The following is a 115,343-nucleotide window of genomic DNA, read 5'->3' as shown; positions in this document are numbered from 1 at the left end:
ACACTTACTACATCACCTGCTTTTGGTATTAGTGATTCAGTGGTGTGTGAACGCTCATTTTTTAGCTGATTAATTATATGCGTAGAAACTAATTGATACTGTGATCCATAGGATACAAAGCCACCAATTCCACGTGTATTTTTTACAGCAGAAAAATTACCGTTTTTTGACTCAAGGCATACAAATAAATAATTAGGGAATAAAGCAGTTTGTTTAACGGTACGCCGACCTTTAACCAACCTTTCGGTAGTTAATTTGGGGTAAAACGCTTCAATCCCTTGATTTTGCAAGTTAGTTTTAGCTCTTTCTTCTTGTTTAGGTTTGCATACGACTAAATACCAGCTTTCCATAATAGTCCTTAACACATAACTAAGTTGCAAAAAACACAACGCTAAACTAAATAACGGCGGCATTATAACCACCATAGAGTGCCTATGTAAATAAGCCTTAGTGGTTAATAGCCACTCACATTAGTAAACAATGTTATTGAATTTAAGAGAAATAAAGGCTTTAGCGCTTATAAAGCAATGTTTAGAGCAAACTAAACAAAAGTTTAGGAATAGGTAATAAATTTATTAAAAACCTGAATTAATATGATTTTAAAATTAATATTTAAGTAAGAACGCAAAGCGATAAAAATAATAAAAGCGCGAAGTAAATTCGCACCTACAGGTTGGTTCATATTTGCAGTTGAGGTTTTATACCTCGCTTTTTAAGTAGTTAAAACATGAGCGCGAAATAAATTCGCACCTACAGGTTGGTTCATATTTCTAGGTGAGGTTATTAATTTAGCTCAAGCGCTATAACCTTGAATATTTATGGCTTTGCTTCTATCTTAAAATTCAATGTAACAACTTGATAACAAGGAAGTGCAATGCAAATACTTCACCACGGAGCGGTTAATGGAGTTACCGGTTCGTGCCACGAGCTAGTAATTAACAAGCAAACAAGTGTGCTTGTTGATTGCGGGTTATTTCAGGGTGAGGATTCTAAAGCAGATCTTTCAATTGAATTTGATATTACCCATGTTACTGCGCTTATTGTTACCCATTGCCATATTGACCATGTTGGTCGAATTCCTTACTTGTTAGCAGCCGGTTTTAAAGGCCCTATTTTTACAAGTATTGCATCGGCCAGTTTATTACCTTTGGTAATTGAAGATGCTTTAAAAGTAGGTGTAACCCGCGACCCCAAAATTATAGCTGCCTGCTTAAGCTTATTAAATAAACGCATAGTTGCTGTTGATTATAAAACGTGGTTTGAACTGCCTTGCAAAGCGCCCGATAGAGCTAAGGCGAGATTTCAGCGTGCGGGGCATATATTAGGTTCTGCCTACGTTGAAATTGACGTTAAAAATAATAATAACAACAAACATCGCGTTGTGTTTTCAGGAGATTTAGGCGCACCGTATACCCCGCTACTCCCTTCGCCTAAGCCGCCTTATAAAGCCGACACCCTAGTTATTGAATCAACTTACGGCGATAAAAATCACCAAGGCCGTAAAGAGCGCACAAAAACGCTAAAAAACATTATTGAACGCGCAGTAGCCGACAACGGCGTTATTTTAGTACCGGCTTTTAGTATTGGCCGCACACAGGAGCTGCTATATGAGCTTGAGCAACTCATACATGGCTCATCTAAAAAGTCTAAGTGGCGAGACATTCACGTAATACTCGACTCCCCTATGGCAGCCAATTTTACTGAGCAATACAAAAACTTTAAACACTTGTGGGATAGCGAAGCTGAGCGCAAAGTTGCAAACGGTAGGCACCCGCTCGATTTTAAAAACCTAACTACGGTTGATTCACACAAAGAGCACATGGCTGTTATTAACTATTTAAGTTCGCGGCAAACACCAGCAATAATATTAGCGGCAAGCGGTATGTGTACTGGTGGGCGAATAGTTAATTATCTTGAGCGATTTTTAAATGACAAAACCACCGATGTATTATTTGTAGGTTACCAAGGTAATAAAACGCTAGGTCGCGAAATTCAAAAATATGGCCCACGTAATGGCTATGTTTTTATAAACGATACTCGCATTAATATAAACGCCAAAGTACATACAATTAGTGGCTATAGCGCCCACGCCGATCAAAAAGGATTAGTTAAGTTTGTAACGGGTATGCATAAAAAGCCAAGCCATATAAAAATTGTACATGGCGATGATGATGCAAAAAACGCGTTAGCAGCAAAGTACAAGGAAGTGTTAAGTAGTGAAGTTAAAATAGAGATTGGTAAATTGTAGGCAAGAAGCTTGCTCACGCAATTTAATGAATACGTAAAAGCTGCGCTTTTAGTGCGCCAGCAAGCAAGGCGCCTACATGGTCACAAACACCAAGAAAATCCACGTAGATACGCCATTCCCTACAAAGATCAAACTATTGCAATCTATTCACTATAGGAGCCACTTACGTTCGGTAAAACTGTAACATTCGTTTGATTACTAAATTTTTGTTTCCAGTTTAAATCACAAATACCGTCAGTTGGTGAAAAAGCTGTAGGTGCAGTTAAAAGTAGTCTACGTATTTCTTGATGATCAGACTCGTCACATGCAATTTTAAGTTTATCTAAAAATGGGTCGAGCTCAGACCAAGGCATTTTAACTTCTTGTGCACTTAGGATTCTTGGGTGGTCAGTTCCAATAACGTTATCTCCGATGAGCAGCTCTTCAAAGAGTTTTTCACCTGGACGTAATCCTGTGCACTTTATTTCTATATCACCATTTGGGCGTTTTTCATGTTTAACTTCAAGCCCTGATAAATGAACCATTTTAACAGCTAAATCTTTAATTTTAACAGGCTCTCCCATATCAAGTACAAACACGTCACTACCAACTCCCATTGCTCCCGCTTGAATAACCAACTGGGCAGCCTCTGGTATTGTCATAAAGTAACGGGTTATATCTTGGTGAGTAAGTGTTATTGGGCCGCCTGCTTTAATTTGTTTTCTAAACAACGGTACAACAGAACCAGACGAACCTAAAACATTACCAAATCGAACCATGGTAAAGCGTGTTGTGTCTTGGATTTCAGATAGCCCTTGCAGTACTAATTCTGCCATGCGCTTAGTAGTACCCATTATATTAGTTGGACGTACTGCTTTATCTGTGGAAACCAAAACAAACGTTTCTACATTTGTGTAAATTGCAGCGGTTGCTACATTGTAGGTGCCATAAACATTGTTACGTACGCCTTCAACTACATTATGCTCAACTAAAGGTACATGTTTATATGCAGCAGCATGATAGACAGTTTGAACACTAAAAGTAGAAAATGTTGACTCAACTAATTTTTTATTTTGAATAGAGCCCAGTATTGGTAGTACTTCTATATTTAAATTATTGGTATCACAGTACTCCGACAACTCTTTTTCTATAGCATATAAAGCAAACTCAGAAAGCTCAAATAACACTATTTTAGTCGGGCTGTTCTTAATTATTTGTCTACAAAGTTCTGAACCTATAGAGCCGCCAGCACCGGTTACCATCACAGCTTTGTTAGCTATATTTGCCGACATTAAATCTTGTCGTGGTTGAACTGAATCACGGCCTAACAGGTCTTCTATTTCAACATCTTTGATTTCGTCAAGATTCGTTGTCCCTGCAACAATATCTGCCATTCCGGGAACAGTCATAACTTGTAATTTAAATTTTTCTATTGCGTTAAGTACTTCTTTTCGACGACTACGAGATGTACTTGGTAGTGCCAACAATATTTTATTTGCACATTTTTGCTTTGCGATTTCAGCTATTTGAGAAGGTGCATGCACACAAATACCTTGGATTAACGATAAATGCTTTTTAGGGTCGTCGTCTATAAAGGCGACTGGTGAGTATTCAGGGCCATTTGCTAAGGCTGTTGCTAATTGGCGGCCAGCAGAACCTGCTCCATAAATAATTACGCCTTCTTTGCGGCGCATAGTTATTTGGCCAACTACAGCTCGCACGGTTAGCCTTGCACCACCAACAAATAAAATACAAAAGCTGGCATAAATAAAAGGAACGGTGCGTGGTACGGGCGCACTAAGAAAAAAAGATAAAATAGTTAAATAAACGGTCGAAAGTACAACACCGGCAATAATGGCCCACATAGCTTGAGTGTTCATATAGCGCAGCACAGCCCTGTAGAGCCCAAGCTTTACAAAGCTTAATAAACTAAGCGGCAATAATGCTGATAATAAAATCCAAGTATGTGTATTTTTTAAAACGGCGGTGCTGTCTAGCCTTAATAAAAAAGCCAGCCAAAAAGCTACAATTATAAATACGCTGTCGATGAGGAGAGAAATAATTCTTTTTTGAGGACGAGGTAAATTAACTAAAAATTTTAAAGACACAATACATTTCCCTGAAGCTAGCAGTAAGACTACTATTCTATTGATTACAATTTTACTACAAGATGAACAACTATTGCACTTAATAAATAAAGACTATATGTAAATATTTATATAGTCTTTATGTATTTGGTTATTTTTTGTAATTTTTTGTACTACTGCAGCTTACTATTTTACTCTATCACCGCTTCCCTTACCTGCAACAGTTTGGAATATATAGCTAAAGTAGTTTTTAAAATTTAATGTGCTAATCATTTTATAATCAGTCTCAGCTAATAGCTCTGGTGTAGACATATCAATCTCGTTAACTTGAGCTAAACCTGTAATACCAGGGCGAACATTATATATATTTTTAGCATCACGAGCTTTTGTTAGCTCGTCTTGATTAAACAGCCCTGGGCGAGGACCCACTAAACTCATTTCACCTTTTAATACGTTCCATAATTGGGGCAACTCATCTAACTTTGTTCTACGTAAAAAGCTACCAAATGGCGTAATAGATGATGTACTTGCTAAATGACTTGCTACAGATGCAGTATCTACTGACATTGTTCTAAACTTTATCAAGGTAAAAGGCTTTTTATTCTTACCAACACGCTCTTGTTTAAATATAGGCGAGCCTGTATCGAAGAGGCCAATGATGTATAAAATAAGTAGAAATGGTAAAGCAAAAAGCAAACCAAAAAGCGCAAAAAAAATATCAAATAATCTAATCATGAATATCTCTGTTTATATATAACATAGCTTGGTTTAATGAGTACGGAGGTTTCCAATTTAAAAGCTTCGCTATATTAGAAGAATCAACTTCTAAGTCGTCAACTAGTTGCCCCACCATTTCTGACTTCCTGGTGATTTTTCCGATTAATAACATCAAGCTGATAGGTATTGGTAATTGGAAGCTAGTTTTATTAAGACCTTTTGCCAATTCATTCGTAAAGTGCTTTATTGATACGGACCTACCATCTGAAGCTAAAAACGTTTCCCCAGCTGCTTTTGAATGACGGGTACATAATAGTATTAAGTCAGCCAAATTTTTTATAAAAATAAAACTTCTTTTATTGTTGATTAATCCAAACGGTAATATTGGAAGCGCACTAACGAGTTTTTTCAGTAAGCCAAAGTTACCTGGTGCTGAAGCTCCGTACACTAATGTAGGCCTTATAATAACCACTTCTAAACCTGTTTCTAAAGACACTGTTTTTAAGCCTAGCTCAGCCTCAAGCTTAGACTTTGCATAATCATTATGCGGTTCTGCAGAATCAGAGCTACAAAAAGGAGCACCTTTAGTACTTTTACCATTTACACCAATAGTGCTTATAAAAACAAACCGCTTTACATTTGCTTTAGCAGCCATTCTTGCCAAGTGAATCGTGAGCTCTGTATTATAGTTGTAATAATCATTAGCTGTTACTCCCTTTGTATGGGCTATACCGGCTAAATGAATGATGGCATCGTACCCTTTCATATCTTCAGCTTTAGCATCTTTAAGTTGAGGGATTACTTTATGCTCACACCCTTCGATATAGTTTCGCGTTAAAGCAAATACATGCAGCTTACTTTTAGCGCAAAGTCTTGTAACCTCTTTTCCAATAAATCCAGATGCACCTGTTAAGAGTAACTTCAAAATACATTTCCTTCTTCTTTATTGGGACCTTTTATAAACATTGCCAAGAAAAATAAAGCACAAAAAAGTTTATGCGAAGTTTTTCGCCTTAATTTGTAGCTAATAAAGGAAAGCTTTAAATACCCTAGTCGCCCTTGTCTTAAATATTTCATAGGTTTAGTATTTTCTTGCCCGATAAACTGGGACTGAGATTTGGCATAAGCTAACCCACTACCATCGAACATTGCTTTGGCTCGATTTATGAAAGACGATATTCCTGCATTAGCACCAACCTCATTCTGATTATGCTGCCTGTATTTCATAGAAGATCTAGGATCTATAACCCACTTATAGCCATTAAAACGAGCAAATGAGTAACAGAACCAGTCATGCAACCATAACAGATGAACTTTTGAATAGTTGACTCGAATATTATCTTGGATTAAACAAAATAAGTTAGCTGTAAAAACAAAAGTGCATCCAGGGCCTGGAGATTCAAATAAATAATCAAACTCAGATTGTGGAGAAGATTTATGGACTAGCTTTTCTCGACCATCCTCCCAAAATGCAAGAACATTTGACGAGTATCCATCTGCGCTAGTTTTGTTTAACATGCTAACAGCATCGATTAATTTTGAAGCGTTCCAAATATCATCTTGGTCTGCAAACGCAACATATTCAAACTCTTCAACATTCACAGATTTTATTAAATGAAAAAAATTGCTTCCTGCAGAACCAAATTTTTCACCATATTCTAACAATTCAATATTAGGATATTTTAAAGCAAAAGCGGTGATAATTTCATAACTACGATCTGAACTTTTATCTAAAGAGATAAATACTGTTAAGTCTACTTCCTTTTGCTCGAGTATAGACTTTAACTGCTCGCTAATATAAGACTCACCATTGTAAGCAGCCAGTAAAATAGCGATTCTATTTTTCTTAGCCATCAACTAAATCGCCCTAAAACACCATCTTTACAGCCTCTTATTAGGCTTTTTAAATAGGCCACTCGTTCTCCTTTAGAAAATAAAATAAGGATACCTTGATGAATAATAGAGAATATTATCTCTCTCAGTGCCATCACCTTAGGGACATAGGAAAGCCTAAGTAAGAAAAATGAATTTCTAATCCGATAATAACGTCTGAAGGGGCTATGCTTTGGAATATAAAAACGCCCTATCTTCAAGGTTTTATCACCAATAGAGTGGATCATCCTGGCTGAAGGAACGATTAAAACTTTCAAATTTTTACTAGCTGCTCTTAGGCACCACTCAGTATCTACATAATCTATGAATAAACTATCAAGCATGTAACCTATTTTTTTCAAAGCCTTTGGCTCTACCATTGTACCCGACGATATGGCGTTATTAACAAAAAACTCTGGTTTATCTGAACTAGGGTAATGCTTTATACGCCCACCATGTTTAGTGATTTCGACTATCGGATAAATAAATCCACGCGCGTTATCAATAAATACTGGAGCAGTAATTTGGGCTCGCCCATTAGAGATTGGTTCATATAATGATGCGATAAAAGTATTATCTTTAATGCTTGAATCCTGATCGAAAAATATTAATGCATCAGGAGAAAAAGATAAAGCATATTCAATCCCGACATTCTGTGCTTTAGCAATACCCAAATTAGATTCTAATTTAATTATTTCACACTCTGCAGTAACCGGTTCTGCGCTTCCGTTATCAACTATTACAGGAGTAACTTGATTGTTTTTCAGCGCATTAATTAGGGTAGTCAAGTTATCTTGAATTGGATTGTAAGTAACTATTACTGCAAATATCATTTGTTAGTTTTAGCCTTTAAAGTAATAAAATATATAAACAAAAAGATTAACCATGAAAATAAAACGTTATAAAAATTGGTAAAAACAGACATGATCATTATGAAGCAAAGAACAGCCCAAAAAAACGTATACCGAATAGAATCTGAATGTTTTGCTTTTAAGAAAAATACTGTATTAATTATACCGTATAATATTGCTAACAGTGTAACTCCAACTAAGCCAAAGTCTAAGTATGGATCAGCGATGATAGTCCCTAAACGTGCAAAGCTATCTAGCTGAACGGCATATTCAATATTGTATGCTTGATCATATTTAAGAACTTTGATAAATGACTGTAACGAATATTTACCATAGCCAAATTCTTGAGAATCGACCTTGGTAATCATATCATTTAGTGTCACCAAGTTTTGACTCGTATATAAGTTGAATGTCACATCAAATGTATTAACATTTCTCTCTTTTGGCACCCCAGCATATGCTTTAAGGTATTCGAGCTGAGAAATCGAATTATTTATAGATTGAATCCTAACGAACCCAAGCACTAAGAACATAACAGAAGTAAAAATAACAGCTTTTAATATATACTTATTAGTATTTATTTTATTAACTTTAGCATATGTAAAAAACATGAAAACAATTGAGAATATAAATATTTGCCTTGACATAATATTGAGCAATACAAATATAGACACGAATAAAACAACGAAAAACTTAAGCCTTCCTACTTTATTATTTTTATAGAAGTAATAATATACTGATGGAAATATCGCAATTAGCATCACAAAGTAATGAAGAATAGGAACATAATACATGTCTTCGTATACATTTATTTTGTGTATTAATGCAATAAAAAACGGAAACCCTCCAGTTAATGCACACTCAATCAAGAAAATAACAAGTCCAAAAATTAAAAAAAGATCGACCACAAGTACACTATGAATTTTATGATTAATTATCTTCTTTTTCAAAATTGATTTTTTATTTAATAAAGTTAATAAAACACCTAACACATAAAAAGATATAAAAAATATAATAGCGGAGATAGTATCTAGACTCAGAATCTCTTGCTTAGATGAAAGCATATACTGGTAATAATAAACACCTAATATAAAAGGAAACATGAGAGACAAGGGGTTAACAATTTCCTTATCTATAGAAAGCATTAAAAAGACATAAAAGAATAGTCCAATTGTCATACTAAAAAATACAGTGTCAACATTTTCAGAGAGTGTAAAGAAGTAGTAAAGCAATATCACTGAAAAAAAACTAATTAAGATTTTCGTTTTATTTATCATTATTAATTACGCAGGGTAGCTAAATAGTTCTTCATTGGGTAAAAGCTGTTAGTTTTAATACACAAGGCGCATGCTTTGAAGAAACTAAGTTTCTTCAAAGATCTTAACTCTTGAGTTTTAATTTTGTAAAACCACTGCTTACCAAACTTATTTTTATGCTTATCGGCGAGCTCTCGTAATCCTAAGTGATCATTATGTGATACTCGATTAGGGTCGACATCATTTTTTACAACATAGCTATAGCTTTCAACTTTATAAGCATCTCCATACTCTAAACAACGAATGATAAAGTCCCAATCTTCTAAGTTAGTAAACGATGTATCAAAGCCTTTTAATGATTCAAATAATTCTTTTTTTACTATAAATCCAATATCTATTTGATTATGGACGTTAATATCAGAAAGCTTTAAAGTCCCGAATAATTGTTTTTTAACTACCTCTACTTTTTGAAAATTATTATATTCATAGAGTCGCCCAGTAGAAATTAATACAACATTATTTACCTGTTGCTCATTAAAGCTGGCCAACATAGACTCTAATCGTCCAGGTAAGATAAAATCATCATCGTCTAAAAAAGTAATTAATTCGCCGCTTGCGACTTTTACACCGAAGTTTCTAGCTCCTGCAGCTCTATTAACACCTTTATTATTTACTAAGGTGATTTTAGATTGATACATATTTAAGGCGGTAACAAAAGCGATGTCTGCCTTACTATTATCATTAACCACAATAACTTCAACATCAATGGTGCGAGTTAGCAAAACCGATTCAATTGCTCGTTGTAAAAGCTCGATACTTTTTAGCATTGTTGGAATTATTACTGATAACGTTGTCATGATTTTCTCAATTTTTTAACTAAGTATTTTTAATAATTATTTGAATAAACGCTTAAGTTTATTTTTTAAAAGTACTAATTGTAATGATATAGGCACATACATAGAGATTAATAAGCTCGGTAAACGTGTGTACTCACATAATTGATAATGCCAATGCTCATAATATTTAATCAATCGCCATTTAAATTTTGCATAACCTTCATCATGCTCATTTGATGCATTATGATTAATAACCGTATCTAATAAAATAAATTCTTTGTGATCCTTAGCATAGTCAGTACAAAACTCAGTATCTACTCCATAAAAGCTTAAACACTCTCTAAATTGTATTTTACTCAACCATAACTCTTTGGGAATTGTCATACCACTACCGACAGCAAAAAGACCATCACTATTGTGCTTACCAGCCATTATATTTGCGGTGAAATAGTTTATTTGGCAATGATTAGTTAAATAATTATAACGCTGATACCTAGGCGATATTAACTTTCCTGTTTTATCTGAGCACACTTTAGGTACTAATAAATATGGCTCGGTTATATTATTTATACTGTTTTTAAAATTAAGATCTAAAAAGCTATCTTGATCTAAAATCGTTATGTAGCAACTCTCTGCCTCAAATGCTAACGCCATTACTTTATTATAAACAATCGATAAGCTTTCATTTTTAGCACTGTGGTAATAGTTAATATTTAATGTGTTAACTACTGATTTTAGTGGCAATGTATGCTGAGCTTCAGGGCTATTATCCCATATATATAGTGCTGCCTCATGCGGTGTATGCATTAACATTTGTATGAGCGTTTTGTATGTTGGTGTATCGAATACACTCTCATTATAAATGAGTATTAAATAGCTATGCATGCTTTACTTGTTGAACCTTAATATAAAAAAGTAAAAATAGCAGAATGGCTACTTCAGACACAACCGTTGCAAATGCAGCACCTTTAGCACCGTATTCCGGAATAAGTTGATAATTTAAAATTATATTCAAAAGAACCATCACTACATTCATCAAAATTAATATCGCTATTTTACCCATCGCGACTAACGAACTTGATAGTGATGTATATCCAAATACAATCAAAAGGTACCACACGAGTACTTTATAAATTTCTGCTGATGCTAAATACTTTCCGTCGAACAGATGTGTGTATAAATATGGCGATATAAAATATAAAAATGATGATAAAACAGCACCAAGTCCCAGCATAAATATAAGAATTAACTTTTCTTCTCTTGCTGAGTCATTCGATCTTACTGCCATTCTGGAAAAGTAAGGAAGTATGGCAGAACTCGCCGCGGTACAAATAAACATAAACGGATAAACAAAAATTGTAGCCCCAGCATAAAAGGCAACCTCACTAATATCAGCGAGTTCATTTAACATTAGAATATCTATTTTGTTATAAATAACATTAAACAATGATAGTAATAAAAAAGGAGAAACCACCTTTAATATATTTAAAAACTGATTTTTTTTTGGAGGAGTAAATTTTTCAAACCCGATTAAAATACGTTTATAAAATATAACGCCTAAAACGACTGATACAATTAATGCGCCTACGGGAATAAAATAAATATTGTGTGAGCTAAACGAGAACTTAAAAATAATCACGATTAAAACTAATCGAATCACAGCAACTATCACATCTTTAGCAACTATAAGGTGTCTTTTCTCGTTAGCTATTAATAATGCAAAAATAGGGGTCGCCAAACCTAACAATAATGTTAATAAACCAAATGCTAGGTAATTGATAATAAAATTGCTATCAACAGTAGCTAATACTGTTAATGTGTATAAAAGCATTAACAAGCTAGTGACTAAAATTTGATAAGTGTACGTGGTACAAATTAACAAATCGCGTTCAACAGAAGGCTCATCAAGATGGTATCCTTTATTATTAAATTCTTTAATAATAAAGCCCGTTAAGCCCCCATCAATTAAAAATGAGAAAATTGCGACTAGTGAAATAACTAAATTGTAATTCCCATACTCTGCTACAGGCAATTTATCCATTAATATGAGTGTAAATACTAATGCAAAAACCTGAGCGAATCCCGAGCCAATCAGGTAAGTAATTGTATTGAAAACTATTTTTTTAACCATTACTTAATTTCTTCGCTAATTTAGGTATTATGCTTTCCCAAGTAAAATGAGTAATTGCGTACTTTCTAATTTCATTAAATTGAATTATTTCAATATCATTATTTATAACATTTTGGATAGCTTCGGCAAATAAATCACTATTATTTATAGGCGTTATACTTCCTAAGCGACCATTATCTGTAATATCAATAGAACCTGATACAGCCGTAGTAATAATATGACAACCAAAAAAAGCAGCCTCCGCATATACCAATGGAAAACCCTCTTTACGGGATGAAAGAGTAAAAACCTTAGCCGTCTTATACATTTTAATTACTTCAGTACGATTTTTTGAACCGAGAAACTCCACATTATTAGCTAAATTTGGATGTTCTTTTTGAAAAGCAATAATGTCATTTTGAAAGTCATCTTCTATAGGCCCAATAAAAATATATTTCCAGTTTTTTAAATCACATTTAGACAGGGCAGATAACATAAGTTGATTATTTTTTACTTCGGTCCCTATTCTTGCAATTGTGATTATTACGTTTTCTTTTTCGTCATATAAAACGGGGGAGTTATTCCTTTCGAGCTCGGAACTGCTCACACCATTAGGTATTAAAATCAATTTTTCTTTTGCATAAGAGTTTCTACTACGTAGTAATTCATATGCTTCTTTTGATTCCACCGAAACAACATCGAGTAAAGTTTTAAACTTTTTAAATACGGTTTTTTTAATCCAGCCTATAATCCCTTTATCTGGGATCCCTCTATTTTTTTTTGCATCTTCTAGGTCTAAATCTAACTTAATATAAACCTTACCATTCCTATACATCGTTTTATAAATAATAGTATAAATTTGAGAAGCAAATGTAGGATGATATAAATTCAAATATTTGAATTTTTTTGCATTAAAAAAAAGAAAAAACACAATATTTAAATCTAATTTAATATGTGGAACTCTTTTAAAAATACTCTTAATTTTAATAAAGCTAATATCTAATTCGGGAGGAGCGCTAAGCTTTGGATCATAAGCTAAAACACATGCTTGTGAAGAAAGCTGTTGGGCTGCAAAAAAATTAACTTGGCCTACATCTTTATAAAGATGAAAACGTTCAAAGTCAGGGAAAACCGTCAAAAACTTCATGTTTTTATTTTTCCAACTATCAATTTAAAACAGCTCATTATCACCTTCTGCATCAATACGTTAAAGGTTTAATTTCAGATAAGCTTAGTGCATGTTTATCTTTTTCAGATAACATTGGTTCTCCATTAAGCGGCCACTCTATAGCAAGCTCTTTATCATCCCATGCTAATGACACTTCTGATGCTGGATGGTAATAATTTGTGCACTTATAAACAAATTCGGCTTCTTCACTCGTTACATAAAAACCATGTGCAAACCCTTCAGGAACCCATAGCTGGCGTTTATTTTCTGCAGATAGGTAGACCCCTACCCATTGCCCAAATGTAGCGGAACTTTTACGTATATCAACTGCAACATCAAATACTTCGCCTGAAGTTACACGTACTAACTTACCTTGTGTATTTTCAGTTTGAAAATGTAAGCCGCGTAAAATGCCTTGCTTAGATTTAGAGTGGTTATCTTGCACAAAAGAGGTAGGCTTTTTAGTTACTAGTTCTTCAAACTTTTTCTGGCTCCACGTTTCCATAAAAAAGCCGCGTTCATCACCAAATACCGCAGGCTCTATAATTTTAACATCAGGGATGTTGGTATCGATTACTTTCATATTTTCAACCTACTTATTTATACTGTTGAATAGTGTTTAATGCGGCTTTCCAGTCACTCGGCTGTATAGAAAAATCTGTTGTTATTTTACTACAATCTAATTTTGAGTTAGCTGGACGTTTAGCTGGAGTTGGGTAGTCTGCGGTCAAGATTGAGTTAACCGTTATAGGTGATTGAATAAGATTCTTAGCCAATGCTTTTTCAAAAATTTCTGATGCAAACTCTTGCCAACTAACATGCGGATAACCTGAATAGTTATAAACACCGAATTTAGTACTACCCTGCTGTAGTTGTTGCGCTATGCTAACTATGGCTTTAGCTATATCACCTGCGTATGTGGGGCCACCAAATTGGTCACCCACTACACCGAGAGTGTCGCGTGTTTGCGCTAAACGTAGCATAGTTTTAACAAAGTTGTTCCCAAACTCGCTAAATACCCATGCTGTGCGCAAAATAATATGGGTATCGCACTCTTGTGCAACGCTTTGCTCACCTGCTAGCTTTGTTTGCCCGTAAACGCCTTGTGGATTTACTTCATCAGTCTCAGTATACAAACCCTCTTTATTGCCGGCAAAAACATAGTCAGTTGAAATATGAATAATCGCTGCGTTTACTTGTGCCGCTGCTTTGGCTAAGTTTTTAGGCCCAAGATTATTGATAGCATTTGCTAACTCAACCTCAGATTCAGCTTTATCAACCGCAGTGTATGCCGCAGCATTGATAATAACGCTCGGCTTATATTCATTCACTATTTTACTAACTTGTTCAGCATTAGTAATATCAAGTTCTTCACGGCTTAATGCCAAAAAGTTAATTTCCGTCATATTGCTTAACTGTGATACTAAACAGCTACCAACTTGACCGTTTTTACCGGTAATAAGTACTTTCATTATTTTGCCTCTGTCGCTAAGCGAGTCAGATATTGGCCGTATTCGTTTTTCATCATTGGCTTGGCTATTTCAAGCAATTGCTCTGTACTTAACCACTCGTTACGCCATGCGATTTCTTCAAGACACGCCACCTTTAAACCTTGAACATTTTCAATGGTTTGGACAAATGATGAAGCCTCATGAAGACTTTCATGGGTGCCTGTATCGAGCCATGCAAAACCACGCCCTAATAATTCAACATTGAGCGTCCCATCATTTAAATACATTTCGTTTAGTGTTGTTATTTCAAGCTCACCACGGTGAGAAGGTTTCACTTGCTTTGCTAATTCAACTACACGATTATCGTAAAAGTATAGACCTGTAACGGCATAGTTAGACTTTGGCTTTTCAGGTTTTTCTTCTATAGAAATAGCTTTCATATTTTCGTCAAATTCAACTACACCAAAACGCTCTGGGTCTTTTACTTGGTAGCCAAATACCGTAGCGCCTGTCTCTCTGCTAGCAGCGCTTTTTAGAGTTTTGCTAAACGATTGACCGTAGTAAATATTATCCCCAAGTACTAGGCATACATTATCGTTGCCAATAAACTCTTCACCTATTATAAATGCCTGTGCCAATCCATCCGGTGAAGGTTGTATTGCATAACTCAGATTTATGCCGTAATCACTACCATCGCCTAACAAACGTTTAAAGCTGTCGTTATCTTCTGGTGTGGTGATTATTAATATATCGCGAATTCCCGCTAACATCAGTGTAGATATTGGGTAATACACCATTGGCTTATCGTATACTGGTAATAACTGTTTTGATACTCCACGAGTAAGTGGATAAAGGCGAGTACCTGAACCACCTGCTAATATAATTCCTTTCATAAAATGCTCCTTTAATTATGAATTAATTTCGCCAAGGCGTTCACGTTGGTATGAACCATCTTGCACGTTTTTACACCATGACTGATTTGCTAAATACCATTCAATTGTTTTGCGTAGACCGGTCTCAAATGTTTCCACAGGGGTCCAGTTTAGCTCTGCACTCATTTTAGATGAGTCAATAGCGTAGCGCCTATCGTGGCCTGGACGATCTGTTACATACGTGATTTGCTCAGCATACTTTGTGTCTTTTGGTACTAATGTATCTAAAATATTACAAATAGTTTGTACTACTTCAATATTTTGCTTTTCATTATGACCACCAATATTATACGTTTCACCAATAACGCCTTCGGTAACTACTTTATAAAGTGCGCGAGCGTGATCTTCAACATAGAGCCAGTCGCGTATTTGGTCACCTTTACCATAAATAGGCAAATCTTTACCTTCTAGCGCATTAAGTATAACTAAAGGAATTAACTTCTCAGGGAAGTGGTAAGGACCATAATTATTTGAACAATTGGTGACTATTGTTGGAAAACCATAAGTACGTAGCCAAGCACGAACTAAGTGGTCACTCGATGCCTTGCTTGCCGAATAAGGACTACTTGGCGCATAAGATGTTTGCTCAGTAAATAAGGGCAGCACACCTTCTTGCTCATCTGGATGTGGTAAATCGCCATAAACTTCATCCGTTGAAATATGGTGGAATCTAAATTCTTCTTTCGCACCTATTTCTAAATTATTCCAGTAATTACGCGCGGCTTCCAATAAATTGTAAGTGCCAACGATATTGGTTTGGATGAAGTCACTTGGCCCTGTAATTGAGCGGTCTACATGGCTCTCTGCAGCTAAGTGCATTACAGCATCAGGTTTATGGGTGTTAAACACGCGATCAAGTTCCGCACGGTCACAAATATCAACCTGTTCAAAAAAGTATCGCTCACTCTCTTCAATCGATTTAAGCGACTCTAAATTACCTGCATAGGTAAGTTTATCTAAATTAATTATTGTGTCTTTTGTATTTTGTATTATGTGACGTACAACAGCTGAACCTATAAATCCAGCACCACCAGTTACAAGTATTTTCACTTTATTCTTCCTTCAATTCTATAAATAATGACTTATTAACGAGCGTTTTCTCTTATAAAATATCTAATAGTTATAAATACAACACTAAATATCCCACCTAAAAGAGCTCCTAAAATACATATCAAGGCCCGCTTAGGACCAGATTTAATTTCTGGTACTAAAGCTGGGTCTATAGTTTTAAATACGTATTCATCACGTACGTTAGCAAACATAATCGTCTTAGCTTGCTCTTCCACCAATTTGTAAAGTACTGCGCGAATATCAGCTATTTTTGTTTCTTTGAGCTGATTAGTCAGAAATACGGTGCTCTTATTGGCCTCTGAAACATCTCGCTCTTTCATTACTTGATTTATATCTTCAACTAACCAATTCACCCACTGCTGAGCAATATATGGCGATATAAACTCAGCCGATAACGTGATCATTCCACTTTCTTTATCTGTTTCAATCTTTACAATTTTACGGAACTCTTTATAAGCTTCTTGAAGAGAAGGTTTTGCTTTAAACGGAGGTGATACTTGTCTGACCCATTTACTATTTTTTTCTTCATAAAAAGAAGGTTTATATTTAATCTCATTACTCTGCGCATTCCATGATTCTGCTGCCATCAAGTCAGGCAATATGTCATGTTTTTGTATAAAGTTACCAATAAACTGACGTGACTTTAATATTTCAATAGCTAATTGAGTTTTATTATTTGTGCTTGAACCTAAGTTGACTCCAGCTAAACTTGCTAATCCACCAAATTGTCCTGCTAAACCACCGATCCCACCATTTTGAGGTTCCTCTGCAGGAGATAATAAGACTTCAGACTTATATGTATTTGGCTGATGTAAAGCATATGCAATTGATAAAACTGAAAACAAAAATACCCCAGTAATAATAATCCATTTACCCTTCCACAAGACACTTAGTAATTCTGTTAAATCTATCTCATCATTTGGAATATTTGAAGTTTCATTTTTTTGCATATTTTTACTTATTTAAAATTATTTACTAACCCTTTTAATGCATATTAAGAGGGTTAGTTATTTAATATTTGGTATGAATTAATATTTAAGATAATGCTACTAATAAACCTCTACTAGCTAACTTAAAATAATTTAATCATCATTTAATTCTTACAAATAAGAATGCCCAAACAAATTGTGAGGACACTTTATTTTAGATATTACAAACTACCAATCGCTGCAACTGCCACACCAAGCTGATAAAGAATTTGCGTTGCAGTACTCCAAAGCGTTAGCTTATCCATGTGTCCTGCATCCATTGGTATAACTATTGTGTCACCTGGTTCTAACTGGTCTGCATTATTTGCCGCGAACCAGCCACCTGTATTTGGTATTTTCACTGAACCATTGGCTTTAATAATGTAAATTCGATCTTCAGCGGCACGCTCTTTAAGGCCACCACTTAGCGCAATATAATCATCAACACTAACACCTGATTTATAAAGATGTGATGTTGAGTAGTTAACTTCACCAATTACGCTGATTGAATCGCGCTTACTTGGTACATAAAGTGTATCGCCATCTTGCAGTACTAAGTTTTGTTGATTATTTACAATTAAAGGTAAATCAATTACTAAACGTCCAACAGCTTCAACACTTGCGAGGTCGTTTAACAGCTTGTTCATTTCTTCATAAGAAAGTGTGTTGCTACTTACCGAGTTTTGGAAGCTTTTAGAGGCAATGTCGCGGCGAAGCTCTGTAGATAAACGCGCTAACTGCTTTTCCTCTTGTTCTTTAATTGATGTACGGGTAAATACAGCTGCTTTTTGTTCTGCAAATTGTGAAAAACCACCCGCGCGTTCAAGTAATTCAGTTAGCGTTTCACCTCGGCGTATAGTGTACGTGCCTGGGAATTTAAGCTCACCTTTTAATTCTACCTTTACATTTTCTTGCCAATTTGGAATTGCAAAAACGTTGATGCTGTCTTTACTTTGTAATGTAATATTACTTTGAAGGTCGCCTTTCATGGCGCTTTCAAGGTCAAATCGTAAGTGTTCTATTTTAGAACCATCGCTGGCTACAATACGTGTAATTTCAGCTTGTTTTACGTAGGCAGACTCTAACAGGCCACCGGCTGCTGTTATTAAATCACTTACCTCACCACCAATCATTAGTGGATAAATACCAGGGAAAGTTACATTCCCGCTGATTTCAACTAATTGCATTGCTTGTTGCACTGATGCTTGCTGTTTAAATTTAGCAATAATTGGCGCTAACAAGTTATGGCGACTAAATAATGCATAATCCTCAGGTTTGAGTTCTTGGTCTTCTTCTTCTTTTGCTTTGCGTTTAGAAATTTCAGCAATTGTTAGTATTTTATTGTCTTCAAGAACAAGCTCTTCGTCTTCTTGATTAACACCAATATATTTTTCGAACTCTTTTTGCTCAAACTTGTGCCATTGCTCTGCTTTTTGTTGCTGCTCTTGTTGCTCTTGGCTAAGGGCCATATTTGCTAGAGCTGATTGCTCTGCTTCTTTTTCTTCAAAACGACTAAATACAACTATCTTGTCATTAGCTTTAAGTTGTAAGTTGTTTTCAGGGTTTTTAATAATCGCTTGAGCAACGTCGAACTGATGCGCTTCTATATCGCCGTTTACATTTATTTCGCGGATTACGAGGCCGTAGCTTAAATCGGCTTGCGGTAGTAGGTCACCGCGTATAGATTTAAGTACATCTGAAATACGCTTGCCTTGGTGCCATTGATAATTACCTGGGCGTGCTACTGCACCAATTAAGCTAATTGAATTTTGATATTGCGAGCTAACTGAATTAAAGCGAATGCGGTCGCCATCTTGTGGGATATAGTTAATTTGTGGTTTTGAAAAATCGACCGAGAGTACTTCTTTACGATCGAAATTAAAGCGCTCAACAATTGCGCTTTTAGCGTATGCATTAGGTTTAAGGCCTCCGGCCATCGCTAATAACTGCTTAGCAGACTCGCCTTTTTTAAGTTCAAAAATAGCGGGACGTTTAACTGCACCTTCAACTGTTACTTGAGCGCCAACTGATGGTATAAATACAGCATCACCCGGCTTTAATACGATGTCGTTGCTGCTATCGCCATTAATAAGTAAGTCGTAAAGGTCAAAATTTGCTACAACCTTGCCTGCGCGTTTAACTTGAATATTACGAAGAGAAGCAATATCAGACACGCCACCGCTTACAAATAATGCGTGCGAAACGGTTGTTAACGAAGAAACACTGTAGCTACCAGGCTTGTAAGCCTCACCTAGCACTAAAATACGCATGCTACGAAGCTGGCCAAGCGATACAAACGCTTTTACACCTATTACCTCTTGCTCTACTTTTACTTTGACTAATTCTTTAATTTCAGCAAAGGTCAAACCGGCCACTTCTACAGGGCTTAAATCTGGAATACTAATACGTCCTTCACGGTCAACTATAACTTCAAAACTGTCACTTTCTTTACCATAAAAGTTTATTTTTAATTGATCGCCAGGACCCACAATATATGTATCTGGTACTGCGGCATTTTCGCTTGGCATAAATGTAGTTGGTTCACCTGCAAACAATTCGTAACCGTATGGCTTTAATTCGTCTGTTTTTGGTTTAAAGCGTTCTTCATCTGTAAGCTTTTCTTTTTCGGGTTCTGCGCGCTCACCAATACTATTTTGCTGCTGTGTATTATTTTGATTATTAGATTGGTTTGTACCAGTGATCGTTGATATATCAACACCATACTGTTTTGCGAGGGCTTCTTGTTGAGCTTTAGGTAACTTTTTAAATTGCTCAATTTGAGACGCTGTTGGCGTAAAAGCCAAAGTACTAAAACTACAAAGTAGAATAAAAGCACTAATAAATTGTGTAAAAACTTTCACGAGTAGGTATATCCCTAGGTCTACAACCAAAATTGGCCGCTATAATACCTTAATTTTAAGAAAATAAAAAAGGGACTTTCGTCCCTTTTGTCACTTTAGTGTAATTAACTTAACTACATTGGTTAAAAACTGTAAACCAACGTGAATGACGTTTCTGTGTCAGTGCTTTCTTTATCGTCAGCAACATCTGAGTTATTAGTGACATTAAAAGCGACTTTCATTTGTAACGAGCCGTTTATTTTTGCAAGTAATGCAGTTTCAGAGCGAGTTTTAGTGTTTGTATCACCGTACTCAACAGCAACTAATTGAGTAAAACGTGCATTCTCAGAAATTTGCCAGTTGTAATCTAACTTACCCAAGGCAATTACTTCGCCTTCAAATTCACCAGCAAGAGAGTTACCGTTGTCATCAACTTCAGTGCTATCATCTGGGTATTCAAAGTATTTATAACCAGGACCAATTTCAGCACTTAGCCACATAGTTTTTTCGTTTAATAAACGTAAACCGTAACCTGCAGAAATTACTGACTCACTTCTATACGCTCCAAAATAATCTGAAACGTGTGAACCATAAATGAATAAATGAGAATGATCTTCATTTAATTTGTAATTACCTTGTGCAGAAATTGAATACTTCTCGTTAGTGCGCTGCTTGTTTTTGTCACCATTAGCATCTTCAACTTCATCTTCTTTGTAGATGCCGTCTAGCTTGTATTCGTTGTTCCAGTGTTCAAGGTTGTGCTGAACTTTAATGCCACCTTTAAGTGTGGTCGTTTCTGTATTACCACTTGTGACAATAGCACCTAATTCACTGGTAACTTCCCATGTTCTTTGTTCTGCGTCTGCAGCAAATACGTTTGTTGCAGCAGAAGCCGCAACTAAAACTGATAAAAGCTTTAATTTCATTAAAAAATAACCTTTGTATAAATGTACATCTATTTTATTAAAGCATTACTTGTTAGAGCAAGCTAAACAGCTAAGTAATAATGTAAAAAATTTTCATGCAGCAAATACCGCATGAAATTTTATGTTTAATAGCTCTTTAGCACTATAACAATTAAAGATAACTTTAATTAAATAACTATTTAAAATTAGTCTTGCTTGTGAAAGTGAACATCCATTTGTGGAAATGGGATAGTAATATCTGCATCATCTAATGCGATTTTAATATTTTCCATTAATGACCAGTAAGTAGGCCAATAATCAGCAGCGTTAACCCAAGGACGAACAATAAAGTTAACACTTGAATCGCCTAACTCATTTACAGATACATTGTAAGCTGGATCTTTAAGTATACGTGTTTCTGCATCTAATACAGATTTTAATACTTCTTTTGCGTGACGTAAATCAGCATCGTAGCCAACACCAATAACTAAATCGATACGACGAGTAGACTCTCGTGAAAAGTTAGTAATGGCACCAGACATTATTTGAGAGTTTGGTACGATAATTACTTTGTTATCTGGAGTACGTAGTTCAGTTGAGAATATTTCGATTTTTTTAACTGTACCCATTTTATTACCTGCTTCAACAAAGTCACCAGACTTAAATGGACGAAGTAAAATAATTAGTACGCCTGATGCGAAGTTAGATAATGAACCTTGTAATGCTAAACCAACAGCTAAACCGGCAGCACCTAAAATAGCAATGAACGAAGTTGTTTCAATGCCAATTTGCGAAAGTGCCATTAAAATAGTTACAGCAAATACAAGTGTGTACACAATACTTGAAACAAATGAACCGACAGCTTTATCTACTTTCTTTTTAGCAAAACCTTTTTCAGTTAAGTTAGAACAAAACTTAGCAACACGACTACCAAGTAAAAAGATAACAAGCGCAACAACAGCTTGTATACCGTAGTGTAAAATTAGGCCTGAGTTATCGTTAAGCCAATTAAGTACTGAATCCATATTTACTCCAAATGTTTTTTATTAAGCGTTTTCGGGCATTATTATACATTAATTTACAATTTATTCTCATGAAATAATGAATTAATACTATTAAATGCAAGTATATTCTATTTTTTAGAGGCATTTATGCGATAAAACATAGCCTACTTTGAAAAAATATTAACGACTAAATACTAATTATATTTGCCTGATTTAAATTATTTTAATTTATTTCACTTTTGGGCTTCACAACAATTATTATTTTATGTATTATGCGCGCCACACCAAACGAGGTGTGTGTAGTGGCGGTTGTAGCTCAGTTGGTAGAGCCCCGGATTGTGATTCCGGTTGTCGCGGGTTCAAGCCCCGTCAATCGCCCCACTTTTTTTATATTAGTAATATCCTATCTTTATATTGAATAATCTCCCTTACTTATCTCTTTTAATATCCCGTACAGCAAACCAAAGCTTTATCACCTGAATTAATTAATATTTTAAACTAAAACAGTTTTTCAGCAACCTTCCCTATTTAAATTAGTTTAGCGCGAAGATTTATTAAACAAGTATCCAGCCTGCAATTAAATTACATTTATTTAACCAATGTGATTGTACTGGCTGTACTTCAATACAAAAAGTGCTAGGTTTCTAGTACTAACATCATTTTATTACAAAACATCAAACTTCTACTGGGATATAAAATTAAGCATGATTAAACAGGTTTTAGGAAATTTACTGTGTAGTTGTTTAGCTGTAATGAGCTTTAACTCATTGGCTCAAAGCAATGATGAATTCAATAAGCTATTGATTGAGCTTCAAAAATTAGTTTCTGAAAAAAAATACACTCAGGCTTATCAAAAAAGTAATAGCGAATACCAGTACCTGGGCGAACCCGTATACGACTTTTTATTAGGGGTCAGTGCACTTAAAACAGGGCATGCGGCGCCAGCTGTATTTGCCTTTGAACGCGTGGTTGAAAATAATCCTAGATGGTATGAAGCTCGCTTGTACTTAGTTCGCGCTTATTTAACAGTTAATAATTTACCTGCTGCCGATACTCAAGCTTTAATACTAATCAACTCACCTGACACACCTAATAATATAAAGTCTTCAGCACAGTCATTGCTAGAAACTGCAGCACTTAAGCAACAAGAGGCTGGACGCTCTTATAAACAAAATATTGAGCTTGCCCTTGGCGTAGATGGCAACGTAAACGCAGGTACTGCAGAAAATACGATTATAATTCCTAATATTGGTGAGTTTTTGTTATCGCCAGAAAGTAAAAGTACGCAGGACAACTATGCACGACTTAATTACAGAGGAAAGTACTCTCACCCTATTGATCAAAAAAGCTTAATCACTTTAAGTATTGATACTGGGTGGTACAAGTTTGAAGAACTCAGTCAATACGATCGTATAAATGCGCATATTAATGCCGCCTATCAATATAAACAAAATGACATAAGTTGGTTTGCACGAGTTGCTACCACTCCGTTGATGCTTGATGGCGAACTTTATCGTACTGAATCAGCTTTAACGGCCGGAGCTAATTTTACGCTAAATAAACAAGTTAATTTATTTAGCTCTTTGACTGCAGGTGTTTTAAACAATAGATTTGATGAAAAGCTCGATAACTCATTTTATGCGATAAATGCAGGTGCTAGCTATGCAGCTAAAAATTGGTTTCAAAGCTTAAGCATTAACGCTAAAAGCGAGGAAGCTGACATTACTGAAGGTGAATTTAATAGCCGTAATATTACGAGCTTGTACTACCAAGTGAACACTCAGTTGGCTCAACATTGGCAGTTGTTATCTCTTGCTGGATACCAATGGATTAATTATAAAGATGATCACCCTTTATTTTTACAAGAACGTGCCGATAACCTCTTTATGTTCTCAACTTCTGTTCGCTACTTAGTTAATCGCGATTTAGCCATACAGTTGGCTGCCAACTATCAAGATAAATCCAGTAATATTTCTTTATTCGAATATGACCGTTTAGATATCAATTTAAGCGCTTCTTACTCATTTTAATTTAAGGTATTTATGAAACATTTACTCCCTGTAATTACCACTTTACTTTGTGTAAGTTTTTATACACAAGCAAACGACCCTGCTGGTAAAACTATTTTAGCACGAGGCTCTGTACTCGCGGTTGATGGAAGCAATGAACAACAACGACAATTGCAGCGCAGAGATACTGTTTTTGGCGTAGATCGCATTACGACTGGAGAGAAAAGCAAAGCGCAATTTTCGATGTTGGATGGTGGTTTAATTGCCTTAAAAGAAAACTCAGAATTAAATATTGCTAACTACGAATTTAATGACAATACCCAACAAGGCTCTGCTTCTATTGAGTTACTTAAAGGCGGTTTGCGCTCTATTTCGGGTGTAATTAAAAAAAATGGCGGCTCTTATAGTGTAAAAACTCCCGTAGGCTCTATTGGTATACGCGGAACGCATTTTGAAGTTCAACTGGTTAAAGGCGATGTATTTTTAGCGGTATGGGATGGCGCAATAGATTTAACGTTAGAAAATAATAACGTGGTTTCTTTGGGTGATAACGAGGCATTTTCGTTTGCACAAATTACAGCCACTGGTGAAGTCTTTAAAACAACACGTGCGGCACGCGTGTTTGATCAAAATATAGTAGCAATTGATCCTAAAGACGACAACGAAGAAGAAACTGAGCAAGCATCGGTAACTGAAGTTGAAGTAAATGCTTTTGAAGCTGATACAGGTGTTATGGATATATATTCTGAACAACAATTTCAAACTGTTAGCAGCGCATCTTTAGTCGATCAAATAGCTCAGCGCCAAGGTGTATTTAACTATGAGGCATCAAGCTTTAATGTAAATTCGAGTGTGGGTGCTGTTACTGACTTCGCTATGACTATGGCAGTTGATTTTGATAATGGCACCGTGCCTGATGGCGAAATTAGTTTTAATGACGCCGGTGGAAATTGGTATGCAGCTTACAGCGGCTTAATAAATTTAAGCGAACTTGAGCTGGCCGTTACATTTGCATCCCATGGTAACAATAAAGCCGAGGGCGATGTTGATGCAATATTTTTGAATGACTTAGACAACATTACTGGCAACTTTAATCTTAACGAAATAAATAATCCTGATGTAAATGCTAGCGGTTCTTTTAAATTAGAACCATAAACACATTGGATACAAAGCTTTTATTATGGAGTATTTAAAATGACAGCAAAAAATATATTTTTGCTTGGTTCTATGGTGTTTTTGTTAAGTGCCTGTGGAGGCTCAGAAGAAAGTCCCACTCAAGAGGCAATACAATCACCTACGGCTGAAGTAATACCGCCAACGGTTACTAGCTATATTAATTTGGCTGGTGTTATAGCGAGTAATCAAACCAAGAGTACAAAAGTTTTAGGTGCTGTCACTTCAAGTAGAGGAGTTGTTGGAGCAAGTTTAGCTAATACTCGCGCTAATATTGTTTTTTCACAAACAAACGACACCGTACAAGGTAATGTTTCTTTTTTACTTGAAGCTTCGGATACTGATGGCATTGCTGAAGTTAATTTAGTACTCCCTAGCGTTTATAAAAGCATATCACTTTGTTCTTCTGATTGTGGTGTTGACTACGAAAAGTCAATTATAGGCCTCAGTCCTGCGCTTTATGGCGCAACTCCAGGGGAAATACGCCTTGAAATATGGATAACTGACACTTTAAATAATCAAGCACTTGCTGATGCAATCACTTTTAACTGGCAACCATATCAAATTGAAGGTGTTACAGCACAACGAGACGAAGATAATATTAATCTTTCGTGGCAAGCTAACCCCGAACTTAATCGTTACAACGTTTATATTGCAACTCAAGCTGGAGTCTCATCTACTAATATTAATGAATTAGAGAATGGGCAACAATTTTTAAGTATTCAAGATACTGCATTAAGCATTACCGAGTCACTTACAGATAAAAGTTACCAAGTACTTATTACCGGTGTTGATGGCAGTGGTGAAAGTGGTTTTGCTAATATAATAAACATAGCGCCAGTGGGTGGAGAGCTTGCATTTGCACCAGAGGCAAATGTCGATCAGTTTCAGATAAATGAAGATCAAACTCTGCAAGGTAACGTTCTAACGAATGATACGAATCAATACAGTGGTGATTTACGTGTAAATGCAGATGCATTAATTCTACCGCAGCATGGCACTCTTAATATAAATGAAAATGGGGATTTTACTTATATCCCTATTGCAAACTTTAATGGTGAAGATGCATTTAGCTATCAAGTTGCTAACGAGCTAGGTATGACAGACACCGCAGTTGTAGAGATAACCATTTTAGCTGTTAACGACGCTCCTATTGCGCTTGATAATACCTACAGCGTTACAAACAATGGAACCTTAGTTGTCCTATCGCCAGGCTTACTTATAAACGATAGCGATATAGACTTAGATGACTTAACTGTTGATACAACGCCGGTTAGCGAACCAACAAGAGGACAATTAACCCTTTTTGATAATGGTGGCTTTGAATACCAAGGCGAGCAAAATATGCAAGGCCAAGACAGTTTTCAGTACAGAGTTGTTGATGCACAAGGTGCTCAGGCTATTGCAAATGTAACTATTGTAAGCTCAAACACTAACGTAGCCCCTGTAACAAAAAATGATAGCTATAGTTTAAGCGAAGATGAAACACTTGTGGTTACAGCTGCCAATGGTGTGCTTAGTAACGATACTGACCCAAATAATGACAGTTTTTCAGTTGATGAAACGTTTATGGTGGCACCCACACATGGCCAACTATTATTAGCAACTGATGGCAGCTTTAGTTATGTGCCGGATGCTAATTTTAATGGTGTTGATCAATTTCAATACCAAGCTATAGACTCATTAGGTGCAACCTCTTCAGCCACAGTAACTTTAGTAATAAACAGCGAACCCGATAACCCTGTTGCACAAAATGATGCCTATCAATTTAGCAAAAATAAACTATTTGAAGTAACAGTACAAAATGGCTTGTTAATTAACGACTTTAATATTGAGGCTGGTGATTTATCGGTTAATACCACGGCAATTAATACAACTCAAAATGGGGAACTTACATTAAATGCTGATGGCTCGTTTATCTATCAGCCAGACTTAGGTTTTATTGGTGTAGATAGCTTTACCTATTCAATTTCAAATGAGCAAGGTTTAACTGCAACAGCTCAAGTAACCTTAAGTGAAAGCGGCGTTAATACTTTTCCACAAGCCAATGACGATCGATATACGTTAGACGAAGACAGCTCTGCATCTTTATTAGATGTGCTAGCTAACGACACTGATGCAGATGGCGATACAATTACTATTTCTAATATAGAAAATACTGCTGGTGAAGCGACTATTGTCGCCGGAAAAATACAGTTTACTCCACCTGCAAATTTTTCAGGTGAGATAGTACTGACTTACACCATTACCGATGGTTATAGCACTGGTAATGAAGGTATAAACGACAGAACAGCAAGTGTGACGATTACTGTTACACCAGTTAATGATGCCCCTACTGCAAATGCTGACTCAGCAACGATGAACGAAGATGCTCCTGCGTTATTAGTTAACGTATTAGCTAACGACTCCGACATTGACGGCGATACTCTTGTGATAACAGCTGCTACTGCAGATAGAGGTTCTGCATCTGTTGTTGATAATAAAATCCAATATACGCCTGCTGCTAATACAAATGGAACAGCAATTATTAACTACACAATAAGTGATGGTAACGGCGGTACTGCAACTACTAACTTAACAATTACTATTATTCCCGTAAACGATGCTCCAATAGCAAACGCAGACTCAGCTACAATAGATGAAGATGCAGCGCCAATACTAATAAATGTATTAGCCAATGACTCAGACGTGGATGGCGACAGCCTTACCATAAGCGCAGCATCAGCTAATATTGGCTCTGTATCAGTGGTTGGCAATCAAATTCAATATACACCGGCAGCCGACGACAACGGCTTAGCAACAGTTACTTATACTGTAAGCGATAGCAATGGCGGCGCCAGTACAGCAACGTTAACTATCACAATTAAACCTGTAAATGATGCTCCAATAGCAAATGCTGACACGGCAACGATGGATGAAGATGCAGCGCCAATACTAATAAACGTATTAGCCAATGACTCAGATGAAGATGGCGACAGCCTTGCCATAAGCACAGCATCAGCTGATATTGGCTCAGCCTCAGTAGTTGGCAATCAAATTCAATATACCCCAGCTGCGAATACCAATGGACTCGCCACGGTAACTTATACTGTAAGTGATAATAATGGTGGAACCAATACAGCCACAGTCGCCGTTACGATAACTGCCGTGAATGATGCACCTGTTGCTAATAACGATACTGCAACTATGGCTGAAGATGCAGCGCCAATACTGATAAACGTATTAGCCAATGACTCAGATGAAGATGGTGACAGCCTTGTCATAAGCGCAGCATCAGCTGATGTTGGCTCAGCCTCAGTAGTTGGCAATCAAATTCAATATACCCCAGCTGCGAATACCAATGGACTTGCCACGGTAACTTATACTGTAAGCGATAATAATGGTGGAACCAATACAGCCACAGTCGCTATTACCATAACTGAGGTTAACGATGCACCTGTAGCATCGGTTCAAAGTTTTAGTATTAGTGAAAATGCTACAGATGGCGACATTATTGGGACTGTTAGCGCGTCAGATATTGAAAACCAGACCTTAACTTATAGTTTAACTGGCGGTGACACTGCTTCATTTGAAATTAATAGTAGCTCTGGTGTTTTATCAACCGTAGGTGAAAGCCCATTTGATTTTGAAACAACTAATCAATATATCTTAAATGTCACTATAACTGATGATGGCACACCTAATGAAAGTTCAAACGTTAACATAACCGTTAATATTACTGATGAAGTTGAACTTCTTATTCCAACTGAAGATGTGACATTTGGCCGCCCAATTACAGGAGAGCTTGATCTTTCGTACATTTTTTCTGGTGGTGAGTTTAAAGACAGTATTGAGCTTAATGGCAACCTATATTTTGTTGGTTTTACCAACAATGCTGATAAAGACCTTCTTATTGTCTCTTACTCAAATAATGGTGATATAAATACTGCCTTTAATAACACCGGCACTAAAATACTCGATTTAGATCAAGATGAAGAAGCCACAGCTATTATTTCTGACGGTACAGATCTTTTCATTGCCTATTCGAGTTTTGATGGCACCCATAATGAAGCTTGTATGCTTAAAATGGATCTCGCTGGCACGTTAAACACTGGTTCGGATGACGATGATGATGACGACGGTGAAAGTGGCGCAGGTATTCAGTGTACAACGCTTAATAGTACTACCGTTATTAATGACCTTGAAATTGATGACAATAAAATACTGGCTGTAGGTAAACACTTTGATGGGACTCAAAACGATAGCCTATGGATACATTACAAAAAATCAGATCTAGATTTTGAGAACTCTACTCCAGCTATTGTCGATGTTAGCGGCGCTAATCGAGATGATGAAGGCTTTGCAATTAAGAACTTTGATAAATCCGACTACTTAGTTGTAGGGACTGTTACCAGTGCAGAGGGAACAAAAGACTCTCTAATTCGTTATTTAAAGTCTGATGGCGATAATGACAATAACTTTAATGGTGGCTCAGCACTTATAATTGATATATCAGATAATAATAAAGACGACGAACTTTTTGCTGTAGGCGGAGTTGTTGATTCTGAATTTACTGCCTTCGCAGGTGGTTACATAACTCGTAACAGTGGTGAAAAAGAAGCCGTGGTTTTGGCTATTGATAAAACAGGTACTCTTATAACGAGTTTTGGTGATGCAGGTACTGCTATTTACGATATTGATGGTAACGGTGGAAATGGTAATGGCGGCGCTAAAATTACAGGTATTAAACACGAGTCTAGTAACAATGGCATTAGTTTGTCAGGGACGACTGGCGTATCAGCCTCAGAAAAATTATTTTCAGCACGGATTAATATTGAAGGTACTTTAGATGATGCCTATGGCACCTCCGGCATTAATATAATTGATGGTATAAGTGGTAAGCAATTTGCCAACAGTTTAGCTATCGACCCTAATGACACTATTTGGGTAGCTGGTGTTAATGATGATTCAAGTACAAAACCGTTTATTGCAGCAATAGATAGCCAAGCCACATTATTTAGTAACTTTGAAACCAATGGTTACTCTACCTTTAATAATTTAGTAGATGCGACTAACGATGAATCAATGCACGTTTTACAACTTAGCAATGGCCCTAATGTTGGTAAGTACATTCTTGCATCAACGGCTAAATCGGACTCAGTTACTAAGTTAGTATTAACACGTTTTACGAGTGCGGGTGATATCGATACTAGCTTTAGCGAAAGTGGCCATAAAGAAATCGCCATAGATTTGAGTAAGTCGCGTGTTGCTTTAACCGAGCAAAGCGACGGCAATTTAGTTATTACAGGCTCTAAAAATAGTGAAAATGGTGAAGCGGGCTTTGTAGCTAAAGTTGATCAGTCTGGTAATTTAGACTCTTCATTTGCTACAGATGGTGTATATACAACTTCTGTCAGTGGCGCAGAATTGGTAAACCTGACAGATATTGCACTTGATAACAGCGGTAACATTATTACTGCTGGGTCAATAGTAACAAGTGGCACTCCTAGCCCAATCGTTATAATGTTGACGCCAGAAGGTACTCTAGAGCCTAACTTTGGCACTGGCGGAAGTATCATAGGCTCAGCTTTTGAGTACTATAACCGCGTACATACCGACAATGCAGATATTTTCATTGGTGGTAAGTCTGTATTAAGTGGCACTTCAAAGCTAATCGCATTGAAGTTGAGCTCAAACGGTACTGAAACCTTTAAATATGTAGGTGAAGAAACTACAGATACCGACAATAAAATAGTGCAGATTTTAACTGACACAACGGGTAAGTTATATTTAATAGCAAACCTTATTGATTCGCCAAATAAAGCCAATGTTATTAGATTGCTTGTTACGGGTACGCTTGATACTAGCTTTGCCGTAAACGGTGTCGGTGAATATACTTTGGCCTCAACCGGTAACACTGAGCTAAGTGGTGCAGCGCTAGATAGCAGCGATCAACTTATTTTAGCAGGCAAGGCTAACAATAAAGGAATGTTAGCGCGCATTTTAACTGATGGTACTTTAGATAATACGTTTGGAGCCAATGGTGCCGGATTTTATGAAGCAAGCCAATGTGTCAGTACGCATGTATTTACTTCAATCATTCTGCAAAATGATACCCAAGTTGTTGTAAGTAGCACCTGTAATGACACTAACTCTAACAATGTTAGTATTTCTAAATTCAATTTTGAAGCAGATGGAGCTTAGCCTTAAATTATGAAAGTTGAATTTTTTGGTGTTAGAGGCTCGATGCCTTCAGCTGGAAGTAATACACACATTTTTGGGGGAAATACCTCGTGTGTGTACATTGAACAAAACAACGGTAGAGATCTTATTTTAGACTCTGGTACCGGTATTGTAGAACTCGGTACACGTTTACTAGAAACACAAAGTCCTATCAATATTTTGCTAACGCACAATCATTGGGATCATATTCAAGGGTTTCCTTTTTTTAAACCTATCTACCAGCCCAACCGCAATATAACCATTGTAGCTGGCAACGTTGATGATAAAAAAAGCCAAGATGCCATATTAAAGCAAATGAGTGGTTCGTACTTTCCTGTGTGTTATCAGGATTTACCTGCCAATATTACGCTTAATACTGATTTATCGTCTCAAAAGCAATTTACACTTAACGGTTTTTTGGTTTCTACTGCTCCACTGAATCACCCTGGTGGCGGTACTGCTTATTGCATTAAAGCAGATGAAAAAAAGATAGCCTACGTTACCGACAATGAGCTAAACCCACCAGATAAGCTAAACACAAGTATTTGCGAATGGAGCAATTTTATTGAAGGCGCTGATTTACTAATTCACGATGCTCAATTTATAGATGCAGACTTGCCTCTTAAGCATGGTTGGGGTCATAGCACCATAGATCAGGTTGCTGAGCTTGCTATAAAAGCGAGTATTAAAAATGTGATTATTATTAGCCACGATCCATCAAGAACCGATGAACAGTTGTTGGCTATAGAAAAATATTTACACACGCAGTACGCTCAACAGGTAAAAATAGAATGCGGCCGAGAAGGACGAGTTTTTGATTTTTAGTCTATCAAGGAGCGTTACTCATTAGCTTCTTAAAACCCATTACCTCAAAGCACTTTTTTATTGGCGCTGTTATTACGTTATTAATTGCATCAATAGAGTTATTTTCAACTGGGTCGCTTGCAAAGTTAGTTAACCGTGTAGAAGGTATAATATACGACTCTCGATTATTACTGACGCTTTCAGAGACGCCTAGACGCATCGATGAAACCGTTGTAATAATTGATATCGATGAAAAGAGCATGCAAGAACAAGGACGCTTTCCTTGGAGTCGCTCAAAAGTAGCTGACCTTGTTACAAAGCTTAGCGATGCAGGTGCTATTGTTATTGCATTCGATATATTTTTTTCTGAACAGGAAGAAAACCCTGTTACAAAAATTATGTCTGAAATTCCAGATTTATCAAAAAAGTACACCATCCCCTTTGCTCAAATTACTAAACAAGTCGATGCAGACACAAAACTAGCAAGCGCATTATCTAAAAATGATACTGTTCTTGGCTTTTTATTAATTGATGAACAACTGACTAATCAAAACTTGCCAGCTAAAAACAGTGTTGTATGGGCAAGCGAAGAGCACGCTAATTCACAAATAAACCAGTTTCCTGGTGCTATTGTAAATATTCCACAGTTACAAAATGCAGCAACGGGCACCGGCTTTATTAATGCACATAGTGACGAAGATGGTTTTATACGTAAAGCAGCTCTTATAAATCGGGTTGGCGATAAGCTTTATCCTTCTTTAGCACTTGAAGTTGCTCGACTTTATACCCTTGCTGAAAACATAGAAACCCGTTCCAATAGGTTAGATGGTATAACCTTATTCGAAGGTATAAAGTTCCAAGATAAGTGGATTCAAACTGATGAGTATGGGCAAATATTAATTCCTTACAAAGGGCGTGCGCATAGCTTCCCCTATTATTCGGCTACCGATATTTTGACAAAAAAAATTGGTTTAGAGGAATTAGAAGGCACAGTAGCCTTTATTGGTACTTCCGCCGTAGGGCTTGCTGATTTAAGATCAACACCTGTTGGTTTGCAATACCCTGGTGTGGAGGTTCATGCCAATATATTTGAAGGTTTAATGCACCCAGAGCTACTTCCCTCTAAACCTAATTGGTCACAGGGAGCAAGCTTACTCATCATTGCATTAACGGGTTGCGTACTGTCGTTTTTTAGCCACGCTAAGAGCGCACGTTCTATTATTGTTTTGTCTCTTACAGTCACAAGTGTCGTTATATTTTTAAACGTTTATTTATGGTCAGTACAAAAAATTAGTTTACCTTTATTAATGCCTCTTTTACTCATCATTATATTAGCGGGTTATTACATCATTGTAGGCTCTATCGCTGAAATGAAACACAGCCGAAAAATAAAATCTATGTTTGACCAATACGTTCCTCCTGAGCGTATAAATCAAATGATACTGCAAGGTAAAAGTTTATCTCAAAAAAGTGAGCGAAAAAATATGACAGTGTTGTTTGCCGACATTCGTAGTTTCACTTCACTATCAGAAAGTATGTCGCCTCATCAGTTAAGTGAATATTTAAACGAATATCTTACAGCTATTACCAAAATCATATTTGATCATCACGGAACTATTGATAAGTACGTAGGCGATATGGTGATGGCATTTTGGAATGCCCCACTGAAAGATGAAAACCACGCTCGCCATGGTGTTGAAGCCGCAATGTCTATGATCAACGGGTTAACGAAAATAAATCAGTTATTTGCAGAAAACAACCAGCCAGCAATAAAAATAGGTATCGGTTTAAGTACTGGCGACATGAATGTAGGTGATATGGGTTCGGTTTATCGTAAAGCCTATACAGTTCTTGGAGATACTGTTAATTTAGGTGCTAGAGTAGAAAGCTTGACCAAATTTTATGGCGTAGCTATTCTTGTTACAGAAGAGACAATGAAGGAATGCCCTCATATTTCATTTCGTTTAATAGATAAAGTGCAAGTTGTTGGAAAAACAGCTGCTGTTCAGTTGTTTGAACCTATAAACTTTACAGATAAGCTCGATGAAGAGCAGTTAAATGAAGTTAAAAAGTCGCAGCAGGCCATGATGCTTTTTTATAATAAAAACTGGCCACAGGCACTTAGCTTATTTAAAGAACTACACGGTACAACCGTATTTAGCCCCAACATTTATGCCATTTTTATTGAACGTATTAAGGGCACTGATTTGCAAACACTAGCTAAGGATTGGAATGGTGCCTTCAAACATACTCAAAAGTAGTAAACATATGCGACAGCACATTAAAGACAAAACAAATCTTCAGCACTTTATCGATATTAGTATTAGGCTAACAACAGAAAAAGACTCGTCTAAATTACTTGATGAAATACTGCAAGTTGTAATGTCGATAGCAAATTCTGATGCTGGCAGTATCTACTCCATTACCCCAAACAAACAACTCAAGTTTGAAACGGTAATAAATAAGTCATTAAATCTTTATTTAGGTGGCACGTTAGGGAGCCCTGTTGATTTCCCTAATATCGATCTTTTTATTGATGGCAAACCAAACGAAACCGCTATTGTTGCCCACTCTGCAAATTCTGGCGAAGTGATTAACATTCCTGACGTGTATGATGCCTTGCCTTTTGATATGAGCGCTGCACGTAAAATGGATGCACGCACGGGTTATCGTTCTGAGTCCATGCTAACAATTCCTTTAAAAGATCATGAAGATGACATTATTGGTGTTATCCAGCTTATAAATGTAAAAGATGCGCAAAATAAAAACATTCCTTTTAGTGAAGAGCTCGTCACTCTAATTCGATCTTTTGCCTCTTTAGGCGCTATTTCGCTAACTAACTCAACACTAATTAAGGGAATGGAAGATCTCTTTTCGACCTTTGCTGAAACAATTGCGATGGCAATAGATGAAAAGTCTCCTCATACCGGTGGCCATTGTAAACGAGTGCCAGCACTCACGTTAATGCTAGCTGATGCCGTTAATGATATAAATAAAGGTCCTTTGGCTTCATTTTCGATGACTGAAGCTGACCGACATGAGCTTGATATAGCTGGCTGGTTACATGACTGTGGGAAAATAGCGACCCCCGATCACATCATGGAAAAGTCGACAAAACTAGAAACTATTTTTGATCGAATAAAATATGTAGATGCTAAATTTGAAATAATTAGCCGAGATTTAAAAATAGCGTATCAGCAAAAGATCATCTGTGCGATGAAGCTGCAAAAACCTATCGAAGTTCAACAATTTGAACGCCTACTTGATACCGAGCTTAAACAGTTGGCATTAGACCGTGCATTATTACAGCGTGTTAATGTAGGGGGCGAGTTTTTAGGTGATGCAGAACTTGAGCACATTGAACGCATTGCAAACAAATACCAACTCGTTATTAATGATATTAATACACCATTGCTCTCAGCTGATGAAGTTGAAAACTTAACAATACGAAGAGGCACGCTAACCGAAGCCGAACGTGAAGTAATGAAGCGTCATATGGATGTAACTAAAAATATTTTAGATGCCCTGCCGTTTCCTAAACACTTAAGCAATGTTACTGAATATGCTTTAGGTCATCATGAAAAACTTGATGGTACTGGTTACCCAAGAGGTTTAACCAAAGAGCAAATGTCGGTGCCTGCAAGGTTAATGGCTATTACGGATATTTTTGAAGCGCTATCTGCAGTAGACAGACCCTACAAAAAAGCAAAACCGGTCAGTGAGTGTTTATTTATTTTAGGGTCAATGGTTGCTAAAAACCATCTTGATGGTGATATTTTTGCTATTTTTATTGAGTCAGAGGTTTATAAAAATTATATCAACGAGTATGCAGATCCAGAGCAGTTAGATGAGATAGATTTTGATAATTTACCCGGTTACACACCTATAAGTTAGCACCTATAAGCCATGCCTTTATTCAAAATGCGCTTATTACAGTCTATAACTATTCAAACAAAAAAATGCCACCATACGGTGGCATTTACACACGGGGTTATTTCTACTTATAGAAATCCTTTTACTTTTTATTTGTTTTTTTATTTTGTTTTATTAACAAAAAATATGGCTCCAAAGGTAGCATTTAGTGCTTTGTGTAGCAACAGTAAAAGATAAAGTTCATATATCTGCCATATTAACGTCATAAAAAAGCGCGAAGTAAATTCGCGCTCATAAACTTAACGGGCGTTATATTTTAATACACACGTACTTTTCTTCTAAGTACTCATCAAGCCCTTGATGACCGCCTTCTCGGCCTAAACCAGATTGCTTAACACCACCAAATGGCGCTACTGGGTTTGATATAACACCTTCATTAACGCCGACCATACCAAATTCAAGCCCTTCACTAACTCGGTAAATTTGCTTAATATTTTGGCTGTAAAAATAGGCTGCTAGGCCAAATGGTACATCGTTAGCAAGCGCAAGCACTTCACTTTCTTCATCAAAAGGAATAACCGTCAATACCGGACCAAATACCTCTTCGTGGTAAATATCCATGTCTGTAGTTACGTTGTTTACTATTAATGGATTTTGAAAACTGCCACCTAAGTCACTATTATCGCCAATCAGCGTCGCGCCCTTATCGAGTGCGTCTTGTACTAACTGCTGTACTTTCTCTTTGGCTTTAGGGTAAATAAGCGGACCAATATCAACATCGTCTTCAAAACCATTTGCCACTTTTAACGCTGCAACCTTAGGCGTGATTTTTGACAGTACTTTGTCGAGAATATTACGCTGTATAAAAATACGGTTTGCAGCAACACATGCCTGCCCACTGTTTCTAAATTTAGCCGCCATTAGCCCTTCAACAGCTTCATCTAAGTCGGCATTATCAAAAATAACAAAAGGTGCATTACCGCCAAGCTCCATCGAGGTGCGTTTAATTGTGTCAGCACATTGCGATAGCAACTGCTTACCAACACCGGTAGAACCGGTAAATGTAAACTTACGCACGACTTCTGAGTCAGTCAGCATTTTACCTACTGTTTTGGCATCTTGAGAAACCAGTACATTAAATGCACCTTTAACAAAACCGGCTTGATCAGCTAAGTAAGCAAGTGCGATAGCACAAAGTGGCGTGTGTTCAGAAGGTTTAAGTATAAAGCTACAGCCCGCAGCGTAAGCTGGCGCTACTTTACGAGTAACCATAGCAATAGGAAAGTTCCACGGCGTTATACCAGCTACAACACCGACAGGCTGCTTAAAGCTAGTTAAACGATGCGAGTCATCTGTTGGCGGAATTACATCTCCGTAACTACGTTTGGCTTCTTCTGCAAACCATTTGATAAAACCTGCACCGTAATCAATCTCACCAAGAGATTCTTTGAGCGGCTTGCCTTGCTCTTTGGTCATTAGCTCTGCAAGTGTTTGCTTGTGTTTTATTACTAGCTCATACCAGCGCATCAAGGTTTCGCTTCGCTCAGTGGCATTTGTCGTTTTTAACTTAACAAAAGCCCCTTGAGCTGCGTTTATTGCGCTATTTACACCCTGCTCGTCAATATCACTTACTTCAACAATACTTTTTTCGGTAGCGGGATCGTTAACACTAAAGCGCGTATCGGTTTTATAAAATTCGCCGTTAATAAATGAGTCAGAAAAAATAAGATTACTCAAAATAAACCTCCAAAATTACGTTTTCAGGTGTTAGCTTTTAATGCGTGGCATAGAGCCAAGGCTAACATTTTAGGATCTTTGCTCACGTGAGAAGCGCAGCTTCTATATTTATAACCTAGAGTTAAAACACATAACGCCAGCAAGCTTTGCTTGCCTGCAAAATAACTTACGAGCTTTGCTTGTCACGCCTACAATTCACAAACAAAAAAGCCGCTGTATCAAACAGCGGCTTTTAATATATACATCGTTAAAAACTAGTGCTCTTCATTAACGATATTGAGATTGTACTTAGGTATTTCAACCACTAGGTCTTCATCTCTTATAATTGCTTGGCAACCAAGGCGTGACTCAGGCTCTAAGCCCCATGCTTTATCTAGCATGTCGTCTTCTAGCTCATCACTTTCTTCAAGTGAGTCAAATCCTTCACGAATCACTAAGTGACACGTAGTACATGCACAAGACTTTTCACAAGCATGCGCAATGCTAATACCATTTTTAAGCGCAGCGTCGAGTACCGTTTGACCTGTAGGAGCTTCAATTGCAGCGCCGTCAGGACATAATTCAGGATGTGGAAGAAAAACAATTTGTGGCATTCTAATCTCTCTTAAATGTTGTCTACTGACTGCCCTGTAAGGGCCTTTTTAATTGATGCATCCATTCTACGCGATGCAAAGTCGCTACTCGCATTATCGACTTTTTCGATAGCTGCTTTAATTTCGCCAGGCTCTTGTGCATTTTCGCGCACTTTTACCAGTTCTGCAATTTCAGCGCGTAAGTTAGCTAGTTGCATATCGTCAAGTAATGCACCATCGGCTTCAAGTGATGCGTTAAGCGCTTCTATTACGCGCAACGCTTCTACTTGTTGCTCTTTAAGCATACGCGCTTGCATGTCGCCTTTAGCGTTGCTCATCGACTCTTTTAGCATGTTAGCTACTTGGTCATCAGATAAACCAAACGAAGGCTTAACTTGAATCTCAGCTTGTACACCTGTTGATTTTTCCATAGCTGAAACACTTAATAGGCCATCAGCATCAACTTTAAAGGTTACACGAATATGCGCAGCGCCTGCCGCCATTGGTGGAATACCTTTTAAGCTAAACTTAGCAAGCGATCGACAATCATCAACAAGCTCACGCTCACCTTGCAGCACATGTAATGACATGGCTGTTTGACCGTCTTTAAACGTTGTAAATTCTTGTGCGCGTGCTACCGGAATCGTTGTATTACGCGGAATGATTTTTTCAACCAAACCACCCATCGTTTCAAGGCCTAGCGATAACGGTAATACATCAAGCAATAACATGTCAGAATCGGGCTTATTGCCAATTAACACGTCGGCTTGAAGCGCGGCACCTAAGGCTACAACACGATCAGGATCGATTGAAGTTAGCGGCTCTTTATCAAAAAAGCTTTGTACTTGGCTACGTACCAATGGCATACGGGTTGAACCGCCTACCATAATAACTTGCAGCACTTCTTCATTTTCAATGCCAGCATCTTTTACAGCACGACGACACGAGCGCAGCGTTTTTTTAATTAGTGGCATAGCCATTTCATCAAACGTTTCGCGCGTTACTTCAACGGTGTATTTTTGATCGTCAAACTCAAGGCCCACGTTTACTTTAGCGTATTGGCTTAATGCTTCTTTACACGCTTTTGCTTTATTGATAAATAAACGTAAAACTGAAGGTGATAATGCTGACACACCTGTTTGCTGCTTAAAGTAATCAACAAGGAGCGAATCAAAGTCATCGCCGCCGAGGCTAGAGTCGCCACCGGTTGCCATTACTTCAAACACACCTTGGTGTAATCTAAGTACTGATATATCGAACGTACCACCGCCTAAATCATAAACAGCAATAATACCTTCTTGGCCAGAGTCTAAACCATAAGCGACTGCTGCTGCTGTTGGTTCATTTAATAAACGTAGTACGTTAATACCAGCAAGCTCTGCGGCATCTTTAGTACTTTGGCGCTGTGCGTCATCAAAGTACGCTGGTACTGTGATTACAGCCCCTAAAATTTCTTGGTTGCCAAAACTTTGCTCAGCTCGTGCTTTTAATGCAGCTAAAATATGGCTTGATGCTTTAATTGGACTAATTTTACCTGCCGCAGTTTCTATTGCTAGCGCACCATTGTGCTCACAAAATTCATACGGTAGTTGCCCATAACTTTGCTCTATTTCAGCCTGAGTTTTACCTAAAAAACGCTTAACCGAAATAAGTGTGTTAGCAGGGTCTTGCGTTGCTGCTTGTGCAGCTTCTGCGCCAACAGTAATACCGCCTGCTTGATAACGAACAACCGACGGTAACATAGCCGCGCCAAGATCATCAGTTAACGTGCGGGCTTCGCCGCTTTGCACTGTTGCAACTAATGAATTAGTTGTACCAAGGTCAATACCAATTGCTAGTTTATGTTCGTGTGGTGCCGCGCTTTGCCCCGGCTCAGCAATTTGCAATAATGCCATAATGCTCTTTAAACTCGTGTTGCTCGCTTTGCAGCAAGTAATTAATCGTCAAATAAACTGTCTTCGATACGCTCTAGTTCTTCACGTAACTTATAAACAAACTTCAGTTTACGAATATTATCTGCGGCAAGTTGATATTGCTGCTCATCATTACTTGCTAATTGCTCAGCAAGTTGTGCACTGTATTGCGCGTTTAATTGCTTAATTTGTTTTTCAAAATTTGCAATGGCGGTATCAGGATCGCTAGCTGATGTTAGCTCTTCAAGTTCTTCGCGAAGTTCCATTTGCTGCATTAAAAACATTGGATCTTGCAAGGTTTGCTGCTCTGCACGAATATCAACGCCTAGCTCGCTCAACATATATTCAGCACGTTTTACTGGGTGCTTTAATGTTTGTAGCGCATCGTTAATTTCGGCAGTGCTTTGCACAGCCATTAACTTATCGCGGCTGCTCGCATTCGCGTGGCGATCGGGATGTACAGTACGCTGTAATTCCAAGTAGTGCTTGTTAACCGTTGCTAAATCAATATTGTAATCAACGGGGACTGCAAATAATTCAAAGTAACGCATAACTTCAACCAATAATATTCAGAAATAACAAAGCCCTACATTAACTGGCAGGGCTTATTTATACTACAAAGATATTTAAAGCTTAAACGGTAAAGCTTTCGCCACAGCCACACTCATCTGCTTGATTCGGGTTATTAAATTTAAACCCTTCATTTAAGCCTTCTTTAGTGTAGTCGAGCTCTGTGCCGTCAATGTAAACTAAGCTTTTAGCGTCAACAATTAAGGTGACACCCTTAGCCGCAAAAGTTTCATCGTCTTCGTTTAAATCGTCAACAAACTCAAGTACATAAGCAAGACCTGAACAGCCCGTCGTTTTAATGCCAACGCGCAGGCCTAAACCTTTACCGCGGTTTGCTAAAAATGATTGTACGCGGTTTGCTGCCGCATCTGTCAATGTCACTGCCATGAGTTTCTCTTCTTACTTCGCTTGTTTGCTTTTGTAGTCTGCAATTGCTGCTTGAATTGCGTCTTCGGCTAAAATTGAACAGTGAATTTTCACTGGTGGCAACTCAAGCTCTGCACTGATATCAGTGTTTTTAATTGTCGCTGCTTCGTCTAGCGTTTTGCCTTTAACCCACTCTGTTACAAGTGAAGAAGAAGCAATTGCGCTACCACAACCGTAGGTTTTGAATTTTGCATCTTCAATAACGCCAGTGGCAGATACTTTAATTTGCAGTTTCATTACATCACCACATGCTGGTGCGCCTACCATACCCGTTGCCACTGACGGATCGTTCTTATCTAGAGTACCTACGTTACGTGGGTTTTCTACGTGGTCGATTACTTTATCACTATAAGCCATTATTCTATCCTCATTACCTGCTAGGGTATGTGCTCACACTATTAGTGGTGAGCCCATTCAACTGAATCTAAATCAATACCTTCTTGATGCATCTCCCAAAGTGGAGACATCTCACGTAGGCGACCGATAGAGTTTTTCATTAATTCGACGGTGTAATCAATCTCTTCTTCGGTAGTAAAGCGACCAATACTAAAACGAATTGAGCTATGTGCTAATTCGTCGTTACGGCCAAGTGCACGTAATACATAAGAAGGCTCTAAGCTTGCAGATGTACAGGCTGAACCTGACGATACTGCAATGTCTTTTACTGCCATAAGTAACGACTCACCTTCAACAAAGTTAAAGCTGATATTTACAATACCCGGTACTGATTGGTCTTGTGTGCCGTTAAAGTATACTTCGTCCATATCAGCCATAATGCCGTCGATTAAACGATTACGTAAGGCGCTGATGTGTGCGTGATCTTTTTCGAAATCTTGCTTAGCAATTTTAAACGCAGTACCCATACCCACTAATTGGTGAGTTGCTAGTGTACCAGAGCGCATACCGCGTTCATGTCCGCCACCGTGCATTTGCGCTTCAAGGCGAGCACGTGGTTTACGACGAACGTAAAGTGCACCAACACCTTTAGGGCCATACACTTTATGTGCAGAGAACGACATAAAATCAACTTTAAGCTGTTGCACGTCGATTAATACTTTGCCCGCGCTTTGCGCTGCATCTACGTGGAACATAATTTTACGTTCGCGACACATTTCGCCAATAGTCGCGATATCTTGAATTACACCTAGCTCGTTATTAACGTGCATGATGCTTACAAGTACTGTGTCGTCACGCATTGTGTCGGCAAGTTTTTGTAAATCAAGTAGGCCGTTTTCTTCAACGTCCATGTAAGTTACTTCAAAGCCTTGGCGCTCAAGCTCACGACATGTGTCGATTACAGCTTTATGCTCAGTTTTAGCGGTAATAACGTGCTTACCTTTTTTCTTGTAAAACTGTGCTGCACCTTTAATAGCAAGGTTATTTGATTCTGTTGCACCCGATGTGAAAACAATTTCACGTGGGTCTGCATTAATTAAATCAGCAATATCTGTACGCGCTTGGTCAACAGCTTCTTCTGCTTGCCAACCAAAACGGTGTGAGCGTGACGCAGGATTACCAAACTTACCGTCCATTGTCAGGCACTGCATCATTTCTTTAGCAACACGTTCATCAACAGGCGTGGTCGCTGCGTAATCTAAATAAATCGGTAACTTCATTTCTCTCTCCGCTGCAGGTCAACCTTAAAGTTGACAGCTTACTTGAATGTTTTCCAACTGCTTAATTGCATTATTGATACTGTTATCTTGGCGCGATGCTATTTCTTTCACATCTGATTTTTCCACCAATTCAGCAAGGGTAATATTATTCAAAAATTCTTCTATGCGTGCGCTTAAGTCTGACCACAAATTATGTGTTAAACAACGCATACCACTCTGACAGCCGGTATCGGCACCTTGGCAACGTGTTGCATCGACCGATTCGTCTACGGCGCTAATAATATCGCCAACAGAGATAACGCCCGCTTCACGCCCTAGTAAATAACCACCACCAGGTCCACGAACAGAACTTACTAGGCCATTTTTACGTAAACGAGCAAATAATTGTTCAAGGTAAGACAAAGAAATTTCTTGTCTTTGTGAAATATCAGCAAGGGCTACAGGACCTACACCTGTGTGTAGTGCAACATCCAGCATAGCTGTAACGGCATATCTGCCTTTTGATGTTAACTTCATAACGCCCCCTGCACAAAAGAGTGCAAATTTTAATTACCAGAGTAAATTAGTCAAGTATTATCACTTCATAAAAATTTGATTTATAAACTCTTACTTTTTAAATTGTAGAGTTAACAAACTTTCAATACTTGACCTCTTTGGTCAAGTATTACAGCCATTGTAATTACCTGAGTATTTTAGTCAAGTATTAGCTAGTTATTTACCCATTGGTTTTTATAACTAATAGCTATACCTAAGTTACTTAGGGATAGACTTATTAATTGAGGTGAGAATACCGCGTAAAATATTCATTTCGGCATCTTCTGGGTGAGCTCGGTTAAATAAACGACGTAATTTAGTCATAACTAAACCAGGGTGCTGTTTGATAATAAAGCCTGTTTTGAAAAGCGTCTCTTCAAGGTGCTCATAAAACAGCTCTGTTTGTTTTGAGCTTGGGTAAACAGCATCGTCTTCTTCAACCTTTTTAGGTTGTTGATTTAAAAACGCCATACGTGTTTCGTAACTAAGTGTTTGTACGGCCATAGCTAAATTAAGCGAGCTGTACTCTGGATTAGCAGGAATACATACGTGGTAATTACAAAGCTGTAATTCTTCATTAGTTAAGCCGCTGTTTTCACGACCAAATACTAGCGCTACAGGACCATTTACAGCTTCAGCAACGAGTTTTTCACCACATTCACGTGGTTCAACCATTGGCCACGAAAGCGTACGAGAACGCGCACTTGTGCCAATTGTTAATGTACAGTCAGCGATAGCTTCTTCAACAGTACCTACAATAACTGCATTGCCTAAAACATCAGTTGCGCCTGCAGCTAAAGCACTTGCTTGGCTGTCTATTTCACAAGCAGGATCAACTAAATAAAGCTTTGATAAACCCATGGTTTTCATGGCGCGAGCCGCCGAACCAATATTGCCCGAATGTGACGTGTTAACTAAAACAATGCGAATATCATCTAAGATCATTACTGTGCTACTTTGCTATGCCAAAAAATTGCGCAAATTCTAACATGAAAATGTAATAAGATCCTAGATTCAAAAGGCTAGATCCTAAGATCCAAGCCAATATAACGATTCTTACATGGGTAAATTTGTCGCTGAAATCAAATGTCGCTGAAATCATAGTATATATCTATACCACCAATTTGTTTTGATGTTTAAACCATTGCCGCCTTTACATAAACATCAAAACGGTTCTTTTTGGTTTTAATTTGCATACTTGGGGTTTTTTCGTTTAAGAATGGCGCATAATCGGGGCGTTTTACAACGACACGCTTACTGGCAAGTGGATAGGCAAAATCAAGTAGGTCGTCTGCGTCGTTGTCTGCACCAACTAGCTCTTGAAATACGCGCATTTCTTTTTTAACTAATGCTGATTTTTCGCGATGCGGAAACATGGGATCTAAATAAACAACATCGGGCATGCTTTCGCACTGAGAGAGCAAAGTATGGCTTGAGCCAAATATTAGGCTCATGTTTTCTTTCATCCACACACCAATTTCAATATCGTTATAGGCTCGCTTTAACCCATCGTATAAAAGGGCTGCAACAACCGGATGACGTTCATGTAATATAACTTTGCACCCTAGCGAGGCAAGTACAAAGCCGTCTCGCCCAAGGCCTGCGGTAGCATCAAGCACAACAGGCGTTGCACCTTTATTTAAGCCAACTGCTTTGGCAATAGCTTGCCCTTTACCACCGCCAAACTTGCGCCTATGGGCAGCAGCACCGGTTACAAAATCAACATTAATTGCACCTAGTTTAGGCTCATCGGTTTTAAATAGGCTTAACCCTTTATCGTCGTAATGTAAGCTAAAGCCACTGCAATTTTGCGCCCATTGGGCTAAACCAAAGCGTGTTTCTAATTCATTTAAATAAGGACGTAACTCTTTAAAAGCACACTGAATAACCACAATAAACTCCGACGATAAAATACGCCTGTAGTATATCAACCGCTTTACTTTAAAGCACTAAAATAGCTCTATATCACTGTGATGATTAGTATTGACCTTTGCGGCTTCCGCTTTAGTGCGTAAATTAGATATAAGTTCATTGCGGCTTTCGGCAACTTGTTTAAGCTGATATTTGATAAAGGCTAAATCGCTATTAGCCGATACAAATAACTGCATTGTTTGATCTAATTGAGATATATATAAGGTGAGATCTGCAGGATTTGCTTGTGTTTGTTGTAGCTTAATGGCGCAGTCAAGCTCATGTAGCTGCTCTATAAACACTTTAGTACTTTTGTTTTGCTCTATATTTTGTGTAGTTAACTGCTTAACAATATCTTGAAGGGCTGTACTTATTTGAGCTGCCTGCTCATAACTGCTTTCGCTTCTTTCCATGGTAATAACCTTCTCGTTGGTTACTTCTAATATATGCGGGAACAGATCTTTATAGCGCCCGTACAAAGCATCATTATCAACTGGCATATTTTTTATTAAAAGGGATACTTTGGGGTAATTAATTATAGTACTACTACCAATATCAACAAATCGTTGAGCTTGTCTGTGTTGCTCCAGCAGCTCTTGCTCTAACGGGCAAACACCGCTTTGCTGGCTGTAAAAAACACCTGTTCCTTGATACCAAAACACAACCACAACATCTAAATTTAAAGGAGCAAAAAAGGTAAAAAAGTGTTCACTCAACGATTGAAAGTTATTAGCATGATAACTTTGTCCAACGTAGCGCATTATACGGCCCATATCGCCCGACTCTGTCATCGCTATTTCCGCTGTTTTATTCGCTTTTGCTATATCCAGTTTTAGTTTTGTGCATTTTTGCCTATATTCGTAAAGTACCTTTATTCGCGCTATTAACTCTTCTGCATTAAAAGGTTTTGTAATGTAATCAGATGCGCCAACGCTATAACCTTTTACACGATCGCTTAGCTCTATTTTAGATGAGAGAAACATAACGGGAATATCTTGAGTGCTTTCACTGTGCTTTATCGTTTTACATACGTCATAGCCTGACATACCTGGCATTTCAATATCGAGTAAAATAATATCAGGGTTATATTTATTGGTTAGCCTTAATCCTTCATCGCCATCTTTTGCATGAATTATTTTACAAAACCCTGCTAAAGACTCTTCAATTATATGATGAACATACTTGTCGTCATCAATTGCCAATACCAACTTTGCCATGCCTTAATCCATTTTAATAGGTGTGCTAAAAGCATAGTACGGTAGGATGAAATTACTAAAAATTATTAGATAATAATTTACAAATAATAAAAAAGCGCCATTTAGGCGCTTTAATTTGGTTTGTGCTAAATATTAGTTTTTAAGCTGCAATACCGCTGTGGCGTAGTAACGCGTCAACATTAGGCTCACGACCACGGAACTTTTTAAATAATTCCATTGGCTCTTCACTACCGCCTTTTTCTAAAATATTTTGCATGAAGGCTTGACCGGTTTGCGGGTTAAAAATACCTTCTTCTTCAAATTTAGAATAAGCATCAGCAGAGAGTACTTCAGCCCATTTATATGAGTAATAACCAGCGCTGTAACCGCCTGCAAAAATGTGGCTAAAGCCATGTTGAAAACGGTTAAACTCAGGAGGCTTAACGACCGAGGTACGGCTGCGTACGTCATCAAGTACTGCTTGAATTTGACACTCTTCACCTGCTTTATAATCATTATGGATTTTAAAGTCGAATAACGAGAACTCAATTTGACGTAGCATCTGCATGCCTGAGTTGTAGTTTTTAGCCGCTAGTAGCTTATCAAGTAGCTCTTTAGGTAACGCCTCGCCCGTTTCATAATGACCTGAAATAAAGCTCAGTGCTTCTTCTTCATAACACCAGTTTTCTAAAAACTGACTAGGAAGCTCTACCGCATCCCACGCTACACCATTAATACCCGCAACAGGGGCAGCATCAACTTGTGTAAGCATGTGGTGAATACCATGACCAAACTCGTGGAATAAGGTTGTCACCTCGTCATGAGTAAACAATGCAGGTTTATCGCCAACCGCTTTATTAAAGTTACACACTAAATAAGCCACTGGAGTTTGTAGTTCGCCGTTAGCACGTACTTTACGACCCATACAGTCGTCCATCCACGCACCACCGCGTTTACGGTCGCGTGCATATAAATCGAGATAAAAACGTCCACGTAAGGTATTGCTGCTATCTACAATTTCAAAAAAGCGTACATCTTTGTGGTAAGTATCAAAGTCAGTAACTTCTTTTACGCTAATACCAAATAAGCGGTTAACGGTTTCGAATAAGCCACTTAATACTTTATTTGCTGGGAAGTAAGGACGCAGTACTTCATCTGAAATAGCGTATTTTTCTTGCTTAAGTTTTTCGCTGTAGTAACCAAAATCCCATGCCTGTAATTCAGAAATACCATGTTTTTGCTCAGCATAGGCTTTTAACTCTGCCACTTCTTGTTCTGCTTGTGGTTTTGATTTAGCCGCTAGGTCTTCTAAAAACGAGAATACTTGCGCCGGTGTTTCGGCCATTTTAGTTGCCAGTGACTTTTCAGCGTAGCTGTTAAATCCTAGTAACTGTGCAAGTTCATGGCGAAGCGCAAGCTCCTCACTCATAATCTCTGAGTTATCAAATTCACCGGCATTAGGGCCTTGATCTGACGCGCGCGTAGAAAACGCGGTGTAAGTTTCTCTGCGGAGTTCGCGGTTATCTGCATAGGTCATAATTGGTAAATACGACGGGAAATCAAGGGTAAATACCCAACCGTCTAACTCTTTACTTTTTGCAGTATCAGCTGCAAGCGCTAAAGCAGATTCTGGCAAGCCAGCTAAGTCGCTTTCATCAGTAATATGTTTGTGCCAAGCAAGTGTGGCATCCATTACGTTGTTGCCAAATTTTGAGGCAAGTTCTGATAAACGCGCGCTAATTTCGCCGTAGCGTTTTTGCTGCTTCGGCGCTAATGCAATACCCGATAATTTAAAGTCACGAAGCGCATTAGTAATTGTTTTTTGCTGTGCTGTAGTCAGCGTTTTAAATTCGTCGCTGTTATAAAGCGTATTATACGCGTTGTATAAACCTTGATGCTGACCTACAAATGTTGAATATTCAGATATTAACGGTAAGCACTGCTCGTAAGCTTCACGTAATTCGTCGTTATTCATTACTGAATTTAAATGCGATACAGGGGAGAACATGCGCGATAATTTGTCGTCGGCTTCTTCAAGGGGTAATACTAAGTCATCCCACGTGTACGAGCCTTTTGCTAGCACGTCGTCAATGGCTTTACGACAAAGCTCAATACCGTCTTTTAGTGCTGGTACTACGTACTCAGGCTTTATTTTTGAAAATGGTGGTAAGCCTTCAAGGCCAATTAGTGGGTTGCTCATAAATACTCTCTTTGCGTTAATGCATTACGTTTTAAATTGGGTCTAAAAGTAAAAAAACAACTCAGCCGCTTTTAAGTTGTTTAATTTTAATAAGGTTGCTCTAAAGCAAAACACAAATAACCCATTAATGAGTCGGCCACTTTATAACGTTCTAGTACCGTATCAACTAGGTTATTACTGCATATTTGCTTTTGAGTAAGTGGGCTAATGGCTATAAAGTCTTTTCGTTTGAGCTCATCTATTAAAGGATGATCTTTTTCAAAACCTCTTGGTGGGCGTTTTAGCGACTCTCCTGACATTTCAAATATAGATTTAAATTGCTCATCATAAATTGCTTTTTTATAGCTATTTGGGTTTTCATCTATGCAGGTTCTAATTGCGTTAAGCGCCTTTGATTCTGGCCGCCAAATACCAGCACCTACAAAACATTCGTCATTTGCTAAGTGAAAATAAAAACCAGGGGCGTGTACGTCTTTTCCCATAAAATGGCGAAATTGAATCCCTACATTAATTTTATATGGGGTTTTATCTTTACTAAAACGCGCGTCTTTATGGATTCTCATTAAACTACCGCCGACTTTTTTATCTGATGCGACAAAATGGCTAGAAACCTCAGCAAGTGGTGCTTGCATTTGCCTAATGAAATCTAAAGCGGGCTCTCTTACGTATTCCTCATACTGTGATTTATGGTCGTTAAACCAGTCTCTATTATTGTTTTGATCAAGCTGAGCAAGAAATTCGAATGTTTTTTTACTAAACATAGGTCACCTAAACACTCTTTATTTTTAAAACTTAATGTTATGCTAATGCGCATAAAACTCAACGCCTAAGGACATAAAATGACACAACACTTTGATTATATTGCAATCGGTGGTGGCAGTGGTGGTATTGCCTCTGCAAATAGAGCGGCAATGCGTGGCGCTAAAGTAGCACTTATAGAAGCAAAACACATGGGCGGCACGTGTGTAAACGTGGGCTGTGTACCTAAAAAAGTAATGTGGCACGGTGCTCAGGTTGCTGAAGCAATTAATTTATATGCCCCAGATTACGGCTTTAATGTTGAAGTTAAAGGCTTTGATTGGAGCAAGTTAGTAGAAAGCCGTGAAGCCTACATAGGTCGAATTCATAAAGGTTACGACAGTGGCCTTGCTAGCAATGGCGTTACTGTAATTAAAGGTTTTGCTAAATTTGTAGATAATAAAACAGTTGAAGTAAACGGCGAGCACTACACAGCCGACCATATATTAATTGCAGTAGGCGGCCGCCCAAGCATTCCGCATATTGAAGGTGCTGAACACGGTATCGATTCAAATGGCTTTTTTGAACTAAAAGAGCAGCCTAAGCGCGTTGCAGTTATTGGCGCAGGCTACATAGCCGTCGAGCTTGCTGGTGTATTACATGGTTTAGGTACTGAAACACATTTATTTGTTCGTAAGCATTCTCCACTTCGTAACTTTGACCCATACATAGTTGAAACACTTGTTGATGTTATGGCTGCTGAAGGCCCTACTCTTCATACAGAATCTGTACCTCATAAATTAGTTAAAGAAGATGATGGCTCTGTAACGCTACATTTAGATAATGGCAAAACTCATAACGTTGACCAAGTAATTTGGGCCATTGGCCGCCAGCCAACAACAGATGCAATTAATGTAGCCGCTGCCGGCGTAGAAGTTAACAGCGATGGTTTTGTTAAAGTTGATGAGTTTCAAAATACCACAGCTAAAAATGTATACGCGGTTGGCGATATTATCGAAAACGGTATTGAACTTACGCCTGTAGCAGTTAAAGCAGGGCGTACTTTATCAGAGCGTTTATTTAATAAAGAACTACCTGATGATTTAAAAATGGATTACAGCCTAGTTCCTACTGTTGTATTTAGTCACCCACCAATTGGTACTATTGGCCTTACTGAACAAGAAGCTATCTCTCAGTATGGCGAAGAAAACGTTAAGATTTACCAATCTGGTTTTACAGCTATGTACACAGCGGTAACTAAACATCGCCAGCCTTGTAAAATGAAGCTTGTATGTGCCGGCCCAGACGAAAAAGTAGTTGGCCTACATGGTATTGGTTTTGCGGTTGATGAAATGATTCAAGGTTTTGCAGTTGCCATGAAAATGGGCGCTACTAAAGCTGATTTTGATGCCGTTGTTGCGATTCACCCAACAGGTTCTGAAGAGTTTGTTACTATGCGCTAGGCGCTAGGCGCTAAACTCTAAGCGCTCAATTATAAACAGCCCTTGTTAAGTAATTAGTAAGGGCTTTTTAATGCTTGTTATATTTTGCACAATAAACCACTTAAAACGTCACATTACAAACATCCATTCAACATTAAAAAAACAACTAAGCCATTATTTTAACAGCAAAAATTTTAGACCGATAAAAAGATTAAAAGTTTAAATTTTGTTTTGGCTTTAAAGCATTTTAACGATTAGAATCCCGCGCATTTATAGTTTCTCTTGGTTATTTATGTTTTTACTGCGATCTTTTATTTATTTATTATGCCTAGCGGGTGTTGCTCATTTAATTCAACTTGAAGGCTTTGAGTTAAAACAGGATGCACTTTACAGTGAAGAAACTCTTACCGAACATATGCAAGATGTTTTAACTTTTTTAAGCTGTATTTTATTTTTTTACGCTTCGCGAATTAACTTTCAACTCAAAATACCGGCTGTATTACTAGCTGCATTATCGGCAATGATGTTTGTAAGAGAGTTTGATACATACCTCGACTTATACTTTTTTGATGGCGCTTGGCAAAGTATCGTCTATTCAATTTTAGCTGGCGTGTTTGTTTATTTAATAACAAACAGAGGAAGTATTTTTAACGCTTTAAAAGCCTATAGCCTCACTCCTAGTTATGGAATTTGCTTATCAGGCATGGTTACTTTACTCGCATTTTCGCGAATGATGGGCAAAGGCGCATTTTGGCATTCAGTAATGGGTGATGACTATGTACGTGCGGTAAAAAACATTGTTGAAGAAGGTATAGAAACGCTTGGCTATACTTTGATTTTTATTTCAGCCATTGAGCTTGTACTCATATGCCGAAAAAGAATGGCTAAAAATCACAAGCATTGCACTGATCAAGTAACTCAATAACGTAGCTACATTTTTTATTGGTTACTTTTTTTACACTAAATTTGCTAATTGGTTTAATAAATCAATATACTGAGCCTGTTTTTATCAACTCACATTTAATTGGATACCATGACTAAAGATATATTGCTGCATCCGTTTCTTCTTTCAATTGTAATGATCACAATTGCATTTGTACTAAAAGTGCTTGTTGATAAGCTTGCTAAAAGTCGCGCAGAAAAAAAAGAAAAAGACATCCGTTACATCGCACACAATATTAAGCACTTTGTTAATTTTGTAATGATGATATCGCTGCTATTTGTGTGGTCTACTGAAATTCAAAACTTTGCACTTTCTATTGCTGCTTTTGCCGTGGCGATTGTACTTGCAACGCGTGAGTTTATTCAGTGTGTAATAGGCTTTTTTTACCTCGTAACAACTCGCCCGTTTAGAGTGGGTGATTGGATACAAGTAGGTGATTACTTTGGTGAAGTAGCTGAAACGGATTGGATAAAAACAACCATGCATGAAATTGATATACATACTTATCAATTTTCTAGAAAAACCATATACATACCTAATAATAAGCTGATTACCAGCTCTATTAAAAACTTAAACTTTGTAAAACGCTTTGTTACACATCATTTTATTATTGTCCGAAGAGAGAGCTTTAACCCTTACCCTATTCACGACACACTCACTGAGCAAGCTAAGCTGTACTGCGAAGAGTTTCAAGAAGTAGCAAGCCGTTATAATTCGATGATTGAGCGTAAACTTGATGCAAAAATATCTGGCCCAGAACCAGTAATTCACTTTGGTACAACCGATTTAGGTGAATTTAAAGCAAGCTTTACCTTGTTTTGCCCGACAGAAAAAGCGCTTGAGATAGAGCACAAATTAACAGAATGCTTTTTTGCGTTATGGTACAAAGAGGCTGAAAAAAATAAAGAAGGTGAAGGAGAGGCATAAACCTCGCCTACACAAAGTAAAAATACAAATCGTAGGTGCGAATTTATTTCGCGCTCTATTTCTGAGTCTATATTTAAAAAGCGAGGTATAAAACCTCACTTTCATCAAAACGAAAGCGCGAATCCACTTCGCGCTCATAGTTTTTTATGCTGTACCACCGACCGTTAACTGATCAATTTTAAGGCTTGGTTGGCCTACGCCTACCGGTACGCTTTGACCATCTTTACCACAAACACCGACACCTTTATCAAGTGCTAAGTCGTTACCAATCATAGATATTTGCTGCATTACTTCTGGGCCATTACCAATAAGCGTTGCGCCTTTAATTGGCTGAGTAATTTTACCGTTTTCGATTAAATACGCTTCTGATGCGCTAAATACAAACTTACCTGAGGTTATATCAACTTGTCCGCCGCCAAAGTTAGGCGCGAATACCCCTTTTTTAACACTACTGATAATATCGGCTTGGCTGTGCTCACCACCTAACATGTAGGTGTTAGTCATGCGAGGCATTGGTAAATGTGCATACGACTCACGACGTGCGTTTCCGGTAGGATTTACACCCATTAAACGCGCGTTTAGCTTATCTTGCATATAGCCTTTTAAAATACCGTTTTCGATAAGTACGTTGTAAGCAGCTGGTGTGCCTTCGTCATCTACGTTAAGTGACCCACGGCGATCAGCCATGGTGCCATCATCAACAACAGTACACAGCTCAGATGCTACTTTTTGGCCCACTTTACCACTAAACGCAGACGCGCCTTTGCGGTTAAAGTCGCCTTCAAGTCCATGCCCTACTGCTTCGTGTAAAAGCACGCCAGGCCAACCATTACCAAGTACAACTTCCATCGTGCCTGCAGGTGCATCAATAGCTTCAAGATTTACTTTAGCTTGACGTACAGCTTCTTCAGCAAATTCCATCCAACGTGGTTTACCATCAACAAGCTCTTTAAAGTAACCATAATCTAAACGTGCACCACCACCTGCGCCACCGCGTTCACGGCGACCATTTTTTTCAAGCAGCACTGAGCAGTTTAAACGAATAAGCGGGCGAATATCGGTGGCAAACGTACCATCACTTGCTGCGATTAATACTTCTTCGTATACCGCTGACATTGAGCTAATTACTTGCTCTGCATCGGGTGCTAGTTCACGAATATAGTTTTCAAGTTCGCGTAATAAACTCACCTTGTCGGTATCGCTCATACTCGAAATTGGCTGATGCGCTGCAAACTGCTCTTTAGCTTTAACATCACTAAATACTTTAATCGCTCTATCTTCGCTAGCATCTGCGATGCTACGAGCCGCTGTAGCCGCCTTATTAAGTGCTTCAAGATTTATTGCATCAGAGTAAGAAAAACCTGTTTTTTCGCCGCTTACCGCACGTACACCAACGCCACGTTCAACGTTATAAGAGCCTTCTTTAACTAAGCCGTCTTCAAGCACCCATGATTCGTGGTGGCTTGATTGAAAGTATAAATCGGCGTAATCCACTTTATGCTGATGTATGTAAGCGAGCGTTTTTTCGAGCTCTTCTCTATTTAGCTGGCTGTCTTGTAGTAAATGCTGTTCAACCGAATTCATAATAAATGCTCTCTAAATCGTTGATGAGACTGCACAGGCATATCTCGTCTAATTTTTTGTAACTGGTCTAAATCTGCGTTGCAGCTTATAAAACCGGTGCCTGTTGGCAATTCACTCAGGGTATTGCCCCAAGGTGAAATAATAATACTGTGGCCATATGTTTGTCGGCCATTTTCATGTGTACCGTACTGAGCAGCTGCAACTACATAACATTGTGTTTCTATTGCGCGAGCTGCTAATAGCGGTTGCCAATGCGCTTGCCCTGTAGGGACTGTAAATGCACTGGGTACTAAAATAATATCGGCGCCTTGGCGTACTAGTTCGTTAAATAAGCCACTAAAGCGCAGATCATAACATACTGTTAAGCCAATTTTACCAAAGGGAGAATCAACAACCACTACATCGCGACCTGCTTGGGTAAAATCTGACTCTCGATAGCTACCTGTTTTATCATCAACGGTTACATCAAATAAATGTATTTTGTTATACGTTGCAACCAGCTCGCCTTGATTATTATATAAGTGCGATGCTGCGTAATACTTATATTCGTTAAATGGCTCAGGCATTGTGCCTGCATTTAACCAAATATTATGGTGTTGGCACAATTCACTAAGTTGTAATTTGTATTGCTCAACTTGCTTAGCAACACGTAACGTATCGTTACCACTTTTACTAAACACTAAAAAAGCTTCTGGTAAGCAAACAAGTAATGGTCTTGTTGCTGGCAGAGTTTTAAGTGCGCGCTTTAAGCTTGCTATATTGTCATCAGGGCTTAGCCCTGAACACATTTGTAGGGCGACTATTGTGGGTGTGCTTATGCTTGCTGTTTTGCTCATTGCGTTACTGTTACTTGAGCATCTTTAAGTTTTAAATCGACTGATGCTTGTGGCTGATTTTGCGCAGCTTGAGGTAGTGTAACTTCACGACTTTTTCTGTCGAGTTCTTGAACAATAGGATCGTTCATTTTACCCGTTACTTTAAAATTGATCTCTGAGATGACGCGCGCAGAATGAATAACTTTATCAAGTGCTAAAGCAGCAAGCCCTGTTACTGGATTAACCATCCACGCCACTATAACCGGAATGCTTGAGGTTACTTGTGGCGCTACAGCAAGGTCGTAATCTATATCTAGCGTATTTAAGTTTGCGTAGCCTTTAATTGTTAAATCGGCAGGCACACCGTCCATTTTAGTATCTTTAGTGTAAGCGATACCGTTTTCTAACTGCATAGAGCCTTGCATGCTGTTATAAAAAAAGCCCTTTGAAAATACATCTCTAAAATCAAGTTTCAGTTTGCGTACGAGTGAATCAAGGCTCAACAGCGAAAATACGCGTGCACCACCATCACTTATTTCAGTTAAGTGACCTTCCCCTAAATCCCAAGTAACCTCACCACTTAAAGTTTTCACATCAAAATCATAAGGTGCTGCTTGCCAAGTAAGATCATAATTTAGATCAGCTTTAGAATCCTTAATTGCAGAGGTAATATCAAACTCGCCAAACAATGCGCCTATATCATCACTTTTAAGCTCACCACTTAGCGTTGTTAAACCATTTTGCCACTGCCCTTTAGTGCGCAGTACATGATCTCCTTTATCGATTACAAGTTCTGATATCGATAAGCGCTCGCCATCACCTAATAATGACGCACTCACTTTATCAAGCTGATAGCGATCAATTTTGCAGTCACTACATTCAAACTCAATGGCAGGTATTTTAGTAAGCCAGCTCAAGTCTTCCTCAGGAAGTACATCTGTTATTTCAATTAATTGCTCGCTAGGCTGTGCAAAATTAAGCCTTAAGTAATCGGCATTAATTCGTATAGGCTGGCTAGGTTGTGATGTAGGAATAAAAACCCCAGCTCTAAGTTCTTTAGCATTTAGCTTTAGGTATAAATCGTCTTTTGATGGTGCTAAACGCATTTCAAAATCATTAAAGATGATATTACTCGCATCAAGCATACCTATATTTGCGACCACCTCATTAAGCGGTGGCATAATCCCTTTTGATTCTTGATCTGGGTTTGCTTTACCTGCTTTAATTATTTGATCAATCAGATCAAACCAAGGCACTAATTCACTCTGCTCAAGATTTATATTTACGCTTAAGTCTTTTTGGTTTAATCCTAAATCTTGTTTTCCGAGCACAAAATGGACATTACTAAACTGTGATTTTCCATTTTCTAAAATAGCATTAAAGTAAAACTGTTGATTAGCGTTTGCTGTAATGAGATTAGAAATATCATCACCTTGAACTACTGCATCAAGCGCCCACGCTTGTTCGCTATTTTTATTATAAGGTGCGGGTAAGTTACTCGTTAAGCCAAGTAGTTCTGAGTTTACCTGTGCACGGTAATTAAAGCCTTGTTCGGTAAAATTAAGTACCAAACCAATATCAACATCGCTTTGCCCACTTAAATAATTTTTTAATATACCTTGTCCACTATCGATTAGTGTATCGGCGTCAAATTTGGCGTTTACATCTATGTTTGCTTGGTAATTTTTAGCATCACTTTTACTGCTGTAATTAATATTTAGCGGCATGCCCAACCACTTCGCAGTCGCATTTTCAAGTGTGATGTTGTCGTTTTTAAAATTAAGCTCGCCAGTTAAGTTTTTAAGCTCAATGCCTGGCGTTGCTATAAATACTGGCAAGTCATTTAAATTAACTTTGCCGCTAACACTGGCTCCGCCTTTAAACTTAGAGCCTACTAAAAGCTCAATACTGGCATCGGCTTCGCCTTTGCCCTGTACAACTTTAAAAATTTCAGCAAGAGGTTTGGCAATAGGTGTCGCTGCAAAAAAGTCATGTAACTTTTCCATCTCTGCTTTTTTATCAATTTGCACAATAAGTTCATCAGCATTCATTAAATCTGCAATGCTCACCTGTACACTATTACCAATATTTAAATTAACCAACTTGCCTTGCTGGCTATATATGTCCATCCGCTCATTAGCAAAATGTAGCTGTACATTAGCATTAGTGACCGCAGGCCAATCAGGATCAAACTCATAGGTTGCATTGTCTATTTGTGCTAATACATCAAACTGACCACTACCATCAGTAAATGGGAAACCAGACAAAGGCCCTGCAAATAAGACCTGTGCTTTAGATACTTCTCCGCCTTTAATTGCACCATTTAAATAGCTAACAAGTTCAGGGCTCATCGCTTTTAATGGGAAGTAATGACCTGCAATATTGGCATCTGGAGCGAATGCTTCTGCGTAAAGATCTAATCGAGGATCATCCGTTAGACTAATTTGTAATTCTGCAGCAAGAGTAACTTCATCATTATCAAACCAGATATTGTCACTACTTATATGCCAGCCATCATCTCGCTTAGCTAAATCTAGCTCTACATTTAGCTGATTATAATTTATGTCGTTACTAAAGCTTTCGCCTGTAACTAATGTGCCACTTTCACCAAATAAATTAATACGCCCCGCGTTTTGAGTCAGCAAACCATCCACTCTAAGTCCTTGCGCTGCTGGTACCGATCTTAATTCTTGCCAGCCAATATTGTTAGCCTCAAACCATAATTGCCATTGCTGTGCATTAGAAAAACTTAAATAAGCTTGATCTATTTGCCCACTAGGTTGGCGTTCTAAAAATGGTTCAAGTGCATTAAAATTACTTAGCCCGGCTAGGTTACTCAGTAATTCAAAATCAACTTGATGCAGCCACACCTTATTTTGCAGCCCTAGTTGGGCTTCAAACTCTAAACTTGGCCATGCTTTATCATTACTATTAAATGTTAAACCGGTGCTTTTTAAGTGCCAGCTATTTTGTTCTGGATATAGATGGAATCCACCTTCACTCAAACTAACTTGGTGGCTTTGCTCTTCTCGCTGCCAGCGTACAAAGCTTGGTAACCACTGCATTTTCACATCGCTTACAAAACCTTTATCTAGTTTTAGCCATGCTTGTAAATTAATATCGCTATGTAGTTGTTGTTTTTGCGTATTTATATATTGCGCTAACCAGTTAGATACATCGACCTTATTAGCCTGCACATAGATGTCGCCCGCAACCTGCTCTAGAGTATCCCCGGTAAGTGCTATGCGCGCGTCAAAGTCTCCTACCGAAATTCCCGGTAGTGCTAAGCTTCCACTACCAAGGTGCTGCTCATCTTCATTTTGCCAAACAATGTTTTGAAGAAGTAATTTACGTTCTTTACCATCTTCTAAAATAAAGTTAATACTGGAATTTTCTATTGCAAAATGACCCGTTTTACCCAAAAACAGTTCTTCAATTAGCTCTTTTTGCTCAAAAGAAACTTCGTCGTTATCACCGGTTTTAAATAAGTTGGTGATATTTACACTGGTATGAAAACCATTAATAACAAAATAATTAGATCTAAGTTGCAGTGCTTTTAAGCTTTCCCATAGGTTTAGCTCTAAGCTGGTTTTAGCAATGGTGAGTGATATTGGCGCGGTTTCGTTATCTTTAAACGATAAATTTTCTAGCACTAATGCAGGACCACTGCCCTGCCAACTAGCTGATATTTCGCCAATAGATAAGCTTATTTCAAACTTTTCGTGTAAATAGCTTTCTATGTCACCTTTGTATTCGTTTGCATACGGGAGGGTATATTTTAAAATTGAAACAATAACGGCCAGTAATACCAAAATTATGGCGCAAGTCTGCCATAACTTCCTAAAACAAAAAAAACAGACCGCTTTTGCTTTCATTACATCATTACCACATCAAACTGTTCTTGGCTGTATAAGCTCTCGGTTTGAATATTGACTTGCTTACCAATAAATAGTTCAAGCTCAGCAAGGTTATGATACTCATCGTTTAGTAGGGCCTCACTTACAGCCGGCGCTGCATACACCATAAACTTGTCCGCTGCGTATGCTCGGTTAACACGCACTATTTCACGTAGTATTTCGTAGCAAACCGTTTCAACTGTTTTTTGTGAACCACGACCGGAGCATGCAGGGCATACATCACATAAAATATGTTCTAAGCTTTCGCGTGTACGTTTACGCGTCATTTCAACAAGGCCAAGCGCTGAAAGCCCATTAATATTCGTTTTAGTGCGATCTTTTGCAAGGGCTGATTCAAGTGAATGAAGCACCCGCCTTTTATGATCCTCACTTACCATATCGATAAAGTCGATAATGATAATACCGCCTAAGTTACGCAGCCTGAGCTGGCGGGCAATTGCAGAGGTTGCTTCTACGTTGGTATTAAAAATGGTTTCTTCTAAATTACGATGCCCTACAAATGCACCAGTATTAACATCAACAGTCGTCATTGCTTCTGTTTGGTCAATAATTATATAACCACCCGATTTTAGCGTAACTTTACGATGTAGTGCTTTTTGAATTTCGTTTTCAACATCAAACAAATCAAATATAGGTCGCTCGCCTGGGTAGTATTCAAGCACTTGAGAAAGCTGTGGAACAAACTCTTCAGTAAATAACTTTAGTTCTTCATAGCTGAGTTTAGAGTCAACGCGAATGCGCTCCATATCTTCGCCTACGTAGTCACGCAGGGTTCTAAAGGCAAGCGTTAAATCTTCGTGTAGGATACTAGCTTTACTCGTTTTTCTACGACGTGATGTTATTTTTTCCCATAATTTTCTTAAAAAGCCGGCATCGTGTCGTAATTCAGCTTCGCTAGCACCTTCGGCAGCTGTACGTACAATAAAACTGCCATTTTCATCGCCATATTCTGCGACTATTTTTTTAAGACGTGAGCGCTCTTCTTCAGTTTCAATACGCTGACTAACACCTACATGGGTCGCATCAGGCATAAACACTAAATAGCGAGAAGGGATAGTTATATCAGTGGTGAGTCTTGCGCCTTTAGTGCCTAGCGGATCTTTTACCACTTGCACCATAATGTATTGGCCTTGACGAACTAACTCTCTAATATCTTGTACTTTTTTTATTGGTACGTCGTCTACGCCTTCAACAATAGAGGCACTATTTACAATATCGGATGCATGCAAAAATGCAGCCTTTTCGAGGCCGATATCAACAAAAGCAGCCTGCATACCCGGAAGTACACGGCTTATTTTTCCTAAGTAAATATTGCCTACAATACCTAGATTACCGATTCGCTCTAGCTGTATTTCTTGCAGTACACCGTTTTCTATTAGGGCAACACGGCTTTCGCTCGGTGTGACATTGATCAGTAATTCTGTACTCATGTTACCTTCTTAAGAATGTTTTTAATAATTGTTCGGTTTCATATAAAGGTAAGCCTACAACAGAAAAATAGCTACCCGCAATGTGAGTTACAAAGCGGCCGCCTAAACCTTGGATACCGTAGCCACCGGCTTTATCTTGTGGCTCACCTGACTCCCAATAAGCATTAATTTCTTCATCTGTTAAGGTTTTAAAAGTAACATCTGTGCTTACAACACAGCTAAGCACATCATTTTGCGTCGCAAATGCAACTGCGGTAAGAACTTGATGCGTGTTACCCGATAGGCGTTTTAACGTGTGTGTAAAATCGTTTTTATCGCGAGGTTTACCCAATGACTCGTTATCTATAACAACCACGGTATCACTACCAAGTACAGGGCGATCGGTATAACCAAGCTCTACACCGCTTTGGGCTTTCAAGCGCGCTAAACGCTCAACAAGTGCTCTAGGTTGCTCGTTTGGAAGTGGGCTTTCATCTGCATCAACACTAAATTGTGTAAATTCGACACCTAATTGGCTTAATAACTCTTTACGACGGGGAGAGGCTGATGCCAAATATACTGCGGTAGTCATTACCTGATCCTAAAATGTCTGCGATATTTACGAAGTAGTAAAAAGACCCAAAACCAGCTAACCATTCCGGTTGCTACTGGCCATAAGTACTGTGGATTAAAGTAAACCCCTAATAAAAAGTGATTTAGCCAAAACTGCATTAAGTGATACAGCGTTAAAAATAAACCAATTAGTAGGCTTTGTTGCCAAAGCGAAAAGTTACGAATTTTTTGAAAGTTGCTCGCGGTTACAAAAATACATACCGAGAATGTAAGCGAGTTCACGCCCAGCGGTGAGCCAGACGCTAAATCTATTAATAAACCAACAACCCAAGCAGTACCAATATTTAAACGATGCGGTACTGCTAGCGACCAATACATAAGTACAAGTAAAACCCAGTCAGGTCTAAATGGTTCAAACGAAAATGGAAGTGGCATTAGTGCCATTATTAACGCAAAAAAGATGCTTAGCGCAATTAACAATGAATAACGGTTAATCATCGCTGATTTGCTCCTGTTGATTACGCCATAAAATAACCAGCAAACGAATGCGATCTAGTTGCGCAATAGGTTCTGCAAAAACTTGTGCAAACGGTCGCCCTTCATCACGATTTATTTCGGTTACTACTGCCACCGGGTATCCTTCAGGGAATGTACCCCCTAAACCCGATGTAACAAGTACATCGCCAATTCGCACATCTAAACTGTGTGGAACGTGAGAGAGCTTAACGACGTTAATTTTACCTATGCCTTCAACAACCGTTCGTACATCGTTACGAAGTATACGCACAGGTGTGGCATGTGTGGTGTCGGTCATTAGTAGCACGCGTGAAGTTGTTGAACCAACCTTTGTAAGCTGCCCTACTACACCCATTTCATCAATTACAGCTTGGCCTTCACTAAGCCCGTCAGTTGTACCACGGTTAATAACAACCTGATGACTATACGGGTTTGAATGTACAGAAAGTACCTGAGCAATAATTTTACGATTCGATTGCTTTGCAGATGAGCCTAATAAGGCGCGCAGTTTTTGATTTTCTCTGGCTAGAAATTGATACTGCTGAAGTTGCTCGCTTTGTAGCATTTGCTTTTTTTTCAGCGCTTCGTTTTCAGTAAGAAGTTGATCCCGCGTATGCAGGCTTTTAGCACTTAAGCTAAATAATTCGTAGGGTAAATTAGCAACATAGATTAGTGGGCTAACTAGAGTATTAAGGCTGGTACGAACAACGGTACCACCTTGCGTATATCTGTCTCCAACTATGAGTACGATACTCAAAAGCACTGCGACAAAAAGTCGCAGTTGCAAAGAGACTGTGCGTCCAAACATTAATTTCATTAGTCGTAACTAAAAACGTCACCACCATGAACATCGATCATTTCTAATGCTTTACCACCACCACGCGCAACACACGTAAGTGGATCATCAGCTACAACAACCGGAATACCCGTTTCTTCCATTAATAAACGGTCTAAATCTTTTAACAATGCACCACCGCCAGTAAGTACCATGCCGTGCGCAGAGATATCTGATGCCAGCTCAGGTGGTGATTGCTCAAGTGCAACCATTACTGCACTCACAATACCCATTAACGGCTCTTGTAGAGCTTCTAGGATTTCGTGTGAGTTAAGCGTGAATGAACGCGGAACACCTTCGGCAAGGTTACGACCGCGCACTTCAATTTCGATTGGCTCATCAGTTTTGAACGCAGAGCCAATTTGATGCTTAATATTTTCAGCTGTCGCTTCACCAATTAAGCTACCAAAGTTACGACGTACATAATTAATAATAGCTTCGTCAAACTTATCGCCACCAATACGAACAGATGATGAGTAAACAACACCGTTAAGTGAAATAATAGCCACTTCAGTTGTACCACCACCAATATCAACAACCATAGAACCTGTTGCTTCTGATACTGGTAAACCTGCGCCAATAGCTGCTGCCATTGGTTCTTCAATTAAGTAAACTTCACGAGCACCGGCACCCATTGCAGATTCACGTATTGCACGTTTTTCTACTTGAGTAGCACCACACGGTACGCAAATTAGTACACGCGGACTTGGGCGCATAAAGTTATTGTTATGCACTTGCTTAATGAAGTGTTGTAACATTTTTTCAGTTACATAAAAATCAGCAATTACACCGTCTTTCATTGGACGGATTGCTTTAATATTTCCCGGTGTACGGCCTAGCATTTGTTTTGCTTCTGTACCTACAGATGCAACACTTTTAGGTCCACCAGCGCGTTCTTGGCGAATAGCAACAACAGAAGGTTCGTTTAATACAATACCTTCTTCTTTTACGTAAATTAGGGTATTGGCTGTACCCAAGTCGATCGATAGATCGTTAGAAAAAATACCACGGAGTTTTTTAAACATGAGGCTGGATGACCTTTGAAATACGTTCTTATATTAGCTGCCTCACTTTAACATGCTCAACTATATGAGCAATATAAAGCGCAGCGCCTTTGTGAATTTGTGAAAAAAGGAAGCAAAGCTTCCTTAATTGAGTTTATCGTTCGCGAACTAAGCGAAAACCAATGTAGTTAGATCTAAAATCAGGGGCTAAAATTAAACGCGTAGATGCACGAGCAAGGCTTGGTGCAAAATTCCACGCTCCGCCTCTTACTGCTACATCAGACTCACCTGATTCTTTATCGGTCCATTCCCATACATTGCCTACGGTATCGTATAATCCAAATGCATTTGGAGAAAAAGAACCTACTGGTGATGCACGTCTATTTGACCATTCACTACCACACCAACCACAGTTAGCTAGGTTTTTACCAATTTCGTTACCCCAAGGGTATTCTGTTTCGGTTCCTGCACGTGCTGCGTATTCCCACTCAACTTCGTTAGGTAAACGAAATTGCTGCCCTGTTTGACCCGATAACCACTCAGCGTAAGCTTTTGCATCGTTATAAGTTAAACATACAGCAGGAAAGTCACTGCCTTGCTCAAAACCAGGATTACGCCAATTTAAATTTGCTTCCCATACTGGTTCGCCATTTAAATAATACGCACACCCTTTATTTTTTTCCGCTTGAGTTTTATAACCTGTATTTGCTACAAATTTTTCGTAGGCACCTACGGTTACTTCTTTACTTTGCATAGCGAAAGAATTTGCTATTACTTTTTCAATTACTGGACGTTCATTAGCTAAACCATTGCCATTGATATCGCCCATTTTAAATTTGCCTGCAGGAATAACGACAACCGGCGTTTCAACGTTTGCATTTAATACATTAACGTTTTCACTAACCTGGCGTGTTGTTACTTCTGGTTGCTCTCGAGTATAGGTCGGTGCAGCAATCGACTTAGGCTTTTTTACCAAATTTGCATTAATTGTTTGTGCTTTATTCAAATCAACACGAACTTGATAAGGCTTATAGCCAAGTTTACGTATTTCAATGTTGTGAATACCCGGCGGTAAACGTGTGATCAAGCGTGTTGAGCCAAAGCTTACACCATCGATAAACACTTCATCGTCGTATACGTTTGATCGTAATGTCAGCTCTATTGATTGATCCTTCTTCTTATTAAGGATAGAAGGGTAATCTTTTTTCGCCGATGCAGGTTTAACTGAATAATCACGTACTGGCTGCTTTTCTAAACGAGAAACCGACACCGTGTTGCTATTATCCGCGCTATTACTGAATGTTAACTGACTATCAGTAAATGTATTGTTATACGCGGGTTGATAAGCAGCAGTAAGTGGCGTGCCGTACTCAGAACAATAACGGTTATCAATGCTTAATAAGCTACATAAACGGCTACTGTTTACTTCGCCGCGCATGGTTACGCTTAAGTTGACGTTGTAGTTACCTTGGCCGCTAAATGCACTGTTAACTACATGGCTACTTAATATTTGTACTTGAGCGCCCGCCAAATTACGTTTTGGCTCAACAATGCGCTCTTCTGTTAAGTTTGCAAATATTTGATCTACAAAGCGTTTAGTTGCTTTTTGCAGCCCCATTTGCTGACCGCGTTGCTCACACGCTGCTAGCGTTTCTGTTCGCTTACAGTTAATCGTATGGTTAACTTCAAGCGTGCCTTCACGTGTAAACTCGTTACGTAAACGCTCTACTCTGGCTGTAGTTAACTGCTCTTTTAAGCTCTCTAAAGTATTTAAAAGCGTATGTTTAGCAACACGAATTTGCTCTATATCTTTACGGTGGGATGCAATTGCCGCCAACTGCATAGAAATATCATCTTTGTTTTGCTTATGATCAATCACCGCTTTTTGATAGCGTGATTGAGCCGCACTAATATTAATAGTGGGATCGTCAATTAAACGACGGTACATTTCGTTCATCGCATCGAGCGCTTGGTTTTTTTCTTTATCTAGCTCTGTAGAACGAGAACGAAGTAGCTCTAGTTGATTTTGTAACTGACTTTCTTCTTTAAGATGTTTTTCAAGTATTCTTGTCGAGTTATCGTATTCTGTCTGTTTAACACTAATCTCTGACTCAATTCCAGTTACTGTAGCTGTGTCTTGTGCAAATGCACTACTAGCTAACAAACTAGCTGAAATTAACAGAGATAAAGGAGTAATTCGCATATATTCCAGTCCCAAAAAGCGGCAATTATTTGGTCGTTATTATTTTTTTATAATTAAAGCCTTATGCTATGTACTTGCAGCACAAAACACAAGCTTTGTTCAATTATTATCTTAGTTTACAACTATTCGCGTGTTTCACGCCAGTAAATAACCCGATCATTTCCTCTAAAGCGTCCAAATTGTAAAATAGTACGAGGATTAAGCTGTGTTTCATCCCCCTGCCAATCCCACTTTAACCAATCATAAGTATTATATTCTAAGGTAAATTCACCCAAACCATTTGGCTGTGCATAAATACCATTGTTTGCCGGATACACTCCCGCCTCTAACTGGCCAGATACACCCGTTCCATATTCATAGGCTAATTGCGGGCTGTTAGGTGATATTTGAGTGATTTGGGTATGATCAAATACACTACAGTTATCTTCTGCGTTATTTATAAATCCACTGCCGTTGTAATACTGAGCCTGCATAGGAATAAGTAAAGGGTCGAGATCGGAGCCTGCGTTATTACCAAGTACTAAACGTCCAAATCTAAACTCTATTGGTAATGTATTTAGTCGTACACTATTACAGCTACCCGAACATGCTGTTTGTGTATTAGGTTTATCATTTGCATCAATGAGCGTTGCTCCTTCTATGTTAGAAAGCGTTGCCATTAAACTGACCATAGCGAACGGTCCGTCTGCTTGCCCTACACCTAATCTTTGAAGTGTGGTGTTTATTTGACTCATTTGCCATTGGCCGTCGCTTATATCTCCCCAGTTATTATTCCCTAGGTTTACTAAGCGGCTAGCAAAATTAGTTGCGGGTACATAGTTAGCTACTTCATTATTTTCGGCATTAATGACTACACTCGATTTATCAAAGCCCTCTTTATAATTAGCCATTAGCTCACCATTTTGATTTAGTGCTTGTACTGTAAAGCCGAGTTCAAAAGGTTGATCAAGGTAAGTTAAATTACTGCCGTATGGCGTGCATTGTGCGGCAGCTTGAACCCCCACTACCTGAAACTGCGAAGGTGCAAAACGACCAATATTATATAATTCACCTTTTACATCTCCGGCACCAAAATAATCGGCATCTTGAAGGCCTGCTGTTAAATCAATTATGCCAACTTGGTCGTAATTATACTGCGATATAGATTCACTCAAACTGCCTGTGTCACTAAAGGCAACAGTGCTCATCGCTTCAAGCGTACCTTGAACGCCTGCCGTAGGCGCTTTAAGTAATGCCTCTACAAGTGGTTGCTCTGTAATAAAGTGCTTGGCAATGGTGTTATTTGTTATATTGCTGTAGTTATCTGGGTAACCATCGTTGTTAGTGTCTTGCCCTGTTTGCCATTGCACCGCATTCATCTTTAAATCAAATGCTTCGCCAGTTAATCTAAATAAACTTCCATCAGCGTCTGTTGCATAACCATCACTTGCAACTTCCATCGCTAATCCAAATGGCTTTACAACATACTCATTTGAACTCCCCGTTAAATTTACTGATAAATTAGTGACTGGGTCTAAAATTAAATTGGTATTTACATTTAAACTCAACTTTCCTGCATCGGGATAATTTATAACAATCGGAGCTTTAGACTCACTATCAAAGTTTAGTATGAACGATTTAGAAGCTTGCTCTACCGCAAAGGTATTATTGTTATTACTAAGTGAAACCGTATCAGAGCAACTTGCACCCGCGTTGCATGTATACGATAAATCTAAGCTCACATCACCACCAGCGGGAAATGCAGCTTCGCATACGCCCGTAGTGGTATTAGTTTTTACCGCCTGGATAGATAACGCTTTTGCATTAAATCCAGTATTTGAAGGCTTTGCTGATAGCTGAGTTGGAATGGTAGTATTTCCATCTGTATCATTATTAAAAATAAATCCAGCATCAGAAAACGTAACTTTACAGCCGCTTAATCCAACATTATTACCTGCAATATAACAACGAAGAGGTGCAGAAGGCTCTGCAGTGTTGTATCCAAATGTAACACTGCCTGTGGTGCGCTTAGCAAATTCGACAACCGCTGATCCTGTAAAATTAATATTCTCCCCCGTAACCCAACTTTGCTGACCACTATTATCTGGAGAAAGGTTTAAACTTGACGGCTCAGCAAATAATAAATCGCAGGCATCATTAGCGCAGGCTGTGAGTGTCATCTCTTTAGCTTCACACGTTAGAGCATTATTATCGCTGATTGTTAAACGATAATGATCTAGGGTTTCTGGTATATAAATGCCACAAAAACCAGGGATGCTTTCGGGTACTGGTAGAGCGTCAAACGTTGAGCTCCCTTCGGTAATAATTTGAGTAGCCGATGTAATTGACCCCTGATACGTTACATTTTGTGCGATTCTTACCTCACCAGTGGCAACAATATAGGCCGCAATATTGGCATCGGCTGCAATAGCAATCGCACCATCCACATAAATAGCCAAGTACGCGCCGGTTTCGACCACTATACTTGTTTTACCTATATTCAAAAATGAAGTTGATAATAGTGAGGTTGTGTCTTTTAAAAATATACGTGTAGGCGCTGTTACTCTGTACTCTGTTTCCAGCATACTTAACTGCAACTCGTCGTAGTAATAATCGCCAGCTAAAGAAGTAGGTACGGGCCCTGTTGAGCTACCATCATTTGTAACCGTTGGCACCTGCGCCGCTTGATTTGGTTCTAAAGAGTTATAACCACCAGCAACACACGCCTGACCATTACACAAAGGAGGGCTTGTCAGCGCTGTAGAAATTAAGTTTGTAGTGGTGACAAACTGCGCATTACCATCTGTTATTTCTACTCCCTGAACTAACTGCACCTCACCATTGTTATAAGTAGAAATAGCGCCTGGGAATAACGTATCACAATCTAAAATATCACCGTTAAACACAAAGGTACTGGTCATGGCGAGTATTGATGCTTCCTCGTTTACGTGACGGCGCTCGTTATCGCCATCACGATCTTCGTCAACAACAAGTCCTAGCCTGTCAGTCCTTAGGTTACAGCTGCGTAGCCACCCGCCATCATCTTCTTGGCGTGAGTTTTTACTCGCTACAACTAACGGAGCCACACTAAAATTATTAGTAAAACTAAAGTAATTACAGCCATTGCTCCAACCGTCAACTTCAAAGCCGGTAAAAAAGGTTTCCCATGATACCTCAACGCCATTATCGTCAGAAAATATGCGATTACTTCCAGGCTCTACAGCCATATAAGCAACAGTTTCGGTTTTTATAACCCCAAGTGCTGTTTCAGATGCTTCTAAAGCAATATTAACGCCGCTGGCAGATAGAGAATTACTTTCTACTGCAACTGTTAAAAATGGTATTAATGCTTGCGTTGGTGGATTGCTGTCTATGCTATTGAGTGTTTGTAATGAATGGAAAAAGTTTGGCCTTTGAGTAAATGGCTGAGCAAATGTCAGTGATTTATATCCCTTAGGTGTTAGTGGAGCAAAGCCAGACTTAGAGCCATACTGTAATTCGAGTAATAAGTCTGTACTACCCACTTCCATAATTGTCCCATCAGGAAATTGATGCACACCATACTCAACAGCTAAATAGTGCGCCCCCATACTAATATGCCCACCATCCTCTCCTGAAGGTTCAAGCGGTAAGGCCTCAAAGCTAGTTGTGGTTATATTACGTATTCTTATTATTGCAGGGTTTCCGCCTTGGTTTGTTGAGAGCATAAAGACAGCAGGAGGCGTTATATATTGCTGTTGAAAATTAACTTTTGTCCAAACAGGCGATGTATATGTATCTTGCAGTTCTATATAACGGCCTTCGATTTTTGGAGGCACAGCATTTGCGTAATTACAAAGTAACACGAAGCTAAAAAATATAGTGACCAATGCATTTTTCATCATGGTAAGGTTTTAGCCTCCACACTGAGCGTTCTTTGTGTTTGCCAATAATCCTTTCTGCAGCTACTCCCTGCAGGGCAATCAATTGCGGCGCACGTTGCACTGCTTTGTAAGTAATATATATTTACAAGCCCGTTTGTTGTACTGCTATCTGGTAGGTCTATATATTCATTGCAACTTACCACTACTTTACAATTAGCTAAATATGCAGTTTGGAAGGTTAAATCAGTAGTAACTGATGTACAGCTTTTAACTGAGCTATTTATTGGAAATAGTTGTGTTAAGCCACTTTCTAATCCACTTTGCGCCGCCATAAAAGCGCGAGCGCCGTAATACTCAATGGTATTTTGTTGAGATGCACCAGAAAGCACTTTAACTAATGCTAATCCTAGTGCTAATAAAGCAACAATAATGACTAAAGAAACTATTATTAAGTTTCCTTTTTGCTTACTGGGTAAGGCTTTTCCGTGAAGGTTTTTTTTAAGGTACATTAGGAATATGTACCTCATGGTTAAAGCTCATTACTTCAGTATTGTTAAATTGCATTTGCGCATTCACATTAAGCACTGCGTTTCTTTGTAAGGAGAGTGCATCAAGAGTAAAAAACAAATCGCTAGCTAAATTGTTAGCAATATAAATACCTAATAAATCACGTTTAACACCACTGCTTATTTGTAAGCTCACGGCATCTAATTGATTAACTGTAAAACCGTAATCGGTGTACCTATATAAATACTGCCCTTCAACGCAAAAACTTACAGGTTGAGAGAGTAAATAAAGGCGCTTACTTGGCGACTCTTGGGCAAACGCTTTACTAAATTGCCACTCATCAATTGCACTAGTGGTGGAGCTATTAAATGCTGATATTTTTAAGCGCTTATTATTATTCTCATCGTATATATCAGCGCTGCTTAACGGGTAAATTGTTGCCCAATCTCCAGCTTGCGGCTGCGTTAAATTATTAAGTTCAAAATCGACAGCGCTAACATTAAAAGGCGCTACGGTTGGTAAGTAATTTGTATAGTGAGTGGCCGATAAAAACGGCGTAAACTCTAAGCACTGCTGAGCACTACATGCTCCGCTAGTACTGTTATCGCAAGAAAGCCTTAATGAACTTGGTGTGGCGTGGCGAAGTTCTTTACTAAGTCGCGTTATTAAAAAGCGGGCCTGGGCTACAGCTTCTTGGCGTTCAACCCCTTGCGAATAAATACTGACTCCGGCACCAATAAACGAAAATGCACTTACGGCTAAAATACCAATAATAACCATAACAAGTAATAGCTCTATAAGGGTAAATGCATTTTGATATTTGGCTCTTTGCATTAGTAATTCCCTTTATATGCACTAAATCCGTAAACTTCGCCTAAGGGTGATGTTACTTCTATAGTAATACGCTTAAAGGTTGTGCCATCGTTGATGGTCAATTCGTTAAAGTCGCTATCGTACTGGACTGTAATAACTAAGTTAAAGTCACTGTATTGGCTTAACACCTCACCTAGGCTATTAGTAATAGGCTGGTTAGACAGTGCAATATAGTCATCTACATCGTTATAACTAGTTCTGGTTTCTGAGTTATCTATTCCTAAGTCAGCAGGTGCGGTACAAGCCTCAGCACCTATAGATATTTCGCCACACCGCTTAAAAGGTGCGCTTCTGTCGCTGTGTTCATCAAATGATTTACTTTGAATTTCGTTCATTAGTGATTGACCAAATTCAGAGGCTCTTAAAGCCACAATCGGCTCTGCACTTTTTTTGGCTTGTGGGGCAATTAAAGCTGTAATAATACTCAATGCAATCGCAAACATGACTATGCCAATAATAAGCTCAATTAAAGTAAAGCCTTTTACTTTAAGGGCACGCATATATTAGCCCTTCTCCACTTATGCATACGCCAGCTAATCCAACATCGATTCGACATTGCGTAGTGCAGGTTTGATTTGATTTGCCTAAAGGATCAAAACTAATTTGGGTAAAAATGTTCGCGTTACTATCTAAAGCACTAAATGTTATATCACTTCTTTGTGTATCTATTTGCACCACTAAATGATCGGTGTTGTTTACATCAGCGCCACCGATACATGTATCAGGTGTGGGGGGAGCAATAAGTGTGGAGGTTATATAAAGGGTATGGCAACTTGTTGTTGCTGTATTTTGCATTGCACGTAACTGCACTGTTCTCAGTGCATTTAAAGTACGGTCTCGATACGAATAGGCGTCTTCTGTTGAGCTGCCCAGAAATTTGGGAACTGCCGTTACCGACAGTATTCCCAATATTACTAGAGTAATAATTAACTCAATGAGTGTGAAGCCACGCAATCGTTGCTTACTACTGCTTTTCATTTATGTAATTAACAACCCGTAGTAACAAGTGTTATTACTGGTGGCACTACAACAACAGAGCTTGTTGCGTCACCCGAATTTGTAGCTGCCGTATATTCAATACGGCAATCGTCCCCTACAAGATAACTATTAGGAAAAATAATAGCTTTATTTGCTGTAGCAGTATCTATATTAAAGTCTTTTGAATCCACTGTATCATCAGTACCATCTACATCAGCAGTACCATCAGCAAAGTCGACATCTAAAAAGGCTTCAAAGGCAGCCTCTGTTGCTGCTGGATAACCATAAACTGTATCGACTGCATCACCTGTATCTACAGTAACTTTAGCCGATACCTTTTTGTGATTGCTAGCAATAATAGATTTGCCATTTACAATATTCATACCACTGCGAATAGAGCCCTGTAATCCTTCAAGTGTTGAAGCATTCGCGTCACCCTGTAAATTTAAAAAACGAGGTGCTGCGGTAACAGCTAAAATGCCTAAAATAACAATTACGATGATCAATTCAACAAGTGTAAAACCTGCTTGTTTATTCATTGGTAAACTTTTTAACGATTGCGTTTTCATAAATAAGCCTCTTTTTAATTACTTAATTTTTAAATATTTTTACTTTGCCTGTTTTAGCAAAGTATGAAAAACCTGTTAGACCTGATATTTCCCCCGTATTGGTAGGTATACTTTTAACATCAATGGTGTGAGTTAAATAATAGACGCATTGCGTATTTTCTGCATTGTACCTAACTAAAAAACTTACACTTTTTATTATCGATAATTCATTACTTAACGTACTACTGGGTGCATCTTGTAAAATTATATTTAAAACTTGGCGACATTTATTCGCATTTATAACTTCTGCACGAGTATCTTTTTTTTCTGTTTCATCGCTTGTTGGTGTACCTAACGTCCCATCAACACCAACTATTACCCCTGCATAGTTAACAAATGTTTTGTTTGACCTGCTGTTTGGCCTACCTTCTAACTCCCATTGACCTCTAACCATGCCAACAGCTGATGAAAAACTACCTGCTATAGCGTCAACGCTTGCATTATGCGCTTGATTTTTAATACCTATATATTGAGGTATAGCAAAGCTCAAAATGACTGCCAGTAAAATAACAACAATAACTAACTCAAATAATGAGAAACCTTTTGAGAAAGTTATTGTTGTGTTCACTTTAATTCCCTTTGATTGCCGACATCATGTTCCACATAGGCATAAAAATACCCAATGCTAAAATCAGCACCATAATGGCAACAAACACAGTTAAAATAGGTTCTATTTTTGCGGTTAAACTTCGTAAGTCATAATCAACTTCACGCTCATAATAATCAGCAGCTTCTTGAAGTAGCTCATCAACCCGGCCCGTTTCTTCACCTACCGCTACCATCTGTAATACAAGCTGAGAAAACAGCTGAGAACTTTTTGAGGCTCTGAGTAAGCTATCGCCTTTTTCTATATCTTGGCGCATAGTAATAATCGCTTTTTCCATATAGCTGTTATCTACGGCATGCGCTGTTAGTGATAAACCAGTGGTCATAGGCACACCGGAGCGCAATACCATAGCTAAACTTTGACTGTAGCGCGCAAGCAATGTCCGTTTTAAAATATCCCCAATAAATGGAATTTTTAATTTATATTGATCCCACTTAAAGCGTCCAGGCTCTGTATTTAAATAACGCCTCCAAGCAAAAACAGAACCAATACCCATCACCAATAATAACCACCAGTAGTTAACAAAAAAGCTGCTAGTGCCAATTAATATTTGAGTCATTAATGGCAATTCAGCATCAAATTTTTCGAACATACTGGCAAAGGTAGGAATAACAAAAATATTCAAAATAATCATAGCCGCTACTAGAGCCAAAATAACAAAAGTAGGGTAGCGCATAGCTGCTTTTATACGCTTTCGGGTTTCTTGTTCTTTCTCAAAATAAATAGCGAGTTGATAAAACGCATCTTCTAATCGTCCAGAACCTTCACCAACCATTACCATTGATACTGTTAAACGGCTAAATACCTCGTTATGTATCGCCATTGCACTGGATAAGTCGCGGCCTTGCTCAAGCTGCTTGGTAACTTCTATTAGTACACTTTTAAATTTTTTATTTTGCGTTGTATCTGCCAGCCCAACCATTGCTCGTATAATTGGTATACCCGCTTTTAATAGCGAATACATTTGCCTAGAAAACATAATCATGTCGTCTAGCGTTATTTTTTCGACAAATAAATTATCAAAAATTTTGATGTTATTTTTTGTTTCAACTAAAGAGATTGATATTGGTATAAATTGACGCTTCATTAAACTATCAGCTACGCCAGCTTGGTTACTCGCTTCTAATTGCCCTTTAACCAACATACCTTTGCTGTCTTTAGCTTTGTAGCTATATAGTTGCATCAATATCCCCTACTATTTCTGGGATATATTCAGCCACTTTAAATACTTCATCTAAAGAGGTAACACCTTGCTTGGCGTAGTTTAATGCCATTGTTGAGAGCTGCGAAAAATTCGCGCTATTTTTAGCGGCTTTTGCAAAACCTTGCGTGTCGTTAACTCGTAATGCATCCATCATTGCATCATCCATTTCGAGCAACTCAAAAATACCTACACGCCCTTTATAACCACTATGGTTACATGCTGTGCAACCTTGCCCTTTGGAGAATTGAGCTTCAGTAACATCTTCGCCTAAGTATTTTAGCCAACTTATTTCTTGATGATCTGGCAAGTACGGTACTCTACAGTCATTACATATTCGTCTTACTAATCGTTGGGCAATAATAGCGCGCAGTGAACTTGCCACTAAGTAAGCCGGTGCCCCCATATCAATTAGCCGCATAGCACTAGTGATTGCATCATTAGTATGTAGCGTTGATAACACAAGATGACCTGTTAAAGCGGCTCTTAACCCAATATCTACGGTTTCTTGGTCACGCATTTCACCAACCATTATAATGTCAGGATCTTGCCTTAAAGCGGTCCGTAAAATACTGGCAAAGCTCAGCCCTATTTTATTATTTATTTGTACCTGGTTAATACGACCGATACGATACTCAACAGGATCCTCTACTGTAATAATTTTACTTTCTTGTTGATTCAGCTCACTTAGTGCACCGTATAGTGTGGTTGTTTTACCCGAACCTGTTGGCCCGGTAACTAAAACCATGCCATGTGGACGTTTTATAATGCTGCGCACACGTTTTAATATGTGTACAGGCATACCCGTTTCATCTAACGATAGTAATCCTGCGGATTGGTCAAGCAGGCGCATTACAACTGACTCACCATGCTGAACCGGCATGGTAGATAAACGCACATCAATACTATGGCTGCGTACTTTTATATTAAACCGGCCATCTTGAGGGAGGCGTTTTTCAGATATATCTAATCCCGACATAAGCTTTAAACGTAACACTAATGCCGATGCTATTTTTACTTGGTTAAGAGTGTGCTCTTGTAATATGCCATCTACACGTTGACGAATGCGAAGCAAACCTTCATCTGGCTCAATGTGAATATCGGATGCACGAACTTGCACTGCATCCTCAAATATTGATTGCAGTAACTTTACAACGGTTGCATCTGATGTCTCATCACCTAAAGAATTTAAATCAAACTCTTCTACGTCTTGATATTCTTCATGAAGTTGTGCTGCAAAATTGGTAATTTCATCTGTACGGCGATACACGTTGTCAAACGCAGCCATAATTTGGCTTTCTTGAACAACAGCTAAATCTATTCGTTTAGGAGCAAGCATAGTCGCAAGTTGATCAAGGCTCCTTAAATCAGCAGGATCGCTCATCGCGAGCAAAACAGAGTCACCATTATCTTCAATTACTAATGCTCTGTAACGACGCGCATATACTTCAGATAAAAGCTTAGATACATCATGTGATATTTTTCGCTGTGATATATCTAAAAAAGGTACCTGTAATTGCTGCGCTAAAAAGCGTAATAGTTGTGGCTCACTAATAAGCTCAAGGCTAATAAGTGTCGAACCTAATTTACGACCTGTCGCTGCTTGAACATTTAATGCTTCACTTAGTTGCGCTTCGGTGATCATGTGTTCATGAACAAGTAAATCGCCTAAGCGCATTTTTAAACTAGGTCTCATACGGCCTCCTTTAGCGCAACTAAACGTTGTAATGCATGCTGAGTCATAACAGTATTTAATCCACCTAAATCTAGAGCTACTTTGTAAAGTTGTTTAGCATCCAGATATTCTCCCAGTGCATCTTTTGAGGTTGCAAGTGCAAGCCACCACTTGGCTTGACTAGGCTGAAGCTTTGTAAGATGTTTAAAGCTTTCAAGTGCTTTATGGTGCTTACTTGCACTTTGCGCGGCAGTCCCTTGCAGCACCCAAAAATCAAGATTCGCTTGAGGCTCAAATTCATCACTTAAAAGCAGCAATACCTCTTCATACTGTTGTTGCATAATAAGTATTTTGCTTAGCATTACACGCCATTCAAGCACACTAGGATTTTGGCGAATACCCGCTTGCAAAACCTGCTGTGCAGAATTTATATCTTGTTGTTTAAAGTAAGTTGCAGCCAGTAAGTTTCGAGCCTCAACATGTAAAGGCGATTGCGCTAAAATCACGTTCAAATCACTTATAGCTTCGTTGTATAAGCCAAACTGTATTGCCTGCTTAGCTGCCGCTAATTGCTCAACCAATAAAGCCTGTGGCGACTTAGCTTCTGCCACGCTTTTAAACATAGTATTTTGAGGCTTAGCTTTAGTCACTGGCGTAATTTTTGGCTTACTCACAGTAACTTCACTAGCGGTTAACTCTTTATTATTAGCTAGTGCAGAGCTTTGTTTAACCTCGGCAATTACAACCGGCTCAACTATTGGCTGAGAAACTAATAATGTAGCTTCACTCAACTTGGGTTCAGCTAAATCATTCACTTTTGGCTTTATTTGCTCAATAGGCATAACTGCCTTTACAGCTTCTTGCTCAACCATAGGTTCTGCAGGACTGTTTTCATCTTGGGAGTCAGATAAATTAGAGGTTATAACCGCGACCATTTTTTGCTTTGGTAACACAGCCTCACGTTGGGTCTCTTTTTTGTCGGCGATAGGTAAATACAGGTATGCTAAAAAAATGACACTTAGCATAATAAGTAAAATTACGGCTTTAAATACAATGTTTCTTACATCATATATTGGCTTTACGCTTACACCTTCTTGAATACTTACTTGCTTAGCTTCACGTTGCTCAATATTTTTAAGCATATTATTTATAACGCTCATAACCACTGCCTCCAAACCCATATGGCAGCAACAACTAAAACACTAAACATTAACGCGCTGTAACTCCAATATTGGCCTGTCCGGTATTTTGCGCAGTCTTCAGTATCTTTTATGGCAAGCTGAATATGGCGATTTGTTATTGTATTTAATCCTTCACCGTACGCTTGTAATAGTGCTTTGTGGCATAAAATATTAACTAATCTAGGAATACCACGGCTTGCTCTGGCAATCTTAAGCCCCATACTATTATTAAATAAAGGAGGCCGATTAAACCCTGCAATTTGTAAGCGATGATTAATATAATAAACAACCTCTGCGCCAGTCATCGCCCTTAATTTATACGAAAAACTGATACGCTGGCGTAACTGCCTTACTTTATTATTTGCCAGTTTTTCATCAAGTTCTGGTTGTCCAAATAGCACTACTTGAATCAGCTTTTCGCTTTCTGTTTCTAAGTTTGTAAATAATCTAAGCGCTTCTAGAGTCTCCCAGCTCAAGCATTGCGCTTCATCTATCAAAAGTACTACGCGCTCATTGTCTTCTTGTAAGTCGAGTAAATGATGATTTATAAGCTGCCCTAGTGCTTGTTGGTCCAATGCTTTATCTACATCCATGCCCAGCTCAATTGCAATCGCCCATCTAAGCTCTTCTGGGCTTAAATAAGAGTTAGGTAAATAGGCCACAATGTAATCTGGCTCAAGTTGATTTAATAGTTTTCTACAAAGCAACGTTTTACCTGTCCCAACTTCACCGGTAACCTTAATAAACCCCTCCCCCATTTCAATGGCTGTTGTTAGCACTTGCATCGCTTCGTGGTGCGGCTCAAGTGCACAAAAAAATTGTGTGTTAGGGGTTAACGTGAAAGGCATTTCACTTAAATTAAAAAAGCTTAAATACATAGTTAGTTTTCATACCATGTTTTTAAAAGCTGACGGCTTTCACCTTGTTGTTTTTTCCAAGTGTCGGGCATAACAACGGTTGGTTTAATTAAGATAATCAGTTCTTTTTTCTCTTGGCGTTTACGAATACTTTTGAATAAATTGCCAAATAGCGGGATATCACCCAGCACCGGTGTTTTAGATTCTTCATCCTGAGTTGACGTTTGCATCAAGCCACCAATAACCACTATTTCGCCACTTTGAGCGCGAATAACGGTATCTGACTCTCGAATGTTGCTTTGCGCTAGAGGTAACTCAAAACGTTGATCGTCCAAAGTAATTACCTTTAGTTGCTCCTCTGTCTCAGTTACTGAAGGATGAACATGTAAAATGACTGAGCCATACTTATCAATCTGCGGCGTTACATCAAGCGCAATACCAGAAAAGAACGGTGTTAAATCTATCTCAGGCGAGGTGGTTGTAGCAGTACCTGTTACCGTTGTACTTGATACGTTAGTAACAAAATATTCGTCCTGCCCTACTTTTATAACTGCTTTTTGATTGTTTGTAGCCGTAACGCGAGGGTTAGATAACATTTGCACATCGCCTTGGGTTTCTAGCAAATTAATAACCCCATTAAAGTCACCTTTTTGAATGGTTAGCGATGACGCTCCGCCAATTGCAGCCGAAATACTATTACTAATTGTAGAACCCGCTGTTGTAGCAAACGAAATCCCACCTTCTAAACCACTGGCTATACGCTCCCAGTTAACTCCTTGTTGATACTCATCTTTTAAAGTTACTTCTATTATTTTTGCTTCTAGAATAACTTGGCGTTGCAGGTTTTCTTGGCTTTGACGTAAAAACTCTTTGAGCTGACTAATTTCACTGGGCAATGCATTTACTGTAACCAAACTAGCTTGTGGGCTTGCAACAACATAGCGCCCATCGCCTGCGCCAATTAAGGACTTAAGAGCAACTTCTAATTCTTGCCAAAAATCATTTTTATTAATTGTTTGGATTCGAGAACCATTTAAATCTAAGCTTTGGTTGTCACCACCAGAGCTACTATTTTGTTGGTTACCACTGCCTGAATTTGAACTACTCGATCCATTACCACTTTGTGCAAACTGACTAACCCCACCAGCAACAACACTCACTGTAGATTGACCATGACGTTGCATCATCAAATAATTTACAGGTATCGTTTCTGTGCGCATTTTGGCTGGTAATACTTGTACAATTCGCCCTTCATTTACAATATCTAAAGGGTACATACGCTTAATAACAGCAATGACTTCGTTAAACGTAACGCTTTTTAGGTTTAAACTAATTGTGCCATTTACTTCTGGGTGTACAGCAACACTAAAAGGAGTATCGTCTGTTAAGCCTGCAAAAAAAGCGCCTATTTCAACATCATTTGCAGCAACATCAAAACGCTTGATAGATAAATCATCACTTATCGTTTGCTCATTATTTATAGATGACAATAAGCTTTGTGTAAGTTCGCTTGGCATTTGTAGAGGCGCAATGACTTTAGGCTTTGTTGGTTTTTCTGCTAACTCTTGCTCTATATGAGTTTTAATCTCTTTACCTGGTTTAAAGCTATGGCAAGCCGTTAAAAACGTAGGCAACAAAAAGAGAACAAGCCACGGGTGAGATAAATTATTTTTTAATTTCATAGTCATATAATTCTAATTTTATTTGTTTATCATCATTTGCTAGCACAACGTGTTTTGAGTTAATGCTTAGCACCCGAAAATCATCTACAGCATCACCAACTCGATAAATATGGCCTGAAATAATGGCCTTAAATGCTGTACTGTTTTTAATAATAGATTGCAATTTAAGTTCTGTACTTTGCTTAACTGGACTATTGTTACTCACAAACATATTTGGCTGAGTCGGATCGCGAAGTTGCGCAAGCGCACTCGGCGCAATAATGTAAAGAGCCAAAGTACAAATACTATAACGCGATAAATTTTTCATTAGCGCTCACTGTAGCTATATGTAGGACGAGTTCAGCTTGAGGGTACTCTAGTACCTGATAACTAAACTCTTGTATTAATAACTTATTTTGATTGTTTTTTAATGCGGCTAAATATTTTTGTAAGCTAAAGTAGCTACCTTGCAAAGTAACTACCATCTGATGCTCAAAAAATAATGTTTGCGTATCATGTTCACCTAGTTTTTCTACATCGATAGCCCGTGCTGGTTTTACATTAAAGCTACTCACTTTTACGTCGCTACTATCTACAAGCAAATCTTTTAAAACGGCAGGTACATTTTTAGCAGCTACAAAGCCTTGGCTAAAACTATTAAGTTGATTATTTATTTCGGCTAATTCATCTCTGGTTTGTGCAATTTGGCCGCGTAAAACCTTAGTGTAGTCGTAGTTTAGTGCTTGGTTTAACATGGAGAGTTGCGCATTTATCTGCTGTAACTCTTGCAGCGTTGTATTGTGCTTTGAACGTATGTTGGCAACTTCATCTTGCTGTGGAAAAATAACGAACCAAAGACCGAGGTAAATCACTATAAACAAACCAACAAATAAGGTGGAATACTTCTCACGTTTTTGCAGCGATGCAAACTGAGCTTGGTATTTGACCCATAATGGCCAACCTTTATTTTTATTATTCTGGCTACTTGTTGTTTGGCTCATGGTTTATCGCCCTCATCACTAAGGTCTGTCGCTACATTAAATTCACTCACACCTGCTTGCGTAGATAACTCTAAAACTGAAAACTCTTTATCAATAAAAAATGGCGACTGTTTTAAATTATCAAACCAAATTGGTAAGAATTTTGATTGCGATGTTTGACCTTGAAGCGTCACACTTTGCCCTACAAACTTAATGTGGGTCAGCCAAATATTAGGTTCATGATACTTAGCTAAATCGTGCATTACCTGAGCGTAGTCGGTTGCAGACTGCTCTGAACTTTGCTCTAAATAGCTAAATATTTGCTGCTTGTGCAAAACCTCTTGCTGAAGTGTTTTTAGCTCATTAATAAAGAGTGTTTTATTTTGTTTCTCTGCTAACTGCTGTTTTACAACTTCTAACTGAGCTTTTCCTTGTTTGAGGTATTGCCTATTTTGTTCTAAATCAAGCTCACTAGAATATGTTTTATAACTGTAAAAAGCCCACGTGATTGCAATAATTAATAGCGCACCTAACCACAACGTGATCATTCCAGACAAAGGGACTGGGTCTCGCCGTACGCGTAAGGTTTTTTGATAAAAGTTAATCCGGGTTTTCATAGCACAGACTCAGGATCTGTTAATTGATAGGCTGCCCCAAGCGCATAATAAAAATTTGGCTCTAATTGCTGCGCTAATTCTAAGTTAGGCTCAAAATCTACAACTTTTACTTGTAAAAACTCTGCAAGCCCTGCTCTAAGAGTTAATGAAGATAAATCATCGCACTGTAACTGAATGCTGCGAATTGGTGGTTGCTTGAGCTGGCTTTCAAAAAAGTCCATAGAACGCTGAATTTCTAATCCTAACGCTTCTACCAATTCTTGATTTTGATCTTTATCAGAAATGCCTAAAAAACCATTTAATCGCCTAGCTAATACTAATTGCCCATCACGAATAATTAAGATTCGAGGTTCATGATTAGCATGTTGCACAATCAGCATATGCGCCTCTTTGTATGAGCCAAACAAGGTAACTAAAACCATTTCTTCAGAGGTCATTGCACGCAAAACAGGTTTAGTTTGTTCAAAACTGTCTATAAACGGAAGTAGTTGCAGCTTATTCGTAATAAACACATTCATTTTGCTGCTTTGCATCGGTAATGTTATTGGATAATCGATAAAGTCAGCCACAATATTTTCAGGCGCTATATCAACTAAATCTTTTGTAGTCCAAGGGAGTGACTGAATGATTTCTTCATCACTAAGGTTTGGTTTATCCATTTGCACTATTTGATAAAAGTAGTGCGGTATGACTAAATTAACGGCACAAATATCAGTAGAAACCTCATTTGTACAAGCAACAATTGCAGCGGTATAATCGGTTTGCTCAGACACATTTACACTGTGAGAACTGTGAACCATCCATTGGTCGCGTTGTTTTTTTAAACATACTGCGTTAACAGTATCTGCATACGTTGCAACACCAATAGCTGTATTAGGATCTAAACTACGATTTAACCAAGAAAACAGCTTTTCTTTCATATAGCTACTATTGTTAATTATGTATTAACCAAGTGTCGTACATTTTAATTATTTTGCCAAGTTGAAAACTAATAAATATGCATAAATCATTCAAAATAAAAGAAAATAACCATATTCAACAAATAGATACAACGTTTCTAAAAAAGAGAAATATTTATTTAGGTGTAAAACGTGATGATTTGCTTCATCCGTTAATAAGTGGCAATAAATGGCGTAAATTAAAATATAATTTAGCGTACATGCGAAAGATAAATAAGACAGAACTTCTGACTTTTGGTGGTGCATTTTCAAACCATATTCACGCCTGCGCAGCTGCGGGAAAAGAATTTAATATAACAACTCATGCAATTATCCGCGGGCCAGAACTTGATAACAACAATCCGACAATTCAGTTTGCAAAACATTGTGGTATGAACCTACATGTTGTTAATCGTATAGAGTATCGAAAACGTCACGAGACTGAATACCTTAATGCTCTGCAAGAGCGTTTTCCAAACGCTTATATCATCCCTGAAGGTGGCACAAATGAACATGCTTTATTAGGGTGTCAAGAGTTAGTACAAAGCTTACCCGAACATAACTACTTAGTTTGTCCTACAGGTAGTGGTGGCACGCTTGCTGGACTAATAGAAGGCAGTGCTTCAACAACACAAGTTATTGGTATAGCGGTATTAAAACAAGCTGAATATTTAAATGAAGAAATAAAAAAGCTGAGCGCTAAAGCTAATAACCAAACTAACTGGCAGTTACTCACAGAGTTTCATGATGGTGGCTATGGTAAGTTTTCACCTGAGTTATGGCAGTTTTGCCAAGACATGAGTCACACTTATAATCTGCCACTTGAGCCTATTTATAGCGGAAAAATGATGTATGCATTGTGGCAGCTTATTGAGCAAGATTATTTCCCATCTGGGAGTGAAATTATTGCTGTTCATACCGGCGGGCTTCAAGGCTTAAATGGGCTTAAATATAGAGGGTTAATTTAGACCTTAATTAAATACCGCTTGCGTAAACTCTTGAAGCGGCTCTGAAAAGTAAAAACCTTGAGCCCCTACCACTCCCAATTTGGTAAGCGTAAGTAGCTCTTTTTGAGTCTCTACGCCCACCGCGTATACGGGTAGATTTAAAAGACTAGCGGCTTCGACTATCTTTTTTATTTTCTTTTGATTTTGAGTTTTTTCATTTAATAAATGAACCAGTTCGTATGATAACTTAAGCCCACATACTTGGTTATAATCAACTAGCATGGCTACTTTCTCACTGCTTTTTACATTATCAATCACAATATGTGAATGCCCTTTTTTAATAACATTAAGCGCATTAGTTATCGACTCCCTATAAGTAAAAAATTCTGCCTCACTTATTTCAAATTGTAATTTAGTATTTAACTTAAGCTCTGCCATTTGATTGGCTAACCACTCCCAAAATACAGTATTAAACCAATTTTTAGGGTGTAGATTTACACTAACGGTTAAAGCCGAAGACTCACTGTGCATTAGCTTTTTGACTTGTGTTATTACAGTTTTATCTAATATTAAAGCGTCTTGATCACTATAAACCTGTTTAATAAAATAACGAGCGGCCAGTAAACCAAGTTGGCTATGCCTAACCCGAATAAGAGCTTCATGCTGCAGGATATCTCCACTAGAGAGTTCAAATACAGGCTGAAAGAATAATATAAATTTATTCTTTTTAATGTTTTCTATAACCTGTTTGCTAGAGAGGTGTTTTTCTTGGCAGTTATTTAACGTTAAACGGTGGCAATGCTGCAATAGGCTGCTTTGTGATAATACGAGTGCTGATTTTGCTAACTTATAAACCGCCACTTGTTCAGCGCCTAATTGATAATCACACGCACCTATTTTAATATTTTTATGAGTAATATTTTGTTGATGATTTTGACATATAAAAAACACATTTTTATGAAGCTTTTCAACGTAGCTATTCAACTCGCTAATAGAAATGTTTGGTAAGGTAACCGCTAAGTAATTAGAGTTTAGTATTTTTACCGACACACCTTTAAGTTCGGCTAATTTTTTAGTAATTAAGACTTTAAAATTGGCTTCTATATCCGTTTTTTTATTAAAGCTACAATCACACTTAATAAGTAAAAATAAGTTATGTGATGCAGTATTAACTCCATACAAAGAACTTAAATCACATTTTTTTGTCTGTGCGATTAGTTGAGTATTTTTATGCCTTTGTTGAATAATTTTAGTCGGCTGTATAACTGTATTTTTAAGCATTACTTTACGGTTTACTTTTAACAGGCTCCACCAGCGATAAGACCAATTAGCAGCGCCTAATATAATCAGATTTAAGAATATAAATAAGTAGCTTTGTGTTACCCACACTGGATAGTGATAAAGGCTCAAACTTAACGTTTTAAAAGTAAAAACTCCGCGTTCTAAATTGACTAAGTTCCTAAAGTGATCTGAAGAATTTTGCACCTCTAACTTAAAGCCTTCATTTTTAGCTAATGCGACCAACACTTCATTATTTATAGAGGGGGATAAATTTAATTCGTAAACACGCTTAACAAACTGCTGCCCAGAAACATGTGCTTTTTGATGTAATGCATCATTTAAAATGAAATTAAAACTAATAAGTATCACCAGAAACAGAACAAAAGAGATACCTTTGAAGTACTTTAAAAGCCAGAGTTTACTCTTTTGCATAGCCTGCCACTCGTTATATTAATAACTAAAGTGTTGTTCAATATCTATAGAAGCACAAGGTTGCAAACAAAGTTTAAACTTTTATTAATAGCACTAAACAAAAAACACTCAAATAAACGAGAGCTTACAAAAATAAACAGCTATGCCCTTTATTCTGTAAATAGATGAAAGCCATCGACAAAGCATTAAATCTCGTAACTCTTGTACTTTAGGGTGTGATTCATCTTCACTATCAGTTTGAGGTAAACCTTCAGGATTAAAAATTTTAACCTCAGCACCAAAATACGTTAATAAACGTGCACTCTCCTCTATTACCAACTTGCTATAAGAACGCGCTCTTAATGATCCATACAACAATAAAATTTTAGGTTTGTGCTCAGAAAAACTAACATTAAAATTTTTAGTGTATGGAACAACACTGTGTGTTTTATTTGTATTTGGTAACCCATTAACTTCTAACATTTATAACTCAACCTTTGCCAAGTGAATATGCGAAAAATCGAATGTATGAAATTTCACATACAAAGCACGTTAGTCAAATTCTATTTTATAAATTTTTTAAGTTATTAAAAAATCGGCTCAAGCCAATGGAAGAGATTGCGGTAGGTATTTGATAAAAACATTAAATTATTTGTATAGCGCAACTATTTATTTAAACAGCGAATTATAGTTTCACGTAGTTTTTGCGTTTTAATGGGTTTTGCAACATGGGCATTCATGCCAATGGATAAGTATCGTGTAATATCATCTTTCATAACATTAGCTGTTAAGGCAATTATTGGAATATTTGCGATAGTTTCATCACTATCATTACGAATAATTTGAGTCGCCTCAACACCGTCCATGATAGGCATATGAATATCCATTAAAATTATATCAAACGGCTCTAATTTTACTGTTTGGATACACTCTAATCCATTATCAACTAAGTAAACCTGAGCGCCGCTATTTTCTAGTATGTTGGTAACTATGAGTCGATTGATTGAATTGTCTTCCACAACTAATACTCTAATACCCGCCAGCGACTGTTCACTCACAGCATTTACTTTAGGCACTTCATGAAAAGAGCCGACTACTCTACTTTTCACCTGCTCATACAAGACACTCGAATAAACAGGTTTTTGCAAAATTGTGTTTATATTTATTTTGTTAGCCACATCATTAAGTAAAACCTCATGATCCCTTGTAAGTACAATTATATTACTGCAAAGCTGGGGATTAATATTATAAATACGCGTTAAAAATGTTTCACTACTCATCGCTGGCATTATCCAATCTACAATAATGACTTTGAATTTTTCTTTATTCTGTTCAATAATATCAATAGCTTGCTTAGCAGACGAGCACGTAGTACATGCTAAACCCATAGCTGTAAGCTGATTTTCAATTACTTTAAGGTCCTCTTCATTATCATCTATAATTAATACATCAAACGGATCAGTAAAGATTAGGTTAGGCGTATCATCAATCAATGCTTGGTTGTTCAATTTAACTTCCACCGAAGCTACAAACTCACTACCCACACCTTGAGTGCTGTGTACCGTTATATCACCACCCATCAATTGGCATAAACGCTTACTAATTGTTAAACCTAACCCTGTACCACCAAACTTCCTAGTTGTAGAACTATCTGCCTGAGTAAATGATTCAAATAAATTGCTAAGATTATCCTCAGCGATGCCAATACCTGAGTCTTTAACTGTAAAATATAAGCAAACACTTTGCGGATCGTCTAATAACTTTCTTGACTCAATTAAAACCGATACAGTGCCGTGAGGGGTGAATTTAATTGCGTTAGAGCATAAATTTAACAGCACCTGATTTATTCGCACTACATCGCCGATTAAGTCCAGCTTAACTGTCTCATCAATGACAATATCAAATGTGACTCCTTTACTTTGGGCCAATTCATTGAAGGTTGCTTTGACATAATCAACAACCGAATTTACAGAAAAAGGAAATTCTTCAAGGTTAATGTTTCCAGACTCAATTTTTGAAAAGTCTAAAATATCGTTAATAACCACCAGGAGTTGATCTGAGGAATATTTAATTTTATCTAAATAATGCCCATACTCACCAGGTAAACCTTTTTCGAGCAAAATATTAGTCAAACCAATAATCCCACTCATAGGGGTTCTAATCTCATGACTCATATTTGCTAAAAACTCAGACTTAGCGGATGTCAGATGCTCAGCTTCCTCCTTGGCGTGCAAAAGCTCTTCAGTGCGCTCTTCAACGCGCGACTCTAATCTTTGCTTTTCTTCATCAAGCTCTTTTAAAAGTTGAATGCGGCGTTGGTTTAAAAACAAAACAAAAACTAAAAAACTGCTAAGAATAAAAATAATTACAGTAGCGCTGTAAATTAATATTTTATTTTTCTCAAAGTAAGTTGGCTCGTAATAAGAGATAATTGACTCTTCTGGCAAGCTTTGCGGAGCAATATTAAACTTACTTAATTGTCGCCAATCATATGAGTATGTACTAAGCCCTTCACCACCAATTTCATTTAACGCTTTATTTTCATTATAAAAAACTATTGAATCGGCAATACGTTTACCTATTTTTTCACCCGACAATACATACCCACCAACAACACCTGAGCCTAATAGTACTTCCCAATAGCTAAACACTGGCGCCGGACTTTCTTCAGTTAATCGCTCTACTAGCTGATAAGGACTAAGTGATTTATTATCGTAACGCCTAAAAATGGGGGTAAATAAAATAATCGAATCCGCTGGGGCATTTCTTACTCTGGTGAGTAATTCTGGTAATGGAAGATCAAACCACTTTTCTACATTTAAATACGAAAAATCACGGTTAATAACCGAAAATAGTCCTCGATGAAAGCTCATACCAATATCGTTTTTTGTATCTAAAATTACGATCAATTTTTTAGGTTTCATTAAATTAACAGCATTTGCTGTTGCTTGCGCATAATCTAATTTAGCTTGGATCACAGCTCCGCTGGTCTTTTTTGGTAGATTAAACTGGGCGCCTGGCTCTAAGTATATTCGTGGAGCATTTATAAAAAAATCGTCTAATTGAGATAGTAACGTCGCTGCAGAAGGCGACTGAGTAACGATGATATCGATGTGCTTATTTTTATATTTTTGTTTGAGGTAGTCTTTCATTAACTGCTTTTGATTAACTTCATCAAAGCGATTTACATCCATATTTTCGACAAATAGTTCATAACTAAAAGAACGTTTTTTAAGCTCTGTACGCAGTCCAAGCTCAACACTTTTATACCAAGGCATATCTTGATTTGTTGAATTTATAAATAAAATATGAGTAACGTCTGAAGGAGTTTGAGCGTGTGAACTAGGGCTCAAGAATTGAAAAACAAGAAATAAAAATAAGATATTAGTTTTCATGTTTCTCATTGTGTAATCAGGGGAAAGTAGTTTAATGGTAAGTATTAACGATATATATATCAATTAAATACAAGATAAAACTTACTGCAATTTAACATTACCAACAATACTATTTCACTTTACAGCCTAATGAGGTCTTATATTGATAGTTTTTGGATTATCATCACAGCGCAATACGCATAAAAAACCCAGTACGAATACTGGGTTTAGTGTAAAAGGTGTAAGTAATCTATTTATTCTTACAATCTTAGTTTAACTGTGTGCTAGAACGGGATATCGTCATCAAAATCAATGGTTGGTTCCATTGGGTTTGATGCACCACCTTGCGGAGCACTTTGTGGTTTAGGAGCGAAACCACCTTGCTGCTGCGGTGCACTATTTTGTTGTGGTGCAAAGCCGCCTTGCGGTTTTTGGTATTGATTATTTTGTTGTGGTGCAGGCGCTGACTGAGGTTGCGCTGCAGGTGCTGCTTGCTGTTGTGGAGCATAACCACCTTGTTGCTGGTTATTTTGGCCTTGATTATTTTGACCGTAACCACCGCTTTGTTGAGCACTTTGCGCTTGATTACCTTGGTAACCACCACCTTGTTGCCCACCTTGTGATTGATTACCTTGGTAACCACCACTTTGTTGATCGCCACCACGTGCGCCTAACATTTGCATTTGACCAGTAAAGCCATCTACAACTATTTCTGTAGTGTACTTTTCTTGGCCTTGTTGATCGGTCCACTTACGTGTTTGAAGTTTACCTTCAACATAAATTTGTGAACCTTTACGACAATATTCACCAACAATTTCAGCTAACTTGCCAAAAAATACAACACGGTGCCACTCAGTTTTATCAACCATTTGGCCAGTGTTCTTATCTTTATAGCTATCCGAAGTTGCTAGGGTAATATTTGCTACACCGTTGCCGTTAGGCATATAACGAACTTCAGGATCTTGCCCTAAATTACCAACCAAAATTACTTTGTTCACACCGCGTGCCATGGAACCATCTCCTATAAATGTTAGATTAAACCAGCGACTTTACGCGCTTGGTCTAGGTCAAATTCTTTATCATTAATCTTTAAATAGCTGCGACTTTCATCGCGAACTACAGTTGCTTCTATTACACCTGGTAAAGCAACTAACTGAGAAGCAAGTACTTGAGCATGCTCTTCAGAATCTAATTTGGTCATTAAACTAATAACTTTACTTTTGGGTGGGACTTGCATTTTCCACGCAATAATAAGCCATATTAACCCAACAAGTGCCGCTGCCGCAAACACAGCTTGCGTCGTTGTAGTTTGTGCTACATAGCCACCTAACATACCGCCTAAAAAGGCGCCTAAAAACTGACTAGATGAGTAGCCTCCCATTGCTGAACCTTTTTGGCTTGCAGGTGCTATTCGCGATACAAGCGCAGGCATAGTGGCTTCTAAAAAGTTAAACGCCACAAAATAAAGCAGCATACACACAGCAATGCCTACTACACTATTAACCCATACCGACATTGCTAACATACTAATAGTTAACAAGGCTACCGAGCCAATAAATGCTTGTTTTTCTTTCTCTTTTTTAATGGCCATAATCATTATTGGTACCATTAATAAAAATGCTAAAAATAGCACTGGAATATACAAATACCAGTGATGGTCGGCAACCAAGCCATCTTTAATTAATTGACTCGGCAGTACCACAAAAATTGTGGTTAGCGTTAAATGCAATAACAATACACCTGCATTTAATCGTGCTAACTGAGGGTGTTTAATTAATTTTTTAATGTCGCTGAAGCTTGCTAATGTATCGCCTTTGGGCGCTTTATTTACCGCATTTGGCACTAGCATGGTCACTATAAATATACCAAAGACAGCTAAAATAGCAGTCAACCAAAATACACCTGCAATACCCCATGAAGCTGCAACAATTGGCCCAAGTAGCATAGCAAAGGCAAAGCTCATTCCTATGCTCATACCAATAACGGCCATTACCTTTGGTCGTTGCTCATCGCGGCTTAAATCTGAAGCAAACGCGAGTAGTGCACTGGCTATTGCGCCCATACCTTGTAAAGCACGGCCTACGGTAACCATTTGGATAGAGTCAGCTAATGCAGCAACTACAGAGCCAATAGCAAATACAACTAAGCCACCAACAATAACCTTTTTACGACCAATCTTATCGGATAATCGACCCATAGGTATTTGTAATACAGCTTGCGTTAAACCATACGCACCAATGGCAAAACCAATCCAAATAGGCGAAAAACCTTCAAGCGATTGTCCATAAATAGCCAATACAGGCATCAGCATAAACAAGCCGAGCATTCTAAATGCAAACACACTCGCTAGTGATACAGCGGCGCGTTTTTCTCGTGAATTAAGTGAAGATGCGGTCATTATCTGCGTGATCTTACTCTATGAAAAATTGAGGTTGGGATTCTACCATAAGCTTGGCAATAATTAATCGCCTATAAGTAAGGATTTTTCATTGATCAAGGATTAATATTGCTTCGTATTATGCGATACTGAGTAAATAATTTTGGCAATAAACGAGATAGCATGGAAAACATTGAAGTCCGAGGCGCCCGCACGCACAATTTAAAAGACATCAGCCTAACCATTCCACGTGATAAATTAATAGTTATTACTGGTCTATCTGGTTCGGGGAAGTCATCACTTGCATTTGATACACTTTATGCAGAAGGGCAACGCCGGTATGTTGAATCACTCTCTGCGTATGCAAGACAATTTTTATCGCTCATGGAAAAGCCTGATGTGGATCACATCGAAGGCCTCTCTCCTGCCATTTCTATTGAGCAAAAGTCAACGTCTCATAACCCGCGTTCAACCGTAGGTACTATTACCGAAATTTACGATTACTTACGACTTATGTTTGCCCGCGTTGGCGAACCACGATGTCCTACACATGATTTACCACTTGCTGCGCAAACCGTTAGCCAAATGGTAGATACTGTTTTGGCTCTACCTGAGGGTAGTAAATTAATGCTGCTTGCGCCAATAGTAAAAGAGCGTAAAGGTGAGCATGTTAAGTTATTAGAACAGCTATCTAGCCAAGGTTATATTCGCGCCCGTATAGACGGTGAAGTATGTGACTTGTCTGATCCACCAACACTTGAGCTTCATAAAAAACATACAATAGAAGTTGTTGTAGACAGATTTAAAGTAAAAGATGGCTTACAACAACGCTTAGCAGAATCATTCGAAACTGCACTTGAAATGTCTAATGGCGTTGCACATGTAGCATACATGGACGATAGCAGCGCTGAAGAAATTCTATTTTCAGCAAATTTTGCCTGCCCTACTTGTGGCTATGCAATGACTGAACTTGAGCCGCGTTTGTTTTCGTTTAATAACCCAGCTGGTGCTTGTCAAACCTGTGATGGCTTAGGTATACGCCAATATTTTGATCCTAATCGCGTAGTGCATAACCCAGAGTTAAGCCTTGCTGGCGGTGCAATTAAAGGCTGGGATAAACGCAGCTTTTATTACTATCAAATGCTGCAAGCGGTTGCAGATCATTACAATTTTGATTTAGACGTGCCTTATCAAGATTTAGACAGCGAATCGAAAAAAATTATTTTAGATGGCTCTGGTAGCACTAAAATTGCGTTTAATTACCGTAACGACCGTGGCGATTTGATTACGCGTAACCATGAGTTTGAAGGCGTTTTAAATAACATGAATCGCCGCTACCGCGAGACCGAGTCAAACTCTGTACGCGAAGAACTTGCTAAATACCAAACAAGCCAAGCGTGTCCTAGCTGTCATGGCTCACGCTTACGCGAAGAATCTCGAAATGTATTTATTGGACAAACCAACTTACCTGCAATCACATGCATGAGTATTGGTGAAGCCATGGAATTTTTTGAAGGTTTAGAGTTAACCGGACAAAAAGGCCAAATAGCTGAAAAAATATTAAAAGAAATTCGCGACCGCTTATCGTTTTTAATTAACGTTGGCCTAAATTATTTATCACTTGAACGTAGCGCCGATACATTATCAGGTGGTGAGGCTCAACGTATCCGCTTAGCCAGTCAAATTGGTGCCGGTCTTGTAGGTGTAATGTACGTACTAGATGAGCCATCTATTGGGCTGCATCAACGCGATAACGACCGCTTACTACAAACACTAATCCATTTACGCGACTTAGGTAACACCGTTATTGTGGTAGAGCACGATGAAGATGCAATTCGAGCCGCTGATCATATTATTGATATTGGTCCAGGTGCGGGTGTTCATGGTGGGCATATTATTGCACAAGGTACGCGCGACGATATTTTAGCAAGCAAAGAGTCTGTTACGGGCCAATTTTTATCAGGCGTACGTAAAATAGAAATACCAAAAGAGCGTCACCCAACGAACGACAAATGGCTAGAGCTATTTGGCGCAACGGGTAATAACCTTAAAAATGTGGATTTAAAAATCCCATTTGGTTTAATGACCTGTGTGACAGGTGTATCGGGCTCAGGTAAATCAACGCTAATAAACGATACTTTATTTAAACTTGCTCATACAGAGCTAAATGGCGCAACCACTGCCGAAGCGGCACCGTATAAATCAATTAGCGGTTTAGATCATTTTGATAAAGTGATCGATATTGATCAAAGCCCAATTGGTCGTACTCCTCGTTCAAATCCGGCAACCTACACAGGTATATTTACCGGCATTCGTGAATTATTTGCAGGTACACAAGAAGCGCGCTCACGTGGCTACAAAGTAGGTCGCTTTAGCTTTAACGTTAAAGGCGGACGCTGTGAAGCGTGCCAAGGTGACGGCTTAATTAAAGTTGAAATGCACTTTTTACCTGATGTGTATGTACCGTGTGATGTGTGTAAGAGCAAACGCTATAACCGTGAAACGCTCGAAGTCCAATACAAAGGTAAAAACATACACCAAGTACTTGAGATGACTGTTGAAGACGCGCATGAGTATTTTGACAAAATACCGGCTATTGCCCGCAAGCTTAAAACCCTAATGGACGTTGGTTTATCGTATGTCCGCTTAGGTCAAGCCGCTACCACGCTTTCAGGTGGTGAAGCTCAGCGTGTAAAACTTGCACGTGAGCTTTCTAAACGTGATACAGGTAAAACACTCTACATATTAGATGAGCCCACAACCGGCCTACACTTTGCTGATATTGAACAGCTGCTTGTTGTACTTCATCGCTTGCGCGATCACGGCAATACAATTGTCGTTATTGAGCACAACCTCGATGTTATTAAAACAGCAGATTGGGTTATTGATTTAGGACCTGAAGGCGGTGCTGGCGGTGGTGAAATACTCATTGCAGGTACGCCAGAAGAAGTAGCTGAGTGTGAGCATTCACATACTGGGCATTACTTAAAACCTCTATTAAATAAATAGAGGTTCGGTTGTTACAAATCAATCGGCACTAAAGTTATTTAACCCTAGAGATTACACTTAATTAAAAATGGCGAGAAGATTCACTTCTCGCTATTTTTTGGCTCTAATTTTTCTTTTATCAACATAATACCAATCCGCAATAATACTTAATCATTTTGCGGGGCTAAACGTGTCGCTACCTGTGTTAAAAAATTCTCATTTACGACTGCATGGATGCAGAAGGTAGAGCAATGCAGGAGCTATTGCCGAGAACAACTAAATAGCGAACTTTTTGCCTAGCTACCAACACGTTTTTCCATCCTCAAAATAGATCACTTAATTAAGCGAATTGGTATAACAATCGAAAATGTTATTAAAGAAAAACAACACACTGCTGCAAATTTAACCTTGAAAGCTCAACAGACCCTAGTTATTCCAACTTATCTGTATTATTTGCATGTCTTTATATTTTGATTCTGTAAAGAAAATTTGATTGTTATCACTAATAAAAAATGCGATGGGTTTAAAATCCACGTGCACATCTTTTACTGTTTTATCTTCTAAATTAAGCCGAGCAACTCTTGAAATCGCATCAGAGTAGTAAAGGTAATTATCATTAATAGCAAAAAGTTGTGCTTGTCGCGCGTCTTTGGGTAATTCCCAACTCTGTTTATTTGATAGTTTAATTAACTGATTATTAGTAATTGCATAATTAGTACCGTCAGCGCCTGAAATTAATTTATTGGCTTTAACATCCTCTAATATAGTTGTGTCTCGCGTTAATAAATTAAACTGAGCAAATAGGTTTTCTGAACCACTTCGCTCTAAATAAATTATACTTTCATTATCTTTAGACCATACATAGTTTAGTATTTTTCGCCCTTTAAACTCAGCTATGGTATAGAGTTTGTTCGACATAACGTCAAAAAATGCAATATCGCTATTAACTCTTAATAAAACACGATCTTGCTTACTCGATACTCTTAGCCCGCCAATAGCAAAGGTAGATTTCCCTTCATAAGTAAAGTTACTAAGTTGCTTTGTAAGTCCATTTTGAGATAACCACAACTGACTGCTGCCAGAGCGCTCGGATACAAAAATATGCGCTGGCCCTTTCTCATTAATGACTTCTACAATGTGGTAGTCGTCTTCATCACTTTTGTAGAGTGCTTCATACTCAGGAACATCGCTAAAAAGATTAGTCGCTTTAATTAACGAAAATGCTTGTGTTTTATTTGCTGAGTAAAAGAGGCTATTAGCAGATTGAACTGCAATATAATAAGGTGAAATTGCTGGGGTAACCGTTAGTGTGCGTTTAATAATATTATTTTCATCAAACACAATGGTTGAAAGGTCAGAGTCTTCAAAAACAATCACGCCTTTATCGTCTGCAAGCCAGTCAAACGCGAAGCTAATTATACTTTTGTTTGCTTTAAATAACCGCTTAGTCTCACGCGTAGAAAAGTCGTAGCTGAACACCGAAAAAGGCTGACCTTTTTGACTAAGTATATATGCTATTTTATTACCTGAAGAAGATAAGCGCGGCATTATTACGCCATACATTACACCTGGTGGTGGAATAACAATGGACTCTTTTAGTAACTCTAAATCAAATTTATATAAACCTGAGCCATCTTGCTCATTTTTATATTCAGTGTAATAAATATATTCACTATTTTCGTCTACTTGTGCGTAGCCGGTGTATCTAAGGTCACACTTTTTAATTAATGTAGCCTCACCAACAATAGGAAACTGGCTTAAATCAACCAGTACCATTTCGCACTGCTGTTGTTTTAAGTTTGTAGCTTGTATAAGCACTGCGTGCTGATTTAACTGCCACGATAAAATAGATACTTGAAAGCCAGGATAGGTAATTTCAACCTCCCTTTGATCAGATAGTCGCTTTACAAATGCATGCATTATGTCATTTTCAGGTTCAACATTTGTATAAGCTAAATATTGTTTATCTGAGGACATCTCAGGGTGAACCTCACTGCCTATATTCCACGTGCTTGCTACCTTATTAACCGTGATCTGTTTAATCTTTTCGCTAGAAGATGCATTAATAAAAAACAACCCAAACCATACTAAAGAGCACAGGCAAATAATGACGAGTAAAGAATAAATCAAAAAATTTTTACTATTCTTTTTTTGAACTGGTTGAGAAGTAGTTGCAGTAGCTATCTCTTCATTTTTGGCAGAAATACCCGGTGAGTCAGGCAAAATGTTTACAGGCTCTTTCAAAACGTTTGCTTGCGTTAAACGCTCAGGTATTACTGTTAGGCTATATCCTTTACGGTAATGCGTTTTTAAAAGCGGCGCTTTTTCAATTGGGTGGGCAAGCTGCTTTCTTAACTCTGAGATTGCACGGTTAATCGCATTATCATCAACAAAGCTCTGTTGCCACACACTCTCAATAAGCTCTTGGCGGGAAACAATTTGTTGAGGCTTGTCTATAAAGTGAAGTAATAGCTTTACTAAAAGTGGATCTAATTCCCTTTCTAAATGGTTTGAAGTAATCACACAGCGATTACTAATAAATTGCCAAGGTCCGATTTGATAATTCATAGTCTTTACGTATTTTTATTTTTATAAACCGTATCACATCTACACTTTCTTTTATAGAAAAAGCATTTTAAACCTTATATTAGCGTTATAAGGTTTAAGGCTAACCCTCTAAATTAAAACAATTATTTAATTTAAAAACCTTATCTATTAATTGCTCATAACTAGATAAGCGACTCTCAATAAATTCAGCGATATTCTTTAAACCGTCATCAACAAGCAGCTTAGTAAAAAATCATTTGTGATTCTAAATTGGCTGCAATTAAAAATATAAAAGGTTTAATTATGAATAGCACAATGAAAAAAGTACTACCGGCTTTACTACTAGCAACTGCTTTTAATACAACTTCAGTTATTGCAGCTGACGCTAAACAACACAACGTTCAAAGCAATTTTAATCAATGCATAATTGGTGAAAGCGTAGAGGCGATTAACCCAGTTAATAAAAAGCAGCAAGAAACAAACAACATAGACGCCACTGAGTCTTTAAAAAGTAATGTTGATACACAAACGTTACTTTCTTCGATAGATGAAAAAATATCAGCTGAGCTTGACTCTTCAATGAGCAAAATAAACTCGCAAATTGATAAAAACCTTTCAAAGGTAACATCCTCAATCACTGCATATTTCAGCACTGTGTTATCGAACTAAAAACAATAAAATTAAAAGTTACATAAAGGAATTATCATGAAAAAATTTACAAAAAAATTAGTATCTGCCAGCGTATTACTTAGCTGTAGTCTTTTAGCAAATACAGCACAGGCTCAAAGCTCTGTATGGCAAGTAAGCAATGGTAATGACTCGCTATTTATTGGCGGTACAGTTCACATACTACCTAAAGCCGAAATGCCACTACCCGCTGAGTTTAACCATGCTTATGAACAAGCGGATACAATTATTTTAGAAGCACAGTTACCTGACCCAGCCGACACCAATGCACAAATGCAAATGTTAGGCGCACTATCGTATACAAATAACGAAACGTTAAGTCAAAAACTTGAACCCGAGATTAAGGCATCACTTGAAAATAAGCTTAGCGAGTTTGGCGCTAACCTCGCTAAGTTAGATGGTTTTCGCCCTGCTATGGTTGGTATTGTTTTAATGTCGATGGAGCTTCAAAAGCAAAATTTAATGGGTGAAGGGGTTGATGCTTACTTTACTAAAAAAGCGACTGAAGATAACAAAACAAAAAATTACTTAGAAACAATCGAATTTCAGTTAGAGCTTTTTAAAACAATGGGTCAAGGCAACGAAAACGATTTCATTAAACGTAACTTAGCCGAGCTTCACAACTATGGCGATATGTTTAAAGGACTTTTAGCTGCCTGGCGCAAAGGTGATACAGACACCCTAAATAAAGTAGCACTTGAAGATATGCAGCAAAATGATCCGAATAGCTACAAACAAATCATTACAGATAGAAATAATGATTGGTTACCAAAAGTAGAAGCCATGTTTAACAACGACAAAAATGAGTTTGTACTTGTTGGAGTTGCCCATCTTGCAGGACAAGATAGTTTACTTACCTTACTTGAAAATAAGGGCTATAAAGTTTCTTTAGTTGATATTGATAGCACGGCAGATATAACAGTAAGAGGGGCTGAATAATGGATAAAACAGACAAACTAGCTATATCGCTACTGTTTCTATTTGGGTCCATCATGTTGATATGTGCTATATAAAAAATGCCGCTAACAAGCGGCATTTTTTTATTTTAATAAACTTACCCGCGAGGAATAAAACCAAGCGCATCGTATACCGATTTCAATGTTTTCTCAGCGCGTACACTTGCTTTTTCAGCACCTGACTTCATTATGCCATCAAGTAGGTTTTGATCTTCTCTGATCTCTTTAAAGCGTGCTTGAATTGGCTCAATCATATTTACAACTGCATCTGCTGTATCTTTCTTTAAATGGCCATACATTTTATCTTCATACTCAGGAACTAGGTCTTCAATTGAGCGCTTAGTTGCAACACTCAATAAAGTAAGCAAGTTTGATACGCCAGGCTTTTCTGTGCGATCAAAATAAATACGTGCTTGTTCATCTGAATCAGTTACTGCTTTTTTAAGCTTTTTCACAATTTGCTTAGGCTCATCTAATAACATGATGTAACCATTTGGGTTTTCGTCAGACTTAGACATTTTTTTAAGTGGATCTTGCAAGCTCATTACGCGTGCACCAAACTCAGGGATGTACGGCTCTGGTAATTTAAATACGTCGCCATATAAATTATTAAAGCGTGTGGCTATATCGCGAGTCAGCTCTAAGTGTTGCTTTTGATCATCCCCTACTGGTACTTGATCAGCTTGGTATAATAAAATATCTGCAGCTTGCAATACCGGATATGAAAATAAGCCCACGTTTACGTTATTTGCGTGCTTAGATGACTTGTCTTTAAACTGAGTCATTCGATTAAGCTCACCCATTTGCGCGTAACAATTTAATACCCACGCTAATTGTGCATGCTCAGGTACTTGCGATTGTACAAATAACGCAGATTTTTCAGGATCAATGCCACATGCCGCATAAAGAGCAATACCATCTAACACTCGAGAGCGCAGTAATTCAGGCTCTTGACGAACCGTAATAGCGTGTAAGTCTACTAACATAAAGAAACTTTCGTGGTCTTCCTGTAACTTTAGCCACTGGTTAATAGCGCCAACATAGTTGCCTATTGTCATACCACCGGTTGGCTGAATGCCGCTTAAAACTACTGGTTTACTCATGATTTTCCTTTATTTTGCTTAATGAATAATATTTAACGCTGCGTTAGAACAGGTATTATATCTAAGAAGTTATCGCATAGGTACTGCGGATTATAATCCTCAAGACTTTCACCTTGGTTATAGCCATAACTAAGTGCAATTACGTCTATATTAGCGGCTTTAGCTGCAAGTATATCGCTTTTAGAATCACCTATCATTATTGCTTTATTAGGCTCCGCATTTAGTTTTTTGCAGGCAAATAGCAATGGTTCTGGCGATGGTTTTTTTGCCATGTCGTCACCGCATACAACCACATCAAAATGACTCGTTAGTGCCAATTTTTCGAGTAGTTTCTCTGTAAAAATTCGAGACTTATTAGTGATTAATGCTTTAGGCATACCGCGAAGTGCTGCAAGCCCTGTTTCTACATGTTGGTACAAAACACTATACTCACCAACTTGCTGTTCATAATACTTATAGAACTGTAATATTGCTTTGCCACTAAGTGACTCATCTAAATTTTCACTCACTTGCATATCGCCACTCAAAGCGCGTTTAACAAGGACTTCAACCCCATTACCAATCCAACTTTCAACCAAGCGTTGACTAACAATAGGAAAAGCAAAATCGCTCAAGGTTAGGTTAATTGCAATATACAAGTCGTAAACGCTATCAACCAAAGTACCATCTAAATCAAATAAGGCGACATCGTACTTCATTACTTAACACTTCCAAGCTGCTCACGCATTTGATCAATCACCACTTTGTAATCAGGTTGATTAAAAATAGCTGAACCTGCAACAAACATATCAGCACCCGCTCGAGCCGCTGCTGCAATATTATCGACTTTAATACCACCATCAACCTCTAAGCGAATATTTCGGCCTGATTCAATAATACGCTGTTTTGCTTGGCGTAATTTTTCAAGCGTATGAGGGATAAAGCTTTGCCCGCCAAACCCAGGATTTACCGACATTAGTAAAATAGTATCTAGCTTATCAATAACATGGTCTAAATAACTTAGGCTTGTTGCTGGGTTAAACACTAAGCCTGCTTTACAACCGTGATCTTTAATTAACTGTATTGTACGATCGACGTGCTCGCTGGCTTCAGGATGAAAAGTAATAATAGAAGCACCAGCCTCAGCAAATAAAGGTATTATGCTATCTACAGGCTTAACCATTAAATGTACGTCGATAGGTGCTGTAATACCGTAATCTCTTAGTGCTTTACACACCATAGGACCAATTGTGAGATTAGGTACATAGTGATTATCCATTACATCAAAGTGAACCACATCAGCACCCGCTTCGAGAACTTTATCAACATCTTCGCCTAGCTTTGCAAAATCAGCAGACAAAATAGAAGGGGCTATTAAATATTTTTGCTCTGGGTTAAACATGATTAACTCCATCAATAAATAGTGTATTGCGTTAATGTAACTTAATTGAAGATGTTACCCAAGTAATATGGCGTAATAGCCCCCATTTTAGGTAACTTTAAGTTTGATATTTAACCAGTATTTGCTATGATTAAAAAAGTAACAAATTATTGGATTTCATCATGCGTGCTTTTAAAATTGGGATATTAATTGCGTCGGCATTACTTCTTATCGGGGCGTTTAGCTTTGGTTCAAGCTCTGAGCAAGAATTAAGCTCAGTGAGTAATTGTCATAATACACAAGTGGTAAGTGCTCAAAACACTTTAACTGCGTGTATTAAAGCTGAAGAAGAGTCATCATGGTTTTCGTGGTTAACTGGCGATAGCCGTAGTGCTCAGTTTCATTACCTTGATTTACTGGAACTACTTACTAGTTCTGAAGATTCTAAAAACGCTCCTTCTTTAAAACCTTTATTTTAAATAATGCTACAATTTTTTAGCGCGTTGCAAAGTGTGCTAGCTGCATTTTTTGGTGTTCAGTCTGAAAATAAACGCCAAGTCGATTTTAAACAACACTCCCCTTTATCCATCATTTTAATTGCGATTGTACTATTTGTTGCTTTTGTTATCGCAATTTACGCAGTGGTTGCTTGGGTGCTAAATACATAGCCATCAACTCGTCAACTTTATTTCTAGAGCCACCTTTGGGGCTAATAGTGCGCTTTACTTGAATTTGTTCAAGCGATGCTTGGCTATAAATTTTACGCGTCCAAACGGTATCGTGGTTTGAAATAAGCACAGGCGTGTTATTTTCAAATGCGGCTTGTTCTGCCAAATTAGCTAAGTTAGCCTGATCATCTAAATTAAACCCCCCTTTAGCGTATGACGTAAAAGAAGCAGTTTTACTTAATGGCACATAAGGTGGGTCGCAATAAATAACAGCATTGTTAGGCACTAACTTAAAAACGTCATCGTAATCTAAACAAGTGAATGTTGCTTTTTGTGCTTTCTCAGCAAAAAAATACATTTCTTTTTCAGGAAAGTAAGGCTTTTTATACTTACCAAAAGGCACATTAAAAATGCCTTTTAAATTATACCTACACAGTCCGTTGTAACCATGGCGGTTCATGTATAAAAACAAGATTGAACGCTCGTATACATCACGGCTTTGATTAAACTGCACACGATATTCGTAATACGCATCTGCGTGATTATTCAAATCAACAAATAGCTTTTTAGCGTCACTAATAAGCTCATCTGGAGAGCTTTTAAGCTCTTTATATAAATTAATTAAGTCTGCATTGATATCGTTGAGGATATAGTGCTTAAAATCACTATTTAAAAACACAGAGCCTGCACCAACAAAAGGTTCAACCAAAGTATCAGCATGCTTGCTAGCTTGGTTTAATCGCGCATTAATGTTTTCAACTAGGCTGTATTTTCCGCCGGCCCATTTAAGGAAGGCTCTACTTTTTTGCTGCATTGGCTCTTTACTTCAATCTGGTGTTGCGCGATTTTACACTAAAGCAGTGTGTTTTACTGATCAACGACTGCTATTTCTTGCTTTATTTTACTAATTTTTTTATAGAAAGGTTTATTTTTTCTAACCCCAGGGGGTAAAGTATCCATTGCTGATTTTGCCTCGTTTATACTCTCAAAGCTGCCAAATGTAACAACCCACCATATTTGATTATTTCGCTTCGTTTGGTAAGAATGTGCTTGCTGCTGTAGATTGAATTGAGCAATGAAATTATCGCGAACTTCCTGCTGAGTTACCGCTAATAATTGAATAACACTATTTGTATCTGCTTGCTGCATGTACCAAATATTATCTTGGCTGATCTGAGTTTGCTCTGCGGTATTTACTTTCTCTACTTTTAGAGCTTTAGATACAACGTCACCTGCTTCACTGCTTTTGTTTTTAGCGCTATTATCAATAGCATTGTCTAATACCTTAACTGTATTTGCAGGTTCGGTAAGACTTTGCATGATAGCAGGCACATCATTAATGTGTACGCTCTCAGGCTCAATATCTGGCTCAACTCCTTCAGGGTCATTTAAGGTAACTACTGAGTCATTTTGCTTTATAACCGGCTCACTTACTTGCTCTACAGATATTGCTGTATTTAGGACTTGTGTTTCTTCCTGCTGATAATATTGTTGCCACCACTGCGTCATATCAGACTTATAAAGCAGACCAATAATTAAAAGCATAATTAACAACATCAAAATCAATAAGTGTAATCGCCAAGATACTTTATCTTTAACGATAATATCGGCTATGTGCTCGCTAGGTTGCCAAGCAAGCAATAAACTGGGGTTTCCATGAGCCTCGGCTAAAAAAGTACTAAAAACAGGGTCTTCATCATAAGGTAAATCAGTAAAGTACCACTGCAATAACATCTTGCTTTCTCGAAGCGTTAGTGGCTCCAAGTAAATTTCGACAGCGTCATTTAAAGCAAGTTTAGACTGTGATGCAATTATGATATACAACGTATTAGGGCTATTTTTAGAAAGCAGCTCAAGCTCAATTAGTATCTCTTCAGATAGTTGCCTACCGCCATCAAGCACCCATAAACAAGGTCCGCACTGCTGTTGCTCAAGCAGCTGGTAATAGTTTTCAGGTAAACTTAAATTATGATCAACCAAAGGGGAATTAAAGCTTTGCTCTAATAAATCGCTCATTAGCTGAGCGTCAGTCATTTGTGCACTTACTTGCACAAACGCTTTATTAAAGTCATTGTATTTATCTGTAATGAAGGTTTCGAGCATATAACTTTTACCTAGCCCCGATGTGCCAAGTAAAACTATTAAATTTTGTCCGTACTCAAATTGCAGTGCGATTCTATCCACCAAAGCCGCACGGCTTGGTAAAATTTGTGACTGCATTTACTGCTCGATTAAGTCTCTAACTTGGTCATCAGAAACATCATCAACTAATGCACACTGGCCAAATTGGGTAGGTAGAATAAAGCGTATAGTGCCTCTTTTATTCTTTTTGTCTTTACGCATATGCGTTAGGAACTGCTCGCTAGTCATTTGCTTTGGAATTTCTGTTGGTAAATTATATAGCTCAAGCAGCTTAATAATTCGATCAACTTCACTTGCGCTTAAATCTTGGCGTGTCTTGGCAAGTTTAGCTGCTAATACCATGCCTGTTGCAACAGCTTCGCCATGTAACCAAACGCCGTAGCCCATTTCTGCCTCAATTGCATGGGCAAATGTATGACCTAAGTTTAATAAAGCACGTAAACCATGCTCTTTTTCATCTTGCGCAACTATAAGTGCTTTTATTTCACAACATCTAAAAATAATATGCTGTAAACATGTTTCATCTAGTTGCTGCAAATTAGCTACGTTTCGCTCTAAGTATGCAAATAATTCGGTATCGTAAATCAGACCATACTTAATTACTTCAGCCATACCTGCTGCAAACTCTCTTGCTGGTAGGGTGTGTAATGTTTGTGTATCAATAAAAACCGCTTGAGGCTGATAAAATGCCCCTATCATATTTTTACCTAAAGGATGATTTACTGCCGTTTTACCACCTACCGATGAGTCAACCTGTGAAAGCACTGTCGTTGGTATTTGAATAAACGGTACGCCGCGCTGATAACACGCCGCTACAAAACCAGTTAGATCACCTATAACACCGCCACCTAACGCAATTAAGCACGTATCTCGGCCACAGTTATTTTGTAGTAAAAATGCTGATATTTTTTCAAACCATTCAAGTGATTTATATTGTTCACCGTCAGGAATAATAAAAGATAGCGGATTTTGATCTGCTAATGAGTCAAGTAACGCTTGTAAATATAAAGGCGCTATTGTGTCATTAGTAATGATGATAGGCCGACAATCACCAATGTGGTGAACCAGGCGGCCATTATCTTGAAGTGCAGATTGCCCAATATAAATAGGATAACTTCGCTCGTCCAAATTAACTGTTAATTTAAGCATGCTTAGTTATTTCCTTATTATTGGTTTTTAAAAATCTAATTTCTCGATGATTTGGTTAGCAACAACTTTAGCGCTTTGCTCATCGGTACGTACAACAAAATCGGCAACTTCTTTGTATAGGGGCTCGCGTTCTTCTGCTAAGCGCTCTAGTACGTTACGAGGTGCTTCTTCAGTTTGCAGTAATGGGCGACGCTTGTCGCGTTGCGTGCGTGCAACTTGCTTTTCTATAGGTGTCTCTAGGTATACAACTATACCTCGAGCCGAAAGCTTGTTTCGAACTTCTTTGCTCATTACTGAACCACCACCGGTAGCAAGTACAATACCTTGCATCTCGGTTAAATCGCCAATAACAGACTCTTCTCGAAGTCTAAAGCCTTCTTCACCTTCAAGATCGAATACCCATGCAATATCTGCACCTGTGCGGCGTTCGATTTCTTGATCAGAATCAACAAATTCAAGGTGTAATTGGTCAGCGATGTGACGACCAATCGTGCTTTTGCCAGCCCCCATGGGGCCAACTAGAAATATATTACGTTTCTCAGCCATATCTTTTAGTACAAACAAACTCTAAAATTTGAAATAAAACCCCGCCTAACGACCTGGCCCCAAAATTAAGGAGGGGATTATCTCAGTAATTGCAGGGGTATTTCAAGTCAATTAGAATAAAAAGCCATATAACGAGCAATTAATCTAAATAATCACCCGTTGGTTAACATAAAACCACTGTATTTTAATCAATTTGTATTTTCGGTGTCACGAAAATAAGTAATTCACGCTTTTCATTAAACTCACTTGTGGTTTTAAATAGTCTTCCTACGTAAGGAATGTCACCTAAAATTGGCACTTTACTCGTAGTATTAATGATCTGCTGTTGGAAAATACCACCGAGTACTACGGTTTGGCCATTCTCGACTAACACTTGTGTTTGAATTTCTTGAGTATCAATAGATACCGCTTCACCTGTACCCGTTTGTACCGTGTCACCCCGAGTATCTTGCGTTATTACTAAATCCAAAATAACTTTATTATCAGGCGTTATATGAGGTGTAACCTCTAAGCTCAGTACCGCTTTTTTAAAGCTTACGGTAGTAGCACCACTTGAAGCTGACTCAGTATAAGGAATTTCAGTACCTTGCTCTATTCGGGCTTTTTGCTGATTAGCCGCTATGATACGTGGACTAGCAATAATCTCGCCTTTATTCTCTTCCTCAAGCGCACTTAGTTCTAAATCAATCAGCGTACCGTTAGCCAGTTTTGCTATGTGTAAGCCAATGCTAGCCGCAGGGTTAGTGATAGGTAAATTTACATTTAATCGGTCTGAAATACTTGGTGCATTTGAAGTAGATGTCGCATTATAAATACCTTCTGCGCCTTCAAGAGAGCCTGAAATACCAACACTACTGCCCTGATCACTAAAGCCCCACCGTACGCCTAAGTCTTCGGTAACGTTATCGCGTACCGTTACCATTCGAGATTCTATTACAACCTGCTGCACTGGAATATCGAGCGTTTCAATCATGCGACGAATATTTTCTATACTCTTAACAGTATCTTTTACTAACAAAGTATTTGTACGTTGATCAACAGATACACTACCACGGGCAGTTATAATACTGTTTGTATCTGTTTTTAATAAGTCAGCAAAATTTTCGGCTTTAGCATAGTTTAATCGGATGTATTCACTATATAGAGGCTCTAAGTCTTCAACTTGCTGTTTAGCTTTTAAATCTTTGGCTTCACGTGCTGCAAGTTCTTCTGCAGGCGCTACCATTAATATAGAGCCATCCATGCGCTTATCTAGCCCTTTAATACGTAGTACTACGTCAAGCGCTTGATCCCACGGTACACCATCTAGGCGCAGCGTTATATTGCCCGTTACTGAATCACTGGTTACTAAGTTAAAGTCGTTGTAACCCGCGATAATTTGCAGTGCTGCACGCACAGAGATATCTTGAAAATTTAAGGTCATAGGGCGACCTTGATACTCAACCCCACCATCTAAGTACGCATTTTGCGTTTCATCTTTTTCTACTGTCAACGTTAAAATATTATCTATTTGCTGATACGTAAACGTAAACTGAGCATTAGGTTCGATAACAACACGACTTAAACCATCTTCTTTAAAAGTCTCGATATTACTGACAACAGTTCCAAAATCTAATACATCTAATTCATAAAGTAGATCGTCTAAAATATCGGTGTGATGAAAGTCAGCGTAAATTTTCCCGCCACTTTCATGGACTTCAATTGCAGCTTGAGTGTCTTGTAAAAATACAAGTACTTTTGCTTCACCCTTCTCACCACGTCTAAAATCAATTGACTGGATACGGTTAATGTAATTTTCACTCACATCACCTGAATCCATCACTACATCTTCATTTTCAGATTCTGTAAGAGGGTTATCAGACACACGTATCGATACTAAATTGTTATGAACTTCAGTCTCATAAATTTTTAATCTATCTAAGTTTACCGTTACCTTTAAACCACTGTTAGTTAAAACATTAGTAACACTGCTAATTCCAGCTTGATTAACTTCAACATCATTTAAACCAACCTCTAACTCTGCAGTATCAAAAAACATTTCGATTCGGGCTGGGCTATTAAACACTTGAACTTTTGGTTCAAAGGTTAACTCTTCATCAAAAACAAGCTGTAATTCAGTTTCGCCTTTAAGTAATGGATTATAACGAACATCATAAAGCAATGGCCCAGCTATGGCTGAGTTTACAGTGACTAAAGCAACAGCAGCCAGTAATGTCCGTGAAATACGATGAAGCCAAAGTACATCCTTATGCATCCTATTTTTACCTTTTTTATTATTAATTTGCGCCATCTGTTGCCGCCTCTAACATTTCTAATTTCGTCAGGCGCTCTTTCCAACAGCCAGACCCATCAGGGATTAATTCCACTAATTCTATATAGTCGTTGCTTACTCTTTTTACTTTGCCATCATAACTTCCAAGATAATTCCCTACCGTTACGCGGTGCAAAGTGTCATCTGTTGCTGTAATTAATGCCCATATTTGTCCACTAGAGCCAATTGTGCCTTTCATTGCTAAATTATCTAGCGGGTATTTCTCTAACGGTTCGCGGCGACGCTCTTGATCTGGGTGCAAACAGTTTTTTACTTGCGTTAGTTTATTTTGAATAATCTCAGGCTGAGGCGCTACAAACGGGCTGCGTAGCTGACCAGCACTGTACTCAAATATTTCAAACTTTGTCAGCTCAGGGATCGACTCAACCCTTGGAGTTGTGCTTGCTTTTACCTGATCAATAAATTCTTTTTGCTCAGAAGTGTCATCATTACAACCCGCTAAAACAAATGCTATAGCTAAAGGTACTACGCGAAGGAGTTTCATTTTTTAACCCCTTCTTCATAACGATATGTTTTTGCAACAACACTGAATGTTAACTGTTTATCGCCCGATGATAAAATAGAAAAGTCATGTAAGCTTACAATCCGGGGTAACTGGGCCACTTTACCTACAAACTCACCAAACTCATGGTAGCTACCTATTACTTCGATTTTAATCGGCAGCTCGGTATAAAATTCTTTCTCAACTTCTGGCAGCCAACCTATTTTTAAAAAAGTCAGACCACTCGTTGTCCCAACATATGATAAATCATCAAGTAAACCAGGAGTTTCGTTCGAAGTGGGTAGACGCTTTAATAGCTGTGAAAACTTATCTTCCATTTCAATCATTTGTTGACGATATATTTCAAGCTTGCTCGCTACTGCATACTTAGTTCGATAAGTTGTTCGTAGTTCAACTTCTTTTGCCACGGCACTATGGTAGCTGTCAATTTCATCAGAAACTAATAGGCTATAACTAAAAAACAATACAAGGCCCGCAACAAATGTGCAGCAAATTGCTTTAACAGCAATTGGCCAATCACCAATGTTATCGAGCTCTATTTCATTCCAATCAATTTCACTCAGTGCTTTAAAATCAAGGTTCATCGCTAACCTCACCAATTTTATCAAATGGTTTTACATAAAATTCCATATTAAAATCACTAAGTAAACGCGAAGATTGGTCGCCTGCAACAATGCCCTGCATTGAAGGATTCTCTAGTAAATATGAGCTTTGTACTTGGCGGAGCATTGTTGATAGGCGGTTATTAGATTCACTACGTCCTAAAACATGTATTTGGCTGCCTTTGCGCTCCAATTTTGTTAAATAAACACCGCCAGGTACTATTTTGGCAACTTCATCCATTATTTGCGTACCCAAATTACGGCTGCTTTGCAATTCTTCAATGAGCCTCATACGCTGTTGTAAATTTTCCTTTCTTTTATCTAAGCTTCGTATTTCACTTATTTTTTTATCTAGCATGCTAATTTCTGAGCTTAAATAATTATTCTTTAAGTTTTGACCGTCTTTTAAAGCACTATAAAAAGAGCTTAATAAATACATACTTGCAAAACAAAGTATAACGACACCAACAAGTATAGTTACAAATTTCTTTTTCGATTCTTCGCGTTGTGATTCACGCCAAGGCAGTAGATTTATATGTGGCATGTTGAAAAACTCCTTAATGCCAACCCTGTTGCAATTGCAAACTGCGTTTTGTGACGCTGCATTATATTACGGTCTACCTTTGGGGAAATTTCCATATTTACAAAAGGCTCTGCAACAACTGAGTGGATACCGAGTTCTTCAATAAGCAATCGGTCGATACCTTTTATCATCGATGTACCGCCCGTTAATACAATATAATCTATTTGCTCTTTACCGCTGGTTGTTAAAAACATTTGCACAGCTCTGCGAACTTGTTGAAGTAACGAAGTTTGAAAAGGGGCTAATACTTCAAAGGTATAGTTTGGCGGTAAATCACCTGATGTTTTGCCTATTTCGGCTTCATCAAAGCCTTTATTATAATAAGCAACAATACTATTTGTATATTGATCGCCACCAAAAACTTGGTCACGGGTATAAATGGTTTCCCCAGCTTGCACAACACTCACAAGCATTAAAACTGCGCCAATATCGACCACAGCCACACACTTATTAAATGCATCGCTAGGTAATTGTTGATAGTAAACGTCCATAGCACGGCTCAATGCGTAGCTTTCTACATCTACTATTTTGGCTTCTAAATTTGCGGCTTCTAAAGCGCCCACCCGTGCTTCAACACTCTCAGTACGAGCAGCCGAAAGCAAAACATTCATTTTGCTAGGATCGGCCTCATTCGTCGAAAGCTTCTCAAAATCGAGGCTCACTTCATCAAGTGGGTAAGGGATTAAACTATCAGCTTCAATTTCAATTTGCGATTCAAGTTCAGCATCTGTTAACGATACATCCATGAAGATCACTTTTGTAATAACTGTTTGGCCAGAAACAGCCACTGCAGCAGATTTTAACGACTTCGGTAATTTTTTTCTTAATTTTGTAATAACGTTACCAATCGCTTCAATATCTTGAATTGTGCGCTCACTCATCGCACCTTTTGGCATCGGCTCAATTGCAAGTGCTTCTAGTCGAAATCCAGTTTCAATTTCACGTAAAAGCACCGCTTTGATAGAGTGCGATCCAATATCAATTCCTACCATCATCGGGGACGGTTTTTGAAATAGTTGACTTAGCATGTTTCAACTTGGCCTTTGTTTTAATAATAAACAAGTTATAATTTTTATCTGAAAAAATATTATTCATTTTTTAATCAATATATACTAGCAGTCAAAACTCGCAATTGGGAGTCCATTTAGGGAAATATAAGTGATTTTATTAAAACGAACTTTACAATTTTTTATCATTTGTGTGTTAATTGGTCTGATCACTTTGGTCAGTCTTTATTACTACGTTAAACCTGATATCCCCAGCGTGCAAGTTTTAAAAGACGTGCAATTACAAACTCCTATGCAAGTATTCACAAAAGATGGGCTTTTAATCAATCAATTTGGTGAAAAGCGTCGTATTCCAGTGACTATTGATGAAATTCCTCAAACACTCATTAATGCATTTTTAGCGACAGAAGATAATCGATTTTACGATCATATAGGCATAGATCCTATAGGTATTGTACGTTCGGCTATTGTTCTTATATCTACCGGCGAGAAAAAACAAGGCGCAAGTACTATTACTATGCAGCTTGCTCGTAATTTCTTTTTAACTCGCGAAAAAGCATATATTCGTAAAGTTAAAGAAATATTTATAGCGCTACATATTGAAGGTGTATTAACAAAAGACGAAATTTTAGAGCTTTACCTTAATAAAATAGAATTAGGTAATCGCGCTTTTGGTATTGGTGCTGCAGCACAAGTTTATTACGGTAAGGAGTTAAAAGATTTAACACTTGCACAAATGGCGATGATTGCAGGTTTACCGAAGGCCCCTTCAGCTTTAAACCCAATTCGTAACCCAACGCGTGCAAAAGCACGCCGAAATGTTGTTTTAGGGCGTTTATTAACTGAAAATTATATTACTCAAGAAGAATATAACGAAGCAACGAGCCAACCTATCACCGCTTATTTTCATGGTGCTGAAATAAATTTATACGCCCCGTATATTTCTGAAATGGTGCGCGCTGAAATGGTCTCGCGTTATGGAATAGATAAAGCTTACAACTCAGGTTTTAAAATTTTCACCTCGGTAGAGTCTAAAGTTCAAAAAGCAGCGCAAAACGCACTTGTAAACAACTTACATAATTACGATATGCGCCATGGTTTTAGAGGACCAACAGATGTTTTATGGGACCCTGAAACACAACCTGCTTTAACTGAGCAACAAATACTCAATAAATTACAAAGCGTAAATGAGTTGGGTACTTTGAAAGCAGCAGCCGTGCTTAGTGTTAATGATAAAACAGCGTCGGTATTACTTAAAAGTGGCGAGCGCACAACTCTTACTTGGGATAACTTAAAATGGGCGCGTAAATATATTACTCGTTACCGCCAAAGTTTTGCTCCAAAAGCAGCTACAGATATTTTAACGCCAGGAATGCAAATATGGGTGCGTAAAAATGAAGATGAAAGCTACTTACTAAGCCAAATACCAGAAGCATCAAGTGCTATTGTGTCACTCGACCCACAAGATGGCAGAATTAAAGCTATTGTAGGTGGTTACAGCTTTGAACAAAGTCAATATAACCGAGCGGTACAAGCAAAGCGTCAAGTAGGTTCTAATATAAAACCTTTTATATATTCAGCAGCACTTGAAAAAGGTTACACGCTTGCGTCTATATTAAACGATGCTCCTATAAACCAATGGGATAAAAGCCAAGGCGTAGCATGGCGCCCTAAAAACAGCCCTGCTGTATATAATGGTCCGATAAGAATTCGCCGTGCTTTAGCACAATCTAAAAACGTTATTTCGGTGCGCTTACTACGCGGCGTTGGATTACAACGTACAGCTGATCATTTATTAAAGTTTGGCTTTAAAGATTCAGACATTAATCGCAGTGAATCACTAGCACTGGGTAGTGCTTCCATTACTCCACTTGAACTTGCTCGTGGGATGAGTGCATTTGCCAATGGTGGCCACTTAATTGAACCTTACTTTATTTCAGAAATTCAAGATGCTTACGGTAATGTATTGTTCAAAGCAAACCCTGCCCTAGCCTGTGATGAAGAGTCTTTACCAACACATAATGAATTCTCACTTCATAATAGTAGTGATGAAGTGGAGCCAACAAAAAAATGTGCACCGAGAATTATTTCTAAGCAGAATGCTTTTTTAATTGCTGATGCAATGCACAGTGGTATTTGGGGCGGCGGTAGTTGGGCCCATAAAACGGGTTGGAGTGGTACAGGTTGGCGCGCACAAGCTTTAGAACGTCGTGATCTTTCGGGTAAAACAGGCACAACTAACGATTCTGTAGACACCTGGTTTAGTGGTTTTAACAGTAAAGTAATGACTTCTGTGTGGGTGGGCTTTGATAACCCAGGTAACGCTCTTGGTCGTTCTACGTACAATAACAACTTAGATAGCAGCCAAATATCTGGTGCTGAATCGGGGGCTAAAACAGCGCAGCCTGCATGGATTGAATTTATGAAAGCCGCACTTGAGGGAACACCTGAAGCGCCAATTGAGCCACCTGAAGGGCTTGTTTCGATTCGTATTGATTTAGCCACTGGTTTGCTAAGCCACAAAAATGACTACACCAGCCGCTTTGAATACTTCGAAAAAGGCACTGCACCGACAAAGTATGTGCTATCTCAGCCAAACGATATATTTGAAGAAGACACAAAAACCGAAGAAGAGCTATTTTAATAATACCTCTGTAATACAAAAACGGCAGCTTATTTAAGCTGCCGTTTTAATTTAAATAATCGCTTATTTTAAGTTTTGAACAAGCCAATATAAGTCAGAGTGTACACCCGCAGCGGTTACTTCTTTCCCAGCCCCTGGCCCCTGAATCACAAGCGCGTTATCACTATACCATTTGCTATTAATTACAAAAATATTATCGCCAGGTGTAAGGTTTGCTAACGCATCCCCATTGGGCACATACGTAATTCCTACTTTAGCGATAACTTCAGTTTTTGTTATATCTAATAGGCCTGTGTATCTCAGTACTGAGTTATTAGCTTTTGCTGTATCAGCATGCTCTTCAATGAACGCATCTAGCTGTGCTTTATTGTTTAGAAAGTCTTCCCAGCTTCCTAGCGCAAGCTCACCGGGCATTAATGCCGATAAGCTAATATCATCAAGCTCAAGCTCTATACCTAACTCTCGGGCTAAAATAAGTAACTTACGCTGCATATCTCGTCCAGATAAATCCTCGCGAGGGTCAGGCTCTGTGAACCCCATTTTCTGTGCTTCTAATAACAATTCAGAAAAAGCAGTGGTACCATCATACTTACTACATAACCACGAAAGTGTACCCGAGAACACACCTTCAATACGCGTAATTTTATCACCACTATTTTGCAAATCAGCCAAAGCAAAATTGATAGGTAAGCCTGCGCCTACACTTGTATTATATCGCCAATGTAAATTACGTTCGCCAAGGTTACTACGAAGTGCTTTATACCAAGAAGTAGGTGCTGTACCTGCATATTTGTTAGCACTAATTAAATGACAATCTCTGTCTACAAAATCTGTATATAAGAAGCTAAACTGCTCACTTGCGGTAATATCAATTAACACTTTATGTTCGTAGTCAAGCTCGCTTATCGCATTAAGTAAATCCGCAGTTTCATAGCTATTCGCCTCATGCTGCCATTGAGTTTTCCATTGCGATATATTTATGCCACTTGCATTAAATAACATATGTTTAGAGCGAACCAGCGCTACCAATTTAATACTAAAGTCGTCTGATAAACGCTCAAATTGTGCCGATAACTGCTCAATAAAAGCATCGCCTACATTGCCAAGGCCCGCAACTATAACGGCTATTTCTTGGCCTTTATTGATTAGCTTATCGTGTAAGGCGCTTTGTATATCGCTATCTATAAATTGGTCTGTTAGTAATAAAACATAACCATTATCTTGATGCACAAAACGCGGCTTTATAGTCTGCTTAGCTAATACCTCTAAAGCTTGCAGTTTTAGTACGCTAACGTCTTGCTCAGGGGCAACAATTGCACAGCCATTTAAATTTGACTCACTAATATTAGCTCTACCAGCAAAGTAATTAATAACTTGATATGTTTGTGCAGCCGGTACTACTAAATACACTTCACCATTATGGTTAAAATGATGAAGGCTATGCTGAATAAGCTGACTAACGCTTGCGACCTCACCTTCACTTAATCCTTCAACCATTAACAAATCAACATTTTGCAGCGTGGTTATAAAGCGCTTTTTCTTTGCTGAACCTTCTTTTACTATATCTGTTGGGCTTGCTTGCACATCAAAACTACTACGAACAGCTAGCTTAATATCTGTGTTTTTAAGTGGCGATAGTGTTTTTGCATGTAATACAGGGTTACCCAAACGAGCTAATAAATTAGCTTGCCCGCGACAAATTTTGCCGTACTTAATCGCCTTTTTTACCTTTCGAGGATCTGTGCTAAACACACCCTGTGTATCGGTCCAAATACATACTTGCTTAGCATTACAGTAATTTGCAAGTAGTGTTGCACTATAATCGCTACCGTTGCGTCCAAGTGTTACGGTCTCACCTTTCGTATCGGCGGCAATAAACCCAGTAACAACATTTATCTTATTAGGTAAAATTGACTGTCGACATTGCTGCGCATTTTGCGCATGCATTAATTCACCATCGTTTAAGGTAAAAAGACTACGGGCATCTTGAGCACACGCCTCAATATTTAGCTGCTGTAAATAAGTAGCGAGTAAACGTGCTGACCACAGTTCCCCATGCGCAAGTAACGCAGCCTCTTTTAGCTGCTCAGCTTGAGCAAGTTCTGCAATATTACTAAGCTCGGTATTTAGTGTTCTAAGTGCGCAGCGCTTTAAATTAGCTTGTAATAACTGCTCAATTAAATCGCTTTGATGGTTATTTAACTGCAGTAAAATATCAGCGACAGCTTGCGTGTCTTGCAGCTGATAACTTTGCCACAACGACACAAGTGTATCTGTAGTTTTACCTGCAGCAGACACCACAACACAGTCGCCCGGCTGAGTATGCCCAATAATTATTTTAGCTACGCTTTGATAGCGCTCACTAGAGCTTAAGCTTGAACCACCAAATTTATGTACACAATTGACCATATTTATACCAATTCGCTTAATTAAGTTGTCTATTTTGAGGTAAGAAAACCGTATCGATAACAAGGCAAAAATTTCGTTATTTAGTTGTTCTGTATTAGGAATATCTAACGATGTTATCGTGCGGTTTAATCCCTCAAATTGATTAGGGCGTGTTGATCTTTGTGGATTGAAATTTGTTCAATCTAGGGGCGATTAAATCGCGGCGCGAGGTTTGTAACCTAGTGGGCTAAGTAAAAACCGAGCAACAAAGAGTTAATCGTCCCTAGA

Annotated in this window: 93 protein-coding genes, 1 tRNA gene and 1 pseudogene (1 of these 95 running past the window's edge); 19 read left to right on the top strand and 76 right to left on the bottom strand. The window is 38.2% G+C overall.

What is annotated here, in order from left to right; genetic code table 11:
* On the bottom strand, positions 1–350 hold the 5' portion of the coding sequence (gene rfaH, locus H5122_RS05680) for a transcription/translation regulatory transformer protein RfaH (RefSeq protein WP_182682517.1). 133 nt of this gene lie to the left of the window's left edge; 350 of the gene's 483 nt are visible here — the first part of the coding sequence; its start codon is at positions 348–350; its stop codon lies beyond the left edge, outside the window.
* A 524-nt stretch (positions 351–874) separates the two neighbouring features.
* Here rfaH and H5122_RS05675 point away from each other — a divergent pair.
* Both H5122_RS05675 and H5122_RS05670 read left to right on the top strand, forming a co-directional pair.
* A complete protein-coding gene (locus tag H5122_RS05675) occupies positions 875–2,248 on the top strand; it encodes an MBL fold metallo-hydrolase RNA specificity domain-containing protein (protein WP_182682516.1) in 1,374 nt (457 codons plus the stop codon).
* 9 nt (positions 2,249–2,257) lie between these two features.
* Positions 2,258–2,404 (top strand): hypothetical protein, encoded by a 147-nt coding sequence (locus H5122_RS05670; RefSeq protein ID WP_182682515.1) that lies wholly within the window; start codon positions 2,258–2,260, stop codon positions 2,402–2,404.
* Here the strand turns inward: H5122_RS05670 and H5122_RS05665 are convergent.
* The 18 genes from H5122_RS05665 to H5122_RS05580 all read right to left on the bottom strand — a co-directional run bounded on the left by H5122_RS05665 (position 2,392) and on the right by H5122_RS05580 (position 22,316).
* Positions 2,392–4,335: a nucleoside-diphosphate sugar epimerase/dehydratase gene (locus H5122_RS05665; protein WP_182682514.1), complete on the bottom strand. Its 1,944-nt coding sequence runs from the start codon at positions 4,333–4,335 to the stop codon at positions 2,392–2,394. The two genes, H5122_RS05670 and H5122_RS05665, sit on opposite strands and share 13 nt — an antisense overlap.
* A gap of 165 nt (positions 4,336–4,500) precedes the next feature.
* On the bottom strand, positions 4,501–5,049 hold the full coding sequence (locus H5122_RS05660) for a sugar transferase (RefSeq protein WP_182682513.1): 549 nt from the start codon (positions 5,047–5,049) through the stop codon (positions 4,501–4,503).
* Positions 5,042–5,956: an NAD-dependent epimerase/dehydratase family protein gene (locus H5122_RS05655; RefSeq protein WP_182682512.1), complete on the bottom strand. Its 915-nt coding sequence runs from the start codon at positions 5,954–5,956 to the stop codon at positions 5,042–5,044. Before H5122_RS05655 ends, H5122_RS05660 begins: the two co-directional genes overlap by 8 nt.
* The gene (locus H5122_RS05650; protein WP_101218010.1) at positions 5,953–6,885 is read right to left on the bottom strand and encodes a glycosyltransferase; all 933 of its coding nucleotides are present in this window, start codon (positions 6,883–6,885) and stop codon (positions 5,953–5,955) included. Before H5122_RS05650 ends, H5122_RS05655 begins: the two co-directional genes overlap by 4 nt.
* On the bottom strand, positions 6,885–7,736 hold the full coding sequence (locus H5122_RS05645) for a glycosyltransferase family 2 protein (protein WP_182682511.1): 852 nt from the start codon (positions 7,734–7,736) through the stop codon (positions 6,885–6,887). Before H5122_RS05645 ends, H5122_RS05650 begins: the two co-directional genes overlap by 1 nt.
* On the bottom strand, positions 7,733–8,932 hold the full coding sequence (locus H5122_RS05640) for an O-antigen polymerase (RefSeq protein ID WP_182682510.1): 1,200 nt from the start codon (positions 8,930–8,932) through the stop codon (positions 7,733–7,735). The genes H5122_RS05645 and H5122_RS05640 overlap by 4 nt, the downstream gene beginning before the upstream one ends.
* 101 nt (positions 8,933–9,033) lie before the next feature.
* On the bottom strand, positions 9,034–9,867 hold the full coding sequence (locus H5122_RS05635) for a glycosyltransferase family 2 protein (RefSeq protein ID WP_182682509.1): 834 nt from the start codon (positions 9,865–9,867) through the stop codon (positions 9,034–9,036).
* 36 nt (positions 9,868–9,903) lie between these two features.
* The gene (locus H5122_RS05630) at positions 9,904–10,731 is read right to left on the bottom strand and encodes a hypothetical protein (protein WP_182682508.1); all 828 of its coding nucleotides are present in this window, start codon (positions 10,729–10,731) and stop codon (positions 9,904–9,906) included.
* Positions 10,724–11,977 carry an oligosaccharide flippase family protein gene (locus H5122_RS05625; protein ID WP_182682507.1) on the bottom strand — a complete coding sequence of 418 codons (1,254 nt, stop codon included), beginning with the start codon at positions 11,975–11,977 and terminating at the stop codon, positions 10,724–10,726. Before H5122_RS05625 ends, H5122_RS05630 begins: the two co-directional genes overlap by 8 nt.
* Positions 11,970–13,103 (bottom strand): glycosyltransferase family 4 protein, encoded by a 1,134-nt coding sequence (locus H5122_RS05620; RefSeq protein ID WP_182682506.1) that lies wholly within the window; start codon positions 13,101–13,103, stop codon positions 11,970–11,972. Before H5122_RS05620 ends, H5122_RS05625 begins: the two co-directional genes overlap by 8 nt.
* 52 nt (positions 13,104–13,155) lie before the next feature.
* Positions 13,156–13,707 (bottom strand): dTDP-4-dehydrorhamnose 3,5-epimerase, encoded by a 552-nt coding sequence (gene rfbC, locus H5122_RS05615; protein WP_182682505.1) that lies wholly within the window; start codon positions 13,705–13,707, stop codon positions 13,156–13,158.
* A gap of 13 nt (positions 13,708–13,720) precedes the next feature.
* The gene (gene rfbD / locus H5122_RS05610; protein ID WP_182682504.1) at positions 13,721–14,596 is read right to left on the bottom strand and encodes a dTDP-4-dehydrorhamnose reductase; all 876 of its coding nucleotides are present in this window, start codon (positions 14,594–14,596) and stop codon (positions 13,721–13,723) included.
* Positions 14,596–15,468 carry a glucose-1-phosphate thymidylyltransferase RfbA gene (gene rfbA / locus H5122_RS05605; RefSeq protein ID WP_182682503.1) on the bottom strand — a complete coding sequence of 291 codons (873 nt, stop codon included), beginning with the start codon at positions 15,466–15,468 and terminating at the stop codon, positions 14,596–14,598. Before rfbA ends, rfbD begins: the two co-directional genes overlap by 1 nt.
* Positions 15,469–15,483: 15 nt before the next feature.
* On the bottom strand, positions 15,484–16,557 hold the full coding sequence (rfbB, locus tag H5122_RS05600) for a dTDP-glucose 4,6-dehydratase (RefSeq protein WP_182682502.1): 1,074 nt from the start codon (positions 16,555–16,557) through the stop codon (positions 15,484–15,486).
* A 35-nt stretch (positions 16,558–16,592) separates the two neighbouring features.
* Positions 16,593–17,528 carry a Wzz/FepE/Etk N-terminal domain-containing protein gene (locus H5122_RS05595; protein ID WP_182682501.1) on the bottom strand — a complete coding sequence of 312 codons (936 nt, stop codon included), beginning with the start codon at positions 17,526–17,528 and terminating at the stop codon, positions 16,593–16,595.
* A 200-nt stretch (positions 17,529–17,728) separates the two neighbouring features.
* Complete coding sequence (locus H5122_RS05590) at positions 17,729–20,407, bottom strand: SLBB domain-containing protein (protein ID WP_182682500.1); 2,679 nt, start codon at positions 20,405–20,407, stop codon at positions 17,729–17,731.
* A 122-nt stretch (positions 20,408–20,529) separates the two neighbouring features.
* Entirely contained in the window at positions 20,530–21,312 is a 783-nt protein-coding gene (locus H5122_RS05585) for a YdiY family protein (protein ID WP_182682499.1), read from the bottom strand.
* 185 nt (positions 21,313–21,497) lie between these two features.
* A complete protein-coding gene (locus tag H5122_RS05580) occupies positions 21,498–22,316 on the bottom strand; it encodes a mechanosensitive ion channel family protein (protein WP_002958438.1) in 819 nt (272 codons plus the stop codon).
* A gap of 284 nt (positions 22,317–22,600) precedes the next feature.
* Here H5122_RS05580 and H5122_RS05575 point away from each other — a divergent pair.
* The 7 genes from H5122_RS05575 to H5122_RS05545 all read left to right on the top strand — a co-directional run bounded on the left by H5122_RS05575 (position 22,601) and on the right by H5122_RS05545 (position 36,376).
* A tRNA-His gene (locus tag H5122_RS05575) sits at positions 22,601–22,676 on the top strand.
* Positions 22,677–22,999: 323 nt separating this feature from the next.
* Positions 23,000–24,325 (top strand): surface lipoprotein assembly modifier, encoded by a 1,326-nt coding sequence (locus H5122_RS05570; protein WP_182682498.1) that lies wholly within the window; start codon positions 23,000–23,002, stop codon positions 24,323–24,325.
* Positions 24,326–24,337: 12 nt separating this feature from the next.
* Complete coding sequence (locus H5122_RS05565) at positions 24,338–25,459, top strand: FecR domain-containing protein (protein WP_182671016.1); 1,122 nt, start codon at positions 24,338–24,340, stop codon at positions 25,457–25,459.
* Between the two features lie 39 nt (positions 25,460–25,498).
* Positions 25,499–31,660 carry an Ig-like domain-containing protein gene (locus H5122_RS05560; RefSeq protein WP_182682497.1) on the top strand — a complete coding sequence of 2,054 codons (6,162 nt, stop codon included), beginning with the start codon at positions 25,499–25,501 and terminating at the stop codon, positions 31,658–31,660.
* A 9-nt stretch (positions 31,661–31,669) separates the two neighbouring features.
* Positions 31,670–32,503 carry an MBL fold metallo-hydrolase gene (locus tag H5122_RS05555; RefSeq protein ID WP_182682496.1) on the top strand — a complete coding sequence of 278 codons (834 nt, stop codon included), beginning with the start codon at positions 31,670–31,672 and terminating at the stop codon, positions 32,501–32,503.
* Between the two features lie 20 nt (positions 32,504–32,523).
* On the top strand, positions 32,524–34,743 hold the full coding sequence (locus tag H5122_RS20290) for an adenylate/guanylate cyclase domain-containing protein (protein WP_310736079.1): 2,220 nt from the start codon (positions 32,524–32,526) through the stop codon (positions 34,741–34,743).
* On the top strand, positions 34,715–36,376 hold the full coding sequence (locus H5122_RS05545; RefSeq protein WP_182682495.1) for an HD family phosphohydrolase: 1,662 nt from the start codon (positions 34,715–34,717) through the stop codon (positions 36,374–36,376). Before H5122_RS20290 ends, H5122_RS05545 begins: the two co-directional genes overlap by 29 nt.
* Before the next feature lie 288 nt (positions 36,377–36,664).
* On the opposite strand, the gene H5122_RS05540 is transcribed toward H5122_RS05545, so the two are convergent.
* The 13 genes from H5122_RS05540 to H5122_RS05480 all read right to left on the bottom strand — a co-directional run bounded on the left by H5122_RS05540 (position 36,665) and on the right by H5122_RS05480 (position 49,791).
* Positions 36,665–38,092 carry an NAD-dependent succinate-semialdehyde dehydrogenase gene (locus tag H5122_RS05540; RefSeq protein WP_182682494.1) on the bottom strand — a complete coding sequence of 476 codons (1,428 nt, stop codon included), beginning with the start codon at positions 38,090–38,092 and terminating at the stop codon, positions 36,665–36,667.
* A 254-nt stretch (positions 38,093–38,346) separates the two neighbouring features.
* Positions 38,347–38,685: an ISC system 2Fe-2S type ferredoxin gene (gene fdx / locus H5122_RS05535; protein WP_002958430.1), complete on the bottom strand. Its 339-nt coding sequence runs from the start codon at positions 38,683–38,685 to the stop codon at positions 38,347–38,349.
* 11 nt (positions 38,686–38,696) lie between these two features.
* The gene (hscA, locus tag H5122_RS05530) at positions 38,697–40,559 is read right to left on the bottom strand and encodes a Fe-S protein assembly chaperone HscA (protein WP_002958429.1); all 1,863 of its coding nucleotides are present in this window, start codon (positions 40,557–40,559) and stop codon (positions 38,697–38,699) included.
* Positions 40,560–40,600: 41 nt separating this feature from the next.
* Positions 40,601–41,128, bottom strand: a complete 528-nt coding sequence (gene hscB / locus H5122_RS05525; protein ID WP_002958428.1) for a co-chaperone HscB — start codon at positions 41,126–41,128, stop codon at positions 40,601–40,603.
* Between the two features lie 82 nt (positions 41,129–41,210).
* Positions 41,211–41,534 (bottom strand): iron-sulfur cluster assembly protein IscA, encoded by a 324-nt coding sequence (gene iscA, locus H5122_RS05520; protein ID WP_002958427.1) that lies wholly within the window; start codon positions 41,532–41,534, stop codon positions 41,211–41,213.
* A gap of 12 nt (positions 41,535–41,546) precedes the next feature.
* Positions 41,547–41,930, bottom strand: coding sequence for a Fe-S cluster assembly scaffold IscU (iscU, locus tag H5122_RS05515; RefSeq protein ID WP_002958426.1), 384 nt, complete (start codon positions 41,928–41,930; stop codon positions 41,547–41,549).
* A gap of 41 nt (positions 41,931–41,971) precedes the next feature.
* Entirely contained in the window at positions 41,972–43,189 is a 1,218-nt protein-coding gene (locus H5122_RS05510; RefSeq protein ID WP_002958425.1) for an IscS subfamily cysteine desulfurase, read from the bottom strand.
* A 24-nt stretch (positions 43,190–43,213) separates the two neighbouring features.
* Positions 43,214–43,705 (bottom strand): Fe-S cluster assembly transcriptional regulator IscR, encoded by a 492-nt coding sequence (gene iscR / locus H5122_RS05505; RefSeq protein ID WP_002958424.1) that lies wholly within the window; start codon positions 43,703–43,705, stop codon positions 43,214–43,216.
* A gap of 237 nt (positions 43,706–43,942) precedes the next feature.
* Positions 43,943–44,668, bottom strand: coding sequence for a tRNA (cytosine(32)/uridine(32)-2'-O)-methyltransferase TrmJ (gene trmJ / locus H5122_RS05500; protein ID WP_002958423.1), 726 nt, complete (start codon positions 44,666–44,668; stop codon positions 43,943–43,945).
* 191 nt (positions 44,669–44,859) lie between these two features.
* Positions 44,860–45,615 (bottom strand): class I SAM-dependent methyltransferase, encoded by a 756-nt coding sequence (locus tag H5122_RS05495; protein ID WP_002958416.1) that lies wholly within the window; start codon positions 45,613–45,615, stop codon positions 44,860–44,862.
* 57 nt (positions 45,616–45,672) lie between these two features.
* Positions 45,673–46,851: a response regulator transcription factor gene (locus H5122_RS05490; RefSeq protein ID WP_182671024.1), complete on the bottom strand. Its 1,179-nt coding sequence runs from the start codon at positions 46,849–46,851 to the stop codon at positions 45,673–45,675.
* Positions 46,852–46,990: 139 nt separating this feature from the next.
* Positions 46,991–49,030 (bottom strand): oligopeptidase A, encoded by a 2,040-nt coding sequence (gene prlC / locus H5122_RS05485; protein WP_182682493.1) that lies wholly within the window; start codon positions 49,028–49,030, stop codon positions 46,991–46,993.
* A gap of 86 nt (positions 49,031–49,116) precedes the next feature.
* On the bottom strand, positions 49,117–49,791 hold the full coding sequence (locus H5122_RS05480) for a DUF2461 domain-containing protein (RefSeq protein WP_138488457.1): 675 nt from the start codon (positions 49,789–49,791) through the stop codon (positions 49,117–49,119).
* A 78-nt stretch (positions 49,792–49,869) separates the two neighbouring features.
* On the opposite strand from H5122_RS05480, the gene gorA reads away from it, so the two are divergent.
* The 3 genes from gorA (at position 49,870) to H5122_RS05465 (ending at position 53,080) form a co-directional block, all read left to right on the top strand.
* Positions 49,870–51,231, top strand: coding sequence for a glutathione-disulfide reductase (gene gorA / locus H5122_RS05475; protein WP_039485720.1), 1,362 nt, complete (start codon positions 49,870–49,872; stop codon positions 51,229–51,231).
* Positions 51,232–51,502: 271 nt separating this feature from the next.
* Entirely contained in the window at positions 51,503–52,135 is a 633-nt protein-coding gene (locus H5122_RS05470; RefSeq protein ID WP_165742883.1) for a hypothetical protein, read from the top strand.
* Positions 52,136–52,243: 108 nt separating this feature from the next.
* Entirely contained in the window at positions 52,244–53,080 is an 837-nt protein-coding gene (locus tag H5122_RS05465) for a mechanosensitive ion channel family protein (protein ID WP_182671027.1), read from the top strand.
* Between the two features lie 144 nt (positions 53,081–53,224).
* On the opposite strand, the gene tldD is transcribed toward H5122_RS05465, so the two are convergent.
* The 25 genes from tldD to H5122_RS05340 form a co-directional block, all read right to left on the bottom strand.
* On the bottom strand, positions 53,225–54,664 hold the full coding sequence (tldD, locus tag H5122_RS05460) for a metalloprotease TldD (RefSeq protein WP_182682492.1): 1,440 nt from the start codon (positions 54,662–54,664) through the stop codon (positions 53,225–53,227).
* On the bottom strand, positions 54,661–55,500 hold the full coding sequence (locus tag H5122_RS05455; protein WP_182682491.1) for a carbon-nitrogen hydrolase family protein: 840 nt from the start codon (positions 55,498–55,500) through the stop codon (positions 54,661–54,663). Before H5122_RS05455 ends, tldD begins: the two co-directional genes overlap by 4 nt.
* Entirely contained in the window at positions 55,497–59,354 is a 3,858-nt protein-coding gene (locus tag H5122_RS05450) for a YhdP family protein (RefSeq protein WP_182682490.1), read from the bottom strand. The genes H5122_RS05455 and H5122_RS05450 overlap by 4 nt, the downstream gene beginning before the upstream one ends.
* Positions 59,354–60,826 (bottom strand): ribonuclease G, encoded by a 1,473-nt coding sequence (gene rng / locus H5122_RS05445; protein ID WP_002958405.1) that lies wholly within the window; start codon positions 60,824–60,826, stop codon positions 59,354–59,356. The genes H5122_RS05450 and rng overlap by 1 nt, the downstream gene beginning before the upstream one ends.
* Before the next feature lies 1 nt (position 60,827).
* A complete protein-coding gene (locus H5122_RS05440; RefSeq protein WP_002958404.1) occupies positions 60,828–61,397 on the bottom strand; it encodes a nucleoside triphosphate pyrophosphatase in 570 nt (189 codons plus the stop codon).
* Positions 61,397–61,876 carry a rod shape-determining protein MreD gene (gene mreD, locus H5122_RS05435; protein ID WP_002958403.1) on the bottom strand — a complete coding sequence of 160 codons (480 nt, stop codon included), beginning with the start codon at positions 61,874–61,876 and terminating at the stop codon, positions 61,397–61,399. The genes H5122_RS05440 and mreD overlap by 1 nt, the downstream gene beginning before the upstream one ends.
* The gene (gene mreC / locus H5122_RS05430) at positions 61,869–62,711 is read right to left on the bottom strand and encodes a rod shape-determining protein MreC (protein ID WP_173400216.1); all 843 of its coding nucleotides are present in this window, start codon (positions 62,709–62,711) and stop codon (positions 61,869–61,871) included. Before mreC ends, mreD begins: the two co-directional genes overlap by 8 nt.
* Positions 62,711–63,754, bottom strand: a complete 1,044-nt coding sequence (locus H5122_RS05425) for a rod shape-determining protein (RefSeq protein ID WP_002958401.1) — start codon at positions 63,752–63,754, stop codon at positions 62,711–62,713. Before H5122_RS05425 ends, mreC begins: the two co-directional genes overlap by 1 nt.
* 133 nt (positions 63,755–63,887) lie before the next feature.
* A complete protein-coding gene (locus H5122_RS05420; protein WP_182671030.1) occupies positions 63,888–65,936 on the bottom strand; it encodes a formylglycine-generating enzyme family protein in 2,049 nt (682 codons plus the stop codon).
* A gap of 122 nt (positions 65,937–66,058) precedes the next feature.
* Complete coding sequence (locus H5122_RS05415; RefSeq protein WP_182682489.1) at positions 66,059–69,799, bottom strand: H-type lectin domain-containing protein; 3,741 nt, start codon at positions 69,797–69,799, stop codon at positions 66,059–66,061.
* Positions 69,796–70,287, bottom strand: a complete 492-nt coding sequence (locus H5122_RS05410) for an agglutinin biogenesis protein MshP (protein WP_182682488.1) — start codon at positions 70,285–70,287, stop codon at positions 69,796–69,798. Before H5122_RS05410 ends, H5122_RS05415 begins: the two co-directional genes overlap by 4 nt.
* The gene (locus tag H5122_RS05405; RefSeq protein WP_182682487.1) at positions 70,277–71,119 is read right to left on the bottom strand and encodes a type II secretion system protein J; all 843 of its coding nucleotides are present in this window, start codon (positions 71,117–71,119) and stop codon (positions 70,277–70,279) included. The genes H5122_RS05410 and H5122_RS05405 overlap by 11 nt, the downstream gene beginning before the upstream one ends.
* Positions 71,119–71,658 (bottom strand): prepilin-type N-terminal cleavage/methylation domain-containing protein, encoded by a 540-nt coding sequence (locus H5122_RS05400; RefSeq protein WP_154904150.1) that lies wholly within the window; start codon positions 71,656–71,658, stop codon positions 71,119–71,121. The genes H5122_RS05405 and H5122_RS05400 overlap by 1 nt, the downstream gene beginning before the upstream one ends.
* Positions 71,645–72,136, bottom strand: a complete 492-nt coding sequence (locus tag H5122_RS05395; RefSeq protein WP_182682486.1) for a type II secretion system protein — start codon at positions 72,134–72,136, stop codon at positions 71,645–71,647. Before H5122_RS05395 ends, H5122_RS05400 begins: the two co-directional genes overlap by 14 nt.
* Before the next feature lie 8 nt (positions 72,137–72,144).
* Positions 72,145–72,705 (bottom strand): prepilin-type N-terminal cleavage/methylation domain-containing protein, encoded by a 561-nt coding sequence (locus H5122_RS05390; protein WP_182682485.1) that lies wholly within the window; start codon positions 72,703–72,705, stop codon positions 72,145–72,147.
* Positions 72,706–72,727: 22 nt separating this feature from the next.
* A complete protein-coding gene (locus tag H5122_RS05385) occupies positions 72,728–73,312 on the bottom strand; it encodes a Tfp pilus assembly protein FimT/FimU (protein ID WP_039485772.1) in 585 nt (194 codons plus the stop codon).
* Position 73,313: 1 nt separating this feature from the next.
* Positions 73,314–74,534 carry a type II secretion system F family protein gene (locus H5122_RS05380; protein ID WP_182682484.1) on the bottom strand — a complete coding sequence of 407 codons (1,221 nt, stop codon included), beginning with the start codon at positions 74,532–74,534 and terminating at the stop codon, positions 73,314–73,316.
* Positions 74,521–76,248 carry a GspE/PulE family protein gene (locus H5122_RS05375; protein WP_182682483.1) on the bottom strand — a complete coding sequence of 576 codons (1,728 nt, stop codon included), beginning with the start codon at positions 76,246–76,248 and terminating at the stop codon, positions 74,521–74,523. The genes H5122_RS05380 and H5122_RS05375 overlap by 14 nt, the downstream gene beginning before the upstream one ends.
* Positions 76,245–77,387, bottom strand: coding sequence for a tetratricopeptide repeat protein (locus H5122_RS05370; protein ID WP_182671039.1), 1,143 nt, complete (start codon positions 77,385–77,387; stop codon positions 76,245–76,247). The genes H5122_RS05375 and H5122_RS05370 overlap by 4 nt, the downstream gene beginning before the upstream one ends.
* Entirely contained in the window at positions 77,384–78,286 is a 903-nt protein-coding gene (locus tag H5122_RS05365) for an ExeA family protein (RefSeq protein ID WP_154904144.1), read from the bottom strand. The genes H5122_RS05370 and H5122_RS05365 overlap by 4 nt, the downstream gene beginning before the upstream one ends.
* A gap of 2 nt (positions 78,287–78,288) precedes the next feature.
* Entirely contained in the window at positions 78,289–79,947 is a 1,659-nt protein-coding gene (mshL, locus tag H5122_RS05360) for a pilus (MSHA type) biogenesis protein MshL (RefSeq protein WP_182671061.1), read from the bottom strand.
* Positions 79,931–80,254, bottom strand: a complete 324-nt coding sequence (locus tag H5122_RS05355; protein WP_182671040.1) for an agglutinin biogenesis protein MshK — start codon at positions 80,252–80,254, stop codon at positions 79,931–79,933. Before H5122_RS05355 ends, mshL begins: the two co-directional genes overlap by 17 nt.
* Positions 80,232–80,927 carry an agglutinin biogenesis protein MshJ gene (locus H5122_RS05350; protein ID WP_154904142.1) on the bottom strand — a complete coding sequence of 232 codons (696 nt, stop codon included), beginning with the start codon at positions 80,925–80,927 and terminating at the stop codon, positions 80,232–80,234. Before H5122_RS05350 ends, H5122_RS05355 begins: the two co-directional genes overlap by 23 nt.
* The gene (locus tag H5122_RS05345; protein ID WP_223231636.1) at positions 80,924–81,523 is read right to left on the bottom strand and encodes a PilN domain-containing protein; all 600 of its coding nucleotides are present in this window, start codon (positions 81,521–81,523) and stop codon (positions 80,924–80,926) included. The genes H5122_RS05350 and H5122_RS05345 overlap by 4 nt, the downstream gene beginning before the upstream one ends.
* Entirely contained in the window at positions 81,520–82,443 is a 924-nt protein-coding gene (locus H5122_RS05340; RefSeq protein ID WP_101163202.1) for an MSHA biogenesis protein MshI, read from the bottom strand. The genes H5122_RS05345 and H5122_RS05340 overlap by 4 nt, the downstream gene beginning before the upstream one ends.
* Before the next feature lie 77 nt (positions 82,444–82,520).
* On the opposite strand from H5122_RS05340, the gene H5122_RS05335 reads away from it, so the two are divergent.
* Complete coding sequence (locus H5122_RS05335) at positions 82,521–83,429, top strand: 1-aminocyclopropane-1-carboxylate deaminase/D-cysteine desulfhydrase (protein ID WP_182682482.1); 909 nt, start codon at positions 82,521–82,523, stop codon at positions 83,427–83,429.
* A 3-nt stretch (positions 83,430–83,432) separates the two neighbouring features.
* Here H5122_RS05335 and H5122_RS05330 read toward each other — a convergent pair whose 3' ends face one another.
* The 5 genes and pseudogenes from H5122_RS05330 to H5122_RS05310 all read right to left on the bottom strand — a co-directional run bounded on the left by H5122_RS05330 (position 83,433) and on the right by H5122_RS05310 (position 90,872).
* Positions 83,433–85,121, bottom strand: coding sequence for an EAL domain-containing protein (locus tag H5122_RS05330; protein WP_182682481.1), 1,689 nt, complete (start codon positions 85,119–85,121; stop codon positions 83,433–83,435).
* A 180-nt stretch (positions 85,122–85,301) separates the two neighbouring features.
* Positions 85,302–85,583: pseudogene (locus tag H5122_RS05325) on the bottom strand (NADPH-dependent FMN reductase); the annotation flags it as partial.
* 182 nt (positions 85,584–85,765) lie between these two features.
* The gene (locus H5122_RS05320; RefSeq protein WP_182682480.1) at positions 85,766–88,495 is read right to left on the bottom strand and encodes a response regulator; all 2,730 of its coding nucleotides are present in this window, start codon (positions 88,493–88,495) and stop codon (positions 85,766–85,768) included.
* 263 nt (positions 88,496–88,758) lie between these two features.
* Entirely contained in the window at positions 88,759–89,484 is a 726-nt protein-coding gene (ssb, locus tag H5122_RS05315) for a single-stranded DNA-binding protein (RefSeq protein WP_182682479.1), read from the bottom strand.
* 20 nt (positions 89,485–89,504) lie between these two features.
* Positions 89,505–90,872 carry an MFS transporter gene (locus tag H5122_RS05310; RefSeq protein WP_182671044.1) on the bottom strand — a complete coding sequence of 456 codons (1,368 nt, stop codon included), beginning with the start codon at positions 90,870–90,872 and terminating at the stop codon, positions 89,505–89,507.
* A gap of 162 nt (positions 90,873–91,034) precedes the next feature.
* Here H5122_RS05310 and uvrA point away from each other — a divergent pair, with 162 nt between their 5' ends.
* Entirely contained in the window at positions 91,035–93,860 is a 2,826-nt protein-coding gene (uvrA, locus tag H5122_RS05305) for an excinuclease ABC subunit UvrA (RefSeq protein WP_182671045.1), read from the top strand.
* A 405-nt stretch (positions 93,861–94,265) separates the two neighbouring features.
* Here uvrA and H5122_RS05300 read toward each other — a convergent pair whose 3' ends face one another.
* Entirely contained in the window at positions 94,266–96,407 is a 2,142-nt protein-coding gene (locus tag H5122_RS05300) for a winged helix-turn-helix domain-containing protein (RefSeq protein WP_182682478.1), read from the bottom strand.
* 282 nt (positions 96,408–96,689) lie between these two features.
* On the opposite strand from H5122_RS05300, the gene H5122_RS05295 reads away from it, so the two are divergent.
* Together H5122_RS05295 and H5122_RS05290 are read left to right on the top strand one after the other, a co-directional pair.
* Positions 96,690–97,055, top strand: a complete 366-nt coding sequence (locus tag H5122_RS05295; RefSeq protein ID WP_154903930.1) for a hypothetical protein — start codon at positions 96,690–96,692, stop codon at positions 97,053–97,055.
* A gap of 36 nt (positions 97,056–97,091) precedes the next feature.
* Positions 97,092–98,012 (top strand): TraB/GumN family protein, encoded by a 921-nt coding sequence (locus H5122_RS05290; RefSeq protein ID WP_182682477.1) that lies wholly within the window; start codon positions 97,092–97,094, stop codon positions 98,010–98,012.
* A 115-nt stretch (positions 98,013–98,127) separates the two neighbouring features.
* On the opposite strand, the gene trpS is transcribed toward H5122_RS05290, so the two are convergent.
* From trpS to rpe, 3 genes are read right to left on the bottom strand one after another with little or no spacing between them, the layout of a single operon-like run.
* Positions 98,128–99,132, bottom strand: coding sequence for a tryptophan--tRNA ligase (gene trpS / locus H5122_RS05285; protein WP_002958388.1), 1,005 nt, complete (start codon positions 99,130–99,132; stop codon positions 98,128–98,130).
* 32 nt (positions 99,133–99,164) lie between these two features.
* Positions 99,165–99,830 (bottom strand): phosphoglycolate phosphatase, encoded by a 666-nt coding sequence (locus H5122_RS05280; protein WP_024606487.1) that lies wholly within the window; start codon positions 99,828–99,830, stop codon positions 99,165–99,167.
* Positions 99,830–100,513, bottom strand: a complete 684-nt coding sequence (gene rpe, locus H5122_RS05275) for a ribulose-phosphate 3-epimerase (protein WP_182674135.1) — start codon at positions 100,511–100,513, stop codon at positions 99,830–99,832. The genes H5122_RS05280 and rpe overlap by 1 nt, the downstream gene beginning before the upstream one ends.
* Positions 100,514–100,674: 161 nt before the next feature.
* Here rpe and H5122_RS05270 point away from each other — a divergent pair, with 161 nt between their 5' ends.
* Both H5122_RS05270 and H5122_RS05265 read left to right on the top strand, forming a co-directional pair.
* Positions 100,675–100,971 carry a hypothetical protein gene (locus H5122_RS05270; RefSeq protein ID WP_002958385.1) on the top strand — a complete coding sequence of 99 codons (297 nt, stop codon included), beginning with the start codon at positions 100,675–100,677 and terminating at the stop codon, positions 100,969–100,971.
* Positions 100,972–100,974: 3 nt separating this feature from the next.
* Positions 100,975–101,160 (top strand): DUF2970 domain-containing protein, encoded by a 186-nt coding sequence (locus H5122_RS05265; protein WP_002958384.1) that lies wholly within the window; start codon positions 100,975–100,977, stop codon positions 101,158–101,160.
* On the opposite strand, the gene H5122_RS05260 is transcribed toward H5122_RS05265, so the two are convergent.
* From H5122_RS05260 to H5122_RS05220, 9 genes are all read right to left on the bottom strand, one after another.
* Entirely contained in the window at positions 101,117–101,974 is an 858-nt protein-coding gene (locus H5122_RS05260) for a Dam family site-specific DNA-(adenine-N6)-methyltransferase (protein ID WP_002958383.1), read from the bottom strand. The two genes, H5122_RS05265 and H5122_RS05260, sit on opposite strands and share 44 nt — an antisense overlap.
* A gap of 53 nt (positions 101,975–102,027) precedes the next feature.
* Positions 102,028–103,380: an SPOR domain-containing protein gene (locus H5122_RS05255; RefSeq protein WP_182682476.1), complete on the bottom strand. Its 1,353-nt coding sequence runs from the start codon at positions 103,378–103,380 to the stop codon at positions 102,028–102,030.
* Positions 103,381–104,451 carry a 3-dehydroquinate synthase gene (gene aroB / locus H5122_RS05250; protein ID WP_024596026.1) on the bottom strand — a complete coding sequence of 357 codons (1,071 nt, stop codon included), beginning with the start codon at positions 104,449–104,451 and terminating at the stop codon, positions 103,381–103,383.
* Positions 104,452–104,478: 27 nt separating this feature from the next.
* A complete protein-coding gene (aroK, locus tag H5122_RS05245) occupies positions 104,479–104,997 on the bottom strand; it encodes a shikimate kinase AroK (protein WP_004589350.1) in 519 nt (172 codons plus the stop codon).
* Between the two features lie 184 nt (positions 104,998–105,181).
* Complete coding sequence (locus tag H5122_RS05240; RefSeq protein ID WP_182682475.1) at positions 105,182–107,287, bottom strand: type IV pilus secretin PilQ; 2,106 nt, start codon at positions 107,285–107,287, stop codon at positions 105,182–105,184.
* Positions 107,274–107,813, bottom strand: coding sequence for a pilus assembly protein PilP (locus H5122_RS05235; protein ID WP_039485843.1), 540 nt, complete (start codon positions 107,811–107,813; stop codon positions 107,274–107,276). Before H5122_RS05235 ends, H5122_RS05240 begins: the two co-directional genes overlap by 14 nt.
* On the bottom strand, positions 107,810–108,415 hold the full coding sequence (locus H5122_RS05230) for a type 4a pilus biogenesis protein PilO (RefSeq protein ID WP_024596028.1): 606 nt from the start codon (positions 108,413–108,415) through the stop codon (positions 107,810–107,812). The genes H5122_RS05235 and H5122_RS05230 overlap by 4 nt, the downstream gene beginning before the upstream one ends.
* Entirely contained in the window at positions 108,405–108,977 is a 573-nt protein-coding gene (locus H5122_RS05225; protein ID WP_002958376.1) for a PilN domain-containing protein, read from the bottom strand. Before H5122_RS05225 ends, H5122_RS05230 begins: the two co-directional genes overlap by 11 nt.
* On the bottom strand, positions 108,965–110,044 hold the full coding sequence (locus tag H5122_RS05220; protein ID WP_024596029.1) for a pilus assembly protein PilM: 1,080 nt from the start codon (positions 110,042–110,044) through the stop codon (positions 108,965–108,967). Before H5122_RS05220 ends, H5122_RS05225 begins: the two co-directional genes overlap by 13 nt.
* A gap of 130 nt (positions 110,045–110,174) precedes the next feature.
* Between H5122_RS05220 and H5122_RS05215 the strand changes: the two genes are divergently transcribed.
* Entirely contained in the window at positions 110,175–112,667 is a 2,493-nt protein-coding gene (locus H5122_RS05215; protein WP_182682474.1) for a penicillin-binding protein 1A, read from the top strand.
* Between the two features lie 63 nt (positions 112,668–112,730).
* On the opposite strand, the gene metL is transcribed toward H5122_RS05215, so the two are convergent.
* Entirely contained in the window at positions 112,731–115,076 is a 2,346-nt protein-coding gene (metL, locus tag H5122_RS05210) for a bifunctional aspartate kinase/homoserine dehydrogenase II (RefSeq protein WP_182682473.1), read from the bottom strand.
* Positions 115,077–115,343: the final 267 nt, after the last annotated feature.

The sequence above is a fragment of the Pseudoalteromonas sp. SG43-8 genome (assembly GCF_014164245.1).
GTDB classification, from domain to species: Bacteria; Pseudomonadota; Gammaproteobacteria; order Enterobacterales; family Alteromonadaceae; genus Pseudoalteromonas; species Pseudoalteromonas distincta.
Note: the sequence above shows the minus strand (reverse complement) of the source record. Positions and strands in the feature narration are given on the sequence as shown.

Bases quoted from the DNA above. Each gene is read 5' to 3' on its own strand.
- H5122_RS05675 (WP_182682516.1), top strand. From the start codon at position 875: ATGCAAATACTTCACCACGGAGCGGTTAATGGAGTTACCGGTTCGTGC.
- H5122_RS05660 (WP_182682513.1), bottom strand. From the start codon at position 5,049: ATGATTAGATTATTTGATATTTTTTTTGCGCTTTTTGGTTTGCTTTTT.
- H5122_RS05650 (WP_101218010.1), bottom strand. From the start codon at position 6,885: ATGGCTAAGAAAAATAGAATCGCTATTTTACTGGCTGCTTACAATGGT.
- H5122_RS05645 (WP_182682511.1), bottom strand. From the start codon at position 7,736: ATGATATTTGCAGTAATAGTTACTTACAATCCAATTCAAGATAACTTG.
- H5122_RS05640 (WP_182682510.1), bottom strand. From the start codon at position 8,932: ATGACAATTGGACTATTCTTTTATGTCTTTTTAATGCTTTCTATAGAT.
- H5122_RS05635 (WP_182682509.1), bottom strand. From the start codon at position 9,867: ATGACAACGTTATCAGTAATAATTCCAACAATGCTAAAAAGTATCGAG.
- H5122_RS05630 (WP_182682508.1), bottom strand. From the start codon at position 10,731: ATGCATAGCTATTTAATACTCATTTATAATGAGAGTGTATTCGATACA.
- H5122_RS05625 (WP_182682507.1), bottom strand. From the start codon at position 11,977: ATGGTTAAAAAAATAGTTTTCAATACAATTACTTACCTGATTGGCTCG.
- H5122_RS05620 (WP_182682506.1), bottom strand. From the start codon at position 13,103: ATGAAGTTTTTGACGGTTTTCCCTGACTTTGAACGTTTTCATCTTTAT.
- rfbC (WP_182682505.1), bottom strand. From the start codon at position 13,707: ATGAAAGTAATCGATACCAACATCCCTGATGTTAAAATTATAGAGCCT.
- rfbD (WP_182682504.1), bottom strand. From the start codon at position 14,596: ATGAAAGTACTTATTACCGGTAAAAACGGTCAAGTTGGTAGCTGTTTA.
- rfbA (WP_182682503.1), bottom strand. From the start codon at position 15,468: ATGAAAGGAATTATATTAGCAGGTGGTTCAGGTACTCGCCTTTATCCA.
- H5122_RS05595 (WP_182682501.1), bottom strand. From the start codon at position 17,528: ATGCAAAAAAATGAAACTTCAAATATTCCAAATGATGAGATAGATTTA.
- H5122_RS05585 (WP_182682499.1), bottom strand. From the start codon at position 21,312: ATGAAATTAAAGCTTTTATCAGTTTTAGTTGCGGCTTCTGCTGCAACA.
- H5122_RS05580 (WP_002958438.1), bottom strand. From the start codon at position 22,316: ATGGATTCAGTACTTAATTGGCTTAACGATAACTCAGGCCTAATTTTA.
- H5122_RS05570 (WP_182682498.1), top strand. From the start codon at position 23,000: ATGATTAAACAGGTTTTAGGAAATTTACTGTGTAGTTGTTTAGCTGTA.
- H5122_RS05565 (WP_182671016.1), top strand. From the start codon at position 24,338: ATGAAACATTTACTCCCTGTAATTACCACTTTACTTTGTGTAAGTTTT.
- H5122_RS05560 (WP_182682497.1), top strand. From the start codon at position 25,499: ATGACAGCAAAAAATATATTTTTGCTTGGTTCTATGGTGTTTTTGTTA.
- H5122_RS05555 (WP_182682496.1), top strand. From the start codon at position 31,670: ATGAAAGTTGAATTTTTTGGTGTTAGAGGCTCGATGCCTTCAGCTGGA.
- H5122_RS05545 (WP_182682495.1), top strand. From the start codon at position 34,715: ATGGTGCCTTCAAACATACTCAAAAGTAGTAAACATATGCGACAGCAC.
- fdx (WP_002958430.1), bottom strand. From the start codon at position 38,685: ATGCCACAAATTGTTTTTCTTCCACATCCTGAATTATGTCCTGACGGC.
- hscA (WP_002958429.1), bottom strand. From the start codon at position 40,559: ATGGCATTATTGCAAATTGCTGAGCCGGGGCAAAGCGCGGCACCACAC.
- hscB (WP_002958428.1), bottom strand. From the start codon at position 41,128: ATGCGTTACTTTGAATTATTTGCAGTCCCCGTTGATTACAATATTGAT.
- iscA (WP_002958427.1), bottom strand. From the start codon at position 41,534: ATGGCAGTGACATTGACAGATGCGGCAGCAAACCGCGTACAATCATTT.
- iscU (WP_002958426.1), bottom strand. From the start codon at position 41,930: ATGGCTTATAGTGATAAAGTAATCGACCACGTAGAAAACCCACGTAAC.
- H5122_RS05510 (WP_002958425.1), bottom strand. From the start codon at position 43,189: ATGAAGTTACCGATTTATTTAGATTACGCAGCGACCACGCCTGTTGAT.
- iscR (WP_002958424.1), bottom strand. From the start codon at position 43,705: ATGAAGTTAACATCAAAAGGCAGATATGCCGTTACAGCTATGCTGGAT.
- trmJ (WP_002958423.1), bottom strand. From the start codon at position 44,668: ATGATCTTAGATGATATTCGCATTGTTTTAGTTAACACGTCACATTCG.
- H5122_RS05490 (WP_182671024.1), bottom strand. From the start codon at position 46,851: ATGGCAAAGTTGGTATTGGCAATTGATGACGACAAGTATGTTCATCAT.
- prlC (WP_182682493.1), bottom strand. From the start codon at position 49,030: ATGAGCAACCCACTAATTGGCCTTGAAGGCTTACCACCATTTTCAAAA.
- H5122_RS05480 (WP_138488457.1), bottom strand. From the start codon at position 49,791: ATGTTTAGTAAAAAAACATTCGAATTTCTTGCTCAGCTTGATCAAAAC.
- gorA (WP_039485720.1), top strand. From the start codon at position 49,870: ATGACACAACACTTTGATTATATTGCAATCGGTGGTGGCAGTGGTGGT.
- H5122_RS05470 (WP_165742883.1), top strand. From the start codon at position 51,503: ATGTTTTTACTGCGATCTTTTATTTATTTATTATGCCTAGCGGGTGTT.
- H5122_RS05465 (WP_182671027.1), top strand. From the start codon at position 52,244: ATGACTAAAGATATATTGCTGCATCCGTTTCTTCTTTCAATTGTAATG.
- tldD (WP_182682492.1), bottom strand. From the start codon at position 54,664: ATGAATTCGGTTGAACAGCATTTACTACAAGACAGCCAGCTAAATAGA.
- H5122_RS05455 (WP_182682491.1), bottom strand. From the start codon at position 55,500: ATGAGCAAAACAGCAAGCATAAGCACACCCACAATAGTCGCCCTACAA.
- H5122_RS05450 (WP_182682490.1), bottom strand. From the start codon at position 59,354: ATGAAAGCAAAAGCGGTCTGTTTTTTTTGTTTTAGGAAGTTATGGCAG.
- rng (WP_002958405.1), bottom strand. From the start codon at position 60,826: ATGAGTACAGAATTACTGATCAATGTCACACCGAGCGAAAGCCGTGTT.
- H5122_RS05440 (WP_002958404.1), bottom strand. From the start codon at position 61,397: ATGACTACCGCAGTATATTTGGCATCAGCCTCTCCCCGTCGTAAAGAG.
- mreD (WP_002958403.1), bottom strand. From the start codon at position 61,876: ATGATTAACCGTTATTCATTGTTAATTGCGCTAAGCATCTTTTTTGCG.
- mreC (WP_173400216.1), bottom strand. From the start codon at position 62,711: ATGAAATTAATGTTTGGACGCACAGTCTCTTTGCAACTGCGACTTTTT.
- H5122_RS05425 (WP_002958401.1), bottom strand. From the start codon at position 63,754: ATGTTTAAAAAACTCCGTGGTATTTTTTCTAACGATCTATCGATCGAC.
- H5122_RS05420 (WP_182671030.1), bottom strand. From the start codon at position 65,936: ATGCGAATTACTCCTTTATCTCTGTTAATTTCAGCTAGTTTGTTAGCT.
- H5122_RS05415 (WP_182682489.1), bottom strand. From the start codon at position 69,799: ATGATGAAAAATGCATTGGTCACTATATTTTTTAGCTTCGTGTTACTT.
- H5122_RS05410 (WP_182682488.1), bottom strand. From the start codon at position 70,287: ATGTACCTTAAAAAAAACCTTCACGGAAAAGCCTTACCCAGTAAGCAA.
- H5122_RS05405 (WP_182682487.1), bottom strand. From the start codon at position 71,119: ATGCAAAGAGCCAAATATCAAAATGCATTTACCCTTATAGAGCTATTA.
- H5122_RS05400 (WP_154904150.1), bottom strand. From the start codon at position 71,658: ATGCGTGCCCTTAAAGTAAAAGGCTTTACTTTAATTGAGCTTATTATT.
- H5122_RS05395 (WP_182682486.1), bottom strand. From the start codon at position 72,136: ATGAAAAGCAGTAGTAAGCAACGATTGCGTGGCTTCACACTCATTGAG.
- H5122_RS05390 (WP_182682485.1), bottom strand. From the start codon at position 72,705: ATGAAAACGCAATCGTTAAAAAGTTTACCAATGAATAAACAAGCAGGT.
- H5122_RS05380 (WP_182682484.1), bottom strand. From the start codon at position 74,534: ATGCAACTATATAGCTACAAAGCTAAAGACAGCAAAGGTATGTTGGTT.
- H5122_RS05375 (WP_182682483.1), bottom strand. From the start codon at position 76,248: ATGAGACCTAGTTTAAAAATGCGCTTAGGCGATTTACTTGTTCATGAA.
- H5122_RS05370 (WP_182671039.1), bottom strand. From the start codon at position 77,387: ATGAGCGTTATAAATAATATGCTTAAAAATATTGAGCAACGTGAAGCT.
- H5122_RS05365 (WP_154904144.1), bottom strand. From the start codon at position 78,286: ATGTATTTAAGCTTTTTTAATTTAAGTGAAATGCCTTTCACGTTAACC.
- mshL (WP_182671061.1), bottom strand. From the start codon at position 79,947: ATGAAATTAAAAAATAATTTATCTCACCCGTGGCTTGTTCTCTTTTTG.
- H5122_RS05355 (WP_182671040.1), bottom strand. From the start codon at position 80,254: ATGAAAAATTTATCGCGTTATAGTATTTGTACTTTGGCTCTTTACATT.
- H5122_RS05350 (WP_154904142.1), bottom strand. From the start codon at position 80,927: ATGAGCCAAACAACAAGTAGCCAGAATAATAAAAATAAAGGTTGGCCA.
- H5122_RS05345 (WP_223231636.1), bottom strand. From the start codon at position 81,523: ATGAAAACCCGGATTAACTTTTATCAAAAAACCTTACGCGTACGGCGA.
- H5122_RS05340 (WP_101163202.1), bottom strand. From the start codon at position 82,443: ATGAAAGAAAAGCTGTTTTCTTGGTTAAATCGTAGTTTAGATCCTAAT.
- H5122_RS05335 (WP_182682482.1), top strand. From the start codon at position 82,521: ATGCATAAATCATTCAAAATAAAAGAAAATAACCATATTCAACAAATA.
- H5122_RS05330 (WP_182682481.1), bottom strand. From the start codon at position 85,121: ATGCAAAAGAGTAAACTCTGGCTTTTAAAGTACTTCAAAGGTATCTCT.
- H5122_RS05320 (WP_182682480.1), bottom strand. From the start codon at position 88,495: ATGAAAACTAATATCTTATTTTTATTTCTTGTTTTTCAATTCTTGAGC.
- ssb (WP_182682479.1), bottom strand. From the start codon at position 89,484: ATGGCACGCGGTGTGAACAAAGTAATTTTGGTTGGTAATTTAGGGCAA.
- H5122_RS05310 (WP_182671044.1), bottom strand. From the start codon at position 90,872: ATGACCGCATCTTCACTTAATTCACGAGAAAAACGCGCCGCTGTATCA.
- uvrA (WP_182671045.1), top strand. From the start codon at position 91,035: ATGGAAAACATTGAAGTCCGAGGCGCCCGCACGCACAATTTAAAAGAC.
- H5122_RS05300 (WP_182682478.1), bottom strand. From the start codon at position 96,407: ATGAATTATCAAATCGGACCTTGGCAATTTATTAGTAATCGCTGTGTG.
- H5122_RS05295 (WP_154903930.1), top strand. From the start codon at position 96,690: ATGAATAGCACAATGAAAAAAGTACTACCGGCTTTACTACTAGCAACT.
- H5122_RS05290 (WP_182682477.1), top strand. From the start codon at position 97,092: ATGAAAAAATTTACAAAAAAATTAGTATCTGCCAGCGTATTACTTAGC.
- trpS (WP_002958388.1), bottom strand. From the start codon at position 99,132: ATGAGTAAACCAGTAGTTTTAAGCGGCATTCAGCCAACCGGTGGTATG.
- H5122_RS05280 (WP_024606487.1), bottom strand. From the start codon at position 99,830: ATGAAGTACGATGTCGCCTTATTTGATTTAGATGGTACTTTGGTTGAT.
- rpe (WP_182674135.1), bottom strand. From the start codon at position 100,513: ATGTTTAACCCAGAGCAAAAATATTTAATAGCCCCTTCTATTTTGTCT.
- H5122_RS05270 (WP_002958385.1), top strand. From the start codon at position 100,675: ATGCGTGCTTTTAAAATTGGGATATTAATTGCGTCGGCATTACTTCTT.
- H5122_RS05265 (WP_002958384.1), top strand. From the start codon at position 100,975: ATGCTACAATTTTTTAGCGCGTTGCAAAGTGTGCTAGCTGCATTTTTT.
- H5122_RS05260 (WP_002958383.1), bottom strand. From the start codon at position 101,974: ATGCAGCAAAAAAGTAGAGCCTTCCTTAAATGGGCCGGCGGAAAATAC.
- H5122_RS05255 (WP_182682476.1), bottom strand. From the start codon at position 103,380: ATGCAGTCACAAATTTTACCAAGCCGTGCGGCTTTGGTGGATAGAATC.
- aroB (WP_024596026.1), bottom strand. From the start codon at position 104,451: ATGCTTAAATTAACAGTTAATTTGGACGAGCGAAGTTATCCTATTTAT.
- aroK (WP_004589350.1), bottom strand. From the start codon at position 104,997: ATGGCTGAGAAACGTAATATATTTCTAGTTGGCCCCATGGGGGCTGGC.
- H5122_RS05240 (WP_182682475.1), bottom strand. From the start codon at position 107,287: ATGGCGCAAATTAATAATAAAAAAGGTAAAAATAGGATGCATAAGGAT.
- H5122_RS05235 (WP_039485843.1), bottom strand. From the start codon at position 107,813: ATGAAACTCCTTCGCGTAGTACCTTTAGCTATAGCATTTGTTTTAGCG.
- H5122_RS05230 (WP_024596028.1), bottom strand. From the start codon at position 108,415: ATGAACCTTGATTTTAAAGCACTGAGTGAAATTGATTGGAATGAAATA.
- H5122_RS05225 (WP_002958376.1), bottom strand. From the start codon at position 108,977: ATGCCACATATAAATCTACTGCCTTGGCGTGAATCACAACGCGAAGAA.
- H5122_RS05220 (WP_024596029.1), bottom strand. From the start codon at position 110,044: ATGCTAAGTCAACTATTTCAAAAACCGTCCCCGATGATGGTAGGAATT.
- metL (WP_182682473.1), bottom strand. From the start codon at position 115,076: ATGGTCAATTGTGTACATAAATTTGGTGGTTCAAGCTTAAGCTCTAGT.